Consider the following 112611-nt stretch of genomic DNA (forward strand, 5'->3'; position numbering starts at 1 on the left):
GAAGCCTTCCATGACCACTACCAAACACGCCCGCGTTTTGATTCTCGGCTCTGGCCCAGCCGGCTACAGCGCCGCCATCTACGCCGCGCGCGCCAATCTGAATCCCATGCTGGTGACCGGCGTGGAACAAGGCGGCCAGCTGATGACCACCACCGACGTGGAAAACTGGCCAGCCGACCCGATGGGCGTGCAAGGCCCGGACCTGATGCAGCGCTTCCTGCAGCACGCCGAGCGCTTCAAGACCGAGATCGTGTTTGACCACATCCATACCGCCAAGCTGAGCGAAAAGCCGATCCGCCTGATCGGCGACAGCGCCGAATACACCTGCGACACCCTGATCATCGCCACCGGCGCGTCGGCCCAGTACCTGGGACTGCCGTCCGAACAGGAATTCATGGGGCGCGGGGTATCCGCCTGCGCCACCTGCGACGGCTTCTTCTACCGTGGCCAGGAAGTGGCCGTCATCGGCGGCGATTCATGGGGCGCGGGGTATCCGCCTGCGCCACCTGCGACGGCTTCTTCTACCGTGGCCAGGAAGTGGCCGTCATCGGCGGCGGCAACACCGCCGTCGAAGAAGCGCTGTACCTGTCCAACATCGCCACCAAGGTCACCCTGGTGCACCGCCGCGACAAGTTCCGCGCCGAAGCCATCCTGATCGACCGCCTGATGGCCAAGGTTGCCGAAGGCAAGATCGAGCTGAAGCTGAACCACACGCTGGAAGAGGTGACCGGCGACCAGGGCGGCGTGACCGGCCTGACGCTGGCGGCCACCGCCGACGGCGCCAAGACCAAGATCAGCGTGCACGGCCTGTTCGTGGCCATCGGCCACAAGCCGAACACCGGCATCTTCGAAGGCCAGCTGGACATGCACAACGGCTACATCAAGACCCGCACCGGCACCGAAGGCATGGCCACCGCCACCTCCGCGCCGGGCGTGTTCGCGGCCGGCGACGTGCAGGACCACATCTACCGCCAGGCCATCACCAGCGCCGGCACCGGTTGCATGGCGGCACTGGACGCGCAGCGCTACCTGGAAGGCCAGGAGTAACAAATGGCGGGCTTGAAAGACTTCGCCGACCTGAAATCCCTCGGCAAACAGCTGAAGGAACAGGGCGAGGCGCGCGCGGCCGCCGAGGCCGAGCGCGTCAAGCGCGAGAAAGTGGCAGCGGCGGAAGCCAACATCTTCCGCAACACGCTGGGCGCGCAGGGCGACATCAAGCGCATGCCGGAGCAGAACCGCTACGTGCACCAGCCCGCCCCCGTGGTGTCCGCGCAAGCGCTGGCGGCGGCGAAGAAACGCGGCCCGCTCACGCCCGAAGAGCAGCGCCAGGACGATGCCAACGTGCTGCGCGAGTCGCTGTCCGACCTGTTCGAGGTGGACCACTATATGGAGGAAGACCCGGCGCTGAACTACGCGGCGCCCGGCGTCGGCCCCGATGTGGTGAAGAAGATGCGCAAAGGCTACTGGCCGGTGCAGGACGAGCTGGACCTGCACGGCCTGAACCGCGACGGCGCGCGCGACGCGCTGGGCGCCTTCCTGACCCGCGCCAACCAGCGCGGCATGCGCTGCGTGTGCGTGATCCACGGCCGCGGCTTCGGCTCGCGCGGCCAGGAACCGGTGCTCAAGTCCATGGTGCACAGCTGGCTGGTGCAAAAAGAAGTGGTGGCGTTCTGCCAGGCCCGTCCCTCCGACGGCGGCGAAGGCGCCCTGATAGTCCTGCTGCGCGCCGCGCTGCAACCCGAGCGCCGCTGACCGCCGAGCGCGGCCAAATTACCCTACCCCTGGCCGCTTGCGCATGTTAACCTGTGGGAATTAGCAACTTTGCCAACCCCACAGTTAAATGAAGCACATCCCGCACGTCTCCCTGATCACCATCATCGAAGTCGTGGCAATCCTGGTCGGGGCGATTTCAGGCTTCATTGAAGCGCGGCGCAAGCGCATGGATCTGGTGGGCGTGTTCACCGTGGCCTTCATCGCCGCATTCGGCGGCGGCACCTTGCGCGACATCCTGCTCGACAAGCGCCCGCTGTTCTGGGTCCAGCACCAGGAATACGCCATCCTCATCTTCGTGCTGGCCCTGATCGCCACGCCCCTGATCCGCACCCTGCGCCAGATCGTCTCCGAACGCGTGATCGTGGTGGCCGACGCCGTCGGCCTGGGACTGTTCGCCATCGCCGGCGTGTCGCAGGCGCAGCAGGCCAATATGCCGGTCTTCATCGCGGCCATGATGGGGGTGATTACGGGGATCTTCGGCGGGGTGCTGCGCGACATCGTCTGCAACGAGGTGCCGATGGTGTTCCGCGACGGCAAACCCTATGCCATCTGCGCCTTCATCGGCTGCTGGATGTACATCGTGATGCAGAAAACCTCGGTGTCGGACGATTTTGCGCTGTGGTCAAGCGCGACGGCGATCACCGTCATGCGCCTGCTGACCTGGAAATTCGATATGCGGCTCGGCCGCCACTAAGCCGCCACTAAGCTTGCCGGCCTGCGGCGGCCCGGCGGTTACACCGCGTCCGGGCCGGTCTCGCCGGTACGGATACGGATCACCTGCTCCACGTTCTGCACGAAGATCTTGCCGTCGCCGATCTTGCCGGTGCGGGCAGCCTTGATGATGGCGTCCACCACCTGCTCGGCCACGCCGTCGTCCACCACCACTTCCACCTTCACCTTGGGCAGGAAATCCACCACGTATTCGGCGCCGCGGTACAGCTCGGTGTGGCCCTTCTGGCGGCCGAAGCCCTTCACTTCCGTCACGGTCAGGCCGGTGACGTTCACTTCGGCCAGCGCTTCGCGCACCTCGTCCAGCTTGAACGGCTTGATCACTGCGGTAATTTGCTTCATGGAATTCTCCCTATATAAATCGTTTTAAGCGCGCTTACTCTTCAGGCACGTTCTTCAAATCCGCCATCCACACCACCGATTCCGAATCGCTGGGCGCGCGCCAGTCGCCGCGCGGCGACAGTGAGCCGCCCGATCCCACTTTCGGCCCGTTCGGCACACAGCTGCGCTTGAACTGGCTGGTCTGGAAGAAGCGGCGCAGGAAAATGCCCAGATTGTGCTTGATGTCCTTCAGTGCGTACTGGTTGCGCACCACGTGCGCCTCGTTCGGCCAGCCGCCGATGTCGCGGTCACTCCACGCGGCATGGGCCAGGAACGCCACTTTTGATGGCGCGAATCCGAATCGCAGCGTGTAGTATAAGTTGAAGTCCTGCAATTCGTATGGGCCAATCACACTTTCGGTTATCTGGGCCGGGGCGCCGTCGTCGGCTTTGCCCGGCACCAGCTCGGGGCTGATCTCCGTGTTGACCACAGCCAGCAGCACCGCCGAGTCGCGTTCGCCGAACTGGCGGCTCTCGGCCACCCAGCGCACCAGGTGCGAAATCAGGGTCTTCGGCACGCTGCCGTTGACGTTGTAATGCGACATATGGTCGCCCACGCCGTAGGTGCACCAGCCCAGCGCCAGCTCGCTCAGGTCGCCGGTGCCGATGACGATGCCGTTGTGGAAGTTCGCCAGCCGGAACAAATGGTTGGTGCGCTCGCCGGCCTGCACGTTCTCGAACGTGATGTCGTACTGCGGCTCGCCTTCCGAGAACGGGTGGCCGATGTCCTTCATCATCTGGATGCAGCTGGGGCGGATGTCGATTTCGGACGCGCTGCAACCGACGAATTCCATCAGCTGGCGCGCCTGCAGCAAGGTGCGCGCGCTGGTGGCGAAGCCCGGCATGGTAATGCCGATGATGTTGGTGCGCGGCAGGTTCAGGCGGTCCATGGCCTTGGCGCACACCAGCAATGCGTGCGTGGAGTCCAGCCCGCCGGAGATCCCGATCACCACCTTCTTGATGCCGGACGAGGACAACCGCTGTACCAGCGCCTGCACCTGGATGTTGTAGACCTCGTTGCAGCGCTTGTCGCGCAGCGCCGGATTGGACGGCACATAAGGGAAGCGCGCCACGTTGCGCTCCAGCGCCAGCACCGGCTGCGCCGGCAGGTCCAGTGCGAAACGCACGGTGCGGAAAGCCGCCACTTCCCCGCGGTGGCGGCGCACCGACTGCCCGAAGGTAGTCTGGCGCATGCGCTCGCGCGACAGCCGCTCCAGGTCCACGTCCGCATAGATCAGGTGCGACTCGTCCTGGAAGCGCTCGGCCTCGGACAGCAGCTCGCCGTTCTCGTAGATCAGCGCCTGGCCGTCCCAGGCCAGGTCGGTGGTGGACTCGCCCCGCCCCGCCGACGAATACAGATAGGCCGACAGGCAGCGCGCCGACTGCTGGCTCACCAGCTGGTGGCGGTAGTCCGCCTTGCCGACCACCACATTGGACGCCGACAGGTTCACCAGCACGGTCGCTCCCGCCAGCGCGGCGAACGACGACGGCGGAATCGGCACCCACACATCCTCGCAGATCTCGACGTGGAATTTGAACAGCGGCAGGTTTGCGACTTCGAACAGCAGCGCCGAGCCGAACGGCACGCGCTGGCCCAGCAGGTCGATCTCGGTGGAGATGGCCTCGTCGCCCGCGCTGAACTGGCGCGCCTCGTAAAACTCGCCATAGTTCGGCAGGTACGATTTCGGCACCACGCCGTGAATGCGGCCGCCGGACAGCACCACCGCGCAATTGAACAGCTGGTGGTCCACGCGCAGCGGCACGCCCACGATCAGCGCGGCGCGGATCGACGTCGACGCCTCCAGCACCGTCCGCAAGCCGGCCAGGCAGCCGTCCAGCAGCGCGCGCTGATGGAACAGGTCATCGCAGGTGTAGGCCGAGATGCCCAGTTCCGTAAACGCCACCAGCGCGGCGCCCTTGGCGGCCGCCTGCTCGGCCAGTTTCACGGTTTCGGCCGCGTTGTAGGCCGGATCGGCCACGCGGCAGCGCGGCACGGCAACGCTCAGGCGCGCGAAGTCGTGGGAATACAGATTGAAGAAAGAATGCGGTGCGTGCGACATACGGGCTGGTTCCTCTATGGATAAGCCAATTTTAGCATCCACCCTTAGCCATCGTGCAAAGTTGCCCAGTTTGCGTAAAATGCCCCCATGAGCTACCGCCCCGACGTCCTTTCCTCCCTTGCCGAAGCCGGCGAAGCCGCCTGGAACGCGCTGCTTGCGGCACAGGGCGAGGACAATCCCTTCCTGTCCTACGCCTTCCTGCACGCGCTGCACGAATCCGGCAGCGCCAGCGCCGACACCGGCTGGCAGCCGCAATTCCTGGCGCTGCGGGACGAGGACAGCGGCGCACTGGCCGCCGCCATGCCGCTCTACGTCAAGGCGCACTCCTACGGTGAATACGTGTTCGACTGGGCCTGGGCCGACGCTTACCACCGCAACGGCATCGAGTACTACCCCAAGCTGCTGTCGGCCATCCCGTTCACCCCGGTCACCGGCGGCCGCCTGCTGGCGCGCAACGGCGAGGCACGCGCGGCGCTGGTGGCCCTGCTGCAGGCGCAGCAGAAATCGGCCGATGTCTCGTCCACGCACGTGCTCTACCCGCCGGAAGAGCAGGCCATGCAATTGCACGAAGCCGGCTTCATGCTGCGTAGCGGCGTGCAATTCCACTGGCTGAACCAGGGCTACACGGACTTCGAACAGTTCCTGTCCACGCTGGAACACAAGAAACGCAAGAACATCCGCGCCGAGCGCCGCAAGGTGCGCGAAGCCGGCGTGACGATGCGCCAGATACGCGGCCACGACGCCAGCGCCGAAGACTGGCGCTTCTTCCACCGCTGCTACGCGAACACCTACGCCGAACACCGCTCGTCGCCCTATCTGAACCTGGACTTCTTCCAGCGCATCGGCGCCAGCATGCCCGGCAACATCCTGCTGGTGGTGGCCGAGCGCGCGGGCCGCGCCATCGCGTCCTCGCTGGTGATCCATACCAGGGACACGCTGTACGGCCGCTACTGGGGCGCCGACGAGCACGTGCCCTGCCTGCATTTCGAGACCGCCTACTACCAGCCGCTGGAATTCTGCATCGCCAACGGCATCGCCACCTTCGAAGGCGGCGCGCAGGGCGAGCACAAGATGGCGCGCGGCTTCCTGCCGCAAAAAACCTGGTCCGCGCACTGGCTCGCCCACCCCGCCTTCGCCGACGCCGTCGAACGCTTCCTGGAACGCGAAAGCGGCGGCATCGACAACTACATCAGCGAGCTGAACGAACGCAATCCGTTCCGTTAGCGAGCGCACCGTAACGCGGCGGGGAACGCGCGATGATGCCGCATTGGCACTGCGAAGGAGCGCATCATGTCTGACGTACAGAAAATGCGGGAAGCACAGGAACGCGCCATTATCGAACTCGACGAGCCGCAGCAAGTGCGCTACTGGACCGACGAATTCGGCATTCCCGAAGAAGAACTGCGCGGGCTCATCGCACGGGTCGGACCGTGCGCCAGGGACGTGCGGCAGGCGCTGGGGCGGCCCATCCACGAGGGCCACCAGGGCTGAGCTGCCGCAGGCAGCAGGCCGGCAGGCTACAGCGCGGCGTCCACCAGCAGTTCGGGCCGCAAGGCGCGCATGCGCAGCTCGGTGAAATAGCCGCCCGCCTCGTTGTAGCGCAAGAAATGCCGGCCGCACACCTGGCAGCGCAGCACCTGGCTGAGGTTGGCGGGATAGTAGCGCGGCGCGATGGGCGCGTCTTCGCTCTCGTAGCGCGTCCCGTTGGGATGGTATTCCTTGAAAGTGGGCTCGTCGTACGGGTCTTCCACCAGCGTGCCCACCTCTTCCAGCTTCTCCAGCTCCAGCGACGTCGGCAGGCTTTGCCAGGCCGCCAACGGCACGCTGCTGCAAGCGCATTTCTGCGTCACCGCAGCGGAGGCCTCAGCCAATTGCATCAACGCGGGAAAATCAATCATCGGCGTGCCGTATTTTTCATAGAAAACCGCACATCGCGGTGTCATTTGCAGAGTAGTAAATTGTCTTTTCCCGCCCGATGAGCCTGTCGGCCTTCTCCAAGGCGGCTTGGACCATGAAGCGGTTCAGCGTTGTCGCAAGCTGCCCAGTGTACGCCCGTCCTTTTAAGGCGGCAACGGCGGCATCATTTCGCCCCAGGCTCTTGCCGGATCGGCGCCTGGCTGTCACCCAGCACTGCCTGGTTGCGGGCATCGATCCTGGCAAGGGTGGAGGCCGTCGCGCCAGGGCCGGCCATCATGCGCACGTCGCGAAAGCCCAGCGGGCAGCCGTCGGCCGACTTCGGGCCCACCGGTTCGAGCTCCTTGCCCGTGTCGCGCTCCACGTAGCGCACCGAGCCGCCATGCGGGCCAGGCGCCCATTTATCGCCCCACTGCAGCAAAGCCACCAGCACGGGAAACAATTCCTCGCCCTTGGGCGTGAGCCGATAGCCTTGCCGCTTCTCCTGCCCTTCCAGCGGCGCCTTCTCCAGTATCCCCAGTTCGGTCAGCCGGTTGAGCCGGCTGGTGAGGATGTTGCGGGCGATGCCCAGGCGCTCCTGGAATTCATCGAAGCGCGTCGTGCCCAGAACGCACTCGCGCACGATGAGCAAGCTCCACCACTCGCCCACCTGGTCGAGCGCGCGCGCTATTGAACAGTTCATTCCATCGAAAGTTTTTCGTTGCATGGGGACGATTTTAAATCTATCAGTTGCATCACGCAACTTTATCTGATAAGTTTCATGATGAAACTAAAAAATCCGCCCACAAGGGCACCCGCATTGAAGGAGTAACATCATGGACCGTCGTTTAATCGTGCTCGCAGCGGGCATGTTCGCCATCGGCACCGACAGCTTTGTCGTGGCCGGCATTCTTCCCCAGGTGGCGCAATCGCTTGGGGTATCGATCGGGGTCGCAGGCCAGATGGTGACCTTGTACGCGCTCAGCTACGCACTGCTCTCGCCCGTCATCGCCGCCGCCCTCGCGCACTGGCCGCGCAAACGCCTGCTGCTGGCCGGCCTCGCGGTCTTCGTGATTGGCAATTTGATCACGGCGGTGGCGCCCACCATCGAGTGGGTGCTGGCCAGCCGCCTGATCGCCGGCCTGGGCGCCGCCATGTTCAGCCCGACCGCCACCGCCGCCGGCGCCTCCCTGGTGCCGCCCGAAAAGCGCGCCCACGCGCTGGCTATCGTCATTGCAGGCCTGACCAGCGCCACCGCGCTGGGCTCGCCCATCGGCACCTTCATCGGCGGCCTGGGCGACTGGCGCGCCACCATGTGGTTCGTCACCGCCGTCGGCCTGGCCGCAGGCGCGGCCGTCTGCGCCATGCTGCCCCACATCCCCGCCCTGCCCGCCGTCACACTGCGCCAACGCCTGGCGCCACTGAAGGACAGCCGCGTGGTACTGACCCTGCTGACCACGCTGGCCGCCTATTCCGGCATGTTCGCGGTGTACACCTATATCGGGGTGACCTTCGACCGCGTCACCGCCGGCAAGCCGGAGGTGCTGGCCGGCCTGCTGCTGCTGTGGGGTTGCGCGGCCACGGCGGGCAACCTGGGCGCCGGCAAGCTGACCGACCGCTTCGGCAGCCGCACCATCATCTACGGCGCGCTGGCGCTGAGCACCGTCAACTTCGCGCTGCTGCCGCTGGCGAGCGCGCATTTGTGGAGCGCGGCGCTGTCCATCGTGGTGTGGGGCGTGTGCGGCTGGGGCCTGCTGGTGCCGCAGCAGCACCGCCTGATCAGCCTGGCGCCCGCGTCGGCGCCGCTGCTGCTGGGGCTGAATTCGGCGGCGCTATACATCGGCGTGTCGGCCGCCGGCGTCGTCGGCGCGGCCAGCATCGCCATGCTCGACAAGCATCAGATCGGCCTGGTAGGCGCGGCCCTGCTGGCCGCCGCCTTCCTCATTGCGCAGCAGGCGGACCGGCTGATCCGCAAAGAGCAGAACAGCGGCCAGATGCTCCCGGCAACGGCATCGCCGAATCAGTAGGTACAAGGCCTGCGCGGCCGAAGCAAAGCAAAGGAATGCAATTTCCATATGGAAATTGCATTTCTGGTAAAATTTTCTTTTATCGCGCGAGGGCAATGATGATTGTCGGCATAGACCTGGGTACTACGAACAGCCTGATTTCAGTCTGGGAGCATGGCGCATCCCGCCTGATTCCCAATTGCCTTGGCGAGGTGCTGACGCCTTCCTGCGTCAGCATCGACGAAGACGGCAGCATCCTGGTCGGGCGTGCGGCGCGCGAACGCCTGCAGACGCATCCCGACCGCACCGCTGCGGTCTTCAAGCGCTACATGGGCAGCGACAAGACCCTGCGCCTGGGCGGCAAGGAATTCCGCGCCGAAGAGTTGTCCGCGCTGATATTGCGCGCGCTGAAGGAAGATGCGGAAGCGGCGCTCGGCATTGCTATTACCGAAGCAATCATCACCGTACCCGCGTATTTTTCGGACGCGCAGCGCAAAGCCACGCGCGCAGCCGGACAGTTGGCGGGTTTGCGCGTGGAGCGTCTGCTCAACGAGCCGACGGCGGCGGCCCTGGCCTACGGCATTCACTTGCGCGACGCTGAAACCCGCTTCCTGGTCTTCGATCTGGGCGGCGGAACATTCGACGTGTCGGTGCTGGACCTGTTCGAGGGCGTGATGGAGGTGCGTGCCTCGGCCGGCGACAATATGCTGGGCGGCGAAGACTTCATGCGATGCCTGGTGGACTACTTCTTCGAGCAGCGCAAAGTGCCGGTCAGCCTGAAAAGCGACCATTACTTCTTGCAGAGTCTATACGCCCAGGCCGAAGCAGCCAAGCGTATGCTCAGTGAAGCCGCCACTGCCGCCATCCGCGTGGTCCACAATGAGACGGAGTACCAGCTCGACATCGACGAGCAGGCCCTTGAGCGCATCTGCGAAGGCATGCTGCGCCGGCTGCGCGATCCGGTCGAGCGTGCGCTACGCGACGCCAACCTGCGCGCGACCGAATTGGACAACGTGGTACTGGCCGGTGGCGCAACCCGCATGCCCATGGTGCGCCGCCTGGTGGCGCGCATGTTCGGCCGCTTCCCATCGTGCGACATCAATCCCGACGAAGTCGTGGCGCTGGGCGCGGCAGTACAGGCCGGCCTGAAGATGCGCGACGCCGCCTTGAACGAGGTGGTAATGACGGACGTCGCGCCATATTCGCTGGGCATCGATGTATCGATGACGCTGGGTGACGGCAGCCTCTCGCATGGACACTTCGACCCGGTTATAGAACGAAACACACCGGTGCCAGTGAGCCGTGTGAAGCGCTATTACCCGGTTGCGGAACAGCAGAAGCAGTTGCAACTGAACGTGTTTCAGGGTGAGGCCCGCATGTGCCGCGACAACGTCCGCCTCGGCACCCTGCAGTTCGCGCTGCCCCAACTGGCGCGAGAGGACAGCGGTGTCGATATCCGTTTCACCTATGACGTGAACGGCTTGCTCCAGGTTGACGCCACGGTCGTGAAGACAGCGCACACGCACACGCTGGTCATCGAAGGCAATCCCGGCCTGCTGACGGAAGCCGAGATCGCAGCCCGCTTCGTTGCCCTGTCCGAACTCAAGATCCACCCACGCGACCGGCTGGAGCACCGTACCTTGCTGGCGCGCGGCGAGCGGCTGTACCAGCAGATCCGTGGCAATCAGCGCGAGTGGTTCGGCGCACAAATTTCAGCATTTGAACAAGCCCTGGAATCACAGGACAACCGCCGGATAGACCCGCAGCGCAGGGAATTCGAAACGCTGCTCAACGAAGCCGAGCACGACAGCTTTACTATCCGATGACCGCACTGCCCGCCTTCCTGCAACGGCTTGACGTTGCCGAGACTGCCGACGAGCGCAGCGTCCGCCGAGCTTACGCGCGCGAACTCAAACTGATCGACCAGGAAACCGACCCGGCCGAGTTCCAGTCCCTGCGCGAAGCCTATGACGCCGCGTTGCACTGGCTGCGCTACCGCAGCGAGAACACGGGCGAAGGCGTCGACGTCAGCCCGTCCCCAGCAACAGTCCAGCCTAAGCCGGAGCCGCCAGCAGAAACGCCGGCGCACGGGCCAGCCACAGCGACGACAGCGTCCCCCGGTGCCGAAGTCAGCCAGGCCGACGCTGTGTTCACAGCCTTCCAGCAGCGGGCCGCCGGCAGCGCCGGGAAAATGGCGGCCACCGACGACGCGCCCTGGGAGCGCGAACTGAAGCTCAGCCTGGCCGACGAGCGCCTGAGCAGCATCGTCGAGCGCGACGCGTTCGAGCGTATGGTGGCCGAACTGCTGGCGGCCGGCTGGCAGCCAGGACATGAAGCCTTGTTGATCGCGGCGGCCAGGGTCTTCGATTGGAATAACGACCGCCGCCGCGTCGAGAGTCATGGATATGCGGGCGCCCTGCTGAACAATGCGCTGGAGCAACGCGCCATGTTCGATCTGCAAACGGACGAGGTGCGCGGGCAGCAGCGCAAGCTCATCGAGCGGCTGCGCCGGGCAGACGAACCTAGCACCCGCGAACTGGTGCTGCACTCTCCCACGCTGGAAACGCTGATCGCGCGCTTCCCCGAATGGCTCGCGCTCGTCGCCAGCGTTCCCTGCATCGTCGATTGGCGCGAGCGAAATAGCCAGGTGCCGGCATGGCGGCGCAAGCTCACCTTTACCGGCTGGCGCAAGCGCGCAAGCGCGTCCTACGGTGACGCGCAGCACAGTACCTTCAATTGGGGCTGGCTGCTCGTCCTGGCGTTCATGGCGCTGGTCCGCATAGCCAACAACAACAGTACTGGCAGCCCGGACACGCCCTCCGCTCCAGGACCTGCGATGGCGCAGTTCACTCCCGCGTCCGACACGCTGCTAGAACACGCAGGCCAGCAAGCCGACAGCGGCGACTGGACCGGCGCTCTTGCCACCTGTAACCAGATTGTCAGCGAAGCCCCCAAGGATGCTCGTGCTTATGGTTGCCGTGCGCGGATCTACCTGCTTTTGGGACGGAACGGGGAAGCCCGGCGCGACGTGGAACATGCCGCATTGCTCGACAGTTCGAACCACGTCATGCTGCGGGTGCGCGGCATATTGGCTATGCACGACAAAAGCTACCAGGATGCACTAGCCGATTTCACCCGTATCATTCAGCTTTTCCCGAACGACGCATGGGCCTACACCCACCGTGCCCTTGCTTACGAGCAGGAAAAGCAGCCTCGCCAGTCATTGGCCGACGCACTGGAATCCATTCGCCTGCAGCCGAAGAACAATTCCACCCCCTATCTCATCGCCGCGCGGCTGCAGCATGCCAAGGGCGAGCCGAAACATGTCGAAACCCAGGCCGCCGCACTGATCGCAGCAGACGGCGACAATCCGGAAGCGTACACCACGGCAGCGGAAATCCGCATGCTGCTGGGCCAGCGCAAAGCAGCGCTCGATGTGCTGGATCGCGGCGCGGCTGCCGCGCCCGATGTGAACATCCCCTTATATCGTGCCGAGCTGCTGCCCGCCAGCGACCTCGCAGGCCGTCGTGCGGCGCTGGCAGCCGCTCTCGCTTTCGATCCGAAAAACAGCGCCGCGCTGCAACTGCGCGGCGCACTGGAAGCGGGTGCGCGGAACTACGAAGCAGCAATCAGCGCCTATACTGCGGCCCTCGATGCCCGCACACAAAACGACCGGAACCGCGCGCAGTTGCTGCTGGAACGCGGCGTCGTCCGCTTCAAGCAAGGCAATGTTGCAGCATCCGAAGCCGACTTCGCCGCCGCGCAAGCTGCCAGCAAGACCGCAATCGGGCAAAACAATGTCTGCTGGTACCTGGCTACGCAGAACATTTCGCTGCACACGGCTCTGGCAACGTGCAACGCAGCCCTGGAAGAGGACTCAACACTTGCGAGTGCATATGACAGCAAAGGATTCGTTCTGCTGCGCATGGGACGGTACTCGGAATCCGAAACCGCCTACACGGCCTCCCTAGCGCTGCGGCCGAAGTCCGCCGAGTCGCTTTACGGCCGGGGCCTCGCCAAACGCAAGCTGGGCCGGCATCGGGACGCCGGCGCGGACATCAACGCCGCAGTCTCATTGAAACCGCAGGTCGCCTCACAGTTTGCGGCCTACGGTGTCAACTAGGCGACAGCCTGCGCAAAGGTCGCCGTTTTTCCCGGCATGCCGTGTACGCACCCAGCGCCGCCGTGCAGCCTGCTGGACAGGCGCTCGGGCGCAATGCCTGGGACAGCGTTGCTAACGGCCAGCTCCAGGCCCTGCTTCTCCCGCATGCCCGCAGTCACACCGTGCCGCCCGCTGTACCGCTGCTCCAGTGCGTCGCCCCGGCCCAGGACTACTTCGGGCGGGCTATCTTTTCCAGGTAGGCGTTGAGGGAGGCTTGCGACAGCTCGCCGACGTGCAGGCCGGCCAGCTTGCCGTCGGCCGCGTAGAACAGCGTGGTGGGGAAGGCGGAGGCGCCTACCGCATGGGCGATACCGGCGTCCGCGTCGTGCACGGCATTGGTCACGGCGAAGCCGCGCTCGGACAGGAAACGCTGGCCCGCCGCCGCGTCGGCGTCCTCGTTGACGAACACGAAAGCCACGTCGCGGCGCTGCTGCTGCGTTTTAGCCAGCACCGGCATCTCGCGCCGGCACGGCGGACACCAGCTGGCCCAGAAATTCACCACCATCGGTTTGCCCCCGGCGATGTGCCGGATGGCGGCCGGCGCGGCGGCGCCCTGCGCACTGCGCAGCGCGATGGCCGAACCGGACATGTCCCATGCGAACACCGCCGCAATCAGGCCGGCGCCCAGCGGCGCCTGCAGCTGCGGCTTGCGCCAGCAGCGCCATACGCCGACCGCCAGCGCACCGGCAATCGCGGCCGGCCAGTTGCCACCACCGTCGCGGATATCGAACACCGCCCACCACGGCGCGCCGCGGAAATCGTTGAAACGGATGATAACGAAGGCGATGCGGCCCGCCACCAGCGCGGCCAGCACCATGTCCAGCAAGATGCCGGTGACGTTAACCTTGTTCTTGCGGCCCGCCAGGTAGCCCACCCCCGCGGCGATACCGAACGCCATGGCGAGCAGCACATGGCTGGCTTGCAGCACCAGCGGCCCAACATTAACTGAAAACACCAACGCCTCCGTCTCGTCCGCCGGCATGGCCCGGCCCAGCCGCACGATAGCACGGCGGCGGCACGGCCGCAGCACGGCCGGAACGCGTCACTGTCCGGCCACTATCGCGCCAGCGCTGCCGCCGCGGTACGGGCCAGCATGGAACTAAACGCGCTCGATGACGAGGGCGATGCCCTGCCCCACGCCGATGCACATGGTGCACAGCGCGTAGCGCCCGCCGCTGCGCGCCAGCTGGTACATGGCAGTGGTGACCAGGCGCGCGCCGCTCATGCCGAGCGGGTGGCCCAGCGCAATGGCGCCGCCCAGCGGATTGACGCGCGGATCGTCGTCGCGCAGGCCCAGTTCGCGCAGCACGGCCAGCCCTTGCGAGGCAAAGGCCTCATTCAGCTCGATGATGTCGATCTGGTCCAGCGTCATGCCCAGCTGGCGCAGCACTTTCTGCGTGGCCGGCGCCGGGCCGATGCCCATCACGCGCGGCGCCACGCCCGCCGTGGCCATGCCGAGAATGCGGGCGCGCGGCGTGAGGCCGTGCTGTTTCACCGCATCCGCACTGGCCAGCAGCAGCGCGCAGGCGCCGTCGTTCACGCCGGACGCGTTGCCGGCGGTGACGCTGCCGTCGGCGCGCACCACGCCTTTCAGCTTGGCCAGCGCCTCGATCGAGGTGGCGCGCGGGTGCTCGTCCTGCTCGAAGCGCACCGGATCGCCCTTGCGCTGCGGGATCAGCACCGGCACGATTTCATCGGCGAACAACGCGTCCCGCTGGGCGCGCGCGGTCTTCTCCTGGCTGGCCAGCGCAAAGCGGTCCTGGTCGGCGCGGCTGACCTTGAACTCATCGGCAACGTTCTCGGCCGTCTCCGGCATGGCGTCCGTGCCGTACAGCTCTTTCATCAGGCGGTTCGGGAAGCGCCAGCCGATGGTGGTGTCGTAGATGGCGGCGCTGCGCGAGAACGCGGCGTCGGCCTTGCCCATCACGAACGGCGCGCGCGTCATCGATTCCACACCGCCGGCAATCATCAGCTGCGCGTCGCCGGCCATGATGGCGCGCGCCGCCGTGCCCACCGCGTCCATGCCGGAACCGCACAGGCGGTTCACGGTGGAGCCGGGCACTTCCAGCGGCAGCCCGGCCAGCAGCAAGGACATGCGCGCCACATTGCGGTTGTCCTCGCCGGCCTGGTTGGCGCAGCCGTAGATCACGTCGTCCACCGCGCGCCAGTCCACCGACCGATTGCGGCGCATCAGTTCGCGCAGCGGCACCGCGCCCAGGTCGTCGGCGCGCATGTCTTTCAGGGCGCCGCCATAGCGCCCGATCGGGGTGCGGATGGCGTCGCAGATGTATGCAGGTTTCATAGTCTGTCCTCAGTTGGGCTGCAGCAACGGCGCAGCGGTGACGGCCTGCAGTTCTTCAAAGCTCAGGCCTTCAGCCATTTCACGCACCACCAGCCCGGCCGGAGTCACGTCCAGCACGGCCAGGTCGGTGTAGATGCGGTTGACGCAGGCCACGCCGGTCAGCGGGTAGCTGCACTGCCGGACGATCTTGCTTTCGCCGCTCTTGGTCTGGTGGTCCATCATCACGAACACCTGCTTGGCGCCGATGGCGAGGTCCATGGCGCCGCCCACGGCCGGTATCGCGTCCGGCGCGCCGGTGTGCCAGTTGGCCAGGTCGCCGCCGGCCGACACCTGGAAGGCGCCCAGCACGCACACGTCCAGGTGGCCGCCGCGCATCATCGCGAAGGAATCGCCGTGGTGGAAGTAGGCGCCGCCGGTGAGCAGCGTGACCGGCTGCTTGCCGGCGTTGATCAGGTCCTCGTCCTCCTCGCCCTCGGCGGGCGCGGGGCCCATGCCGAGCAGGCCGTTTTCGCTGTGCAGGAACACTTCGCGCTCGGCGGGCAGGTGGTCGGCGACCTTGGTCGGCAAGCCGATGCCGAGGTTGACGTAAGCGCCTTCAGCAATGTCCTGCGCCACGCGGGCGGCGATCTGGTCTCGGGTATAGCGCTGCATTATGCATTCTCCTTCACGACGCGCTGCACGAAGATGCCGGGCGTGACGATGACTTCGGGATCGAGTTCGCCCAGCGCGACAACTTCCTGCACCTGGGCGACGGTGGTCTTGGCGGCCATGGCCATGATGGGGCCGAAGTTGCGCGCCGTTTTGCGGTACACCAGGTTGCCCCAGCGGTCGCCGCGCAGCGCCTTGATCAGCGCGAAGTCGGCGTGGATGGGCGATTCAAGCACATAGTGGCGGCCATTGATCAGGCGCGTCTCCTTGCCCTCGGCCAGCAGGGTGCCGTACCCGGTGGGCGTGAAGAAGCCGCCGATGCCGGCGCCGGCGGCGCGGATGCGCTCGGCCAGGTTGCCCTGCGGCGTCAGTTCCAGCTCGATCTTGCCGGCGCGGTAAAGCGCATCGAAATGCTGCGAGTCCGCCTGGCGCGGGAAGGAGCAGATGATCTTGCGCACCCGGCCCGCCTTGAGCAGCGCGGCCAGCCCGGTTTCGCCGTTGCCGGCATTGTTGTTGACGATGGTGAGATCGCGCGCGCCCTGCTCGATCAGCGCGTCGATCAGCGCCGACGGCATGCCCGCGTTGCCGAAGCCGCCAATCATGACGGTGGCGCCGTCATGCACGTCGGCCACGGCGCGCTGCAGGGATTCGTATGTCTTGTCTATCATATTCGCTCCTGTTTTGTTCGATTAACGAACAAATGATTGATTACCGCACACCAAATAGTATCGGCGTTTTGGCGCCAAGGTCAAGAAAAAAAGTCCTATCGGGCGCGTGCGGCCGGACGCGTGGGCGAAATACGCGATGCAACATCATGGCGATACCCGGCAGGTATCAAAAGGCTACCAAATCGGTCTTGGACGGCGCTCCAAGGTATATCTATTCTCCGGTTGTCCCATTTCAAAACAACTAACCGGGCCATAAGGAGACCAAACCATGCAGCAAATCGACGTTCACAAAGTGTCGGACGGGGCGCGCTTTAACCGCTTCCACGCCGGCGTCCTGTTCTGGTGCGCCATCATCATCATCTGCGACGGGTATGACCTGGCGGTCGCCGGCATCGCCCTGCCATCGATCATGAAGGAAATGGGCGTGACCGCCCAGAATGCCGGCTTCATGGTCAGCTCCGCGCTGTTCGGCATGATGTTCGGCGCCATCTTCCTCGGCACCGTGGCCGACAAGATCGGCCGCCGCCTGGCCATCGCCATCTGCATCGGCTTGTTCAGCGTGTTCACCGCGGCGGCGGGCTTCGCCACCGATCCCTACACCTTCAGCGCGATGCGCTTCCTGGCCGGCCTCGGCATAGGCGGCGTGATGCCCAACGTGGTGGCACAGATGACGGAGTTCTCCCCCAGGAAAATCCGCTCCACCATGGTCACGCTGATGTTCAGCGGCTACGCCGTGGGCGGCATGCTGGCCGCCCTGCTGGGCAAGGGCCTGATCGAAACCTATGGCTGGTCGTCGGTATTCCTGGCTGCCGGCGTGCCGGTGCTGCTGATTCCCTTGATCCTGAAATCGCTGCCGGAATCGATGCCTTTCCTGATCAAGGCGCAGCGCTTCGACGAGCTGAAATCCATCCTGGCGCGCATGGAACCGTCCTACCGTGCCGGCGCCGGCGACCGTTTCACCATTCCCGCCGCCGACAGCGCAGCGGGCGCGCCGATCCGCAAGCTGTTCCAGGACGGCCGCGGCTTGAGCACCGTGATGTTCTGGATTACCTTCTTCATGTGCCTGTTCATGGTGTACGCGCTCAGTTCCTGGCTCACCAAGCTGATGGCCAGCGCCGGCTACAGCCTCGGCTCGGCGCTGACCTTCGTGCTGGTGCTGAACTTCGGCGCGGTGATAGGCGCCGTCGGCGGCGGCTGGCTGGCGGACCGCTTCAACATCAAGCATGTCCTGATCGGCATGTACACCCTGGCCGGCGTGTCGATTACGCTGCTGGGCTACAAGGTGCCCACCGAAGTGCTGTTCCTGCTGGTGGGCCTGGCAGGCGCATCGACCATCGGCACCCAGATCGTCACCTATGCCTACGCGGGGCAGTTCTATCCGATGGCGATCCGCGCCACCGGCATCGGCTGGGCTTCCGGCGTGGGCCGCAGCGGCGCCATCCTGGCGCCCATCGTGATCGGCACGCTGGTCGGCATGCAGCTGCCGCTGGAGCAGAACTTCATGGCCATGGCGATCCCCGCCGCCATCGCGGTGGTCGCCGTATCGCTGATCCGCCAGAAACCGCTGCCATCCTCGTCGGCCGCCCATGGCCCGGCGGCGCCGGCCGAAGCCACCGCGTAGTCCGCATCCCGGCCGGCGCGCGGCCTAAAGCTCTTCCTTGACGTGCGGGATGCCGCGCGACTCGTAGACGTCGTAAATAATCTGCAGCATGTTGCGCAGTTCTTCCGAGCGGTCCATCAGCCGGATACTGAACAGGATGGGCGAGACCGCGTGCTTGTCGTCGATCTGGACGTATTGCACGTCGGTGCGCTTCATGCCCTGCAGGCTGTCCGGCACAATGGAGATGCCCTGCCCGGCCGCCACCATGCCGATGGCAATCTGCAGTTCGCGCACTTCCATCACGTGCTCGGGGTGCAGCGCCCGGTCGCTGAAGATGGCCAGGACCTGGTCGGCGAAGCTGGGGCGCGGACTGCGCGGGTAGACGATCAGCGTCTCGCCCACCAGTTCGCGCAGCTTGAGCCCCCGCCCCAGCATGCCTAGCTTGTGCCCGATCGGCATGGCCACGATCAGCCGCTCCTCGCGCAGCAGGATGCGGCGCACCGACGCATCTTCCGACTTTACGCGGCCGAAACCGACATCGATGCGGCCTTCCTTCAGCGCGCGCATCTGCTCCATCGTCGTCAGCTCATGGAAAGTGATGTCCACCTCCTGGTATTGCTCGCGGAAGCGGCGCACGATCTCCGGCAGCAGGCCATACAGCGTCGATGCCACGAAACCGATCGACAGCGTGCGCTCGATTTTGCCCACGCGCTGCGTCATCGTCTTCAGGTCCGCCAGCTTGTCGAGCAGGACCTGCGCATGCGCCTGGAAAAACTCGCCCGCTTCGGTCAGGCGCAAGGGACGCGAGCCTTTTTCGAACAGGGGCACGCCCAACTCCTCCTCCAGCTGCTGGATTTGCCGGCTCAGCGGCGGCTGCGCAATGAACAGGCGCACTGCGGCGCGGGTGAAGTTCTTTTCCTCTGCCACCGCCAGGAAGTAGCGCAAATGCCGGATTTCCATCTTCATACCTCTTAGGTATTGAAATCATACCAAAACAGTGTTGGACGATACTTTTTCAAGGGTTTATCGTGGTGTTATCCCTTCGAATTATACCGACTATACGGATAAGATATGATCAAAAGCATAGAAACCATCCTCGCAGACGTCCCCACCATCCGTCCGCACAAGCTGTCCGTGACCACCATGAGCACGCAGACCTTGGTGCTGGTGCGGGTGCGCTGCGGCGACGGCGTGGAGGGCTGGGGCGAAGCCACCACCATCGGCGGCCTGAATTACGGCGAAGAGAGCCCCGAGAGCATCAAGACCAATATCGACACCCATATCGCCCCGCTGCTGGCCGGCATGGAAGCGAGCCAGGTGGCCAAGGCCATGGCCAAGCTGCGCAAGGCGGTCCAGGGCAACCGCTTCGCCAAGTGCGCCATCGAGACCGCGCTGCTGGATGCGCAGGCGCGCCGGCTCGGCATTGCCCTTAGCGAACTGCTGGGCGGCCGCGTGCGCGACGCGCTTCCGGTGGCATGGACCCTGGCCAGCGGCGATACCGCCAAGGACATCGCCGAAGCGGAAAGCATGCTGGAACTGCGCCGCCACCGCATCTTCAAGCTGAAGATCGGCGCCCGCCCGGTGGCCGACGACGTGCGGCACGTGCTGGCCATCAAGCGCGCGCTGGGCGACGCGGTCAGCATCCGCGTGGACGTGAACCAGGCGTGGAACGAACTGCAGGCCATCGAAGCCATCGCGGCGCTGGAAGCCGGAGGCGTGGACCTGATCGAGCAACCGGTGCCGGCCCACCACAAGGCTGCCATGGCGCGCCTGGCGCAACGCTTCTCGGTGCCCATCATGGCCGACGAAGCCCTGCAAGGACCGCTCAGCGCCTACGACTACGCCACCCAATCGGCCGCCGACGTGTTCGCGGTAAAGATCACGCAATCCGGCGGCCTGGTACAAGCGGGCCAGGTGGCCACGGTGGCGCAACTGGCCGGCGTGGCGCTGTATGGCGGCACCATGCTGGAAGGCGGCGTGGGTACGGCCGCGTCGGCGCATCTGTTCTCCACCTTCGCCGAGCTGTCCTTCGGCACCGAGCTGTTCGGGCCCCTGCTGCTCACCGAAGAAGTGCTGCAGGAGCCGCTGGTCTATAAGGACTTCATGCTGCAAGTGCCCACCGGCCACGGCCTGGGCGTTGCCGTCGATACCGACAAACTCGGCCGCCTGCGCCGCCACTGACCGCCATCAAGGAGAGTTCCAATGCTGTTCCACGTACGCATGGATGTGAGCATGCCATCCACCCTGCCCGAAGCCGAAGCCGCAGCGATCAAGGCGCGCGAGAAGGCGTATTCTCAAGAATTGCAATCCAGCGGCCAGTGGCGCCACCTGTGGCGCATCGCCGGCCAGTACTCGAACATCAGTATTTTCGACACCGCCAGCATCGACGAGCTGCACGCCCTGCTCTCCACGCTGCCGCTGTTCCCCTTCATGAAGATCGAGGTGATGCCCTTGTGCCGCCATCCATCGTCGATCCGCACCAACGACCTGTAAGCAAACCCACTAGACGGAGACTGACATGACACACAACGACATCGACAAGCTGGTACAGAACTGGATCATCGACACCGCCACCCGCCCGGCCAATCCGCGCGTGCAGGCAGTGGTGCTGCGCCTGGTGGGCGACTTGTGCAAGGCGATCGAAGACCTGGACATCCAGCCCAGCGAATTCTGGAAGGGCCTGGAATACCTGACCAACGCCGGCAAGAACAATGAACTGGGCCTGCTGGCGCCGGGCCTGGGCCTGGAACGCTTCCTCGACATCCGCGCCGACGAAGCCGAAGCCAGGGCGGGCCTGCAAGGCGGCACGCCGCGCACTATCGAAGGCCCGCTGTACGTGGCCGGCGCGCCGGCAAGCACCGGTTTCGCGCGCCTGGACGACGGCAGCGAAAGCGCCGAGGCCGAAGTGCTGTTCATGCAGGGCACCGTGTACGACGAGGCGGGCCAGCCGCTGCCGGGCGCCAAGGTCGAAGTGTGGCACGCCAACCTGATGGGCAACTACTCCTTCTTCGACGCGTCGCAGTCGCACTTCAACCTGCGCCGCACCATCATCGCCGACGAGCAGGGCCGCTACCAGTTCCGCAGCATCCTGCCGAAGGGCTACGGCTGCCCGCCGGGCGGCAGCACCCAATGCCTGCTGGACCAGCTGGGCCGCCACGGCCAGCGGCCCGCGCACATCCACTTCTTCGTCAGCGCCGGTGGCCACCGCAAGCTGACCACCCAGATCAACATCGACGGCGACGAATACCTGTGGGACGACTTCGCCTTCGCCAGCCGCGAGGGCCTGGTGCCGGCCGTGAGCAAGGTGACCGATCCGGCCGCCATCGCCCAGAAAGACCTGCGCCAGCCTTACTCCAGCATCGACTTCGACTTCCGCCTGTACGGCGAACGTCCTGCCGCGCCGGAAGCCGAAGTGGCACGCGTGCGCGCCGCCGCCTGAACCGGGAGAACAGCATGAGCACCACGATTCCTATCATCCCCGTGAACGCTGCACCCTCCGGCGCCCGCCCGCTGGAGCAGTACCTGGTGGAAGACCACGAGAAAGGCGACTTCCGCCTGCACCGCGCCGCCTTCACCGACGAGGCCCTGTTCGAACTGGAGATGAAGTACATCTTCGAAGGCAACTGGATCTACCTGGCGCATGAAAGCCAGGTGGCCAACGTGAACGACTACTACACCACGCACATCGGGCGCCAGCCGGTGTTCATCGCGCGCAACCGCCAGGGTGAACTGAACGCCTTCATCAACGCCTGCAGCCATCGCGGCGCGCAGCTGTGCCGCCATAAGCGCGGCAACAAGGCCACCTACACCTGTCCGTTCCACGGCTGGACTTTCAACAACAGCGGCAAGCTGCTGAAGGTAAAAGACCCTGAGGAAGCGGGCTACCCCGAGTGCTTCAACAAGGAAGGCTCGCACGACCTGAAGAAGCTGGCGCGTTTCGAGAACTACAAGGGCTTCCTGTTCGGCAGCCTGAAAGAAGACGTGGCGCCGCTGTCCGAGTTCCTGGGCGAAGCGGCCAAGATCATCGACATGATCGTCAACCAGTCGGCCGACGGCCTGGAAGTACTGCGCGGCTCGTCCACCTACACCTTCGAAGGCAACTGGAAGCTGCAGGCCGAGAACGGCGCTGACGGCTACCACGTCTCGGCGGTGCACTGGAACTACGCGGCCACCACCAACCGCCGCAAGGAAGCCGAAGCCGACGCCGCCAATGGCCGCGAAGACAAGATCAAGGCCATGGACGCCGGCAAGTGGGGCAAGCAGGGCGGCGGCTTCTACGCCTTCAAGCAAGGCCATATCCTGCTGTGGACCAAGTGGGCCAACCCGCAGGACCGTCCCAACTACCCGCGCCACGGCGAGTACGCGGACAAGTTCGGCACCGCCACCGCCAACTGGATGGTGGAGCGCTCGCGCAACCTGTGCCTGTACCCCAACGTCTACCTGATGGACCAGTTCGGGTCGCAGATCCGCCTGCTGCGCCCCATCTCAGTCAACAAGACCGAGGTGACGATCTACTGCATCGCGCCGAAGGGCGAACCGGCCGCAGCGCGCGCGCGCCGCATCCGCCAGTACGAGGACTTTTTCAACGTCAGCGGCATGGCCACGCCGGACGACCTGGAGGAATTCCGCGCCTGCCAGCAGGGCTACGCCGGCAAGGCCATGGAATGGAACGACATGTGCCGCGGCGCCACCCACTGGATCGAGGGCGCGGACGACGCGGCCAGGGAAATCGGCCTGCAACCGGTGATGAGCGGCGTGAAGACCGAGGATGAAGGCCTGTACACGGTGCAGCACCGCTACTGGCTGGACGTGATGAAGCAGGCGCTGCGCGCCGAGGGAGAGCAGAAATGAGCAGCATCGACATCAACGGCATCGCAGCTTTCCTGTACCGCGAAAGCCGCCTGCTGGACGACGAGCAGTGGGACGAATGGCTGGAGTGCTACCACCAGGACGCCCAGTTCTGGATGCCGGCCTGGGACGACGACGACACCCTGGTGTCGGACCCGGAGCGCGAAATCTCGCTGATCTACTACCCCACCCGCCAGGGGCTGGAAGACCGCGTGTTCCGCATCAAGACCGAGCGCTCCAGCGCCACCATGCCGGACACGCGCACCAGCCACAACATCGCCAACGTGGAGCTGGAAAAACAGGAAGGCGCGCTGTGCACCGTGCGCTTCAACTGGCACACGCTGAGCCACCGCTACAAGACGGACTACAGCTACTTCGGCATGTCGCGCTACGTGATCGACTTTTCCGGCGCGGCGCCGAAGATCCTGAACAAGTACGTCGTGCTGAAAAACGATTACATCAATCAGGTCATCGATATTTACCATATTTAAAGTCTGGAGTACGGACATGAGCCATACCATCGCACTGCAGTTCGAAGACGGAGTGACCCGCTTCATCAGCTGCAACCCCAATGAAAAGCTGGCCGACGCGGCCTACCGCCAGAAGGTCAACATTCCGCTGGACTGCCGCGACGGCGCCTGCGGCACCTGCCGTGGCCTGTGCGAATCGGGCAGCTACGACATGCCCGCTTCCGGCTACATCGACGACGCGCTGACGCAGGAAGACGCGGAGCGGCGCTATGTGTTGAACTGCCAGATGCGCCCCACCTCCGACTGCGTGGTGAAGATCCCTGCCACCTCCGCCTCCTGCAAGACGGCGGCGGCCAGCCACCCTGGCAGCATCGCCTCGGTGGAAAAGCTGTCCGAATCGACGCTGCGCTTCACGGTGGAACTGGCGCAGCCGGAAGCGCTGGACTTCCTTCCGGGCCAGTACGTGAACGTGGAAGTACCCGGCAGCGCGCTGACGCGCTCCTATTCCTTCAGCTCCGTGCCGGGTTCGCCGCTGGCCTCCTTCGTGGTGCGCAACGTGCCCGGCGGCCGCATGAGCAGCTACCTCGCGGATACGGCCCAGCCGGGCCAGCAGATCGCCTTTGCCGGCCCGTTCGGCAGTTTCTACCTGCGCCCGGTGCAGCGGCCGGTGCTGATGCTGGCCGGCGGCACCGGCATCGCGCCCTTCCTGTCGATGCTGGAAGTGCTGGCCGCGCACGGCTTCCCGCAGCCGGTGCGGCTGGTGTTCGCCGTCACCCGCGACTGCGACCTGGTGGCGCTGGAACAGCTGGACCGCATCGCGGCCGCGCATCCGCATTTCAGCTACGTCACCTGCGTGGCCGAGCAGGAAAGCACGCATCCGCGCAAGGGCTACGCCACCCACCACGTCGAGCCCTCCTGGCTGAACGGCGGCGACGCCGACGTCTACCTGTGCGGCCCGGTGCCCATGGTGGACGCGGTGCGCACCTGGCTGGGCGACGTGGGCGTGAGCCCGGCCAACTTCTATTTCGAGAAATTCTCGGCCAGCAGCGGAGTATAAAAAATGAGCATGCGATTCAAAGACAAAGTCGTCATCGTCACCGGCGCCGCACAAGGCATAGGACGCGGCGTGGCGCTGGAGGCTGCGCGCGAAGGCGCTTCGCTGGTACTGGCGGACCGTTCGCCGCTGGTGCTGGAGGTGCTGGCCGAAGTGCAGTCGGGCCGTGACTTCCCGGCCGCGCTGGCCATCGCCTGCGAGGTGGACCTGGAGACCCATGCCGGCGCGCGCGAGCTGGCCTGCGCCGCTGTCGCCGCCTTCGGCCGCATCGACGTGCTGGTCAACAACGTGGGCGGCACCATCTGGGCCAAGCCCTATCAGGAATACGAGCCCGAGCAGATCGAAGCGGAAATCCGCCGCTCGCTGTTCCCCACCCTGTGGTGCTGCCACGCGGTGCTGCCGGCCATGATAGAACAGCAGCGCGGCGTGATCGTCAACGTGTCCTCGATCGCCACGCGCGGCATCTACCGCATTCCCTACTCGGCAGCCAAGGGCGGTATCAACGCCATGACGGCCAGCCTGGCCCTCGAGCACGCGCAGCAAGGCATCCGCGTCAACGCCGTGGCCACCGGCGGCACGGAAGCGCCGCCGCGCAAGGTGCCACGCAATCCCAGGCCGCTCAGCGAGCAGGAACAAGTCTGGTACCAGGGCATCGTCGACCAGACCATCGCCAGCAGCCTGATGCACCGCTACGGCACCATCGACGAGCAGGTGCGCGCCATCCTGTTCCTCGCTTCCGACGAAGCCAGCTACATCACCGGAACCGTGCTGCCGGTGGGCGGCGGCGACCAGGGCTGAGCGAGCCATGGCGCTGTTGCGGGACTGGTCTTTCTCGGCCGTGCTGGCGGGCTTCCTGGCGGTGGTGATCTCGTATTCCGGGCCGCTGGTGATCTTCTTCCAGGCGGCCAGCGCGGCGCATGCATCGCAAGCGATGATGTCGTCATGGATCTGGGCCATCTCGCTCGGTGCGGGCCTGTCCGGGCTGTGGCTTAGCTGGCGCCTGAAGACGCCCATCATCACCGCCTGGTCGGCGCCGGGCACGGCGCTGCTGGTGACGCTGTTTCCCGCCATGTCCATCAACGAGGCGGTAGGCGCCTATATCACGGCCGCGGCGGCGCTGCTGCTGGTCGGCCTGTCCGGCTCCTTCGACAAGCTGCTGCGCCATATTCCCAAGGGCCTGGCGGCCGGCATGATGGCGGGCATATTGTTCCAGTTCGGCGTCAACACCTTCAAGTCCATCGCCACGCTGCCGGTGCTGGCGGTGGGCATGGTGGTGAGCTACATCGTCTGTAAAAAACTCGTGCCGCGCTACGCCGTGGTGGTGGTGATGCTGACCGGCGCGCTGATCGCCTGGGGCACCGGCTCGGCGGACCTGGGCGGCGTGCAGCTGGTCGCCGCCACGCCGCAATGGATACAGCCCGAATGGAGCTGGCGTGCCACCTTCAGCTTCGCCGTGCCGCTGGTGCTGGTCAGCCTGAGCGGCCAGTTCCTGCCCGGCATGGCTATCCTCAAGCTGTCCGGCTACCAGACCAGCGCGCGGCCCATCATGGGCGCCACCGGCATCGCGTCGCTGGCGGTGGCCGGCTTCGGCGGCATCACCATCGTCATCGCCTCCATCACCGCGGCGCTGTGCACTGGCAGGGACGCGCACGAAGATCCAGCGCGCCGCTACGTCGCCGGCATGGCCAACGGCCTGTTCTACGTTGCGGGCGGCACCATGGCCGCCACCATCGTGGCGCTGTTCGCCAGCTTGCCGAAAGAACTGGTGGCCGTGCTGGCTGGCCTGGCGCTGCTGGGCGCCATCACCTCCAACCTGATGGGCGCCATCGAGGACGAGCAGCACCGCGAAGCGTCCGTCATCACTTTCCTCGCCACCGCGTCCGGCATGAGTTTCCTCGGCCTGGGCTCGGCGTTCTGGGGCATCCTGATCGGCCTGTTCGCCTACCTGGTCCTGAAACGCAAACCGGCCGCACCGACTATTTAAGGACACCTATGCCCATCGCAATCATCAACGACACCTGCATCCACTACCGCACCGACGGCGACCGCCGCCTGCCGGCGCTGGTGCTGTCCAACTCGCTCGGCACGGACCTGAGCATGTGGCAGGCGCAGGTTGACGATCTGGCCGCCCACTACTACCTGGTGCGCTACGACACGCGCGGCCATGGCCTGTCCGCCAGCCTGCCGGGCCCATATTCCATCGCCCAGTTGGGCGCGGACGTGGTGGCGCTGCTGGACCACCTGGATATCGGGCAAGCGCACTTCTGCGGCCTGTCCATGGGCGGGGTTACCGGCCAGTGGCTGGGCCTGCACGCCGCCCGCAGGATAGGCAAGCTGGTTCTCGCCAACACGGCCGCGCGCGTGGGCACGGCGGATGGATGGCAAGCGCGCGCCGCCGCCGTGCGCGCCCAAGGCCTGGGGCCGATCGCCGACAGCGCCGCCCAGCGCTGGTTCACGCCGCAATTCGTGCAGCGCCAGCCAGCCGTCGCCGACGCCATGGCCAACCGCCTGCGCGGCCAGAACTACGAAGGCTATGCGGCCTGCTGCGACGCCCTGGCAGGCGCCGACATGCGCGGCGAAATCCACGCCATCACCGCGCCCACGCTCATCATTGCGGGCACGGCCGACCCGGTGACCACCGTTGCCGACGCCGAGGCCATGCGCAGCGCCATCCCAGGCGCACGCCTGGCCGCCCTGCCGGCCTCGCACATTTCCAGCGTCGAAGCCCCGGCGGCATTCACCCGGGTGCTGCTGGAATTCCTGGCGTAGCCGCACCTTCCTGGCGGAATCGTGTTTAACCTGGCGGCGGCTCCTCGCTACACTATTCCGCATCGAACCGAGCTGCGAGGAGAACACCATGGAACAGCAGAGCTACCGGAGTTGCATCGACGCGTGCAACGCTTGCGCCACTGCCTGCGACAACTGCGCGGCCTCCTGCCTTGCCGGGCCGGAGGTGGACGCCATGGCCAGGTGCATAGCGCTGGATATGGACTGCGCCCAGGCGTGCCGGCTCGCCGCGGCGCTGATGGGCAGGGGCAGCCGCTTCGCGCCGGCGGCGTGCACGCTGTGCGCCGACGTTTGCGAGGCATGTGGCGAGGAATGCGGCACCCATGAAATGGATCATTGCCAGGCCTGTGCCGACGCATGCCGGCGCTGCGCGCAAGCCTGCCTGGCGATAGCCGCCTGACCGCGCCGGGCAGGGGCGCCGGGTTCGCATGCTGAACATGCGTGCTAAAATGCGCAGGTAAACCTACCCCTGCCATCATGCCCCAGACCTCCTACATCACCCAAGCCGAATCGCTGATACGCGACACCGGTGCGCGCCTGACCCAGCCGCGCACCCGGGTACTGGCCTATCTGCTCAAGCAGAAAGAGGCGATGACGCACCACGAAATCCACAGCCACCTGCCGGGCGATGCGCTGGACGCGGTCACACTGTACCGCGTGCTGGAGTGGCTGACGGAAAACCGGCTGGCGCACCGCATCGCGGGCGCCGACCAGGTGTGGCGCTTTTCGGCCGGCGCCGTCCAGCAAAACCACGAACACGCCCATTTCCAGTGCAACAGCTGCGACGCCGTCACCTGCTTCAACGACGTGCCGCTGCCGCGCCGCGTGAAGATGCCGGAAGGATTCGTGGGCGAGGAGGTCGACTTCCTCATCAAGGGCATCTGCCCGCGTTGCAGCAAGAAGTAAGCGGTTTTTTCCCCGCTTTTTCATCCTTTAATGCAACCCTGTTGCGTTAACGGCCGTGCCGATCTATTATTGCAACCCTCTTGCATTAATAAGGCCTTTCCATGCCAGCCATCAGCGACAGCCGCTTGCCCGTCACAGTCCTATCAGGATTTCTCGGCGCAGGCAAAACCACCCTGCTCAACCACATACTGGCCAACCGTGAAGGCTTGCGGGTCGCCGTCATCGTCAACGACATGAGCGAGGTCAATATCGACGCCGCGCTGATCGCCTCCGGCACCGCCAGCGCTGGCGCGTCGCTGTCACGCACCGACGAACGCATGGTCGAGATGAGCAATGGCTGCATCTGCTGCACCCTGCGCGAGGACTTGCTGCTGGAAGTGCGCAAGCTGGCGGCCGAGGGCCGCTTCGACTATCTGCTGATCGAATCCACCGGCATCGGCGAACCCATGCCGGTGGCCGCCACCTTCGATTTCCGCAGCGAGGATGGCGATTCGCTGAACGACATCTCCCGCATCGACACCATGGTGACGGTGGTGGATGCGCGCAGCTTCCTGCCGGACTACCGCGGCACCGATTTCCTGTCCAACCGCGGCGAAACCGCAGGCGAACACGACGAACGCACCCTGCCCTCGCTGCTTGCGGAACAGGTGGAGTTCGCCGACGTCATCGTCATCAACAAGACCGACCTGGTAACGAAGGAAGAACTGGCCGATGTGCAGGCAGCGCTGATCGCGCTCAATCCGGCCGCCGAACTGGCGTTTGCCGAGCGCGGACGGGTGCCGCTAAAGCGCATCCTGGGCACCGGCAAGTTCGACCTGGACCGCGCCAGCGGCATGGCCGGCTGGGCGCGCGCGCTGGCGGGGGAGCATACGCCGGAGACCGAGGAATTCGGCATCTCGAGCTTCGTGCTGCGCGCGCGCAGGCCCCTGCATCCGGAGCGTTTCGACGCATATCTGGGCCGCGACTTTCCCGGACTGCTGCGCGCCAAGGGCTACCTCTGGTTTGCTACCCGGCCCGACTGGGCGGTGGCGTATTCGCTGGCTGGCCGCATCGCAAGCGTGGAGCCGGTGGGCCATTGGTGGGCGGCAGGCGGCAAGCGCTTGCCGCCGCAAGACGATCCGCAGCGCGCCGAGATGGAAGCCGGCTGGGAAGAGCCGTACGGAGACCGCGTCAATGAAGTGGTGTTCATCGGCCAGGAACTGGACCGCGCCGCCATCGAACTCGCCTTCGAAAATTCCTTGCTGAGCGACGCGGAGCTGGCCTCAGGGATGGCCGGCTGGCGCAGCCTGGCCGACCCGTTCCCGCAATGGGAGCGCGGCGACGAATGATGCACTTCAAGAAAGCCGCCATCGCCGCGCTGGCCGCATGGCTGGCGCCGTGCGCCGCCGCCGCCGCCCCCGCAGCAAGCGCCAGCACTGCGGCCATTGATGCGGCAGACGCCGCGCCGGGCGACAGCGTCACCATCAGCGCGCAGCGCCAGAACTACCGCAGCCTGAGCGCGGCCGGCGCAACCAAGACTGACGCTTTACTGCAGGACCTTCCGCAAAGCGTGCGCGTGCTGACCTCCGACCTGCTGCGCGACGCCGGGGCCACCTCGCTCTCGTCCGCGCTGGAACTTGCCAGCGGCATCGCTCAGCAGAGCAACCTGGGCGGCCTGTGGGACAGCTACGCCATGCGCGGCTTCACCGGCGACCCGAATTTCGGTTCCGACTACATGGTGAACGGCTTTAGCTCCAGCCGGGGCTACAACGGCATGCGCGACATCGCCGGCACGCAATCGGTCGAGATCCTGAAGGGGCCCGCGTCCGCCCTGTACGGACGCGGCGACCCGGGCGGCACGGTCAACATCCTGACCCGCAAGCCGCGCTTCGCGCCGCAGTACAGCCTGGAGACGTCCGCCGGCAGCCACCGGACCTGGCGCACGGCGGCCGACCTGGCCGGGCCAATCAGCGACACGCTGGCCTACCGCTTGAACGCCGCCCACCAGCGCGGCAACAGCTTCCGCGACACCTTGCACAGCGAGCGCAGTTTCCTGTCGCCTTCGCTGCTTTGGCTGATCGGCCCCGCCACTACGCTGTCCTACGAAGTGGAAGCCGCGCGCCAGGCCACGCCGTTCGACCGCGGGGTACTGGCCGTCAACGGCCAGTTGGGCGCCGTGCCGGTGTCGCGTTTCCTCGGCGAGCCGGGCGACGGCCGCGTAACCGTCAAGTCGCTGGGCCACCAGCTGTTCGTGCAGCACGAGCTGTCGGCAGCATGGTCGCTGCAAACCGGCCTGTCCTACCGCGACAGCTCGCTGGCCGGCTACTCCAGCGAGGCGAACAACCTGCTGGCAGATGGCCGTACCCTGCGCCGCCAGCGCCGCTACCGCGATTTCTGGGCCACCGACGGTTCGGCGCGCGCCGAACTGCTGGGCCGCGTCGGCACCGGCGCGGTGGTCCACAACCTGCTGTTCGGCGTGGACGGCTACCGCTTCGACGACGAACGCCTGCAGCTGCGCCGCAATCCGACCGCCGCCCATCCCTATGCCATCGACATCTACGCGCCGGTGTACGGCGGCGTGGCCGACCCGCTCACGCTGTCCATCGACACCGTGGAGCACCAGCGCGCGCACGCTGTCTACCTGCAGGACCAGCTCTGGCTGGGCGCGCAGTGGAAGGCGCTGCTGGGCGTGCGGCGCGACAGCTACCGCCAGCGAGTGATCAACCGCCGCACGGCGGCCAGCAATGGGCAGGCCTTGAGTGCCACCAGCCCGCGCGTGGGACTGGTGTACCAGCCGGCGGCGGCGCTTTCGCTGTACGCCAGCGCGGCCAAGGGGTTCCGGCCCAACAGCGGCATCAGCATCGCCAACCAGGCCTTCCCTGCCGAGGAAAGCCGCTCCTTCGAACTTGGCGCGAAAACCGATGCGCGGGACGGCCGCCTCAGCGCCACCCTGGCGTTATACCGCATCGACAAAAAGAATGTGCTGACCACCAACCCGCTCAACACGGACTTCGCCCTCCCGGCCGGCGAAGTGGCGAGCAAGGGCGTGGAACTGGATGTGTCGGGAGAACTGGCGGCCGGCCTGCGGCTGTCCGGCGCCTATGCCTACACCGACGCCAGCGTGACCAAGGGCGACACCAGCATCCGCACCGGCAGCAGCCTGCCCAATGTGGCGCGCCACAGCGGCAACCTGCTGCTGACGCGGACCTTCCGCGCTGGCGGCGGGGACGCCGTCACCGTGGGCGCAGGCCTGAACTACGTGGGCGAGCGGCTCGGTGACGTGGCGGTATCGGGCAGCTTCCGGCTGCCTGCCTACGCCACGGCGCGCCTGCTGGCAGCCTACGCGCCCACGCCCAGGCTGCGCCTGGCGCTCAACCTGGACAATCTGTTCGACCGCGCCTACTACGCCAGCGCCTACAGCCAGCTGTGGGTGGCGCCCGGCGCCGAACGCACCATTACCGCTACGCTGTCCTACCGTTTTTAAAGCTGAACTGAAATGAACCAGGCAATAACCGGCGGCCGCGTCGCCACAATCGACATCCTGCGCGGCATCGTCATGCTGCTGATGACGGTGGACCATGTCCGCGAAACCTTTTATCTGCAGCACCAGGTGGGCGATCCAATGGACCTTGCCGCCACCCCGCCCGCGCTGTTTTTCACGCGCCTGGCGGCCCATTTCTGCGCGCCGCTGTTCGTATTCCTCACCGGCCTGGCGGCCTGGCTGTACGCGCATCCGCCTGGCGGCCAGCGCAGCGCCACCGGCTTCCTGCTCAAGCGCGGCGCATTGCTGCTGTTCCTGGAACTGGTGGTGGTCAATTTCGCCTGGTCCGGCCAGTGGCCGGGTCCGGTGCTCTACCTGCAGGTGATCTGGGCCATCGGCTTGTCCATGATAGCGCTGGCCTTCCTGCACCGCCTGCCGCTGCCCTGGCTGGCGGCGCTGGGCGCGCTGATCGTGGCGGGCCACAACGCGCTGCCCACGCTGGCGCAGCTGGCGGCGTGCTTCGGCGCCGGCTTCGAGCCGGGCGGCGCGGGCGCCATGCTGTGGACCGTGCTGGAACAGCGCGGCTACCTGGTCAACGAAGGGCCGGTCAGGGTGCGCGTCAGCTACCCGCTGCTGGCATGGATAGGCGTGATCCTGCTGGGCTACGCGGCCGGACCGCTGTACAGCCGCGCCACGGCGCCGCAGCGGCGCACGCGCTTCCTGCTGGGCGGCGGCGCGGCGGCGCTGGCAGCGATGCTGGTACTGCGCAGCGTCAACATGTATGGGGAGGCACTGCCGTGGGCACCCGGCGCGGACACACTGCACAGCGCCATGTCCTTCCTGAATTTCACCAAGTACCCGCCTTCGCTGGATTTCCTGCTGTTGACGCTGGGCGCCGGCTTGCTGGTCCTGGCACTGCTGGAACGGCCTGTGCGGCATGCGGCGTGGCGCCGCGCCTGCGCCATGCTCGCCGTGGTCGGCGGCGCCCCGCTGTTCTACTACTTGCTGCACCTGTATGCGCTGCTGGCCCTGCAGCGGGGGGCGGCGGCCATGCAGGGGGCGGGCGGCGGCCGCTATGAGTTCAGCGCCGTATGGCAGCTGTGGCTCGCCAGCGCGCTGCTGGCGGCCTTGCTCTACCTGCCCACGCGCTGGTTCGGCTGGTGCAAGCGCACCAGCGGTATTGCCTGGCTCAAATACTTCTAAGCGGCGCCGCGCTCACGGCGCCGGCAGCGGCAAGGGCTCGCGCAGCTTGACGATATGGCGCACATTGTCGCTGTCGATCACCTCCATGCTGGCCAGCCGGCCCAGTTCGACATCGACAAACAGGGTCTGCGGCCTGCGGATCAGGTGGCCCAGGCCTTCAACGGCAATCGACAGCGCGTCGCTCTTGGGATCGTAGCTGATGCCCAGCAGCGGCACCCACTCCGCCTCCACCTGGCTCCCGATGGCCATCGCTTCCACGTCGATTTCAGCGCTCATGCCCTCCAGCTGCCGGGCCACGCCGTCGAAGTAGGCCTGCCAGCCGCGCTTTTCAATGCGTGACATGGTCATGGTATTTCCCTCCTTTGCATGGTTGCTCGCACACAGGTAGACCACCGCGAGCGCGGAAAATTCCGCGCCGGCGCCGAAGAATAAAAAAAAAAGCACCCGGCCTCGCGGCACGGGTGCTTCTTTGCATGTTTTTAGCTGCGGAGCGGCAATCAGCCTTCCGGGTTTTCCTTCTTGTAGTTGGCCACGCCGTTCAGGATCTCCTGCTTGGCCTCTTCCGGACCGTACCAGCCCTGCACCTTGACCCACTTGCCTGGCTCCAGGTCTTTGTAGTGCTCGAAAAAGTGCTGGATCTGCTGCAGGCGCAGGTCTTGCAGGTCTTCCGGCTTCTGCCAGTGCTTGTAGATAGGCAGCACCTTGTCGACCGGCACGGCCAGCACTTTGGCGTCTTCACCGGCTTCATCGCTCATTTTCAGCACGCCGATGGCGCGGCAACGCACCACCACGCCCGGGATCAGCGGGAACGGGGTGATGACCAGCACGTCGCACGGGTCGCCGTCGTCGGACAGGGTGTTCGGCACGTAGCCGTAGTTGCACGGGTAGTGCATCGCCGTGCCCATGAAGCGGTCCACGAAGATGGCGCCCGATTCCTTGTCCACTTCGTACTTGATCGGATCGGCGTTCATCGGGATTTCGATAATCACGTTGAAGTCGTTCGGCACGTCGCGGCCGGACGATACTTTATTCAGGCTCATATTTTCCTCGTTTGCTATGCTGGGGGATTGCTTTTGGAAAGTCTAACCGCGTAATTATAGCGAAGTGGACAGCACTTGTGCGCCGCAGCAGGACCCGGCGCAGAAAAAAGCCCGTCGCGGAGACGGGCTTGGCCTGGTTGGCGCCACTGTTACAGGATGGTGGCCAGCGCGCACTGGCGGTAATGGCTGGCCGCTTCCTCGGGCTGCTGCAGCGCCTCGTGCAACTGCGCCAGCTTCAGGTGCGATTCGCGCACCATGCGCGAGTCTTCCGCGTCCGACAGGGCCTGCTCCAGGTAACGCTGGGCCTTGCCCCACAGTTTCTGCTTCAGGCACAGCGAACCCAGGGTCAGCGCCAGCTCGGCGTCGGTGGGGCGCTCCTGCATCCAGCGCTCGCAGTGCTCGATCTGGGCCAGCAGCGCCGGCGTACCGGCCGGGGCCGCCGCTTCGCGGTAGGCGCGCACCACGCGCTCGTCCCAGTTGGCGGCCAGCGCTTCCTCGGCCACCACGCGCGCCGCGTCGTGCAGGCCGCGCGCGTTCATGGCGGCGGCGGCGCGGCAGGCCACGTAGGGCTTCAGGCGGTCCGCGGTCGGAATGGTGGACCAGACCCGCTGCACCGATTCGGCGTCGTGCGATTTGTCCGACAGCAGGTCGTCGTAGGCCAGTTCACGCAGGCGCGCCGACAGCGCCGGGTGCAGTGCCTTGTGCTTGTCCAGCGAACGTACCAGGCGCAGCACTTCCGGCCAGTTCTTGGCCTGCTGCTGGGCCTTGAGCGACCATTGCAAAGCGTGGATGTGGCGCGTGCCGCTGGCGTTCAGCTCGCGCACCGCTTCCAGCGCCGCTTCCGGCTGGTGGTCGTCCACCAGCAGTTCGGTCATGGTCATCAGGCGCGCGGTTTTCAGCGCGTTGTCGCCGGCGGTCTGGGCCAGCCAGTTGTCGCGGCGGTGGTTCTGGCGCATGCGGTGCGCGGCGCGGGCGCCGATCAGCGCGGCCACGCCGGCGTTTTCAGGCAGTTCGGAAGCGCGCAACGCCGCCTTTTCGGCGTGGCCGAAGCGCCCTTCGAACAGCGCCTTGAGCGCGTCGCGCAGGCCCTTGTTGCCGTCGCGTTCACGCTTGCGCTGGCGGTAGGCCGCCACGCGGTGCGGCATCTGCATGGTGCTGCGCAGCGCGCCGATCACCAGGTACAGCAGCGCGAACAGCGCCAGCATCAGCACCACGAACAGGTTCAGGGACAGGTCGATGCGGTGCGGCGGATAGAACAGCACCACATTGCCCGGATTGAAGCGCGCCGTCACGGCAACGCCGATGGCCAGCGCCATCAGTGCGAGTAACCAGAGGAAGAAACGCATGGCTTAAGGCTTCGCTTTGTAGTTGCGCACAGCGTTCAGGCTGTCGGCCAGCGTCGGCATTTCGATCGCCAGGTTGCTGCCTTGCACCTGGCGCAGCAATGCCTGCACGGTCTGGGTGGTCTTGGCGCGGGTGTCGAAGTACTTGTTGAGCGCTTCCTGGGCGGCGATGAGGTCGCTGCGGAAGGCCGTCTCGTTGCGCGACAACAGCGCCATGCGGGCGTTCAGCAGGCGCAGCTTCAGGTTCTCGCGCAGGAAGTAAGCCTGGCTCGGCGAGAGCATCAGCGCGTCCGGCGTGTCCACGCTGCGCACGCGGATCAGCTGGCGCACGTCGGTCCACATTTCGCTGCTCCAGCTGTTCCACACGTCCTGGGCCTGGTGCAGCCATGGGCTGCCCTCTTCCACCGGCGCGCTGGCGGCAGCCTTGCCGCCCTTGGCGGCGGCCGGCTTGGCGGCGGCGCGGCTTTTCTTGTCCGGCGCGGCCGGCAGGGTCGGTTTTTCATCGGCCAGCATCGGCAGCGTGTCCACCTGTGCCATCACGTTGTCCAGGCGCAGCGCCAGGCCGACCGAGTCCACGCTCGGCAAGGCCTTCAGCTTGTCGAGATCCTTGGCGATGGCGCGGCGGATGGTGATGAATTGCGGCTTGTCCGAGCGCGACAGGCTGCGGTCGGCGTTTTGCAGCGCGATCAGCGCGCCCGGCACGTTGCCGGCCAGCTGCAGCTGCTGGCTGGCGGTCGACAGCACTTGCTCGATCTCGGCCAGCGCCCATTCGTCGCGGTTCTTGGACAGGTCCTGGTACAGCTGCTCGAGCGCCAGTTGCTGGCTCTGGGCCTCGGTCTGGCGGCTCTCCAGCAGGCCGACCTTGATCTGCAGTTCCTTGGCCGTTTCCTGCACCGCGCGCGCCAGCGTGCCCGTTTCGGTGTTGACCTGGTCGCCCTTCTGCAGGCGGCGCGCCATTTCCTCGCGCAGGTTGCGCATCTGGTTGTGCGACGACCAGGTTTGCGCGGCCAGCAGGATGCCCAGCACGATGACGGCGATGGTCAGCGGGCGTTGCAGGCTGCCGGTCACGCTGGGCGCGCCGGCAGCTGGGGATGGGGAAGCGGCGCCGGCGGCCGGGCTGGCAGTCAGCAGGGCCGGCTGCTCCGCTGCGCGGCCGGGCTGCGCTGCGGGGTCGGCGGGGTCTGGTTTCGTAGGCAAATCGTTCATGGACGTGATTGTAACGCGGCCAGCAGGCGTTCGTCGCCTGATCCTGTCTGCGTGATGCGGTGGAAGCCCAGCCCGTTTGCCGTTTGGGCTATCCGGGCGTGGGGGACAATTAAATGCTGTTGTTGCAACTTTACAACAGCCTCGGCGCCGTCCGGCAGCTGCCCTGCCAGCTGCAGCAAACCGCGCAGCGCCTCCGAACTGGTGATGACCCAGTCGGCCGGGCGCGCCAGCAGGCGCGCCAGCGTGGCGCCCAGCGCCGGCGTGAGCGCCGGCGTGCTGCGGCGGTAGGCTGCCACCACGGTGACGTCGGCGCCGGCGGCGCGGAAGGCGTCGCCCATCAGCTCGCGCCCGCTCTCGCCGCGCACAATCAGCACGCGGGCGCCGCGCAGCGCGTTCAGGTCCAGCGCCTGCAGCAGGTGTTCGGTGTCGGCGTGGGCCGGGTTGGCCGGGCTGGCGATGTGGGCGTTGGCCTCGGTCACGCCGTGCGCGGCCAGCGCGGCGCGGCTGCCCTCGCCGACCACGGCCGCGGTCACGCCGGCCGGCCAGGCCGGGATGTGGGCGAACGCGGCGTCGATGGCGTTGGGCGACACGAAAGCCACCAGCGCGTAGCTGGACAGCTGCGCCAGCGTGGCCTGCAGCTCGCTGCTGTCGGCCAGCGGTGCGATCTCCAGCAGCGGCAGCACTTCCACCGGACGGCCGAGCGCAGCCACGCGCGCGGCCAGCGGCTGCGCCTGTGCCAGGGGACGGGTGATGATGACGGTGGCGGGCATCCTGGGCTGGCGGGGCCGCGCGTCAGACGCCGGAACGGCCGCCGGTGGGCTCGCCGGGCTGCGTGTGGGCGATGTCCTCGGAGCTGCCGGGCTGCGGATCGTTGCGGTGCGCCTCGGACGGCGCCGCCTGCGGGTTGGCCGCCGCGTCGGCGGCGGCGGCATCGGCCAGGCAGCTGGCCAGAATGGCGACCGCGTCCTGCCGGCGCAGCAGTTCGGCCACGTCCTGGCCCAGCTGCTCGGCGCTGGCGGCCACGCCGCGCACCTCGGCCGTGGCCATGCGCGCGCCGTCCGGCGTGGCGACCATGGCGCGCAGATGCATCTGCCCGCCGTCCACGGTGGCATAAGCGGCCAGCGGCACCTGGCAGCTGCCGCCAAACACCTTGGACACCTTGCGCTCGGCTGTCACTGCTTGCGCGGTGGCCAGGTGGTTCAACGGCGCCAGCAGGCGCATCAGGTCCAGCCCGTCGGAGCGCTCGGCAATCTCGATCGCCATCGCGCCCTGCCCAGCCGCCGGCAAACTGGTTTCCGGCTCGAGCAGCGCGCGGATGCGCTGCGGCAGGCCAAGGCGCTTCAGGCCGGCGGCGGCCAGGATGATGGCCGCGTAGTCGCCGCGGTCCAGCTTGCCCAGCCGGGTATCGAGGTTGCCGCGCAGCGGCTTGATCACCAGGTGCGGATAGCGCGCCGCGATCAGCGACTGGCGGCGCAGGCTGCTGGTGCCCACCACGGCGCCGGCCGGCAGCTGGTCCAGGGTAGCGTAATCATTGGAGACGAACGCGTCGCGCGGATCTTCGCGCTCCAGCACCGCAGCCAGCGCGAAACCCTCGGGCAGCTCCATCGGCACGTCCTTCAGCGAATGCACGGCCAGGTCGGCCCGGCCCTCGGCCATCGCCACTTCCAGCTCTTTCACGAACAGGCCTTTGCCGCCGACCTTGGACAGGGTGCGGTCCAGGATCTGGTCGCCGCGCGTGGTCATGCCCAGAATTTCTACGCTACACTGCGGGTACAGGGCCGACAGCCGCGCGCGCACATGCTCCGCCTGCCACATGGCAAGGCGGCTTTCGCGCGAAGCGATCACCAGTCGGGTAGGAAGCTCTTGAGCCAAATCGGAAGTATTCAAAGCCTGTTCTTTCGCTAGCGTGCATGATGACAAATTCTTAGAACCAAATTTTATCATGCGCGCCCCATTCGAGAATCATGCATAGGGCATATACCATGGTTGCAAGCAATACAGCAGCATCAGTAGCAGACGCCGGCGCCGACAAGGACGCGCCCCTGAAGGAAGACATCCGCCTGCTCGGCCGCCTGTTGGGCGACGTGCTGCGCGCGCAGGAGGGCGAGGACGTGTACGCGGTGGTGGAAACCATCCGCCAGACCGCCGTGCGCTTCCGCCGCGAAGCCGACGCCGGCGCGGCCAAGGAACTGGACGGCATGCTGAAAATCCTCACGCGCGAGCAGACCATCAGCGTGGTGCGCGCGTTTTCCTATTTCTCCCACCTGGCCAACATCGCCGAGGACCAGCACCACATCCGCCGCCGCCGCGCCCACCTGCTGGCGGGTTCGAAGCCGCAGCAAGGCAGCGTGAGCTATGCGCTGTGCAAGCTGGCCGGCGCCGGTGTCGGCCAGGACACCGTCACCGGCTTCTTCCAGCAGGCGCTGATTTCGCCGGTGCTGACGGCCCATCCCACCGAGGTGCAGCGCAAATCCATCCTGGACGCCGAGCACGACATCGCGCGCCTGCTGGCCGAGCGCGACACGCCGCTCACGCCCAAGGAAAGCGCCGCCAACCTGCACCTGCTGCGCTCGCGCGTGGCCACCTTGTGGCAGACCCGCATGCTGCGCTACACCAAGCTGACCGTGGCCGACGAGATCGAGAACGCGCTGTCCTACTACCGCATCACCTTCCTGCGCGAACTGCCCGGGCTGTACGACGACATCGAGGCCGACATCGCCGCCCAGTACCGGCCGGCCGGCGCCGGCAGCGCGGACGGCGAACCGGCGCCGTGCGCCATCGCCGCGCCCTATGTGCAGATGGGCAGCTGGATCGGCGGCGACCGCGACGGCAATCCCAACGTCAACGCCGCCACCGCGCGCCACGCGCTGGCGCGCCAGGCCACCACCATCCTCGATTTCTACCTGGACGAGGCGCACACGCTGGGCGCCGAGCTGTCGGTGTCGACGCTGATGGTCAAATGCACGCCGGCGCTGCAGCTGCTGGCCGACTCCTCCACCGACACTTCCGAACACCGCAGCGACGAGCCGTACCGGCGCGCGCTGATCGGCATCTACGCGCGCCTGGCCAGCACCGCCCGCGCGCTGGGCGCGGCCAATATCCTGCGCAAGGAAGTGGGCCACGCCGAGCCGTACGAGCACGCCGCCGCCTTCGCCGCCGACCTGCAGATCCTGATCGATTCGCTGAACGCCAACCACGGCGCCATGCTGGTGCATCCGCGCCTGTCCACACTCAAGCGCGCGGCCGATATCTTCGGCTTCCACCTGGCCTCGCTGGACATGCGCCAGAGTTCGGACGTGCACGAGCGCGTGCTGGCCGAGCTGTTCGCCAAGGCCGGCGCGGCGCCGGACTATGCGGCCATGGACGAAGAGGCCAAGGTGGCACTGCTGCTGGCCGAACTGGCCCAGCCACGGCTGCTGTATTCGCCCTACATCGCGTACTCGGCCGAAACCGGCTCCGAACTGGCCGTGCTGGGCGCGGCGCGCGAGATCCGCCAGCGCTATGGCGCGCGCGCCATCCGCAACTACATCATTTCGCACACGGAAACCGTGTCCGACCTGCTGGAAGTGCTGGTGCTGCAGCAGGAAACCGGCCTGCTGCGCACGGTGGACGGCAACGGCACGGCCGACCTGATGGTGGTGCCGCTGTTTGAAACCATTCCCGACCTGCAGCGCGCGGCCGGCATCATGGAACGCCTGATGGCGCTGCCGATGGTGCGCCAGCTGATCGACGCGCAAGGCGGGCTGCAGGAAGTCATGCTGGGCTATTCCGATTCCAACAAGGATGGCGGCTTCCTCACCTCGAACTGGGAACTGTACAAGGCCGAGCTGGGCCTGGTGGACGTGTTCGCCAGGGCCGGCGTCAAGCTGCGCCTGTTCCACGGCCGGGGCGGCACCGTCGGCCGGGGCGGCGGCCCCAGCTACGAGGCCATCCTGGCGCAACCCAAGGGCACCGTGAACGGCCAGATCCGCCTGACCGAGCAAGGCGAAATCATCGCCTCCAAATTCTCCAACGCGGACATCGGACGGCGCAACCTGGAGCTGCTGGTGGCCGCCACGCTGGAGGCCAGCCTGATGCCGCCGGCGGCGGACGACGCCCAGCGCAAGCAACTGGCCGGCTTCGAGGCGGTGATGGCGGAGATCTCCGGGCGCGCCTACCAGGCTTACCGCAACCTGGTGTACGAGACGCCCGGCTTTACCGACTACTTCTTCTCAGCCACGCCGATTGCCGAGATCGCCGAGCTGAACCTCGGTTCGCGGCCCGCCTCGCGCAAATCCACCCGCCGCATCGAGGACCTGCGCGCCATTCCCTGGGGCTTTTCCTGGGGCCAGTGCCGTTTGCTGCTGCCCGGCTGGTACGGCTTCGGCAGCGCCATCGGCTCGTGGATCGCGGATGGCGACCAAGCCGAACGGGTGCAGCAGCTGCGCGCCATGTTCCAGCACTGGCCTTTCTTCGCCACGCTGCTGTCGAACATGGACATGGTGCTGGCCAAGACCGACCTGGCGATCGCCTCGCGCTATTCGCTGCTGGTGCAGGACGCCGAGCTGCGCGAGCGCATCTTCAAGCGCATCACCGGCGAACACGCGGCCACGCTGGCCTGCCTCGAACGCATCACCGGCGCCGGCGAACGGCTGGCCGGCAATCCGCTGCTGGCGCGCTCGATCCAGAACCGCTTCGCCTACCTGGATCCGCTGAACCACTTGCAAGTGGAGCTGATCAAGCGCCACCGCTCGGTGGCGCACGAACCGGGCAAGGTGGACGAGCGCGTGCACCGCGGCATCCACCTGTCGATCAACGGCGTGGCGGCCGGCTTGCGCAACACCGGCTGACCCGGCCTGCTCCGGCTCCGCCATGAAAAAAGCGCCGCCCACTGGGCGGCGCTTTTAATTGCGCTTGCGGTCGGCGGCCGGATTAGCGGGTCACTTGCACGGTGGCGGTGGAAGTATTGCCGGCGGCGTCGGTGGCGCGGGTCTGCACGGTGTGGGTGCCAACCGCTTCCTTCTTGGTGTTCCAGCTGTACGACAGGCTGCTGCCGGAACCGGAAGCTTTCAGGCTGCCGTCGATGTACAGGCTCAGGCGGATGCCGGCGGCGCCGCTGTTGTCGGAGGCGTTCACGGTGACGTTGACGTTGCCGTTGACGCGGCCGGCAACCGGGTTGGTCAGCACCACCACCGGTGCGACGGTGTCCGGAGCAGCCGGCGGCAGGGCGTTGGCGACGTTGACGGCCACGGCGCTCGAGTTGCCGCGGTTGCCGGCGGCGTCATACGCCACGGCCACCAGGTTGTTCATGCCGTTGGCCACGCCGGTGCTGTCCCAGCTGAACACGTACGGAGCGGCATCGGCCGAGGCCACCACGGCGCCGTTCACTTGCAGGTCCACGCGGGCCACGCCGGTGTTGTCGCTGGCGTTGACGCTGACGGTGGCAGCGCCGCTGACGGTGCTGCTGCCCAGCGGGGCGGCGATGGCCACGCTCGGGGCCTGGGTATCCGGTGCCGTCGGCGCGGCCAGCGCGGCCGTCATGGCGGCGGCGGCGTTGACGCGGCCGTAGCCGTACAGGTTGTCGCGGCCGGCGGCGCCCAGGTCCTTGGCGGTGTTGAACAGAATGGTTTCAACCTGGGCTGGGCTCAGGTCCGGACGGGCCGACATCAGCAGGGCAGCGGCGGCAGCGGCCACCGGGGCGGCGAAGGATGTGCCGTTCCAGGTCTGGTACAGGCCGCCCTTGCTGGTGGTCCAGATGCCCGAGCCGGGCGCGGCCAGGCTGACGAAGTTGCCATAGCTGGACCAGCTAGCCTTGGTGTCGCTGCCGTCGGTGGCCGACACCACGATCATGGTGCTGGTCGGGGCCAGGCCTTCGTCCTTGCCGTTGTTGCCGGCCGAGACGAACACCAGGCCGCCCTTGCTGCGCATGTATTGCGCTGCGCTCTGGACGGCGGCGCTGCCGGCCACGCCGCCGTAGCTGACGTTGGCGATGCGGGCGCCGTGATCGGCGGCATAGGTCAGGCCGCTGGCCACGGTGCTGTAATAGGCGTAGCAGCCGTAGGTCGGATCCAGGTAGGCGATACGCACCGGCATGATGCGGGCCTGGCCGGCTACGCCAGCCACGCCGACGCCATTGTCGCTGCGGGCCGCGGCCGAACCGGCCACTGCGGTGCCGTGACCGCAGACGTCCGACGTATCGGTGTTGTTGCCGTACACGTTGTAGCCGGCAACCAGGTTGGCTTGCAGGTCGGGGTGGGCGCCGTCCACGCCGGAGTCCAGGATGGCGATGGTGACGCCGGCGCCCTTGGCGCTGTCCCAGGCGGCGGCGGCGCCGATATTGTTGAGGTGCCATTCGCCGCCGGCGTACGGGTCGTTGACCACGTAGCTGCTCTTCACGCGGCGGTCCAGTTCGACGAACTTGAACTCGGGACGGTTTTTCAGCTGGGCCACGACGGCCTTCTCGGAAGCGTTGGCCGGCAGTTCGACGATATGGGTGCTGCCCTGGCCGATCTTGCGGGCCTTGCCGCCGTGGGCCTTGAGCAGTTTGTCGAACTCGCCGGCGGTGAGGCCGGCGCGCGGCTCAACCAGGATGCGGCCACGGGCATAGTCGCCGTCGCTATCGCTTGCCGCACGAACTTGCGGCGCCACGGCGGCGGCCATGCCGGCAAAAGCCAGGATCAGGGCACGTGGCTGGAACACTGCGGAGATGGCGGTAATCGATTTCATGGCTGGTTTCCTGTAATTGAATTTTTTCAAAGACAGGACTGCGCAACCATGCGGAGACACGGCCTGGCGACCCGGAGGGCGCAAGGGGACGGCGTACTACTCCACATTGCCTGGCAGTCCTGCCGTCATGGGGTATGAACCCTTTAGACCGATGACTTTGCGTCCCCCGCTTTCGCGGGGTTTGCCTTTTTCAGACTTCGAGACGAATAATAAGCCAAAAGTTTATGTGCGGCAATTGAATATCCGCACGGGAACTTTCGGATTGATAGGCTACGTTAATTAAGATGTGATAATAATTGCCATTGTAATTTCCTTGAATAAACAGGTGTAATGATTTTAGAAATCTTTAAATTCAAAATTTAAATAGTGATGAATTACTACTTGCTTACCTGGACCGTGGCCGACGAAGTATTTCCAGCAGCATCGCGCGCCACGCTTTGCACAGTATGGTAACCGCCAGCAATCTTCCGCGTATTCCAGTTATAAGACAGGCTGGCGCCCTTGCCGCTGGCCTTCAGCACGCCATCAATATACAAGGCAAGGCTGATACCGGCCGCCCCGGCATTATCCGAAGCATTCACCGCCACATTCACATTACCGCTGACATTGCCGGCCGTGGGATTAACGATGGCAACCACCGGCCGGGTGGTATCGGCGGGAACCAGTGCCGTGGTGTTGGCAACATTCACCTGCACCGTACCGGACGTGCCGGCATTCCCCGCCGCGTCATAGGCGACCGCCACCAGGCTGGCAATGCCGTTGACCGCGCCGGTGCTGTTCCAGCTGAAGGCGTACGGTGCGGTGCTATCGCTGGCCACCACGGTGCCGTTCACCTTCAGGTCGACCCTGGCCACGCCCACATTGTCGCTGGCGTTGACGCTGACGGCGACCGTCCCGCTGACGCTGGCGCCGCCCAGCGGGGCGGCGATGCCGGCTGCCGGAGCCTGGGTGTCGGCAGCCTGCACGCTGCCCACCGCGGCCTGCACGGCGGCGGCGGCGTTCACGCGGCCATAGCCGAAGACGGCGTCGCGGCCGGCGGCGCCCAGATCGACCGCCGTGCTTTGGAGCAGACTCTGCACTTTAGCGCCGTCCAGCGCCGGGTTGGCCGCCATCATCAGCGCGGCGACGGAAGCGGCAACCGGACTGGCGAAGGAGGTGCCGTTCCAGGCCTGGTAGCCGCCGCCCTTGTTGGTGGTCCAGATGCCGGCGCCCGGCGCGGACAGCGTCACGAAGCTGCCGTAGCTGGACCACGAAGGGCGGACATCGCTGCCGTCGGTGGCCGACACGACGATCATGGTGCTGGTGGGCGGCGTGCTTTCGCTGATGCCGTTGTTGCCTGCGGACACAAACACCAGCCCGCCCTTGCTCTTCATATACTGCGCCGCGCTCTGCACGGCGGCACTGCCGGACACGCCGCCATAGCTGACGTTGGCGATCCGCGCGCCGTGGTCGGCGGCATAGGTCAGGCCGCTGGCGACCGTGCTGTAGTAGGCGTAGCAGCCGTATGACGGGTCCAGATAGGCGACCCGCACCGGCATGATGCGCGCCTGCCCCGCCACCCCTGCCACGCCGGCGGCGTTGCCGGTGCGGGCAGCGGCAGCGCCCGCCACGGCGGTGCCGTGCCCGCATACGTCCGAAATATCGCTGTTGCCGCCATAGATATTCGTGCCAGGCACCAGATTGGGCTGCAGGTCGGGATGGCTGGCGTCCACGCCGGAATCGAGGATGGCGATGACGACGCCGGCGCCCTGGGTCTTATCCCATGCGGTGGCGGCCCCGATCTTGCCGAGATGCCATTCGCTGCCCGCATACGGATCGTTGGCCGCGTAAGTGCTTTTCACGCGCCGGTCCAGTTCAACGAATTTGAGCTCGGGGCGGTGCTTGAGCTGGGCCAGCACCGCCTTGGCCGATGCCGTCGGCGGCAATTCCACCACATGCAGCGCGCTTTGGCCCAGCTTGCGGTGCTTGCCGCCATGACCTTTGAGCAGCAGTTGCAGAGCCTGCTCGCTCAAGCCGGCCACCGGTTCGATCAGCAGGCGTCCCGGCGCGTAATCGTCATCCTGCCCCTGGGCATGTGCAGACAGTGGGAGAAGCGCGGCAACTGCCAGCGCGGAAGTAATATTAATTAATTTGAATGAATAACTGAATTGCATCTGTTAGGCCTGTCATCTGAACTGTCAACAGGACTGTCCCACGCCGCGACGCTAAACAGCCCTCTCCTCTTGGGCTTGTCGCCGCACAAGTTGAATCTAAATCAACGTCACTTTCAACTTGGAAGCCGCATGGTAGATGAGTTTTCCTATAGGCACAATTGAATACCTTTGAAAATCCGCTCTATTCGATAGCGGGAATAAATCACGATAAATCTACATGGAAATTAATAATAACTTCCGGGAATAACAATTACCTCATATCACTAAATATTCCAAAAAAGTTGAATAAATGACTGTCGGTGGCTTTTACACAAATTGCGGAATCAGCGAGGATGATTTTTGGTATTTCATATCAATTCAATAGCTTACACTTCCTGGCACAATTGATGCATAGGACAAATACAGCTGGTGGCGTATTACAATCAAAGGGGGATTCCATGAAAAAGTACTTATTACCACTTGCGCTGGCGATGGCAGCGTCGCTGAATGCCAGCGCCGCGCCGATTCTGTTCCAGGGTAGCGGCGTGACGAGCGGAGGTGTGGCCGTCAGTGCCAGCGCAAGCTTCGACCTGGTCGGCAACAACCTGACCATCGTGCTGACGAATACGTCCGGCGCCAACGCACTGGCCGACGTCCCGGGCAGCACTCTTTCCGGGCTGTTCTGGAATTTCACCGGCGCGCCGGTCTTGACCACGGTCTCTGCCATGCTGACGGCAGGCTCCTCTATACTGGGCACTTGCTCGGAAGTGAACTGCGCCGGGGTAACCGATGTGAGCGGGGAATTCGGCTACAAGGCAGGCTCCGGGCCCAGCGGACAGAATCAGGGGATCGCCAGTTCGGGTTACATCTCCAACCCGGGTGGCAATATCGGCAACTTCAATAACGGCGCGGCAGGCACCAATCTGGACGACCCCGCCTCGCTGGACGGCATCAATTTCGGCATCATTTCCAGCCTCGCCGACTTCAATCCCAACGGCGGCCTGGAAGACGTGCCGGTCATTTCCAACTCGGTGACCTTCATGCTGACCGGCGTTGCCGGGCTGACGAACGCGGATATCACTGGCGTGCGCTTCCAGTACGGGACCAACTTTAACGAGCTCAGCATACCCGGGGACGGCGGCGGCGGCGGCAATGGTGGCGGTGGCGGCGGCAACTCCGTGCCGGAACCAGGCAGCCTGGCGCTGCTGGGCATAGGACTGCTGGGATTGGCAGCCAGCGCGCGGCGCCGCTGGCGCTGAATGGCCGGGCCGCTTGCCGGCCCAGGCCGCATCAAAAGGTGGGAATGGGGTTGGCTCCGCTGGCCAGCTTGTAAGCCTTGCCGTCGTATACGTAGCGCGCACTGCCGCCGATGCGCTTGGTGGTGCGCACCACGTTGTCCTCGTCGGCGTCCGCGTCAGCGGCCGCCAGGCTGGCCGGGGTGGCCACGCGCTGCTCGCCGTCGAAGTCCATCGCCAGCGCTCCGTAGCGGGCGCCAGCGGCTGGCTGCAATATCCTCCACCTGGCCCGCACATCCCAGCATTCGGCCACGCGGCCGCCGCAAGCGCCTTCGGTGTCGGCCAGCACTTGCGCCTCCTCGCCCATCAAGTCGCGCGGTTGCGGGTCGCTGACATCGATCAGCGCCAGGAACAGCGACGTGTAGCCCTGCCATGTGCCCCCGTGCTCGGCCGCCAGGCCGACCTTGCCCGGCGCCAGCGCAACCCAGCTCAGCGTACCGACATTGCCGAACGAGCCCAGTGCTGCGACATTCTCGTGGCGCCGCAGCACGCGCCAGGCACCCTGCTCCTGCTTCAGCAAGAAAAAGCTGAGCAGGCCCGGGGTGGCGTGCGCGGTCTGCGCCTCGCCGGCTTCGTTGCAAGCCTCGCCGTTAAACACCAGCACGGTTTCACCGCCCGGCAGCACGGTGGAGGCGACACGCGACAGCAGGTACAGCCCTTGCGAACCAGGCTGGTCGGGATCATTCAGCGTGGCCACCACGCCACCGTCCTTGGCCGTGGCATAGTCGCCGAACAAGGCCTTGAGTAGCGGCGTGGCGTCCACCCCAGCCATCGCCAGGTCTGGCGACACCCGGACGGCGGGCCCGGATGCGGCAGGCGCAGCTACCGTAGCCGCCGCCGTAGCGGTCGCGGCAACGGCAGCGGGTGCCTCCTGCCGCGCGCAGCCGGCCAGCGCACCCGCCGACAGCACGGCGCCCAGGATCAGTTTATTCAGCATGTCTTTTTCCAGCAAAAAAGACAATGATACTATTGATAACAATTCCATAGGGCACGATTGCCAGCGGCGTTCGCCGCGCTTGCCGGATACCGCTAGTGCCCGCCGCCCGCGCCCTCGGCCCGCACGGCCTTTACCTGCGCCTCCGTCACTTTGGCGGCGCCGCCCCAGCTGGCGCGCATGTAATTGGACAGGTCCGCCACTTCCTTGTCGGACAGCTTGCCGGCAAAGCCTGGCATCTCCTGCATGCTCTCCTTCTCGCCAAAATGCTGGGCCCGGATGCCGTCCAGCGTGACCGCGATCAGGTTGTGCGCGTCGGCGCTGCGCACCGAACTGTTGCCTTTCATCGCCACCGCCGCGTGCGGCTTGCCGCCGCCGTCCAGGCCGTGGCAACCGGCGCACACCGCGAGGTAGGTGCGGCGCCCGGCATCGATGTCGGCGCCAGCCGGGTTCGCCACTTTCAGCGGCTGCGGCGCCAGCGGCTTGTCGCCCATCAGATAGGTCGTCATGGCCTTGAGATCGGCCGGCAGCATGTACTGCGTGCTCAGGTGCACCACCTCAAACATTTCGCCGGTGGCCGAACCTTGCGGCGCCACGCCCGTGGTGAGCAGGGAGGCCAGGTCCGCTTCGGTCCAGCCCATGGCCGACAGGCCGGCCGGCGTGATGTCGGGCGCGCCGATGCGGGCCATGCGGTTGCCGGTCAACGTGCGCGACAGGTCCATCTGCCCCAGCGCACCGCGCGGCGTATGGCATTCCGCGCAGTGGCCCAGCGTGTTAGACAGGTAGCGACCACGCTGCCATTCGGCCGACTTGCCCACCGACGCGTCGGTCAGCTGGTCTTCCAGGAACAGCATGTTCCAGAAGCGCACGCCGAAACGCAGGTTATAGGGGAACTTCAGCTCCGGTTCCCTGTTCGCCACCCGGGCCGGCTTCACCTGCATGAAGTAGGCATACATGGCGTCGCTGTCGGCGCGTGTCAGCGATCGGTAGGAGGTGTAGGGCATGGCCGGATACAGGTGCTTGTCGGGCGTGACGCCGTCGCGCAGTGCGGCGTAGAACTCGTCCGCGCTCCAGCTGCCGATGCCGTGCTCCTTGTCCGGCGTGATGTTGGTGCCGTAGAAAGTGCCGAATGGCGACTTCAGCTCCACCCCGCCTGCCCACGGCGCGCCAGCCGCCGCGGTGTGGCAGGCCGCGCAGTCGGCCAGCTTGGCCAGGTAGCGGCCGCGTTCCACCATGTCCTTGTTGTTGGCCGTGGGCGGCGTCGCGCCGCTGCCACCGCTGCCGCAGCCAGCCAGCGATGCCAGCGCAGCGGCCGCAGCAACAGCGGCGGCCGCCCTGGCCGCGCCCGCCCAGGCGCGCGGGAAGAAGGCGCGCATCATGCCCCCTCCTTTACCAGGCCCGGCGTGCCGAGCACCACGTCCTTTACCGCCTCGAAGTAGCGCACATAGCCGGTGCAGCGGCAGATATGGTTTTCCAGCGCGCTGCTGATGGTGCGTTCGACATCGGCCCTGGCTACCGGTTCGCGCTTGAGGCGCTCCAGCAGCACGGTGGCGGCGTTGACGAAACCGGGGGTACAGTAGCCGCACTGGAAGCTGAAGTGCTCCAGGAACTTCTGCTGGATGGCCGACATGCCAGCCAGCTCGCCCTTCTCGTTCTTCTGCCCGATGCCTTCCACCGTGCGCACCTTCTTGCCTTCGAAGTAATGCGCGCCGGTGATGCAGGAGCGTACTTCCTCGCTGCTGCCATCCGGCTTGTCCAGGATCACCACGCAGGCGTGGCACACGCCCTGCCCGCAGCCCAGGCGCGAGCCGGTCAGGTTCAGGTATTCATGCAGGAAATCGACCATCATGATGCCTTCGGGCACCGGCACCGGGCCGACGGTCTTGCCGTTCAAATGCAGGGTAATGGGTTTGGTGACGATGCTCATGCCAGCACCTCCTTGATACGTTGCGGGGTTACCGGCAGTTTGGTGAATCGGTGGCCGATGGCGTGCGCGATGCCGTTGACGATGGCGCCCACCACGGGAATCATCACCACCTCGGCGATGCCCTTGGGCGTATCGGTCTCCGACACGGGCGGCAGCACTTCGGCGGTTTGCGTCCACACCGCCACGTCCGAGGCGCGCGGCAGGTGGTAGCGGTTAAAGTTCCAGGTGCCGTTGCCGGGGCCGTCCTCGTACAGCGGCAGGTATTCGTGCAGCGCGTGGCCGATGCCCATGGCCAGCCCACCCTGCAGCTGGCCGGACACCAGCTGCGGCGACAGCATATTGCCGCACTCCATGATGGAGTGATGGCCCAGCAGCTCCACCTTGCCGCTGCCCTCGTGCACCGCCAGCTCCACCAGCGTGCCCACGCAGCTGTAGTAAGTGACCATGGCGCCGTTGCGCTGGGTGGCCGGCATGTAGACCTTCCTGCGGTCCAGCACGCGGTAGCCACCCGGCGTGCCAGCCTTGTCGGTTTTGCCATCCTTGCCGCTGCCGTAGCGCAGCGACAGGCCATCCACCGGCAGGCGCACCGTGGCGGCGCCGCTTCCGGGTATCTCCCAGTCCGCCTCGCTCCACTGCCAGCGGTTGAACACGTGTACCGCCGCCCCCGTCACCAGGCCCAGTTCGTGCGCCTGCTTGACGATGGCCTCGAACGGCAGCGCTTCCAGCCCGCCGGCCGACAGCTTGCCGTCCACCCAGCGCGCATCCTCCACCCGCACCACCAGCGACGCTGCTTGGCCGCCCGCCACGCCCTGGCTCCAGATCGCCATGGCGGCCGGCCACAGGCCGTGCATGAACACCACCCGCGCCGCTTCGCGCGTGCTGTGGGTGTAGTAGTAGGCCGAGTTGGTGGCACTGGCCGGCGAGCAGTAGGTGGGCGACCAGCGCGGATTGGCCGCCAGCTTGTCCTGCTCGGCCTGGCTCATGAGGTAGGGGTCGCCCGTGGCCACCATGGGCAGGTCGGCCCAGTCCGTCACTGCGGTGAGGATCTCGTCGGCCGGGCGGCACAGCCACTTGGCGCACGCCACCGCCTGCGAGGTGGACATGCCGGTGCCGATCTCGGTACCGCTGTGCCACAGGCGGATCTTGCCATCCGCCTCGATCTCCACCCGCGCCAGCGAGCTTTCCGCGCCGGTGCCGAAGTCCTTCTGCGTGCAGGCAAAGCCCACGCCGTAGCGCTTGCCCGGATGGGCCGCGTCGTATTCGGCCTTGCGCTTGGCGCGGCCGGTCCACATGGGATGGACCTGCGCCTTGCGCAGCACCTCGTCCACGCGGATGGCGCCGGCCGGAATGGCGCCCTGCGAATTTTTCATGCCCGAACGCAGCGCGTTGCGCAGGCGGAATTCGATCGGGTCCAGCTTCAGCTGTTCGGCGAACTCGTCCACCATCATCTCGGTGGCCGCCATGCTCTGCAAGGTGCCATAGCCGCGCGCCGAACCGGCGTCCACCGCGCGCGTGGCCAGCGCCACCGCCGCGAAGTCGTTCTTCGGGAAGTAATAGATCGATTGCGCCGCCGTGGCCGCCACCATCACCACCGACGGCGAGAAATTGGCGCGGCCGCCGCCGTTGCCTTCGAAGGTGCCGGCGAAGGACTGCATCATGCCGGTCTGGCGGTCCACCGCCATGCGGTACTTCATGTCGAAGGCGTGGCGCTTGATCGAGGTCTGGAACTGCTCGTAGCGGTCGTTGGCCAGCCGCACCGGCTTGCCGTTGCCGTACAGCGCGCACACCAGCCCGTAGAACGGGAAGTTGTAATGGTCCTTCGAGCCGTAGCCCACCGTATAGCACGGGTGGACGAACAGCGCCTTGAGCGGGAAGCTCGCCTTCTTCATCATCTCCAGCGTGCTGTCGATGACTTCCTGCGGCCCCTGGCTGGCCACCACCATGTGCAGCTCCTGTCTGGCAGCGTCGTACCAGCAATTGGCGTTGTCCGGCTCCAGCGCGGCGGTGTCCACCGACTGGGTCTGGTAGTCGCGCTCCAGCACCAGCCAGTCGGCCGGCGGGCTGTCCAGCTCGGCCTTGATCTGGTTGGCGTAAAACATGCCCTGCTCGCCCAGCTTGCCGTGCTCGATGCCGTCCGGCCATACCGGCTGCTGCTTGCGCATCATGCTGGGGAACACCGGCGCCTGGCCCAGGCTGGAGAATTTGTCGTCGTCGTGCGAGGTGGCGCCGCCCACGCGCACGAAGCGGAACGTGGCCCAGGGGTCGCGCACCATCGGCGCCACCGGCTCGCCGTAGCGCAGCACGGACTCCTGGAACTGCAGCTTGTCCTTGGCGAAGCGGTAGCGCGCGAAATCGTCGTAGATCAGGATGGCCGCCGCGTGGCCCAGGTAGGCCGCCTGCTGGCCCTCGGGCAGCAGCATGTCGGCGCCGTAGAAGGCCGGGAACGCCACCCCGTCGCGCGCCAGGTCGGCCGCCGTGACCACGCGGTCCGGCTTCAGTTCCTCGCCCAGCAGCGACAGGTCGATGCCGGCATACAGGCGGTCGGTGCGGGTGGCGCGCAGGATGAAAGCGTGCGCTTGCTGCTGCGGCCAGTGCGGCATGTCCTGCGCGCGGATGTCGCGCGCGAACACTTTGGCGCCGGTGACCTTGGCTTTGCCGTCGATGCGGACCTTGGCCTGGCCGTTTTTCGGATCCCAGGCGACGGGCGTGAGGATCTTGTCCTCGAACAGGGCGGCAAAGGCTTTGCCCCCCAGCGGCGCGAGATACACCGCGACGCCCGCAACCATTCCCGCCTTCAGGAACTTGCGGCGCGAAAGTGCGACCTTCATGTTGAATACTCCCAATATTGGATGACGAGTTTCCGGGCCGAAGTCGGGACGCGGTTTGCGGGTCCGGCTTCATCGTCCCGCCAACGTTTACGGTTGTCAAGAAACTCCGGCGCGCAGTGTCGCATCTTCAGCCTGCCTTCAACAGGGTATCGGACTGCTAGTCAATAATGATTTCCGTGCGCCAAATTGATGCCGAACTGTGCTATACAGTAGCGATGCCAAAAACATAATATTGGGTACAATCGAAGATGTTTCCACCAAACACAACCTGGCTGGCGCTGCTGCTGGCCGCCGCCCTTGCCATGCTGGCCGTCCTCGCCGCGCTGGCGCTTTGGCGCCGGGCCGCCCTGGCTGCGCTCGCCGCCGAAGCCGCCGAAGCCGAACTGGCGGGCCTGCGCCAGCGCCTGGCCGCCAGTGAAAGCGGCGCCGCCTTGCTGGCGCGCGGCGAGCGGCAGTGGCGCGACATCCTGGACCGGCTGCCGCTGGCGCTGTTCCTGAAAGATGCCGACTCCCGTTTTGTCATGATGAACGCGGCCTGTGAACAGGCTTTCGGCCAGCCCTACAGCGCCCTGGCCGGCACCCACGGCGGCGAGCACTACCCGCCCGAGCAGCAAGCCGGCTTCCTGGCCGCCGACCGCGCCGCGTTCGCCTCGCACAGCCTGTGGACCGACGAGGAATGGGTGTGGCACGCCGGCCTGCGCCAGGACCGCCGCCTGCTGACCTACAAGCAGCCGCTGTACGACGAAGATGGCCAGCCGGCGCTGCTGATCGGCATGTGCCTCGACGTGACGGAGCGCCGCGCCGCAGAGGAAGCACTGCAGTCGACCTTGCGCCAGCTGCGCGAGCTGAGCGACCTGCAGGAAGCCGCACGCGAGCGCGAACGCCGCCGCCAGGCGCAAAGCCTGCACGACGACCTGGGCCAGAGCCTGATGGCGCTCAAGCTGGACGCGGTCCTGCTCGGCACGGCCTCGCAGGCGCGCCATCCACGCCTGCACGGCCACAGCGTGCGCGTGCTGGGCACGCTCGACAGCGCCATCGGCGCGGTGCGCGCGCTGATCAACGATCTGCACCCGAGCACACTGGAACTGGGCTTGCCGGCCGCCACCGACTGGCTGCTCAAGCAGCAGGAACGGCGCAGCGGCATGCACTGCCAGTTGCACATGATCAACGACAGCGCCAGCGCCGCGCTGACGGCGCCGCAGACCTGGGCCATCTTCCGCATGATCCAGGAAGCGATGTTCGCCATCGAAAGCTATGCCAGGGCGACCCGGGTCGACGTGTCGCTGGACCTGCGCCCCGGCGCCCTGCTGATCATCATCAGCGACAACGGCCTGGGCCCGCAGACGGGCGGCAGCCGTGGCGCCACGCTGGCCATGCTGGCGCTGCGCGAGCGCGTGTCGGCCTACGGCGGCGAACTGAGCGAAGACAGTGCGCCGGGACGCGGCACCACCCTCACCATCATGTTGTCCGACCATGAAAAACGGGAGGCCGCAGCCTCCCGTCTTGACACTTCCGCCGACGCCCGCCACTGAGCGGCGCCGCCGCGCTTAGTGCGTGGTCAGGAAGGTCTTCAGCTTGTCCGAGCGCGACGGCTGGCGCAGCTTGCTCATGGCCTTCGCTTCGATCTGGCGGATGCGCTCGCGCGTCACATCGAACTGCTTGCCCACTTCTTCCAGCGTGTGGTCGTTCGACATTTCCACGCCGTAGCGCATGCGCAGCACCTTCGCTTCGCGCGGGGTCAGCGAGTCCAGCACTTCCTTGATCACATTGCGCATCGAGGCGTGCAGCGCGGCGTCCAGCGGCGCCAGCGTGGTGTTGTCCTCGATGAAGTCGCCCAGCTGCGAATCGCCGTCCTCGCCCATCGGGGTTTCCATCGAAATCGGCTCCTTGGCGATCTTCATGATCTCGCGGACTTTGTTCTCCGGCATTTCCATCTTGACCGCCAGCGTCGCCAGGTCCGGCTCGCTGCCGGTTTCCTGCATGATCTGGCGCGAAATACGGTTCATCTTGTTGATGGTCTCGATCATGTGCACCGGCACGCGGATGGTGCGCGCCATGTCGGCGATGGAACGCGTGATGGCCTGGCGGATCCACCAGGTGGCGTAGGTCGAGAACTTGTAGCCGCGGCGGTATTCGAACTTGTCCACCGCCTTCAGCAGGCCGATATTGCCCTCCTGGATCAGGTCCAGGAACTGCAGGCCGCGGTTGATGTACTTCTTGGCGATCGAAATCACCAGGCGCAAGTTGGCCACCGTCATTTCGCGCTTGGCGGTACGGGCGCGCTTCTCGCCGGCCGCCATCTGCTTGTTGATCTTGCGCAGGTCGGCCAGCGGCAGCGCCACGCGCGCCTGCAGGTCGATCATCTTCGACTGCAGCTCTTTCACGGCCGGCACGTTGCGGCCCAGCACGGTGCTGTACGGGTAGCCGGCATCGACTTCGCCGTCCACCCAGTCCAGGTCCGTCTCGTTGCCCGGGAAGACCTTGATGAAGTGGGCGCGCGGCATGCCGCAGCGGTTCACGCACAGCTCCAGCACGGCGCGCTCGATGGAACGCACCTGCTCCATCTGGCCGCGCAGGGTGTCGCACAGCTTTTCCACCACCTTGGCGGTAAAGCGGATGCCCAGCAGCTCGGCGGAAATGATTTCCTGCGCCTTGTTGTAGGCCGGCGAACCGTAACCGCCGGCGGCCTTGCGCATCTTCTCGAACTGCACTTCGATCACTTCGAACTTTTCCAGCGCGCCCTTCTTCAGCTGCACCAGCTGCTCGGTCGAGAAGCCGGCCGCGCCGCCGTTGGCGTCGCCGTCTTCCTCTTCGACTTCTTCTTCCTCTTCTTCGTCCTCGTCCGAGGCGTGCGCATTGGCAGCGGCGGCCGGCGCCGGCGCCGGGGCGTTGCTGGCTTCGTTCAGATCGACGAAACCGTCCACCACTTCATCGACCTTGGCTTCGTCGTTCTCGATCTTCTTGGCCAGCGCGATGATTTCCGCGATGGTGGTCGGGCAGGCCGAGATGGCCTGGATCATGTCCTTCAGGCCGCCCTCGATGCGCTTGGCGATCTCGATTTCGCCTTCGCGCGTCAGCAGCGCCACGGCGCCCATTTCACGCATATACATGCGCACCGGGTCGGTGGTGCGGCCGAAGTCGGAGTCCACGGTCGACAGCGCGGTGGCCGCGGCGGCCTCGACTTCGTCGTCGCTGGTGACGGCGGCCACGTTGTCGGTCAGCAGCAGGCTTTCCGCGTCGGGCGCGCGCTCGTAGACCGCGATGCCCATGTCGTTGAAGGTGGCGATGATGCCTTCGATCGCTTCCGGATCGATGATGTTTTCCGGCAGCTGGTCGTTGATCTCGGCGTAGGTCAGGAAGCCGCGATCCTTGCCCATGTTGATCAGGTTCTTGATCTGCAGGCGGCGGCGTTCCAGGTCCTCGGCGGTCACGCCTTCGGTGCTCAGCGCGTCCAGGCCCTTGGCCTTGCGCTCGCGCGCTTTCGACACGGCCTTCAGTTCAGCGCGCTCGACGGCGTTCAGCGCCGCCACTTCATCGTTCTCCGGCGTGAATTCGCTCGGCTTGCGGCCACGGCGGCCCGGCACTTTGACGCCCGGCAGCAGGTAGCCGGAAGTATCGATGGTGGCCAGCGTGGCGGCATCGGTCACCTGGCTCACGGCCGGCGCCGCGCCCGGCGCGACCATCACCACCGGGGCCGGCTCGGCCTTGGCCCTGGCGGCGCGGGTCTTCACCACCACCACCGGCTTGGGACCGGCCGGGGCCGCCAGCGACACGGCGGCCGAGGCGGCGCCAGCCTTGCGCGCCACCTTGACGGTGGCCTTCTTCTCTTCGGCGGCGACTTCGGCCACGGCGTCCATGTCCGCGGACGTCAGTTCGGCCAGCTCGGCCACGTCGGCGGCGGCGTTATCGGCGCCGGCCACGGCGGCCAGACGCGAGCGCGTCTTTTTTACAACGGTAACTTTGCCGGCAGCCTCTTGCGCATTGTCGATGACATAAGATAAAGTGGTCTTAGGTACCGCCAGTTCCGCCGTCTTGGCGCGGGGAGCTTTGGTGGACAGCGTGAGGGTTTTCGGCGTTTTCGTCATTACAAATATCTCTCAATGGCAGACCCGGGGGCCGGCGGCGCGTAGTGAAAACAATGCCACCCGGGCCGGCAAGGGTCCGATGGCGCGTAGGGGTGCTGGAATGAAAAAAGCCCGTTCGGACGGGCTGGCAACTACGTACAGTGCAGAGCGGGAAAAGGCAGAGCAACTCCTGTTTCAACCTGACGGGCACGGTGCTTCATTTGGTGCGTCGGCAATTATAGCGCGTTTCAGGCTGGCGCGCACGCGCAAAGATGTGGTTAAAATAACATTTTGGCGGATTTGGCAATGCACTCCCCTGCCCAGCGTGATATGCTGGCGGCTCTTTGCTTAACCTGTGATGTCGATGAACACTAGCCTTACCCCTGAGCCAGCGGCTGAAGTTACCACCCCGGTCGTTGCCAACCCGGCCGCTGTCAAGCCGGTTGTTGCCGCGCCGGACGGCGCCGCGCCAGCGCTGACCGCCCGCACCCTGCTGAAACAGCTGCAACAGCAGTTTCCTCCTTTCCGCGATTGCCTGCCCCTGTCGATCGGCATCGACAAGCAGATCCTGGCGCAAGTGCCGGGCATCGACAAAAAGCTGATGCGCACCGCGCTGGGCATCCATACCGGCTCGCAGCGCTATCTGCGGGTGATGGAAAAAGCCACCGTGCGCTACGACCTGGACGGCACCGCCGGCGCCGAGGTGACCGATGTGCACCGCAAGCACGCCAAGGAAGTCTTGAAGGAGCGCCTGAAGAAGGAAGCCGACCGCAAGAAAGCCGAACGCGACGCGGCGGCGGCCGAGGAAGCGGCTCGCGTGCGCCAGGACAAGCTGGCCCAGCTGACGGCCAAGTTCTCCAAAAAAGGCTGATGAGCGACACCGCTGCGGTCGCCGCCGAATCCGCGCCCGAGCTGCCGCCCTACGCCGGCATTACGCTGGCCGAAGTGCGGCTGGTGAAAACCGCCGCCGAGGCGGAGGAGGCGCAGGCGGCGCTGCTGGCGGCCGACGCAGTGGGCTTCGACACCGAATCCAAGCCGACCTTCCAAAAGGGCCAGAGTTCCGACGGCCCGCACCTGATCCAGCTGGCCACCGACCGCCTGGCCTATCTGTTCCAGATCGGCGCCGCGCCCTCGCCGGCGCTGCCGGCGCTGAAAGCGGTGCTGGAGTCCGAATTGACGCTCAAGGTCGGCTTCGGCCTGTCCGACGACGTGCGGCGGCTGCGCGCCAAGCTCGGCATCGAGCCGGCGCGCGTGGTCGACCTGTCGGTGGCGCTGCGCGGCGGCCAGCGCAACGACCTGGGCGCGAAAAGCGCAGTGGCCAAGTTCTTTGGCCAGAAGCTGCAAAAATCGAAGAAAATCTCCACCACCAACTGGGCCAGCGCCCGCCTCAGCGAGCGCCAGATCCTGTACGCCGCCGACGACGCGCAAGTGGCGCTGCGCGTCTACCGCCACTGGATCGCCGCCGGCAACGTGCTGCCGCCGCAGCGCCCCGCCAAGGCGCGCCGCCCGCCGCGCGCCCGTCCAGCGGCCGGCGCGTCCCCCGCCAGCGACAGCTAACACCGTAGCAAGCTGCCCAGCGTGGCGATGGCCGCTTCATGCGCGGGCGTCCACGGATGGCCGTAGTTCAGCCGCAGGCAGTTGCGGAATTCGCGCTTGGCCGAGAACATCGGCCCCGGCGCGATGCCGATGCCGTGTTCCAGCGCGGCGGCGTGCAGCGCCAGCGTGTCCGCGCCGTCCGGCAGCACCACCCATAAAAAGTATCCCCCTTCCGGATGCGTCACGCGCGTGCCGGCCGGGAAATGCTCGGCCAGCGCCGCCAGCATGCGCGCCTGCTGGGTCTTCAAGGCGCTGCGCAACTGCCGCAGGTGGCGGTCGTAGCCGCCCTGCCCCAGGTAGTCGGCCAGCGCCAGCTGCGACGGCATGGCGGCGGCCAGGCTGGTGCTCAGCTTGAGCCGCTCGACTGCCTGCGCGTAGCGCCCGGGCGCCGCCCAGCCCACGCGAAAGCCCGGCGCCAGGCACTTCGAGAATGAACTGCAATGCAGCACCAGCCCCTGCCCGCCCGGCGCGTCGTAGCGCTTGGCCAGCGCCGGGCGGCGCGCGCCGAAATACAGTTCGCCGTAGACGTCGTCCTCGATCAGCGGCACGCCGTGCGCGGCCAGCAGGACCACCAGCGCCTGCTTCTTCTCGGCCGGCATCAGGCTGCCCAGCGGATTCTGGAAACTGGTCATCAGCCAGCAAGCGGCGGGACGGTGGCGCTGCAGCGCCGCGGCCAGCGCGCCCAGTTCCATGCCCTCGCGCGGATCGGTGGCCACCTCCACCGCCTTCAGCTGCAGCCGTTCCAGCGCCTGCAGCGCCGCATAGAAACTGGGCGACTCGACCAGCACCGTGTCGCCCGGCCTGGCCACCGCCTGCAGGCACAGGTTCAGCGCTTCCAGCGCGCCGTTGGTGACCACGATTTCCGCAGCCGCCACCGGCGCGCCATCCAGCTGGTAGCGCAGCGCAATCTGGCGCCGCAGCTCGCCGTTGCCGGCGCCCAGGTCGGCCACCGAGCTCCATGGGTCCAGCCGGCGCATGCTGGCCGCCACCGCGCGCGCCAGCTTCGGCAGCGGAAACAGCTCGGGACTGGGGAAGGCGGAGCCGAACGGCGCCACCTGGCGTGCACGCGCCGCCTCCAGCACGCCGAACACCAGCCCGCTGACGTCCACGCTGCGCGGCGCGCCATCCGGACGGGTGGGCTCGGGGTCGGGCTGGAGGCCGCCCTGAACGCCGGGCGCGGCGGCCGGCGCGCGGGCCGGCGCCACGTAGTAGCCCGAACGCGGGCGCGACTCGATCACGCCGCGCGCCTCCAGCAGGTAGTAGGCCTGGAACACGGTGCCGGGGCTGGCGCCGCGCCGCGCGTGCTGCTGGCGCACCGACGGCAGCCGCTCCCCCGGCCGCAGCACCTGCCGCGCCACCATGTCCTCGATCTCCTGCGCCAGCGCTTCATACAGTTTCAAACTGATCCTTGGTTTTTATGCGATTCTGAGTCTGTCAAACTTGGCAACACAGGCGTATCCTGTCCCCTGATTCCCATCCAAAAGCTATTTTAACGGGACACCCATGCATACCACCTTATCGAGCCTGTTCGCGCGCTCCTGTGGCGCCGCGCTGCTGGCCTGCGGGCTGGCAGCGGCCGCGCCGGCCGGCGCCGCGCCGGCGGCCCTGAAAACCCTGCCCGACACGCTGGCGCAGCGCGTGGCCGCCTGCACCGCCTGCCACGCGGCCAACGAGCGCGGCGACGCCTATTTCCCGCGCATCGCCGGCAAGCCGGCCGGCTATCTGTACAACCAGCTGCGCAACTTCCGCGAAGGGCGCCGCAAGTATCCGATGATGACGTATATGGTGGACCACCTGCCGGACGCCTACCTGCGCGAGATCGCCCAGTACTTCTCGGAGCTGCACCCGCCCTATCCCGCGCCCGCGCCCAACGCGGCCACGCCGGCCATGCTGGAGCGCGGCCGCGTGCTGGTGCACCAGGGCGACGCGGCCAGCAAGGTGCCGGCCTGCGTGGCCTGCCACGGCGCGCAGCTGACCGGCGTGGAGCCCGCCATCCCCGGCCTGCTGGGCTTGCCGCGCGACTACGTCAACGCGCAGTTCGGCGCCTGGCGCAACAAGGTGCGCCGCGCGCACGCGCCCGATTGCATGGCCGAGATCACGGCGCGCCTGTCGGACGCCGACGTGGCCGCCGTTTCCGGCTGGCTGGCCTCGCAGCCGGCCGACGCGCAAGCCCGTCCGGCCGCTTCCATCGCCATGCCGCTGCCGCTGGAATGCGGCAGCGCCGGCGTGGCGCAAGGCTCGTCCGGCGCCCCAGGCTCGCCAGGCGGTCCCGGCGCGCCGGCAGCGGAGGTCCGGCCATGAGCAAACTGCCCATCATCGCCATCGCCGTGCTGGCGCTGGCCACCGGCGCCGGCTTCATGCTGTACCCGGCCGACGATCCGCTGCCGCCGCTGAGCAAGACGGCCGCCCTGCCGCAGGCCGAGCGGGTGGCGCGCGGCGCCTACCTGGCGCGGGCCGGCGACTGCATGGCCTGCCACACGCCGCGCGGCGGCGCGCCCTACGCCGGCGGACGCGCGCTGCAAACGCCGTTCGGCAGCGTGATCTCGCCCAACATCACGCCGGACCGCGACACCGGCATCGGCCAGTGGAACGCGGACGATTTCTGGCGCGCGCTGCACAACGGCAAATCGCGCGGCGGCCGCATGCTGTATCCGGCCTTCCCGTACACCAGCTACACCCACATCACGCGCGACGATTCGGATGCGCTGTTCGCCTACTTCCAGAGCCTGGCGCCGGTGAAGCAGGCCAACCAGCCGCACCAGCTGCGCTTCCCCTACAACCAGCAGATCGGCCTGGCATTCTGGCGCGCGTTGTATTTCCGTCCCGCCGCCTTCCGCACCGACAGCGCGCAAAGCGCGGACTGGAACCGCGGCGCCTACCTGGTGCAGGGCCTGGGCCACTGTAGCGCATGCCATAGCACCCGCAACGCGCTGGGCGCGTCCGGCGACGGCTTGTCCGGCGGGCTGATACCGGTGCTGGGCTGGTACGCGCCGTCGCTCACGTCCGACCGCGAGGCCGGCCTGGGCGACTGGGCGCAGCGGGATGTGGAGCAGCTGCTGAAGACCGGCATCTCGCCGCGCGCGACCGTGTTCGGGCCGATGGCCGAGGTGGTGCGCGAGAGCTTGCAGCACTTGAGCGACGCAGACGTGGCAGCGATGGCGGTGTACCTGAAAACGCTGCCGCGCCAGGAACCGGCGGAGCGCTACGAGCGCAGCACGGCGCCGGAGGCGCGCGCGCAGCTGGAGGCCGGCGCGCGGCTGTACACCGCCCATTGCGTGGAATGCCACGGGGTGACCGGCAAGGGCTTGCCGCCGCACTATCCGCCGCTGGCCGGCAACCGCGCGCTGCTGATGGACGAGGCGGTCAATCCGATCCGTATCGTGCTCAACGGCGGCTTCGCGCCCGGCACGGCGGGCAATCCGCGGCCCTACGGCATGCCGCCGTTCAGCCACAAGCTGAACGACACCGAGGTGGCGGCCGTGGTGTCCTATCTGCGCAGCGACTGGGGCAACAACGCGCCGCCGGTCAGCGGCAACGACGTGAACCGCTACCGCACGGTGCCGCTGGATTAGCAGGCAGGGCGGCTTGGGCCGCCCTGCCAAGCCGCCGCTACCCGGCCAGGCCGAGGCGGTCGGTCGTGGCGTTGCGCGCATCCTCGATGGCGATCTTGCCTTCGGCCAGCAGCACGCGCAGCGCGGCGTTCATGGTGTGGCAGCCGTCGCCGCCCTTGGTTTCCATCCAGTCGCGGATGCCGGCGATGCTGCCGTTCTCGATCAGGCGCGCCACGTCCGGATTCATGGTCAGGCATTCGGTGGCCAGGTGGTAGCGGTTGCCCTCCACCGACGGCAGCAGCGCCTGGCACAGCACGCCGCGCAGCGCGTGCGCCAGCGCCTGCTGCTGCGGCTCGCTGTTGCCCAGCATGCGCAGCATCTTCTGCAGTCCCAGTTCGGTGGAGCGCGCGTGCAGCGTGGCCAGCACCAGCGGGCCGGATTCGGCCAGCGCCAGCGCTTCCTGCGCAGTCTGCGCGTCGCGGATTTCGCCGATGACGATCACGTCCGGCCGCTCGCGCAGCGCGTCCAGCGCTCCCAGGTAGAAGCTCTCCACGTCGCCGTCGAAGCCGACCTCGCGTTGGGTGACGATGCAGCGGCGCTGCGGGATCAGCGTCTCCACCGGGTCTTCGATGGTGATGATGTGGCCGGAGCGCGTCTTGTTGATCTCGTCCAGCATGGAGGCGATGGTGGTGGACTTGCCCTGGCAGGTGTCGCCGATGATGAGCACCAGGCCGCTGGTCAGCTGGGAGAACTTCTGCTCGTTGGCGCGCAGTCCCAGCTGCGACATCGCATGCGGTTCCTTGGGGAAGCGCCGGATCACGCAGCCGAGCCGCTTCTTGCCCTGGAACGTGAAGCAGTTGGCGCGGATGCGTGCCGTGTGCAGGTCGATGGAACGGTCGAAAGCGCGGTCCTGGATGCGTTCGCGCCAGTTCGGCTCCACCACTTCGAAGAATTCCTCCAGCTCCTCGCGCGTGATGGGCGAATCCGTCACCGCCACCAGGCCTTTGGGCTGGCGCAGCAGCAGGGGACTGTTCTGGTGGATCAGGATGTCGCTGAAGCTGAGCCTGGAATTGAGCAGATGCAGGATCTGCTCGACCAGGGTGCCGAAGACCGGATGGTCTTCGTTCTCTTCATAGCTGAGGGTGCGGATCTGCGAAGACTGGTGATTGTCCATCGTACTCTACTCTCCGGATAAAAAATGTCGCCTGGAAAGATTATACGGGACGCTTGGGGAATTCAAAGCCTGTTTTGAGGTCCATGTAGACCTTTACGCCACCCTGGTTGACAACCGACTTGGGCGGTGGCGGGAGCCCGGCCAGTTCGCGCGTAAATACCGGCAAGCCCTCGCCCTTGCGCAACTCCTCGTCGGCGCGCTGGAACACGTTGGGGCAGCCGGTCTCGGCCAGCAGCGCCTGCACGATCGGCACTTTCCAGGCGTCGACGGCGCCGGCCTGGAAGCTGCACAGCAGGAAGCCGGCCGGGCCGCCGTAGTAGTCCACCACCAGGCCGGGCAGGCCGTCTTCCTCGGCGTGAATCAGCTGCATCAGGTCTTCCGGCCCCAGCTTGGCCACGGCGGACGCGCGCCTGGCGATGGCGGCCTTGACGCGGCGCTTCATCATGGCGTGGTCCACCGGCTCGTCTTCGCGGAAGGTCCAGACGCGGGCGCGGATCTGCACCGCGTGGGCGTTGTAGGCGGCGCGCGCCAGGAATTTGCGCGACGACGATTGCACGGTGGCGGTGGCGCCGGCCTTGCCCTTTTCCTGCGGGCGGCCTTCGACGCGCTCGATGGCGGTCGGATAAATCCAGGGGTCGCCTGCCAGCAGGCTCTTTTCCTTGCCCTGTTTGATGGTAATGATCAGCATGTGTTTCCAGTGTAGTTACAGCCAGCATGATACCGCATGGCGCGCGCCGCCCCCCTGCGGAATGCATTCTATTCCGCCGTCCGTGCAGTCTGTCGCATGGGACGGGCGGCGGCGGCGCGGTTTCCCTACTATCCCACCATCGAACCAGATTCACGACAAGATCAACCAGGAGATCACAACATGGCAATCAACCCGACCGTCCGCTCCGCCCTGCGCAACGCAGCCCGTGCCACGCTGCTGGCCGCCAGCGCCCTGGCCATCATGGTTCCCGCCGCCCAGGTGCAAGCCGGTCCGTTCAGCTGGCTGGGCGGCGGCGAGCGCGTGCAAGGCAACGGCAAGATCACCAAGCAGACCCGCGACGTCGGCCACTTCACCGGCCTGGCGCTTGCGCTGCCGGGCGAGGCCGAAGTGCGCATCGGCAACACCGACAGCATCACCATCGAGACCGACGACAACCTGCAGGCGCTGGTGGAGACGGTGGTGGAAAACGAAACGCTGCGCGTGCGCCCGGTCAAACGCAATATGCGGCTCGACACGCGCAACATGAAAATTATCGTGCAGGCCAAGAGTCTCGATCGGATCTCGGTGGGCGGCTCGGGCACCGTGGACGCGGAAAACCTGAAAGGCGCCAACCTGACTTTCGACGTGGGCGGCTCGGGCGCCATCAATGTGCGCGGCATGGAAAGCGAATCGGTATCGGTGTCGCTGGGGGGCAGCGGCAGCTTGAAGGCAAGCGGCAATACCGAGCGGCTGAAGGTGTCGATCGGCGGTTCGGGCAAGGTCAACATCGGCCAGCTGGCCGCGCGCGACGCCTCGGTCAGCATCGGCGGCTCGGGCCAGGCCACGGTGTGGGCCAAGCAGTCGCTCAACCTGAGCGTGGCCGGTTCCGGCGACATCGGCTACTACGGCGACCCGCAGATCAGCAAATCCATCATGGGTTCGGGCAACGTCAAGCGCCTGGGCGCCAGCCCGCAGTAGCACACGACTGCTGCAAGCAAGACAGGTTACTTCAGCCCGGCAGGCGCACACCCCGCCGGGCTGCGTTATTTGATGTTGAACAACTCTTGTGCGGAGGCGCCACCCAGCAAGCGGTCCAGCCACTCTTGCAGCTGCCGGGAACCGGCGGATTCGAGCTGCACCGAAACACGGGGCGGCACCGGCTGCGGCAACCTCAGCCCGGACAGAGCCGGGCCGGGGAACTTACAGGTCGAACTTGAGTTCCGCAATCACCGTGCGCTGGGTGTACGGGTGGAAGGCCCAGTATTTGCGGTTGTTCAGGTTATCGATGCCGAACGAACCGGTCCATTGCGTGTTGAAGCGGTAGCGCACCCGCACGTCGGTGACGAAATAGTCCGACACACCCGTATAAGTGGCGCCATTCGGATCGCTGTTGTCCAGCGTGCCGTACTGGCGGCCGCTGTAGCGCGCGCCCAGGCTGGTAGTCCATTTGTCGCCAACGTGGTAGGAGGCCAGCAGCGTCGCCCGCCAGTCAGGCACGCGCGGCTGACGCTTGCCTGCACTGGCCGGCAGCTTGTCGTTGCGGACGATCTCCGAGTCGGCGTAGGTCATGCTGCCGGTCAGCGACAGGCCGCGCACCAGCACGTGCTCCGCCTGGTAGGACAGCTCCAGCCCCGTGGTGCGGATCTCGCCCACGTTCTGCACCGTGTTCACGGTTGGCGTCAGCGCCTGCGAGTACAGCGCGTCGCGCGTGTTTTCGTGGAACACGGTGGTGCGCAGCGTGCCGCGCTCCAGCGCGCGCTCGGCGGTCAGCTCGCTGGTCCAGGATTTCTCGGCGCGCAGCGACGGATCGGTGTTGATGATCCTGCCATCCACGATGGAGCCCTGGAACAGCTCGGCCGCAGTCGGGTTGCGCACGGCGCGGCCGGTGGACGCCTTCAGTGTCCACAGGTCGGACGCCCGGTAGGACAGCGCCGCCTTGGGCGACCAGCTGTTCTCGCTGCGCGCAGGGAAGCCCAGCAGGCCGCCGGTGCCGGGCCTGGCCGCCAGGCTGGCCGCATTGGAGACTTCGCCGCCGAAGGCCTGCCAGCGCTCGAAGCGCAAGCCCAGCGTCGCCTTCCACGGCTCGCCGATGCGCCAGGTGTCCTGCGCATACAGGCTTTCCAGGCGCGTCTCGCCGTTGAAGGTGGAGACGTGCTTGCCGTCGCCCGCGCCGATCCAGTCCGCGCTGCTGAAGACATGCGTGCGCAACTTGGCGCCCTCGCGCTGCAGGCCGAAATCGACCACGTGCGCGGTCCATCCTGCGGCGGCAGCGCCGGCGCCGGCGCCGGGCCGCCACGTGCCCTTCAGCGCCAGCGTGTTCCAGCCGCTGCCGCCCATGTCGGTGACGTTGCCCTGCCCGTTCGTGTCCCGGTCCGGCACCGCCACGGTGGGCGTGCGCACGCGGTCCTTGGCGTAATCGTACAGGCTGGCCGCCACCTCCCAGCTGAATACCCCCTTGCTGTGCTGCTTGAGCGAGAAACCGTGCATCAGGTGCTCCAGATTGCCCCGGCTGGGCGCGAAGTCCGAAGGCAGGAGACTGTAGCGCAGCCCGTCCACGTTGATGTCGCCCTTGTACACCGGCTTGCCGGCCGTGTCGCGCAGATAGGACTGCGAGCTGCGCTCGGCCCCGTTCTTCCACCAGCCCAGGGTGTAGCTGGCGCGCAGAATCGGCGACAGCTCGTAGGCCAGCTTCACCTTGGCATGGTCCTGCACCGTATGGATCTGGTTGGTCGCGCCCAGGATCAGCCAGTCCTTGTTGGCCGGGTTGCGGTCCGCAATCGCGCCTGTCACCGGCACACCGCCGCTGTCCGGCGTGCCCTGCGTACGCTGCCTGTTGGCGAAACCGATCGGCTGGCCATTGCTGTCCAGGCGCGACACGTCCACCCACCACGACCACGCCCCCTGCCGGTTGCCGAGCGATGCGCTGCCCTGCTTGCCGTAGTGGCGGGTATCGCTGCCGTACTGCTTGAAGCCCTGGCCGTAGCCGGACAGCTTGATGTGCGCCTCGAGCCGCGTCGGCATGCGGGTCTGGAAGTCCACCACGGCGCCGGCCGAGTTGCCCGGATAGGCTGCCGAAAACGGCCCGTACAGCACATCCACCCGCTCGATCTCCTCCGGCGTCACCATGCCCCAGCGCGGCGTATAGGTGGCGCCGTTGCCCAGCAAATTGGACAGCAGGATGCCGTCCGCGTACACCAGCGAGCGCGCGCTGTTACCGGTACCGGACGCGCGGCTGGCCAGCACCGCATGGTCGTAGTCGCCGATGTAGCGCTTGCGCACGTTCAGGCTGGGCAGGTATTTCAGCGCATCCTCGCTGTCGCTGGCGTTGATGCGGTCTTCGATCTGGGCGCCGGTGATGCCTTCCATGGTGGTGGGAATCTGCGCCGGCAGCGAACTTGGGCGGCCGCCGTTGACGGTGACCACGGCATGATCCGCATGCGCAGGACAAATCACGGACGCAGCAGCGCCCATCACCGCCAGCATCACTGCCAGCGGCTTGCGTTTAAACTTGTTCATGATGTTCTCAGTGCTGGTGGGCGGCGCCTTCTGCCGGAAGGACGTTCAGTACGGGTGCCGGCGCCAGAACCTTGACGCCCGCTTCGCCGGGAAGCTCATCCCAGGCCATGCTGCCCTTCACGCACTCCTGCACGATCTTGAAATACAGCTTGCCCGCTTCCGCAGGCAGCTTGACCTGCACGGTGAACTCGTCGAAATACGCGTCCTCCAGCGGCCCCCCGCTCCATGTCACTTCGCGCACGGCGGTCGTGATCTTGCGGCCGTGCGACTCCACCGGCACCGACAATTTGCCTTCCACGGTGCGGATTTTCCAGCCCGGCTTGGGCATGGGTTTGGCGCCGGTCACGGATTCGGGCAGCATCACGGTGACGGCCCTGGTCGGGCTGCCGTCGCAGCCGTGGCCGACGCGGAAGGTCAGCTTCTGGTAGCTGGCCGCCAGGCCGGTGGCCTGCTCCAGCGTCACGTGCGCGTACACCTGCGCGGACAGCAGCGCGCCCGCCGCGGCTGCGGCGAAAACAAGAATCTTCTTCATGGCGGGCCTCACTTGGCGGAATAGGTCAGCGGCCGCACGGCCACGTTCAGCTCGATGGTCTCGAGCTTCTTGTCTTTCTTGCGCACCACCAGCGTGAGCGGCACGGTCTGGCCCTCTTTCAGCTGGCGTTTCAGCTGCATCAGCATGATGTGGTAGCCGCCGGACGCCAGCTCCACGGTTTTGCCGGCAGGCAGGTCGATGCCGTCCACCTGCTGCATTTTCATCATATTGTTCTCCATCGCCATCTGATGGATTTCGGCGCTGCCGGCCACGCTGGAGCGCACTTCAACCAGGCGCGCATCCTGCGCCGATTGCAGCTGCATGAAGGCGCCGCTGGCTTTGGCGGCGGGCACGGTGGCGCGCACCCATGGGTCTTTGACGGTGACTTGCGCTTGTGCGCAGGCGGCGGAGAACAGCAACACGGATGCCAGGAATTTGGTTTTCATATCTACCTCTGAAACGATTACGGGATGCGCCTTGGCAGGGCAAGGACGCAGTTGTAAAGCAGATTCAGACTTGCGCAGGCGGCCCGCGCGGGCGCGACGCCGACCAGGCCGCGAGCGGCTGCGGTGCGCGATAGAACAGGAAGGGGTGAACCTGGGACTGCGCGGCGAACGGCAGGCCGGAAACCAGGGACGGCGGCATGCCGAACGAGCCGGCGTGGGTAAAGCAATAGCCGCAATCCTCGCCCATCGACATGGCCTTGCTGTCGCTGCCGTCTTCCATCAGCAGGAAGGCGGCCGGCAGAGGCTTGCTCTTGTCGGCGCGGCAGAATTCAAAGGCGGCCGGGTTACCTTCGGCCATGGCGTGCGAAATCGACGGCGCAAGCGCGTTCATCAGCACCGCGATGACCGCGATCCAGATCCACAGCGCCTGGTGTTTCCACCTGTTTGCCAATTTCATTTGCATGGTGCGAAATTATACATTAGCTAGCGCCCCGCCGCTTCCAGCATGGCTGCCAGCTCCTGCGCCGCCTTCCAGCGCTGCGACGGCGCAGGATGCGCGAACTGTTCGAAGTTGGGCGCATGGCTGGCGCGCGCCAGCTTGTGGAAATAGCGCGCCAGCATGGGCGCCGACCAGCCCACGCGCCAGGCCAGCTTCAGGCCTTCGCGGTCAGCCTCGGCCTCCTGCTGCATGCCCAGCGGCGCCAGCTTGCGCATCAACGCCGAGTCGTTGTCCACCGCGTCTTCCAGCTCGGCGAAGGGACGCCCGCGCCAGGCCGGTTCCAGCCGCATCGCTTCCTCGTACTCCAGCAGATTATGGCGCAGCACCGCATGCGCGATCTCGTGCGCCAGCAGCATGGCCAGCTCGGCGTCCGTCAGCTGCAGCTTGTGGACATAGGCGCGGCTGACCAGCAGCTTGCCGCCGGCCATGGCGTAAGCATTGTCGTCGTCTTCCGGCGTGGTGTGGACTTCCCACTGCCAGCCGGCCGATTCGGGATAATCGTGCACGGCTTGCGCGATCAGGGGCTTGACGACGCGCTGCACGCGCTGATGGAAAGCGGGATCGGCGTCCAGCTGGTGCCGGGCCTGCAGCTCGCGCATCTGCTCGCGGTACATCCGCTCGGCGCCGGCCATGACTTCGGCCTGCGTCAGCGCCAGGGCGGCGCCCGCGTAAGCGATGAGCGTAAGTGCGAAAAAGTAGCGGCGCATTGGCACATTCTGCCACAGCGCCACAGGGTACTAGCGCTCGCCCTTGAACGTTTCGCGCTCGATCAGCACGGTTTCGGTGCCGTCGGTCAGCCAGATCTGGCCGTCCTGGATGGTGCATTGCAGCTGCATGGTGCGCTGGGCCATCTTGGCCAGCTGCTCGGTCGCCTCGGACTGCAGGTTGATCACGCTGAGGTTCTTGGCGCGGTCGACCTTGTTGGCCAGCGCCTTCCACCAGATATGGCTGGTGGCGTTATAGCTGTACACCACCACTTGCTCCGAGCGGCCGGCGCCCTTCATCAGCTTCTTGTCGTCCGGCTGGCCCACTTCGATCCACAGCTGGATGGCGCCGGTCAGGTCCTTCTGCCACAGGTCCGGCTCGTCGGTGTCGAACAAGCCCTTGGTGAAGGTCAGGTGCTCGTGTGCGTGGATGGCGAACGCCAGCAGGCGCACCATCATGCGTTCGTCGGTTTCAGACGGATGGCGCGCCAGCGTCAGCAGGTGCGTGTCGTAGTAATTGCGGTCCATGTCCGCAATCGATAATTCGGCTTTGTAGATTGTTGCTTTGAGGGCCATTGCACACTTCTATGTTCGGTAAGGTTATTTGAATACGACGGTCTTGGCGCCGTTTTGCAGCACGCGGTGTTCGGTGAACCATTTCACGGCGCGCGCCAGCACCACGCATTCGACGTCGCGGCCGATGGCCGATAGCGTGTCCGCGTCCATCGAATGGTCGACCCGTTCCACGTCCTGCTCGATGATCGGGCCTTCATCCAGGTCGCTGGTGACGAAGTGCGCGGTGGCGCCGATCAGCTTCACGCCCCGGTGGTGCGCCTGCGCATACGGCTTGGCGCCCTTGAAACTGGGCAGGAAGGAATGGTGGATATTGATGGCCTTGCCCTTCAGGCGGGCGCACAGCTGCGGCGACAGGATCTGCATATAGCGCGCCAGCACCACCAGGTCGATCTTGTGGTTGTCCATCAGCTCGATGATGCGCGCTTCCTGCGCCAGCTTGGCCTCTTCCGGCGCACCGGCCGCCAGCGGCAGGTAGTGGAAGGGAATGTTGTAGCTGGCCGCCAACTGGTAGAAGTCCATGTGATTGGACACGATGGCCGGAATTTCCACCGGCAGCAGGCCGCTCTTGTAGCGGAACAGCAGGTCGTTCAGGCAATGGCCGATTTTCGAGACCATCAGCATCACGCGCGGCTTGGCGCGCGCGTCGCGCAGCTCCCAGTCCAGCTTCATGGACTCGCCCAGCTGCGCAAAATCGGCGCGCAGCTGCTCGTCGTTGACGCCCGGCTCGTCCAGCGAGAAATGCACGCGCATGAAAAACAGCTGCGATTCGGCGTCGCCGAACTGTGCGGAGTCTATGATGTTGCAACCGTGTTCGGCCAAGAAGCCTGACACGCGGTGCACAATGCCGCGCTGGTCGAGGCAGGACAGGGTAAGGATGTATTCTGGATGCGTCATGTCAAAAAATTTCAGGTTAGACGAATATCAACCCGCTATTGTCGCACGCCTGCGCGGCAGTTCCATTTATTTGAAAAATAGCACGATCGTTCAATTCTAAGTTATAGTTCAAGCACTCACTATTTGGAGACACAAAATGACCTTGGAGAACCTGCAATTCCGCCTGGCCAGCCGTCCGCTCGGCATGGCCAAAGAAACCGACTTCCAGAAGGCAGCCGAGCCGCTGCGCGAACTGGCGGACGGCGAGATCACCGTCAAGACGCTCTACCTGTCGCTGGACCCGGCCATGCGCGGCTGGATGAACGACGCCAAATCCTACATCCGCCCGGTCGCCATCGGCGAAGTGATGCGCGCCGGCGGCGTGGGCGAAGTGGTGGCATCCAAGTCGCCGAAGTACGCGGTGGGCGATATCGTGTCCGGCGGCATCGGCGTGCAATCCTACTGGCAAGGTGCGGCGGACGACAAGAGCGCCTCCTTTTTCAAGATCGACGGCCGGCTGGCGCCGCTGACCACGTGGATGAACACCCTGGGCATGCCGGGCATGACGGCCTATTTCGGCCTGCTGGAAGTGGGCCAGCCGAAAGCCGGCGAAACGGTGGTGGTGTCCGGCGCGGCAGGCGCGGTCGGCCAGACCGTGGGCCAGGTGGCCAAGCAGCTCGGCTGCCGCGTGGTGGGCATTGCCGGCGGCAAGGAGAAATGCGACTTCGTGGTCAATGAACTGGGCTTTGACGCCTGCATCGACTACAAGACCGGCTCGGTGCGCGACGGCCTGAAAGAGCACTGCCCGCAAGGCGTGGACGTGTATTTCGACAACGTGGGCGGCGACATCCTCGACACCGTGCTGACGCGCATCAACATGAAGGCGCGCATCGTCATCTGCGGCGCGATCTCCCAGTACAACAACACCACGCCCGTGAAAGGCCCCGCCAACTACCTGTCGCTGCTGGTGAACCGCGCGCGCATGGAGGGCATGGTGGTGTTCGACTACGCCGACCGCTACCACCTGGGCGTGGCCGCGCTGGCGGGCTGGCTGAAGGAAGGCAAGATCAAGAGCAAGGAAGACGTGGTGCAGGGGATAGAAAACTTCCCGCAGGCATTGACGATGCTGTTCGAAGGCAAGAACTTCGGCAAGCTTGTGCTGAAAGTCGCCTGAACGCCATTCTCGCGGAACTAAGCGCCATGACACTTCTCTAATTGACGGAGCAGCCAGCCTGGCTGCCCGTCCAACGTTCACTACGATCAAGGAGAAGGGTCATGGCTACAAATCAAGGCGATCAAGGCAAAGGCAGCGCCACCAAAGGCACGGCAAAACGCGGGTTCGCGGCGATGGATGAAGCGCAGCAACGCAGCATCGCGAGCAAAGGCGGACAGGCTGCACACCAGAAGGGCACGGCGCACGAATTCGACTCCGAGGAAGCGCGCCGCGCCGGCCAGAAAGGCGGCGAAGCGGTCAGCCGCGACCGCGAGCACATGGCGGAGATAGGCCGCAAGGGCGGCGAGAGCCGCCAATCCGCCAACCGCGCTGCGGGCAACCGCCAGGGCGGCAGCGGCGCCAAGACGGACGACAAGCAATGAGGCGAACATGGCCTGCGCGGCGCGCCCCGCAGTGCACAGCCTCTTTATCCCCCTTTTGACAGAGGCGCGCACTGCACCATAGCGTCCGCCGTGTTTCATCGTGCTGGGCTAGAATCGGCAGGCCCGCTGGCAAGGGCCAGCGTTTGCTACCGATTCTACCCACCATCACGAGGCAGACATGACTGCAACTTCAAAACAGGGCGGCGATGCGCTGACCACCCCGACCGACCTGGGCTCGAAAGCCCGCAAGGAAGTCACGCTGGGCCTGAACCGCCTGCTGGCGGATGCGTTCACGCTCTACATCAAGTGCAAGAACTTCCACTGGCACGTGAGCGGCCCGCACTTCCGCTCCTACCATCTGCTGCTCGACGAGCAGGCCACCGCCGTCTACGCCATGCTGGACCCGGTGGCCGAGCGCGTGCGCAAGCTGGGCGGCAGCACGCTGCGCTCGGTGAGCCATATCGCGGAACTGCAGCGCATCAAGGACAACAACGCCGAATACGTCGATCCGGTGGCCATGTTGAACGAATTGCGTGAAGACAACCAGCAACTGGTGAAGTTCATGCGCGAAGTGCACGAGATCTGCGACCAGGACAACGATATCGCCACCGCCAGCCTGCTGGAAAACTGGATCGACGAGGCCGAACAGCGCATCTGGTTCCTGTTCGAATCGACCCGCTAAAACCTTGTCAGCCGGGCATGCTAGAATCGGTCGGACCTCAACCACAAGGTCCGCTCCGACATGGCACTGTTCCCCCTCGACACCCTGGCCGCCTACGTGGCGGCCGTCCTGCTGCTGGTCATCTCTCCCGGCCCCGACAACATCCTGGCCATCAGCCGTGGCCTGAGCCAGGGCCGCGCCGCCGCCGCCCTGTCCGCGTCCGCCGCAGGGCTGGGCATCATGCTGCACTCCATCGCTGCGGCGCTTGGACTGACGCTGCTGATCCAGGCCTCGCCCGCCGCCTTCTGGGCCGTCAAACTGGTTGGCGCCGCCTACCTGCTCTACCTGGGCTACAAGGCACTCAGCTCGCACGGCCTGATCTCGTTCCGGCCCGCCGCGCGGCAGAGCCTGCGCAGCATCTTCGCCAGCGGCCTGCTCTCCACCATCCTCAACCCCAAGCCCGGGCTGTTCGTGCTGGCTTTCATCCCGCAGTTCGTCAGCGCCGAGCGCGGCTCGGTGACGGTGCAGATGCTGGCCTACGGCGCGATTTTCGCCGTACTGACGGCCGCCATCTTTGCGCTCATGGGCTGCTACGCGGCCAAGCTGTCGGACTGGATGGCGCAGCGCCCGCGCGCCACCAAAGGCCTCAACGTCGGTGCCGGCGTGGCCTTTGTGGCCTCCGGCATCTCCATACTCGCGCTGGGCAACCGCCGCTAGGCCATCAGGCCGGCACGCCCACGATCACGCTGGAGGCCTTGAACAGGGCCGTGGCTTGCATGCCCTCCTCCAGCGCCAGTGCCTGGCTGCTTTCCAGCGTCACGGTGGCGCCTATGGTGCCGCCCCCCGGCAGCGCGATGCTCACATCCGCGCTCACCGCGCCGGGCACCAGGCGCGAGACCACGCCCTTGAGCTGGTTGCGCGCCGACAGCCGCGCCCCTTCGGCCTCCGTGGCGACAATCACCGACGACGCCTTCACCAGCGCGAACGCCTCCGATCCCACCTGCAATCCCAGGCCGGCAGTGCTCTCGTGCGTGATGATGGCCACGACCTGCTGGCCGCCGACGATGGCGATGGTGACTTCATCGTTCACGGCGCCGGTCTTGATGGCCGACACAGTGCCGGCGAAATGGTTGCGGGCGCTGGTTCTCATTTTCATGGTCTGGATCAAAAGGAAATCATCAGCCAGCGCGTGCGACTGGCGGCTCAGGTGTTCCACGAACAGGCGGTGCTCGCGCTCGATCTTGTGGAAGTTCTCCACCAGCTGCGCGCCGCGTCTGGTCAGCCGCGTACCGCCGCCGCCCTTGCCGCCGGCAACCCGCTCCACCAGCGGCTCGCCGGCCAGGTTGTTCATCGCCTCGATGGCGTCCCAGGCGCCCTTGTAGCTCATCTTCACCGCCTTGGCGGCCTGCGTGATGGAGCCGCATGCCGCGATGCTGGCCAGCAGCGCCACGCGGTTGGAGCCCCCCAGGTGCTCGCCGCCCACCGTCATCCAGACCTTGCCGTCCAAGGCCAGTTCCTTGTCGTCATCCGCCATTGCCATTCTCCTCGATGACGGCGCCGTCGGCCATCGTCAGTACATGCCCGCCGAAAACGCGCGCGTCCTCCGGGTCATGGGTAATCATCAGCATGGGAATATTCAGCCGGCGCTGCAAGGCGTCCAGCTCTTCGCGCATGCGCACGCGCAGCACCGGGTCCAGCGCGGCGAAGGGCTCGTCCAGCAGCAGCGCCGCTGGATCGGCGATCAGCGCACGCGCCAGCGCCACCCGCTGCCGCTGCCCGCCCGACAACTGCGAGGGCAACTGCTGCGCCACCGCCTGCAGCTGGAAGGCTTCCAGCCAGTACTCCAGCCGTTCGCCATCGACGCGCGGAGCGGGATTGAACCAGTCCAGATTCGGCCAGCCCCAACCAGACCAGCCCCGGCTCAGCCCGAACACGATATTCTGCCGCACGTTCAGGTGCGGAAACAGCGCGTAGTCCTGGAACAGATAGCCCACGCGTCGGCGCTGCACCGGCAGGTTGATGCGCGCGGCACTGTCGAACAGCCGGCGACCGCCCAGTTCAATGCTGCCGGCGTCCGGCGTGATCAGTCCGGCGATGGCCTTGAGCAGCATGCTCTTGCCCGCCCCGGACGCGCCGTAGATAACGATGCGGCGGCTGTCGGAGCGCAGGCGCGCCTTCAGGGTGAATTCACGCGGGCCGGCGCGCAGGGTCTTGGCGATATCGAGCTGGATCTGCATGTCAGGGCTGCCGCGTAGGCGTGAGTTTGTTGGCCAGCACCAGCACCGCCACGCAGGTCACCGAAGTAATGATGACCAGCAGATTGGCGGTGTCGTCCTGCCCCGCCTGTACCGCCTCGTAGACGGCGATCGACAGGGTTTGCGTCTTGCCGGGGATGCTGCCGGCCACCATCAGCGTGGCGCCGAATTCGCCCATGGAGCGCGCGAAGGCAAGCAAGGTTCCCGCCAGCACGCCGCGCCAGGCCAGCGGCATGGTCACGCGCAGGAATACGCCGGTGCCCGACACGCCCAGCACGCGGGCGGCGTCCTCCAGTTGCGTGTCCACCGTTTCAAACGCGGAACGCGCGGCTTTCAGCACCAGCGGGAAAGCCACCACGGCGGCGGCGATCACCGCCGCCTGCCAGGTAAAGATCAGGTTGATGCCGAAGTGCTGCTGCAGCCAGTGGCCTATCGGACCGTTGCGGCCAATCAGCACCAGCAGGTAGTAGCCCAGCACTGTGGGCGGCATTACCATCGGCAGGGTCAGGATCGCGTCCAGCATGTCGCGGCCGGGGAAACGCGCGCGCGCCAGCAGATAGCCCAGCGCCACGCCGAACACCACGTCCAGCACAGTGGCCCACAGCGCTACCTTCAGCGATAGCGACAGCGCGATCCATGCCGATTCCATCGTTTAAGGACGTCCGAAGCCGTATTTGGCCAGGATGGCCTGGCCGGCCGGCGCCAGCGCGTACGCCAGGAACTTGCCGCCCCCGGCGGGATTGGGCGCTGCGCGGACCGCGGCGATCGGGTACAGCACCGGCGACTCGGTCGGCACCGGCAGCGCCGCCTTGACCTTGTCCTTCATTACCAGCGCGTCGGTGGCGTAGACGAAACCGGCATCGACTTCGCCGCGCGCCACGTAGTCCAGGCTCTGGCGCACGGAGGCGCCGAAGATCAGCTTGGGCTCGACAGCGGTCCACAAGCCGGCCTTTTCCAGCGCTTGCTTCGCGTAGCGGCCCACCGGCACACCGGCCGGATTGCCCATGGCGACCCTGGCCACGGCAGGCAGGCGCAGATCGGCCAGGCTCTTGACGGGCAAGGTGCTGGCGGCGGGCACGATCAGCACCAGCGAGTTGCTGACGAAGTTCTTGCGGCTGCCGGCCGCCAGCAACTGCTGCTGCTCGGCCTTGTCCATCGCTTCCTGGTCGGCAGAGGCGAATACGTCGACCGGCGCGCCCTTGGCGATCTGGGCCACCAGCGCGTCCGAGGCGGCGAAGTTGAGCAGTACCTTGTCGCCCGGGTGCGCGGCCTCGTACGCTTGCGACAACTCCTTGAAGGCGTTGGTCAGGCTGGCGGCGGCGGATACGGTAATATCGGCGGCGCTGGCAACGCCCATGGCGGACGCCAGCGCGGCGGCGAGACAAAGCTTCTTCAGCATCAAGCACTCCTTCTGCATGGAAAATCGCAATATACTCGATTATATAGCGGAATGTGATACATTCTCGCCTCCCCACCCATCCGGCCATCCGTATATATGCAGCCCCTGAAGTACCTCAGCGCCTATTCCGAGCAAATGCAGCAGCAAGTCCAGCAATTGATCGCGCAGGACAAACTGGCCGACGTGCTGACAAAGCGCTATCCGAGCGCGCACGGCATCCGCACCGACAAGGCGCTGTACCAGTACGTCCAGGATTTGAGGAATGAGCACCTGCGCAACGCCGCGCCGATCGACAAGGTGGCGTTCGACAGCAAGATCCACGTCATCAACCACGCGCTGGGGCTGCACACGTCGATCTCGCGGGTCCAGGGCGGCAAGCTGAAGGCCAAGCACGAAATCCGCGTGGCCACCATGTTCAAGGAAGTACCGCTGGAATTCCTGCGCATGATCGCCGTGCATGAACTGGCGCACGTGAAGGAAAAGCAGCACGACAAAGCCTTCTACAAGCTATGCACGTATATGGAGCCGAACTACCACCAGTACGAGTTCGACCTGCGCCTCTACCTTACCCAGCTCGACCTGAGCGGCACCAAGCTCTGGTAACCGCCAAAAAAATGGGGTCAGGGTTAATTATTTTTGCAACTAATTGCAAAAATAATTAACCCTGACCCCATTTTGCTCAGAGGAAGCGCTGCAGCAGCGCGCCGGGTTCGGACTCGACCATCATCATGGCCGCGTGCTGCGGGCGGATGAAGCCCTGCGCGGTGGCATGGCCGATGAAGCCGACCAGGCTGTCGTAGAAACCGTCCACGTTCAGCAGTCCGATGCGCTTGCTGTGGATGCCGAGCTGGGACCAGGTCAGCATCTCGAACAGTTCTTCCATCGTGCCCATGCCGCCCGGCATGGCGATGAAGCCGTCCGACAGCGAGGCCATCATGGCTTTGCGCTCGTGCATGTCCTTGACCACGAACTGGCGCGTCAAACCCGTGTGGGCCACTTCGCGCTGCACCAGCGCGGTCGGGATCACGCCCGTTGCTTCGCCGCCGAGGCGCAGCACTTCGTCGGCGATGATGCCCATCAGGCCGACATTGCCGCCGCCGTAGACCAGCGACAAATTCATCTCCACCATGCCGCGCGCCAGCGCCCTGGCGGCTTCCGCATAGCGCGGCGAGACGCCGCCATTGGCGCCGCAATACACACACAACGATTTCACGCTTATTCTTCCTCGATCTCGGCTTTCGCCAGTTCCACGTCCAGCCGCTCGTTCGCATCGCGCGCTTCGTGCGCGGCCGCCTCTTCGTACAGGGCGACAGCTTCGTCCATTTTCTTCTTCCCGTCCAGCATGGCCAGCGCATTGGCGTATTCGATCCGCGCTATAGCACTGTCCGGGTTGAGCTCGAGCGCCTTCTTGAACAGCCTGTAGCCCTCTTCCTTCTTGGCGCCGTAGGTCAGGCCGCCTATCATGGCGCCCACCTTGTCGACGATCTCGGCGTGGTAGCTGCCCAGCGCGATGTGCGCGTCGGCGTGCTTGGGCGCCAGCTTGATGGCCGTGTCCAGGCTGTTCTTGACCTTGGCGCCGATGCCCTGCGCCAGCGCCTTGACCACCGAGATGCCCTGTGCGTAGCGGCCCAGCGCGTAGGCGTGCCAGTAGTAGGCCGCCGCGTTCTTGGGCTGCTCTTGCTGCTGCTGCTCGCAGCGCTCGGACACTTCCAGGAACATGGCCAGCTTTTTCTTTTCGCTGGCCTCCAGGTAGGTGGCGTAGATGCAGGTGGCGCGGTGCGCGACCGAGTAGCCGTCGGCGCCCTGCTCCAGGCCCAGCTTGGCGGCCTGCTCGAAGTCGCCGGCATGGTAAGCGATCCAGGCCTGCACCAGTTCAGCCTTGGCCGGGAACGGCTCGGCGTCGTTGGCGTGCAGGCGCGGCCAGGCCTTCTTCAGGCTGGCCGCCGTGTGGACGTATGCGTCTTCCGGATAGGGGAAGGTCTTCCATGCCATGCTTATCTCCTCAGGTTATCTTTTTCAAGTATTCTTCCGACAGCTTCTGGAACAGCAGTTGCGTTTCATTGCGCAGATAGGGGCCGATCTGCGACAGCACCTGGTAGCAGCCGCGCGCCAGCGCGTCCGACATCGATTGCTGCTCGCTGTATTTGCGCGGATTGCGCACATATTCATAAGACAGCCAGTAAGTCGCCACCACCACCATATTGGTGGACATGGCGTCGATCACCGCGTCCGACGCTTCCAGCGAACCTTCGCTGCGCAAGTCTTCGCACAGCTGTTTGGCGACCTTGATCTTGTGTGCCAGGATCTGCTTGAAATGCAATTCCAGTTTGCGGTTGCGCGACAGCAGGTCGTTCAGGTCGCGGTAAAAGAAACGATAGCGCCAGATCAGTTCAAACATCAGGTGCAGGTACAGCCACACATCCTCGATATTCGAGCGGCGGCCGGCCGGTACTTGCAATATGCGCTCGATCTCGCCCTCGAATTGGGTAAAGATGGAATTGACGATATCGTCTTTGTTCCGGAAGTGGTAATACAAGTTGCCGGGCGAGATATTCATCTCTTCCGCGATGACCGTCGTCGTAATATTGGGCTCGCCGAATTCATTAAACAGGCGGAGGGAAAGTTCGAGTATGCGTTCCCGGGTACGGCGAGGTGCTTTCTGTAGCATGGCGGCTGGTCTTTGTTTTTCTTCCCGCAAGGATAACACCGATGCCAGGCTTTTAGAAACGGCGTACCGGTCAGCGGCCATGGGCTACTTTCAGGTAGCGCTCCAGGTCCGACAGCGCCGCATCCAGCCGCCCCAAGGCCTTGCGGCGCGGACGCTGGCGCACCAGCGTCAGGCTGCTGTCCTGCAGCACGTTCAGCTTGAGCCGCATGCCATGCCGCGCCAGCTTGGGCGCCAGCTGGTGGCGCTGCTGCCACAGCATCAGCCGGGTATTCTGGTAAGCCTGCTCGCAAGTGCGGCGGCGGTTGTTGTAGCTGAACATATTGGTGAAGAACAGTTCGGCGTCGTCCTCGCTGGGCTGGAACAGCAGGATGTCCACCCCGGGGTGGCTGACCTGGTAACTGGCCAGCCCGGTTTCCAGGCGCGAATGCAGGATGGAGCGCACGGTCTGCGACAGCACGTCGAGCAGGCCGCCGTTGGTGAGCTTGCGCGCGCCCTGCTTGAAGCGGGCGTTGTAAGGCACGATGGGATTCACGCATAGCAGCAGGTCCACGCCATGCTCGAGCGCGATGGAGCCGTGCATGGTCTTGCGCAGTGCGCCATCGACAAAGTGGTGGCCGCCGATTTCCACCGGCGGGAACAGCCCGGGCACGGCGGAGCTGGCTTGCACGGCGACCGAGATCGGCGTGTCGTCCCGGCCCGGCTCGCCGAAGCAGACGGCCTTGCCCGTGTCGAGGTCGGTGGCCACGATGCGCAGCTTGCGCGGCAACTGGCGGAAGTCGTTGCTGCAGCCCTTGGCAGCGAAAGCAGCTTTGAGGAAGTTGCCGATGGCGTCGCCGGACAGGAAGCCGGCCGGCAGCGCCTCGGTCAGGCGCTCGAACGAGGACGCCAGGCTGGCGCGCTGGCGCGCGTAATGCAGCGCGCCGCCGGCCAGCAGGCCGGGCAGCACGCGCGCGCGCCGGCCGAACTCGCGCAAGGCGGGACGCAACAGGGTTTCGGGTTTGAACAGCATGGCGCCGGCAGTGCCGTGCACAGCCGCGTCGACGTCGCTTTCGACAAACAGGCGGCACATCTGGTGCGGGGTGTAGCCGTTGGCCAGCGCCGCGCTGATGATGGCGCCGGCACTCACGCCAACATAGATTTCGGCGTCGTTCAGGTCCAGGCCTTCGATGGCCTCGGCTATCGCGGCCAGCGCGCCGATCTCGTAGACGACGGCCAGCGGACCGCCGCCAGCCAGGGCCAGGCCGACCTTGGGGGTTGCGGCCGGTGCTGTTGCAGATGCTGCGGCACGCGCGGCGGCGGGTTTTCTAGGCATAGACTTTCATATGCAGCATTCCCTCGGACCCGGTCCGCGAACGGACCGGGGGAGGAGGACCGAGGGAACTGTTACAGCCGGCTCGGACGCTTGCGCGTTCAAGCGGCTTTGTTGGCGGCGCTGACCGATTCGGCGGTCGGGAAAGCGATGGCTGCAGCTTTAGGGGCGGCGGCTTTCGGGGCCGCCTTGGCGGCGGCTTTCACCTTGGAAGCAGCCTTGGCGGCTGGCTTGGAAGCGGCTTTCGCGGCCGGCTTGGCGGCAGCTTTGACAGCAGGCTTGGCACCTTTGGCGGCAGGTTTGGCGGCAGCTTTGGCGGCCGGTTTAGCGGCCGGTTTAGCGGCGGCCTTGGCGGCTGGCTTGGCCGTTTTCACGGCAGGCTTGGCGGCCTTGGCTGGCGCCACCTTCTTGCCGGTCAGTGCTTCCACAGCCTTGGTCAGCGCTTCCACGCGGGCGTTCAATTCCTGCACGTCCTTCTGGGTCGGCACGCCGATGGTGCCCAGGGCGCGCGAGACGCGGTCCTCGAACACTTGCTCGAGCTTGTCCCACGAGCCGGCGGCTTGCTTGCTGACGCCAGACACGGTCTCGCGCACTTCGGAAACCTTATCTTCAGCCAGGTCACGGGTACGCTGCTGCAGCGCGTTGCCTTCCTTGACCAGCTTGGCGAACACGCGGCCGCCCTCTTCCTGCGCCTTGGCAAATGCGCCCAGGCCAGCCTGCCAGATCTGCTGCGCGGAATTGCGAACGGCACTCGCCAATTGCTTGTCGTCGGCATTGGCCAGGGATTTCAGTTTCTTCACCATAGTGGGCTCCATTGAGACTGTCGGTTTAATCGGGTCGTTCCTTCGATGAAATCATTCTAGGCCCCATTTCTAGAGATGGGCTTCTAATGGGGTAGAGCGCGCGTTCTAATCAAGCTTGCAACAGCGCTTGCCATTTATTGTCTATCCTGTAATGATTGTTCGCGGAAGAAAACCTAAGAATAAAGGAGAAACTTGATGCAATATTTTGTTACTGGAGCGACCGGGTTTATCGGCAAGCGCCTCGTCAAAAAACTGCTGGCGCGCAAGGGCAGCGTAGTGTATTTCCTGCTGCGCGAAGGCAGCCGCGACAAGCTGGCCGGCCTGTATGAATACTGGGGCACCACCAAAGCCCGCGCCATTCCCGTATTCGGCGACCTGCGCAGCGCCAAGCTCGGCGTATCCAAGGACGACATCAAGAAACTCACCAAATCGGTGGACCATTTTTATCATCTGGCCGCTGTCTACGATATGCTGGCCGATGCCGACGAACAGATCGCGGTGAATGTGGAGGGCACGCGCAACGCGGTCGAATTCGCCAACGCGATCCAGGCAGGAATACTGCACCATGTCAGTTCGATTGCCGCCGCCGGCATGTTCGAGGGTATCTTCCGCGAAGACATGTTCGACGAGGCCGAGAACCTCGACCATCCCTATTTCGCGACCAAGCACGAGTCCGAGAAAATCGTCCGCAATGAAACCAGGGGCGCGTGGCGCGTGTATCGTCCCGGCCTGGTGGTTGGCGATTCGAAAACCGGCGAAATGGACAAAATCGACGGTCCGTATTACTTCTTCAAACTGATCCAGCGCATCCGCCAGCTACTGCCGCCGTGGATGCCCACCATCGGCATCGAAGGCGGCCGCATCAACATCGTGCCGGTGGACTACGTGGTCAACGCGATGGACCACATTTCCCACCAGCCCAAGCTGGACGGACGCGCCTTCCACCTGACCGATCCGGAACCGATGCGCGTTGGCGAAGTGCTGAACACCTTCTGCCGCGCCGCGCATGCGCCCACCATGAGCATCCGCATCAACGCCGCGCTGTTCGGCTTCATCCCGAAGTCGATCAAGAAAGGCGTGTTTGCACTGTCGCCGGTGCGCCGCGTGCGCGACGCGGTGATGAAGGACCTGGGCCTGCCGCCGGACCTGATGACCTTCGTGAACTACCCGACCCGCTTCGACAACCGCGACACCGCGCAAGCACTGAAGGGCACCGGCATCGCCTGCCCGCCGCTGGAAAAATACGCGGCACCGGTGTGGGACTACTGGGAACGCAACCTGGACCCGGACCTGTTCATCGACCATACCCTGCGCGGCCAGGTGGCCGGCAAGGTGGTGCTGGTGACGGGCGGCTCGTCCGGCATCGGCCTGGCGGCGGCGCACAAGCTGGCCGAAGCGGGCGCCATCACGATTATCTGCGGCCGCGACGAGGACAAGCTGCTCGAGGCGAAGAAGGAAGTGGAAGCGCGCGGCTTCGCGTTGATCACCTACCCTGCCGACCTGTCGGACATGGCCGACTGCGACCGCTTCGCGCAGGTGCTGATCGCCAACCACGGCGGCGTGGACGTGCTGGTGAACAACGCCGGCCGCTCGATCCGGCGCGCCATCGAGGCCAGCTATGACCGCTTCCACGATTTCGAGCGCACCATGCAGCTGAACTACTTCGGCGCGCTGCGCCTGACCATGGCGCTGCTGCCGTCAATGACGGCCAAGAAGCGCGGCCACGTAATCAACATCTCGTCCATCGGCGTGCTGACCAATGCGCCGCGCTTCTCGGCCTACGTGGCGTCCAAGGCGGCGCTGGATGCTTGGACCCGCTGCGCCTCGTCCGAGCTGCAGGATCTGGGCATCAAGTTTACCACCATCAACATGCCGCTGGTGCGCACGCCGATGATCGCGCCGACCAAGATCTACCAGAACGTACCGACCCTGTCGCCGGAGGAAGCGGCCGACCTGATCGCCGAGGCCATCGTCTGGAAGCCGGTGCGCATCGCAACGCGGGTGGGCATCTTCGGCCAGGTGCTGCACGCGCTGATGCCGCGCGTGGCGCAGATCGTGCTCAACACCAGCTTCCGCATGTTCCCGGATTCGGATGCGGCCAAGGGCGGCGACGGCAAGAAGCCGCCGCAGATGTCGTCCGAGCAGATCGCCATGCAGCAGTTGCTGCGCGGCGTGCACTTCTAAGCGCGCAGCCGCGCGCCGCATCGCCATCGGCGCTAAAATGTGCCGATGGCGCCGAAAATCCTCTGGGTTGCATTGCCGCTGCTGCTGTACGCCGTATGGCTGGCAGCAATGCGCTGGCGCGGGCGCACGCCGGGACGGCTGGCGCTCAATGTGCACACCAGCGTGCTGCTGCTGTGCTATCTGCTCAGCACGGCCGGACTGGGAGTCTTCTGGGTCGCCAACCAGCAGTTGCCGGTGTTCGACTGGCACTACTTGTTCGGTTATGCCACGCTGCTGCTGGTCTTCATTCATCTGTGTTTCAACTTGCCGCTGGTGCTGAACTGGCTGCGCAGCCGTGCGCCGGCGGCGCGGCCGGCCTCTGCCCCTGCCGGCGCCGGCCCGCGCGGCGCGCCCGCATTGGGCATGCCGCTGGCGGTCCTGGCGGCGCTGGCGGCCGCCTACTTCCTCGGCCTGCGCCATGGCGCAGGCGATCTGCCGCTGCATGTGGACGCCGGAACTGCCTCGCTGGCTGGAAACGCGGGCGACGCGGCGAACACCGGTGGCACGGGCAGCATCGGCGGCGCGGCGCCGGTGCTGCGCTACCACGCGCTGTCGTCCGAGTCGCGCAGCAGCGTCTTCCTGCGCGCGCCCGGCATAGAATGGGGCGATGCGCCGGAGCCGTTCAAACGCTATCCCAACGCACGGCACGTGGCGCTGCCTGCCGCCAGCCCGGCCTCGCAGCCGCTGCAGGCAGCCATGCGCGGACCGGCGTCCGCATCGCAACGCCGCCTGCGGCTGGACCAGCTAGCGCAGATTCTCTTCCTGGGAGCCGGCGTGACCGAGCATCGCGGCGGGCGGGCGCTGCGGGCTGCGCCCTCTTCCGGTGCGCTGTTTCCCAGCGAACTGTATGTGGCCGCGCGCGACATCGACGGGCTGGCGCCCGGCCTGTACCACTACGGACCGGAGCAGCACCGGCTGGCATGGATAGGTCCCCTGCCAGCCGCGGAAGATGCTCTGGGCGCGCCCGCCGCGCGGGACGCCGATGCCCTGCTCGTCCTGAGTGCGATTTTCCGCCGTACGGGCTACAAGTATCACAACCGCGCATACCGCTATGCCACTGCCGACGCGGGGCACCTGTTGGAAAACCTGCGCATAGCGGGCCACCAGGCCGGCATGCACGCCACGCTGCTGCCGCAATTCGACGAGGCCCTGGCGGCACGCGCGCTGGCTATCGACGGCGTGGAGGAAGGCGTGCTGGCGATGATGGCGCTGCGGCGTTACGGCCCGGTGCCGGCGTCCATGCCTGGCGCGGCGCCACAGCCAGGCTCGCAGGAATATTCGGCAGCGGCGCCGGCATCACCGGTTCCGCAAGCGCCGCAGGCAAGTTCCGCGCTGGGCGCCACTGGCGTGATTCATCGGGCGACGTCGCTGCGGCTGCCGCCCCGCGCCGGAGGGCACACGGAGACCGCTGCGCAGCCATACGGCAGCTTTGCAGCAGACGCCCTGCCGCCGGGCGCCTTGCGCTTGCCCGCGCCGCTTGCCGCGCCCGCCAGCGCGCACGCCGTCATCGCACAGCGGCGCAGCGTGCGGCGCTATACGTCCGGGCCGGTGCCGCTGGCTGCGCTGTCCACCATCCTGGCGGACATGGCGCAGCGCCCGCAACTGTCGGAAGCGATCCGCATCGACCTGGTGGTGAACCGCGTGGCGGGCCTGGCGCCCGGCCTGTACCGCTATCTGCCGCAGCATGCGCTGCTGCCCGTGGCTAAAGGGGACTTTGCCGCCCGCGCACGTCAGGCGGCGCTGGCGCAGGACGTGATCGGCGACGCGGCCGTGGTGCTGGTGCTGTCAGTCGACACCGGGCGCGCGCTGGCGCATGGCGCGCGCGGCTACCGGCATGCATTCCTGGAAGCTGGCCTGGTGGGAGAACGCTGGCTGCTGGGCGCCATCGCGCAGGGGCTGGCGGCCTGCCCTGTCGGCGCCTTCTATGACGACGAAGCCGCTGCGCTGGTACAGGCGCGCGGGCGCTGGGTGCTGCACTTCGCCGCGCTCGGGCAGCCGGCCAGGTGACCAGAGGCGATCAGGGCGTGCTTTTTCCGTGCACGCGCAAGTCCGGCGGCAGCGAGGACGGCGGTAGCCAGTACTGGTGCAGCCGCAAAAACGCGCCGTCGCGCTTCATGTCGCGCAGCGCCGCGTCCCAGGCGCGCACGGTATCCGGCGGCGTACCCTTGGAAAAGCCGAAGTAGACGTCGTCCACGCTGAGCTGCTTCACCAGTTCCGCATCGTCGCGCGCGTAGCCGGCCTTCTCCAATGCCGGGCCCACCAGCTCCTCGCCGTCGAACCACAGTTCGAAGCGCTTGCTCATCAACATGCGAGCGGCCACTTCGGAACTGACCGGCTCATCGGTAATGCTGTAGCCGAAGTCGCGCGCCCGCTGCGCGAAAATGCTGCCGCGCCGCGCACCGCCGCGCAGCTTGTAGATGCCGTCGCCCAGCGCGCGCAGCTCGGCGCCCCGCCCCTTCAAGGCAAACACGGACACATGCGCAACGAACACCGGCCCCACGAACACCAGCCGCCGCTCGCGCTCGGGCGTGCGCGCAACAGTCAGCAGCAGTACATTGGCTTCATTCATGGCAATGGTGTTGGCGCGCGCCCAGGGAATGATCTGGACCGCATCGCGCCGGCCGATGCGCTGCTGGATCTGCTGCGCCAGGTCGACCGCAAAGCCGGCCGGACGGCCCCGGTCCATGAAGCCGACCGGCTTGCTGTCGATGCTGTAAATGCGCAGCGGCACAGCACCGCCTGCCTGCGCACAGGCGCGCCCGGGCCATGCGGCAAGCGCCGCGCCAGCGCTGGCTAGCACCAGCAAGGCGCGCGCCGCGCGCCGGAGCCGGCCGGCGGCCACGCTATGCCGCTTGGACGGGCTGCTGCCCATGCAGCTGGCTGTGCAGGCGGAATCCTTCACGAATGTTCTCCCGCAGCACCGCACCCTTCCATGGCTTGGTGTAGAAGCGGTCGATGGCGCCGTGGTTAATGGCCGCCATGATGGGCGTCAGGTCGGCGTAGGCCGACAGCATGATGCGGAAGGTGTCCGGCGCCAGGTTCTTGACCCGCTCCATGAATTCGGTGCCGCTCATCAACGGCATGCATTGATCGCACAGGATGACCTGCACCTGGTGCCGCGCCAGCACGTCGAACCCTTCGGCCGCCGTCTGCGCGGTGAGGATGCGGTAGCCGTCCTGCGACAGGAAGTCGCTCAGCACGTCGAGCATGAAGGCGTCGTCGTCGACAATCAGCAGGGTTTGCTGGTCGACCTGGTTTTCGTCCACCGGCGCCTGCAGGTATTTGCCCTCACTCAGCATGACCTCGAACTCGTCCTCCGGCAGCGGGCGGCTGAAGTAGTAGCCCTGCATTTCGTCGCAGTTGTGGCGCCGCAGATAAGCCAGCTGCGCGTCGCGCTCCACGCCTTCGGCGATCACCTGCAGCTTCAGGCTGTGCGCCATGTTGATGATGGCCAGCACGATGGCCGCGTCGTCCGGGTTGCTGGTCACTTCGCGCACGAAGGCGATGTCGATCTTCAGCTTGTCGATCGGGAAGCGCTTCAGGTAGGCCAGCGAGGAATAGCCGGTGCCGAAGTCATCGATGGAAATCTGGATGCCGAGCTTTTTCAGGTTCTGCAGCACCGTGATGGTTTCCTCGGCGTTCGACATCAGCGAGCTTTCGGTCAGCTCCAGTTCCAGCAGTTCGGGCGCGATGTCGTGCTGCTTGATGGCGCGCATGACCTCCTCCTCCAGGCCGCCGACGAAGAACTGGATGCCCGACACGTTGACCGACAGGTGCACCGCGCCGATGCGGGTCTTGCCCCACTCGGCGATCTTGCGGCAGGCCTCGTTCAGCACCCAGTTGCCGACCCGCACAATCAAGCCGGTTTCCTCCAGGATGGGGATGAACAGCGCGGGCGACACCATGCCGTGGCCGGGCCGCTTCCAGCGTATCAGCGCTTCGGCCCCGCTCAGGCGGCCGCTGCTGATGTCGATCTTGGGTTGGTAGTACAGCACAAACTCGTTGTTGTCGATGGCGCGCCGCAGCGCGTTTTCCAGGTCCAGCCGCGCCAGCGACTGCGCGTTCATCTCGGCGGTAAAGAAGCGGAAGGCGTCGCGCCCGGCTTCCTTGGCGCGGTACATGGCGGTGTCGGCGTACTGGATCAGCGTGTCGGCGTCGCTGCCGTCGTCCGGGAACACGGAGATGCCGATACTGGCCGTCACCGTCACCTCGTGGCCTTTCAGGTCGAACGGCTTGCGCATCGCCTCGCGGATCTTGTCCACCACCGCGATGGCGTTCTGCGCCCCTTCCGGCAGCATCAGGATGGCGGCGAATTCGTCGCCGCCGAAGCGGCCGATGGTGTCGCGCACGCGCAGGCAATCGACCAGGCGGCTGGAGAACTGGCGCAGCAGTTCGTCGCCGATGGTGTGGCCCAGCGTGTCGTTGATGTTCTTGAAGCGGTCCATGTCCAGGAACAGCACCGCCAGCGCCCATTTGTGCTCGGCCGCCTGCTGCAGCGAATGGGTCAGCGAGTCGTAGAACTGGCTGCGGTTGGGCAGGCCGGTCAGGGTGTCGAAGTGGGCCAGTTTGAGCAGGCGCTGCTCGGCTTCCTTGCGCTCGGTGATATCGCGCGCCACCGCCACCAGGATCCAGTTCTGGCCCGAGCGCAGCGTGCGGCGCTGCACTTCCACCGACAGCGGCGAGCCGTCCTTGCGCTGCAACAGCAGCTCGGCTATGGCGCCGCTCTGGTCGCCGGCCAGCAGCTTGTCGTACAAGTCCTCCAGGCGGCGCAGGTCGCCGTCGATGGATTTGTTCGGCCCCACCTTCAGGAAATCCTCGCGCAAATAACCCAGCATGCGGCAGGCGGTCGCGTTCACGTCCACGAAGCACATGCCAGCGCGGTCGACCAGGAAGATGGCGTCGGCGGTGGCGTCCATCGCCAGGCGGAAGCGGCGCAGGTCCTCGTCGAGGCGGATGCGGGCGTTCATGTCCAGCTGCAGCTGGGCGTGGTGGCGGCGGATCTCGTCGTACAGCAGCAGGTTTTCGTAGGCCACCGAGATCTGCGCGGCCACCGTGGCGGCCACGCGCTCGTCCACTTCGCTGAAGCTGGCCGCGCCCAGCTTGTCCACCAGGTACAGCCAGCCGTGGGTACGCTCGCGCGAGGCGATCGGCACGCCGAGGAAGGAATGCACCGGCGGATGGCTGTCCGGCAGGCCGATGGCGGCCGGGTCGCCCGGCAGTGCGTCGATGCGCACCGGCTGGCGCTGTTCCAGCAGCCCGCCCAGTACCCCGGCGCGCGGCGTGCTTGAGATCAGGCGCGCCTGCTGCCCCACGCCGCAGGCGGCAAAGTGGCTCAGTTCCTGCGCGCCCGATTCGAGCACGCCGATGCAGGCGTACTTGGACACGCAAATGTTCTGCGCCACGCGGCAACCCGCTTCGATCAGCGCCTGCGGATCGCGCTCGGCGCCCAGCTCGATGCCCAGCTCGATCAGCGCAGTCAGCCGCAGGCTCACCGCCTGCAGGCTGGACAGGGAGCGCGACAGGCGCTCGGTCATCGACGTCAGATGCTCGGCGCCGGTGTCCCGCCCGTCGCCGGTGCTGGCCAGCTGCGAAATGAGGGCGCTGCTCGATTCGAGCTCGCCCAGGTATTCGGCCACCTTGTGGTCGATGTCCAGGAAGCGCCCGCCGCTGGGCGGCTCGGGCGCGAACTGCGGCACGCTGTCCTCCTCGTCGGGCGTGACGCCCAGCGCTTCGCGCACCGTGCGCAGGATCACGTCCGGGTCCGACGGCTTGGGCAGCACCCAGCGCACGCCGCAGGCCTCGGCCACCGCCATGGCTTCGCGCTCCCGGTAGGTGGCGGTGTAGAAAATGATGGGCACGTGCGCGGTGTCCGGGTTGCTGTGCATGCGGGTAACGAACTCGTAGCCGTCCATATTCGGCATCAGGATGTCCGAAATAACCAGGTCGGGCCGCTCGGCGCTGACCATCTTCAGGCCTTCGGCGCCGTTGGACGCTTCCAGCAGCCGGTGGCCGCCGTAGCCCAGCAAGGTCATCAGGAACTCGCGGTTGAGCACATGATCGTCCACGATCAGGATCGTGGCGACGTCGTTTTTAGCCGGGGGCGACGCCTCCCCCGGCAAGAAAGACTCGATCTGGGTGACGAAGGTGTCCGGTTCGATGGGTTTGCCGATGTAGCCGTCGAAGCCGGCCGCCAGCAGGCGTTCGCGGTCGCCCACCATGGCCAGCGCCGTCACCGCCAGCGCCGGGATGGGGCGCAGCGCCGGGTCCTGCTTGAGCTGCGCCACCACGCCGTAGCCGTCCAGCTTGGGCAGGTGCACGTCGCAGATGATCAGGTCGGGCAGCTCGCGCCGTGCGGTGGCCACGCCCTCTTCCCCGTCATGCGCCATCAGCGGCGTATAGCCGAAGGCGTTGAGCAGGTACACCATCAACTCCATATTGGTCGGATTGTCTTCTATGATAAGGATGCGTGCGGACACGTTTGCGCTCCCGGTAAAGTCATGCTTTCATGTTCTCTCTATGGCATCGTGCGCCGCTTCCAGCGGCACGGCAAGCGTAAATATGCTGCCGCGCCCCGGCCTGCTGGCCACACTGATCTGCCCGTTCAATAACTGCGCCAGCTGCAAGCTCACCTGCAAGCCCAGGCCGGTGCATTCGAACCGCCCGGCGCCGCCGGCGTCGCCGTCCAGCGGGCGAAAGGCCCGCGACAGCATGCGCTGCAGTTCCGGCGCGAGACCGACCCCGGTATCGCTCACGCTGACCGTGGCGCACGCGCGCCCGTCGACGTCGGCCGTGTCGAGTTCGATGCGCACCGCGCCGCTGTCGGTAAACTTGATGGCGTTGTTAACCAGCTTGCTCACGATCTGCTGCATGGCGCGCCGGTCGCAGTGCACATTGACATCGTCGTGCGGCGCGTTGAAATCGAACTGCAGACCCTTCTGATGCGCTTGCGGCTGGAATACTGGAAGTAGCTCCGCGATTACGGCGTGGCACTCCAGCGGCTCCAGCTTCAACTCCACTTTACCCGAAGCGATCTTGCTCAGGTCAATCAAATCGTTAATCTGCGCCAGCAGCTGGCGCGCGCTGGCCTGCACTGTGCGCAGCTGGTGCTCCTGTTCTTGGGTCAGCGGGCCTGGCAGGCGCATCAGCATGGTGCCGGCGAAGCCGATGATGGCATGAAGCGGCGTGCGCAGCTCGTGCGACATGCTGGCTAAGAACAGGTCGGTGGCGCGGTGCGCATCGTTCAGTTCGCTTGCCAGCGCGAGGTTCTGTTCCTGCAGCGCCAGGTCCGGGCGATGGCGCTGGCGGTCGCACTGGCAGCGCACGGTGCACAGCAACAGCGTGCGGCCGTCGGCCGTGATGGTTTTGGCGGCGCACTCCACCGGCAGCGGCGTGCCGTCTCGGTGCCGCCACAGCGCCTCATAGCGCGCGTCGCCGTGTTCGATGATGTGCTGCTCGATGGCGTGGCCATCGTCCTCCTGCCCGGGCGCCAGCACCAGCTGGTCCAGCCGCCGGCCCAGAGCGTCCGCCTGGGTGTAGCCGAACATGGCCTGCGCGCGGCGCGTCCAGCATAGTATCTCCCCGCCCGGCCTCGTCACGACGACGGCCTCGGGCAATTCCTCCAGGATCAGCTTGGCGAAGTCAGTTGGCATCGTTTTGCCTTGTGCTGGGCATGCATGCATCACCATACAGCAACCGCACGCGCGGATTCTCACCAATAGTCACACAAGCCGGACCGGTGGCCACGCTATGAATTGCCGCTTCTCAATGCAGTCTACCTAAGGCGAGCCGGGCTGTCTATTTTGTTTCCAAATTAACACAATCACGCGACAAACTGGCAACTTCGTCCAGCACAAAGCGCAGGGCCGCAGGGTGGGAACCGATCGCCACGTGGCCGATGCCGCCCAATTCCACGTTGCGCGCGCCCGGCAGCCGGGCCGAGTCCTGCGGCGCCACGATATTGTCGTGGTGTGACCACAACGACACGATCAGCGCGCGCACTGCCGGGGTCTCGGAGGCGGCCAGCGCCGCCAGCCAGTCCGAATTGCGGTGCATCTGGCGCGCGTTCAGGCCGGGGCCGAAGCCTGCCAGCGCGGTTCCGTGGTGCGGCGTGCCGAGCGTGATCACGCGCGCCACGCGCGCACTGCCGTACGCGCGCAGGTGGGCGCGCGCGGCCAGGCCGCCCATGCTGTGGCCCACCACCACCGCCTGCCGCTGGCCGGCGGCGACGCACAGCTGCTGCAGGGCGGCGTCGATCTGCGGCGCGTAGTGGTCGATACCCGCACCTAGCGGTTCCAGGTCCACTGTCATATAACTGACGCCGGCCCGGCGCAGGCGCGCCGCAAGGCTGCTCCAATAGGCGCCGTTGCAGGCGTAGCCGTGCAGCAGCAGCACCGGCGGCCCGGCGTTGCCCTCCGCAATATGCAACGTGGTGCGCGGACGCAACATGGTCCATGTCTGTATTGTCATGGAGGAGGCAAATTCGCGCGCAAACATGCGCGCGAAACCTGCCGGCGCCAGCGCGTACGGCGCCGCGACCGGCCCACCGGCGCGGCGCGCCATGCGAAAATTGTTACCAGAAATTACCATACGGACCAGTATCACGCTAACCAGGCCCAGCGTTAGCGCCGCCAGCCAGCCGGGGCCGGCCCAGCCCAGCTGCCGCCCCAGATACACCGCCAGCGCCGCCATAACCAGGCCGAAGCACAGCTGCAGCAGCAGGATGGCGAGCATGAGGCGGCGTGCCATGTCAGCCTCGCGCGGCCGGCACCAGGGGCATGGGGGTGCCGGCGCCGGCATCGGCAAAGCCGGGCGCAGGCTTGCCGGTCAGCTGCTCGGCCAGGCCGCTGGCCAGGCGCGCGGCGATGCCATAGATCGACAATTGCGGATTGGCGCCGATCGAGGTCGGGAACAGCGAGCCGTCGTGCACCGACAGGTTGGCCACGCCGTGGTAGCGCCCGTTGCCGTCCACCACGCCGTGGCGCGCGTCGGCCGCCATGCCGCAGCCGCCCATCACGTGCGCCGACACCACCCGCATCAGCAAATTCTTGAACGGCAGCCCGTTGATCGCCTCGCGCGCCTGCTGCCAGCTGGTGTAGCTGCGCGCCAGCTCGTGCACCGGCAACACGCTGCGCGCTCCGGCCGCAAACTGGATTTCGGCCATGGACAGCAGCGCGCGGCGGGCGCCGTCCCACACGTAGGGCGTGAGGCGGTAATCCAGCACCGGCGCGCCGTGCTGATCCAGCGCCACGCTGCCGCCCGGCGCCTCTGCATGGAAGCCGTCGCGCAGCAGGGCCAGCAAGCCCTGTACGTGCGGGAACTGGCGCATCATGGCCGCGTGCTCCTCGCCGAAGCCGGCCATGGTGGTCGACAGCAGCAGCGGGTGCAGCGGCGGCGCCTCCAGCTTGTAGCCCATGGCGCCGTCGATGGCCTGCGTCTCCAGGAAATGGTCCGAGTAGATCGATTGCGGCGCGCCCGCGTAGCCGTCCACGCGCTGCTCGAACACGCCGGACGAGATAATGGTCGGATGCAAGAAGGTGCGTTTGCCCAGCAGGCCGTGCGGATCGGGCGCGCCCGAGCGCAGCAGCAGGCCCGGCGAGTTGATGGCGCCGCCCGCCACCACATAGTGGCGCGCCTTGACCGTCACCTGCTTGCCGCTGGGCGCCAGGCCATCCGCCGTGAGCGCGCTGGCCAGCAGGTGGTCCACCGCCCCATTGCGGAACACCAGCTGCTCGGCGCGCACCCGCGTCAGCAAGCTGGCGCCCAGGTCCAGCGCGGATGGAATGGTGGTTACCAGCATCGATTGCTTGGCGTTGGTCGGGCAGCCCATGCCGCAATAGCCGAGGTTCCAGCAGCCGTTCACGTTGCGCCGGATCGACGCGGTGGGGATACCCAGCTTGTCCGCGCCGCGCCGCAGCAGGTCGTTGTTCTCGTTGGGCGGCACCTCCCAGGGGCCGATGTGCAGGCGCCGCTCCATCATGGCAAACCACGGCGCCATCGCTTCCGGCGTGTAGCCGGCCAGGCCGAAATGGCGCTGCCAGTAGGCCAGCGTGGACGGCGGCGTGCGGAAGCTGGAGGTCCAGTTCACCGTGGTGGACCCGCCCACCGTGCGGCCCTGCAGGATATTGATGCCCTTGTCGCGCGTCTTGCGGGCGCCGGCCTCCTGGTACAGCGTGGGATAGGCGTCCGCTTCGCGCATCTTGAAATCGCTGGACGACTTGAGCGCGCCCTCTTCCAGGATCAGCACGCTCAGGCCCGCCAGCGCCAGCAGCTCGGCCGTCACGCCGCCGCCGGCGCCGCTGCCGATCACCACCACGTCGGCCTCCAGCGTGCGGTCGCCGTCCAGCGCGGCGCCATCGATCACTTTCCAGCCGGAGGCCAGACCGGCCCGGATCGGGTCGGGAATCACATTCGGGTGTGCGTTTTGGCCGGCGTTCATCGGCTCAGCTCCTTGATCGGGCCCGGATAGCCCATGGCGGCCCAGCTGGCGGGATCGGCATACCATGCGCCCAGCACCAGGTCATGCAGCGCGTGGTAGGCGGTCTGGAGCATCTGCAGCCGGTGCAGGCGCCAGTCCTGCAGGAAGGCGGCGGCCTGCGCGGGCGTGGTTTCGCTCCAGGCCGGCACGCCCGCCAACAGGCGGCGCGCGGGCGCCAGCGCCAGCAGGCCAAACAGGTCCTGCACTTCCTTCTGCGTGCTCAGGGGCAGGCTGGCGACGGCTTGCTGCACGCCATCGGTGGTGCGGGCAACGGCGGCATTGCGCGCGGCCTCGCCCGGCGGCAGCATGGGGCCGACGATGGCCGGAATAATCGCCACCAGCACGGCGCGCGCCTCGCCGTTCAGCACGTAGCGCTGCAGCGGTGCGGCGCCCTGTACGGTGCGGTAAAGCGCACCGCCCGCGGCCAGCGCCAGCGCGCCCAGCACGCCGGTTTTCAAAAAGGTTCTGCGGTTCAGCATGTCTCTGATATTCCAGTGTTTTTTGCAGTGTACGCCAAAGATCCGCGCGTTCCGCGTGCAAAAATAGAGCCACGCATCTATTTGCTTCTGGTAAAAAATCACCATGAAGAATGAACCCATCACGAGTGCGCTGGAACTGCAATTGCGCGCCGCCCGGCTGGAACGCCAGGCGGCAGGGCGCGATCCGGCCCTGCAATCGGCGCGGCTGGCACTGAAAACCTTCCAGGCCGCGCGCCTGGCGCGCACCCATGCCGACCTGCTGGCCGCCCCCGACACCCGCCAGGCCGCCGAGTTTTTCCTGGAAGAGCTGTACGGCACCCACGACCTGAGCCAGCGCGACACCGACCTGGAACGCATCGCGCCCACCATGCAGCGCGTGCTGCCGGCCGACGCGCTGCAAACCATCACCGAGGCGATGCAGCTGGACGCGCTGGCTGAACGGCTGGACACGGCCATGGCCCGCCTGCTGGGCCCGCAGTTTAGCGACGCCGCTTATATCGCCGCCTACCGCCTGGCCCTCACGCGCGCCGACCGCGAACGCCAGCTGGACCTGGTACAGGCGCTGGGCGATTCGCTGAGCCAGCTGGTGCGGGTGCCGATGCTGAGCGGCACCCTGATGCTGATGCGCGGCCCGGCCCGGCTGGCCGGCCTCGGCAGCCTGCAGCAATTCCTGGAGCGGGGATTCTCAGCCTTCAAGCGCATGAAACGGCCGCGCGAATTCGTCGCCGCCGTCACCGGGCGCGAGCGCGCCATCATGGAGCGGCTGTACGGCGGCCACGCGGCGCCGTTCGATATCTGAACTTACCCGGGCTGGTCGGCTGGGTTGTCGGCTGGGTTGTCGGCTGGTTTGTCGGCTGGTTTGTCGGCGCATTTGTCGGCGCATTTGTCAGCTATCTTGCGCGCAATGCCACGCAAAATGTTCACTTCCTCGGTTTCCAGCTGGGTGCGGGAAAACATGCGCTTCAGGCGCGGCATCAGCTTGCGCGGGTTGTTCGCGTCCAGGAAGCCTAGCGCCACCAGCGCCTGCTCCAGGTGCGCATACATGCCGTCGATCTGCGCCAGGCTGGCCGCCTCGCCCTGGAAGCCGATGGCCGGCTCGGCCGGCGCGGCGGCCTCGGTGATGGCCGCCAGCGCCGCCATCCTGCACTCGTACACCAGTACCTGGGCAGCCTGCGCCAGGTTCAGCGACGAGTAATCCGGGTTGGCCGGGATATTAATCAGTGCGTTGCACTTCTCCACGATGTCGTTCGGCAAGCCGAAGCGCTCGTTGCCGAAAATCAGCGCCGCATGCAGCTCCGGGGCAGCGGCCGCGTGTTCGGCGAACTGGCGCGGCGCCAGCACCGGCGGCGAATACTCACGCAGCCGGGCCGACACGGCGGCCGCGAAGTTGATGCCTTGCAGCGCCTCGGCCATGCTGCCAACGATGCGCGCCGACGCCAGGATGTCCTGCGCGCCACTGGCGAACGCCACCGCCTCCTCGTGCTCCAGCATGCCTTCGAAGCGCGGCGTCACGAGCACGAGCTCGGCAAAACCCATGGTTTTCATGGCGCGCGCCACCGAGCCAATGTTGCCAGGACGACTAGTTTCGACCAGAATTATTCGCAGGCGGTGAAAAAGAGTCGCTGTATTTTGAGGCTGCATCATTTAAAATAGCGCCATTACGCGCGTTCGAGATGGATTTCGGTGGCATTCTAACCATTCCAACCCGTTCCCGCACCGCTCTTTCTCACAATCGCTTTTTCACATTGCTATACGCCACCCTGCCGAGATGCAACGCGCCCGGCGGGCAGCAGCGTTTTTTTCACGGAAGCTACCATGCACCCAATGCTCAATACGGCTATCAAAGCCGCCCGCCGCGGCGCCGCCGTCATCAACCGCGCCAGTTTCGACCTTGACCGTGTCATCGTCAATGAGAAGCAACACAACGACTTCGTCACCGATGTCGATACCGCTGCCGAGCAGGCCATCATCGAGGTACTGAGCAAAGCCTACCCCGAGCATGGCTTCCTGTGCGAAGAATCCGGCGCCTCGGCCAATGTGAACGACGAGACTGAGTACCTGTGGATCATCGATCCGCTCGACGGCACCACCAATTTCATCCATGGCTTCCCGCAGTACGCCATTTCCATGGCCCTGCAGCACCGCGGCGTCATCACGCTGGCCCTGGTCTACGACCCGGTGCGCAACGACCTGTTTACCGCTGAAAAGGGTTCCGGCGCCTTCCTGAACGACAAGCGCATCCGGGTGGGCAAGCTGGACCGTATCGCCAAAGCCCTGCTGGGCACCGGCTACCAGGCCGGCAACCCTGCCGCGCTGACTGAATACCTGAAAATGTACGGCATCATGGCCGAACGCAGCCATGGCGTGCGCCGCGCCGGCTCGGCCGCGCTGGACCTGGCCTATGTGGCCTGCGGCCGCCTGGACGGCTTCTACGAAAAAGGCCTGAAGCCTTGGGACATCGCCGCCGGCGCGCTGCTGGTGTCGGAAGCGGGCGGCATCATCGCCGAGTTCAACGGCGAGTCGGACTACCTGCACAAGGGCAACGTCATCGCCGGCAGCCCGAAGGTGCTCGGCCAGATGATCGGCCTGTTGGCGGAATTTGCCTGAGGTTTGCACGACTTTGATTGATAAAGTCACAATTTAAGTAACTTTGTTACAAAATAAAAGGGGCTGCGGCCCCTTTTTCATTTCCTTGCCGCAACTTGAACGACAACTAGCTGTTATACTCGGCAAAGCGGCACCTCGACCAGTCCATGGCCGCCACCCCGAGTAAAAATTGATTGCCTCTGACTGGCGCCCAAAAGGCGACGAGCCGATCTTAACTAAAAGTCATCATGTCATTTTCTACCCTTGGTCTGTCTGACGCCATCGTCCGCGCTGTCGCCGAAACCGGTTACACCACGCCGACGCCTATCCAGACCCAAGCGATTCCGGCTGTACTGAACGGCGGCGACCTGCTGGCCGGCGCCCAGACCGGCACCGGCAAGACCGCCGGTTTCACCCTGCCCATCCTGCACCGCCTGTCCACCGACGCCAACGGCGCCAAGCAGAGCAACCGCACCGCCGCGCGCCCGATCCGGGCCTTGATCCTGACCCCGACCCGCGAACTGGCGGCCCAGGTCGAGGAAAGCGTGCGCGTGTACGGCAAGTACACCAACCTGAACTCCGCCGTCATTTTCGGCGGCGTCAGCATCAATCCGCAGATCAAGCAGCTCAAGCATGGTGTCGACATCCTGGTCGCCACCCCGGGCCGCCTGCTGGACCACATGATGCAAAAGACCATCGACCTGAGCAAGGTCGAGATCCTGATCCTGGACGAAGCCGACCGCATGCTGGACATGGGCTTCATCCGCGACATCAAGAAAGTGCTGGCCGCGCTGCCGCCGAAGCGCCAGAACCTGCTGTTCTCGGCCACCTTCTCGGACGAGATCAAGGCCCTGGCCGACAACCTGCTGGACAGCCCGGCCACCATCGAAGTGGCGCGCCGCAACTCCACCGTGGAAGTGATCGCGCAAAAGATCTACCCGGTCGACCGCGACAAGAAGCACCCGATGCTGTCCTACCTGATCCGCACCCACAAGTGGACGCAGGTGCTGGTGTTTACGCGCACCAAGCATGGCGCCAACAAGCTGGTGGAGCAGCTGGGCAACGACGGTATCGGCGCCATGGCCATCCACGGCAACAAGAGCCAGGCTGCGCGCACCCGCGCGCTGGCCGAGTTCAAGGATGGCACGCTGCAAGTGCTGGTGGCCACCGACATCGCCGCGCGCGGCATCGATATCGACCAGCTGCCGCACGTGGTGAACTACGACCTGCCGAACGTGCCGGAAGACTATGTGCACCGCATTGGCCGGACCGGCCGCGCCGGCGCCACCGGCGAAGCGGTATCGCTGGTGTGCGTGGACGAACACATCATGCTGAAAGACATCGAAAAGCTCATCAAGCAGACGCTGCCGCGTGAAGTGATCCCAGGCTTTGAGCCGGACCCGACCGCGCGTGCCCAGCCCATCCAGCTGCGCAGCGGCGCCGGCCACCATCGCAACGCGCCCCGCCAGGGCGGCGGCGGCAATGGCCGCAGCAAGCCGGCCACGGGCGCCAGCGCCGGCGGCGCAGGCAAACCGCGCAGCGCCGGCGGCACTGGCGGCGGCGGTGGCGGCAACGCCGGCGGCGGCCGTGCTCCGGCAGCCCCGGGCGGCGGCCGCAGCGCCCCGCGCGCCGCGCCTCCGCACCGCTCCGGCGGCCGCGGCCGCTAAGCGCCCTGCTCCCGGCATGCCGGGAGGCAAAATGGGGTCAGGGTTAATTAAGTTATATACTTAACTAACCCTGACCCCTTTTTTGCTTTTTCAACCCGTCATGCCGAAGTTTGCCGCCAACCTGTCCATGCTGTTTACCGAACTGCCGTTCCTGGACCGCTTCGCTGCGGCGCGCCAGGCTGGCTTCGATGCGGTGGAGTTCCTGTTTCCCTATGCCTACGACCCGGACCAGCTGAACCAGCGCCTGCACCGCAACCAGCTGCAGCTGGTGCTGCACAACATGCCGCCCGGCGACTGGGCGGCCGGCGACCGCGGCATGGCTTGCGATCCGCGCCGCGCCGACGAGTTCCGCGACGGCGTGCAGCAAGCCATCGATTTCGCCACCGAACTGGGCGTGACCAGGCTGCACTGCATGGCCGGCATCTTGCCCGGCGGCCTGGCGCCCGAGCGCGCCCGCGAAACGCTGGTGAGCAACCTGCAGTACGCTGCCGAGCGCTGCCACGAACACGGCATCCAGGTGCTGATCGAGCCCATCAACACCTACGATATCCCCGGCTATTTCCTGAACCACAGCCGGCAGGCGCTGGACATCATCGCCGCCTGCGCGCGGCCGAATATTTTCCTGCAATACGACATCTACCATATGCAGCGCATGGAGGGCGAACTGGCCAACACCATCCGCGCCTGCCTGCCGCAAATCGGCCACATGCAATTGGCCGACACCCCCGGCCGCCACGAGCCGGGCACCGGCGAGATCAACTATGCCTTCCTGTTCAAGCTGCTCGACGAGCTGGGCTACGAGGGCTGGGTGGGCTGCGAATACAATCCGCTGGCGGCCACCACAGACGGCCTGGGCTGGCTGGCGCGCCTGGCTGATTCCGGTTTGCGCTAGCGCAAGGTCCAAATCTTTGCAGGGAGCAATATAGATCCTTTCCTGCCTGGGAGAGGACCGATGAAACCGCCCCGCCTACCGGCCATCGCGCCGGCCACCCCGTGCCTGCTGTTGCTGGTCCTGCTGCTGATGCTGGGCGGCTGCGCCAGCAATCCGCGCCTGGACGAGGCGCGGGAATTTGCCGCCGAGTCCGCCAAACTGGGCGGCTACGCCGACCTGACCCAGCGCTTCCGCGACACCTATATCCGCCAGCAACCCTACCTGTCGCCGGCCGCCGAGCAGCGCGAGCGCCTGGCCGACGCACGCCGGCGCGCGGCTTATCCGGACCTGATGGCCATCCACGAGGCAGTTGCGCTTTATATGCAGGCCCTGGGCAGGCTGGCCGGCGGCGACACGTTCGACTTGAAGCAGCCGCTCAAGGCCATGGGCAGCAGCATCAAGGCCTGGCCGGAAACCGGCCTGACCGACCGCCACGTGAACGCCTACAGCGGCCTGGCGCAATTGCTGGCGCGCGCGGCCAGCCAGCCTTACCAGGAGCGCGCCGTGCAAGCCATGGTGCGCGACGGCGACCAGGAACTGCAGGCCCTGCTGGAGGCGATGCAGAACCTGCTGCGCTACTACAGCAAAAGCAGCGACAACGAACGCGACACCGTGCTGGGCATGCTGGAGGTGGAGATCCCGTTCGCCGACACACCGCGCGACCGGCTGCTGGCGGCGCTGGCCAAGTCGCACCGGCAGGCCAAGCGCAACGAATACCGCCTGGCCGGCCTGCGCCACACGCTGGCGGCCAAGCATGTGGCGGCCATCGCGGCGGCCCATCTGGCGCTGGCGGCGCACATGGCGCGGCCGGACGATCCGGCCGCGCGCAGCACCCTGGCCGCAAGCCGAGACGCCCTGCGCGCCAGCGCCGCGGCCGTGGCCGGCGCCGCCCCTGTCACCGAATGAGGAGAACGCCATGACCCGGTCCATCACCGCCGCCGATGTCGAAGCCCTGGCCGACGCGCTGTCGGCCTGCGCCGACGCGCTGCACCGGCGCATCATGAAGGCGATCCGCGATAAGCCGCCAGGCGGCGCGGCGCCCGCCAGCGTCAGCCTGGAGCAAGGCATCTCGCAGGGCGCGGCGCAGGCGCTGTTCGACAACGAGGTCGCGCTGCGCCAGCGCGCCAACCGCCTGTACGTGGACGCCGCCGTGCTGGCGGCGGCCGGCCTGGGCGAACCGCAGCGCGTGCTGCTGGACCTGGTGGCAGTGGCGCAGCGCCGCATCCGCCACGCCAGCCGGCTGAAGGACGTGATCGGCATCACGGCCGACATGCTGGGCCTGGCCGCCGCCATCGCGGCCGGCAAGCCCGAACATGTGCCCGCCGTCGCCGACAGCATCAAGGAGCACTACGCGCAGCTCAAGGAAAGCGGCGCGGGGGAGCGCACCGAAGGCAGCGCCGGCTAGCGCCGCGGCGGCCTATAATCAAAGACATGCCCCCTCTCCTCAAGGAGCGCAGCATGTCTTACAAAAGCATCCTGGTGCACGTGGACGAAGCCCCGCGCGTGGCCGAACGCATCCGGCTGGCGGTCGAACTGGCGCTGCAGGACGATGGCCACCTGCTGGGCGTGGCCATGACCGGCATCGCCCGCGCGCTGTACCAGAACGCCATCGTCGACGAGCAGGACCCCAACCTGGCCCTGCACCTCAATTTCCTCAGGGAACGCGCCAACCGCGCGCTGGAGCAGTTCGGCCCGCTGGTCCAGCGCCTCGGCCTGCAGGACTTCGCGCAGCGCGTGGTGGACGACGACCCGGGCGCAGGCCTGAGCGTGATGGCGCGCCATGCCGACCTGGTGGTGATCGGCCAGGCCGACCCGGAACACGTGTCAACCTCGGCCGGCAGCGACTTTCCGGCCCAGGTGCTGACCCATTCCGGCCGCCCGGTACTGGTGGTGCCGTACGCCGGCCTGCCGCTGCCCGCGTCGGCGCAGGGCGGTCCGGCGCGGCGCGTCATGCTGGCCTGGAACGCCAGCAGGGAAGCGGCGCGCGCGGTGCACGAGGCGCTGCCGCTGCTGCGGCGCGCCGAGCGCGTGCATGTCGCCGTGTTCGATGCGGACAACCAGCGCGCGCTGCATGGCGACGCGCCCGGCGCGGAGTTGCTGCAATACCTGGCGCGCCACGGCATCGAGGCGGACGTGCTGCTGCGCCAGTCGCCGCGCGCCGGCCTGCTGAAGCGGCCCACCGGCACCGGCGAAGCGCTGCTGTCGCTGGTGGCCGAGCAAAACTGCGACCTGCTGGTGCTGGGCGCCTACGGCCACTCGCGCTTCCGCGAAACGCTGCTGGGCGGCGTCACCCGCACCGTGCTCGAGAGCATGACGGTGCCGGTGCTGATGGCGCACTAGCCTTCCGACCAGGACTGGTCGCGGATCTTGGCCACCTGGCGCTGCGCCAGCCACTTCCACAGCTGCAGCGCGTCGGCCTGCGGCGCGCCGGCCATGCGGCGCGGGCTGGCCAGGGCGATCTCGCAGTCGCGGTCGGACCATTCGGCAAAACAGATGTCGCCGCCGCTGGCCACCTCCACCTCGTACATCAGGCCGTCGTCGTAGCCGAAGCGCAGCACCGCCGTGCCGGGACCGCCATCCGGGCCGTGCGCGGCGCCGCTGTAGATTTCCGCCAGCGCCGCAGCCAGCTGGGATTCGGTCGGCGCGGCCACGTCGCGTCCGTCCGGGCGTGTCAACACTACCCATGCCTGTGTCATTGACGTTCCCCCTTCTCAACTCGTTAGCATTCTTCTGGCGAATAATGTACCGGCTCGGGCAACTTTGCCATGATCCATGTCTAGCATGGGGCTTGAGGACGCTTTTCAGATCATGTATCGGTATTTTTATTGTAGCAACTATATAAGCTGCCACCAGCGCGTCAAATGAATTCTTGCGCCGGTTGTTGGACTGCAACACCAAGCCTGTACCGCTGCCGAGATTGCCCGCCGGGCCGTTCCGCTTCCGTGCGGGCGCGCACAGAGCGCCGTGCCGGCCGTATAATAAAAATCAATTGCTGTCCCTGTCCGCTGCCCACCCATAGGAAAAGCCCGATGGAATTGGATGCCATGCCGCAGTTGTCCGCCCGCGCTCTGGCCGCCAGTTCGAACGGCGTGCTGATCGCCGACGCGCGCCAGCCTTCCTGCCCCATCATCTACGCCAACCCCGCGTTCTGCCGTATCACCGGCTACGGCCAGGACGAGCTGCTGGGACGCGACTGCCTGTTCCTGCAGGACACGGACGGCGAACAGGCCGCCGCCGCGCTGCCGGCGCTGCGCCGCGCCATGGCCGGCGGCGAGGACGCGCGCATGGTGCTGCGCAGCCAGCGCAAGGACGGCACGCCATTCTGGAACGACCTGTTCCTGTCGCCGGTGCCGGACCAGCACGGCGAACTGGCGCACTACATCGGCATCGTCACCGACATCACCGAGCTGAAAGAGCGCGAGCAGCGGCTGGCCTTCCACAGCACGCACGACAGGGTCACCGGGCTGCCCAACCGCCACCTGTTCACCGACCGCTTGCAGCAGGCACTGCTGCAGGCGCAGCGCCACGGCGGCCAGCTGGCCCTGCTGTGCATCGGCATCGACAACTACGCCTTCATCAATGAAAGCCTGGGCCACGCCGGCGGCGACCAGCTGCTGGCCGGGGCCGCCGAACGGCTGCGCGCCAGCGTGCGCAGCGACGACACGGTAGCCCTGCTGGGCGGCAACGAGTTCGTCGTCATCCTGGGCGACGTGGCCAGCCCGTCGGACGCCATCTCGGTGTGCGAGACCATCTTCGCGGCACTGGCGCCTGCCTTCACGCTGCAAGGCCAGCAGGTGCATGCCAGCGCCAGCATCGGCATCGTGCTCAGCCCGCAGGACGGGCGCGACGGCGCCACCCTGCTGCGCTACGCCGACATGGCGCTGACCCGCGCGCGCGAACTGGGCGGCGCGCACTACCAGTTCTTCGCCTCGGAAATGAATCACCGCACGCTGGAGCGCATCGGCATGGAGGCCGCGCTGCGGCTGGCGGTGTTCCGCGAGGAGCTGCAGCTGCGCTACCAGCCGCTGGCCGACCTGCGCAGCGGCGCGGTGGCCAGCCTGGAGGCGCTGGTGCGCTGGCAACATCCGGTGCTGGGCCTGATTCCGGCGCAGCGTTTCGTGCCGGTGGCCGAAGAGGCCGGCCTGATCGGCGCCATCGGCGCCTGGGTGCTGCGGCGCGCCTGCCACGATCTGCGCGCCTGGCGCGACGCCGGCCTGGCGCCGGTGCGGGTGGCCGTCAACGTCTCGCCCAAACAGTGCCGCGACCGCCAGTTTGCAGCCCAGGTGGCCGCCGCGCTGGACGCGTTTGGCCTGCCGCCGTCGGCCCTGGCGCTGGAAATCACCGAGGCGGCGCTGCCGCAGGAGACCGCCGCCGGCGCCGACCAGCTGCAATTGCTGGAGCCGCTCAAGACGCTGGGCGTGGCGCTGGTGCTGGACGACTTCGGCACCGGCTACTCCTCGCTGAGCAACCTGAAGCGCTATGCCTTCGACGCCGTCAAGATCGACTGCGCCTTCATCCGCGACATCGTCACCGACAGCGGCGACGCGGCGCTGTCCAAGACCATCATCTCCATGGCCCACCTGCTGGGCATGCAGGTGGTGGCCGAGGGCGTGGAAAGCGAGGCGCAGTGCGACTTCCTGCGCCGCCACAGCTGCGACCTGATCCAGGGCTATTTCTTCGCCGCCCCGCTCACGCCGGACGAGGTGCAGACGCTGCTGCGCGAGGACCGCCGCCTGTCGCCGCACCTGCTGCGGGTGCAGAAGCAGCAGCGCACCTTGCTGCTGGTGGACGACGAGCAGAACATCGTCTCGTCACTGAAGCGCCTGCTGCGCCGCGACGAATACCAGATCCACACCGCCAACAGCGGCCAGGAGGGCCTGGACGTGCTGGCACGGCACGCGGTGGACGTGATCGTGTCGGACCAGCGCATGCCGGGCATGCTGGGCGCGGACTTCCTGCGCAAGGCCAAGGAACTGTATCCGGACACGCTGCGCATCATGCTGTCGGGCTATACCGAACTGCAGTCGGTGACGGACGCCGTCAACGAGGGCGCGATCTACAAATTCCTCACCAAGCCGTGGGAAGACGAGCAGTTGCGCGGCCACATCGCCGAGGCATTCCGGCTCAAGGAAATCGCCGACGAGAACGAGCGCCTGAACCTGGAACTGCGCACCGTCAACCACGAGCTGGCCTCGGCCAACCGCCGCCTGGAGGACGTGCTGCGCCAGAAGCAGCAGCAGATCAGCCGCGACGAGATCAGCCTGAACGTGGCGCGCGAACTGCTGCAGCACCTGCCGCTGCCGGTCATCGGCATGGACGACCTGGGCATGATCGCCTTCATCAACGCAGCCGCCGACCATTTGTTCCGGGGCGGCGGCGCCCTGCTCGGCAACGAGGCCTGCGTGGTGCTGCCGGAACTGTTCCCGGCCGGGGACGGCTTCGAGGCCATGGCGTCCGGCAGCCGCCGGGCGCCCGGCACGCACGAGGCCGACATCGACGGCGTGCGCTTCGCGGTCGACGTCTACCCGATGGGCGCCAGTTCCACCTCGCGCGGCAGCCTGATCACACTGAGCCGCAAAGAGGAGGCAGCATGAGCAGTGCCAGCACCAACGGTGTCAGCACCGTAGTCGACCTGGACGATGCCAGCGCCGGCATGGTGCTGGCCGAAGCCTTGCTGGACGCGCACGGCGCCGTGCTGCTGCCGCCGGGCGCCGTGCTCAGCGACAGCAGCCTGAACTCGCTGCGCCGGCGCGGCGTGGCCAGCTGCAGCGTGCTGGTGCCGCCCGCGCCGGAAACGGCCGAACAGGCCGCCGCGCGCCGCCAGCAAGCCCTGCAGCGCCTGCAGCACCTGTTCCGCCACAGCGCGCAGGCGGAAGCCACCGGAGAGCTGCTGCGCCTGCTCGCCGATTACCGCAGCCGGAGCTGATCATGCCGACCATGGAAGACGTCGCCCGCCGTGTGCAAGACTTGCCCTCGCTGCCTGCCGTGGTGGGTGAACTGCTGGCCTGCGTGGGCCAGGAAGGGCTGGACATGCAGGTGCTGGCCGGCAAGCTCGCGCTGGACCAGTCGCTGTCGGCCAAGACCTTACGGCTGGCCAATTCCTCGTTCTACGGCATGCCCTCGCGCGTGACCACCATCCAGCAGGCAGTGGCGGTGCTGGGCGTGCACAACATCCGCACCCTGGTGACGGCGTGCTCGATCACCGGCAGCTTCCGCAGCGCGGCCGGCAGCAGTTTCGACCTGCCGGCATTCTGGCGCCATTCGGTGGGCACGGCCGCCTGCGCCCGCGCGCTGGCGCGGCCGCTGCGCCAGAACCCGGACACCGCCTTCATCGCCGGCCTGCTGCACGACCTCGGCACGCTGGTGCTGGCCACCCGCTACCCGGAGGAATACGCACAGATGGAAGCCTACCGCCGCGAGCACGATTGCTACCAGGCCGATGCCGAGCGCGCCGTGTTCGGCTTCGACCACGCCGGCATCGGCGGCGCGCTGGCCGCGCGCTGGCAGTTTCCGCATCAGATACAGCACGCCGTCGCCAGCCACCATGACGCGGAAGGACTGGATGCGCCGTCGCTGGCCCTGGCGGTGCACCTGGCCGACGCCTTCTCGCACGGACTGGAATTTTCCGGCCGCAGCGACGAACTGGTGCCGGCACTGGGCTGGCAAGCCTGGCGCGCGGCCGCGCTCAGCGACCAGGTCTGCATGGAAGTGCTGGCCGAGTCCGAGCGCACCTTCCACGACCTGAGCCAGATCCTGGTCAGCTGACGGTCAACCGAACGGAGCCGCCATGTTCCCCAGCCACGCCAGCACCGCCGCCACGTCCGCCGCCCCTGCGGCCCGGGCCGCCGACACGGTGCCCGCCTTCGACCTGTCGGCCTTCCTGGACGGCCATCCGGTGGCCACCTTCGTGATCGACACCACGCACACCATCACCCACTGGAACAAGGCCTGCGAACACCTGCTGGGCTGGAGCACGGCGGAAATGGTGGGCACGCAAAACCACTGGCAAGCGTTCTACCCCAAACAGCGCGCGCTGCTGGCCGACCTGATCGTGTCCGGCGTGGACCCGGCCGCCAGCGAGTACTACCGCGAAAAGCACAAGCGCTCGGCGCTGATCCCGGGCGCCTACGAGGACGAGGACTTCTTCCCCAATATCGGCGCCAGCGGCCACTGGCTGCACTTCACGGCCGCGCCGCTGCGCGACGCGGGCGGCCGGGTCGCGGGCGCGATCCAGACCCTGCGCGACGTGACCGAAAGGCGGGTGGCCGAGAACGCGCTGCGCAAGGCGCACGACAACCTGGAACACCTGGTGGAAAAACGCACCGCCCAGCTGGCCGAGGCCAACCAGCGGCTGGAGGACGACATCCGCCAGCGCGAGCTGGCCGACGCCGAACTGCGCCGCCGCAACATCGAGCTGACCGCGCTGAACGAACAGCTGGGCATGACCCAGCAGCAGCTGCTGCAGTCCGAGAAGCTGGCCTCGATCGGCCAGCTGGCCGCCGGCGTGGCGCACGAGATCAACAACCCGATCGGCTACATCTTCTCCAACTTCGGCACCCTGCAAAGCTACCTGGGCAGCCTGTTCGACGCGCTGCAAGCCTACCGCGACGCCGAGCCGCACGTGGCCGACGCGGCCGTGGCCGAACGGCTGCGCGCCATGCGCGAGGAACTGGACCTGGACTTCCTGCGCGAGGACATCCCCTCGCTGATGAACGAGTCGAAGGAAGGCATCGTGCGCGTGCGCCACATCGTGCAGGACTTGAAGGACTTCTCGCGGGTCGACGCCAACCAGGAATGGGTGTGGGCCAATCTGCACCAGGGCATCGATTCCACGCTCAACATCGTCAGCAACGAAGTCAAGTACAAGGCCGACGTGGTCAAGCAGTACGGCGATATCCCCGACATCCAGTGCCTGCCGCTGCAGCTCAACCAGGTGGTGATGAACCTGGTGGTAAACGCGGCGCACGCCATCGGCGCCGAGCGCGGCACCATCACGGTGCGCACCGGCGCCGACGACGCGGGCGAACAGGTGTGGCTGGAAGTGCGGGACACCGGCGGCGGCATCGCGCCGGACAACCTGTCGCGCATCTTCGATCCCTTCTTCACCACCAAGCCGATCGGCAAGGGCACCGGCCTCGGCCTGTCCATGGCCTACGGCATCGTACGCAAGCACAACGGCAGCATCACGGTGCACTCCACCGTCGGCGCCGGCACCACGTTTCGCGTGCTGCTGCCGGTGCGCCATGAAGAAGCGCAGCCCGGGCCAGCACCGGAGCAAGGACCAGGGCCAGCATGAACTCAGCCATCAAACCCGCCGACACTGCAGCAGACGCGGCAACCGCACCCGCCATGCCGCCGGCGCCCGCCGCGGCGGCCACCCTGCTGTGCGTGGACGACGAACCCAACATCCTGGCCTCGCTGCGGCGCCTGTTCCGCGCCAAGGGCTATCGCGTGCTGCTGGCCGAAAGCGGCGCGCTGGGCCTGGACGTGCTGGCAACGGAAAAAGTCGACCTGGTCATCTCGGACATGCGCATGCCGGAAATGGACGGCGCGCGCTTCCTGGCGCAAGTGAAGGACCGCTGGCCCGACACCGTGCGCCTGCTGCTGACCGGCTACTCCGACATCCAGTCCATCCAGGACGCGATCAACTGCGGCGAGATCTACCGCTACATCACCAAGCCCTGGGACGACAACGACATGCTGCTGGTGGTGCGCCACGCGCTCGAGCGGCGCGCGCTGGAGCAGGAAAAGCAGCGCCTGGAGGCGCTCACGCTGCGCCAGAACGAGGAACTGAAGTCGCTCAACCAGAGCCTGGAAGCCAAGGTCGAGGCGCGCACGCTGCAGCTGAAGCTGTCGCGCGACGCGGCGGTGGCCGCGAACGACAAGCTCAAGCAGAATTTCGTCACCACCATCAAGGTCATCTCCAGCATGCTGGAAATGCGCGGCGGCGCGCTGTCGGGCCACGCGCGCCAGGTGGCCGACCTGGCGCGCAAGATGGCCGCCAAGCTCAAGCTGGACGCCAGGGAGATCCAGGACATCTTCGTGGCCGGCCTGCTGCACGACCTGGGCAAGATCGGCTACAGCGACGCCATGCTGGCCACGCCGCTGACCATGCTGCACGGCGAGGAGCTGGGCCTGTTCCGCAAGCATCCGGTGCGCGCCGAGCAGCTCCTGATGCCGCTGGAGGATTTGCGCGGCAGCGCCGCCATCCTGCGCGCCCAGCTGGAGCGCTTCGACGGCAACGGCTTCCCGGACGGCCTGGCCGGCCTGGCCATCCCGCTGGGCGCGCGCATCCTGGCGCTGGCGGTGGACTATTACAACCTGCAGCAGGGCGCCATGGTGCAGCGCCACCTGCGCGCCGACGAGGCCAAGTCGCTGATCGTCAACGCCAGCGGCAAGCGCTACGACCCCAACGTGGTGAACGCCTTCCGCCAGGTGGTCGACGGCGGCGCCGGCGACGAGGCCAACGGGGTGGAAATGCTGTCCGGCGAACTGGTGCCCGGCATGGTGCTGGCGCGCGACCTGGTCAGCCGCGACGGCCTGATGCTGCTGGCGGCCGACCACGTGCTGGACGCGCGCATGATCCAGCAGGTGCAGGACTTCGAAGCGAAGAGCGAGGGGCGCTTGTCGATACGGGTGCGGCCGTTCAAAGGGAAATAGGAGGAAACCATGCGACGCATCCTGCTGCTGGACGATGAAATGAACGTGCTGATGGCGCTGCAGCGCTCGATGCGTGCGCAGCTGAAGCACCTCGATCTGCAGACGGAAATCTTCACCAATCCCTTCGAGGCGCTGCAGCGCGTGTGCGTGTGCGACTTCGACGTGGCGATCTCGGACTACCACATGCCGCAAATGAGCGGCGTGGCCTTTCTGCAGGCGCTCAAGGATGTCGCGCCCAACACGGTGCGCATGATGCTGACGGCCTCCACCGAGTTCGAGACGGCCATCAGCGCCATCAACGAGGCGCACGTGTTCCGTTTCATCCCCAAGCCCTGGCAGCTGGCCGACCTGCAGGACAATATCGGCGAAGCGCTGGCCATGCGCGACCGTCTGCTGGCCGACCAGGCCGCGTCGCGGGCCCAGCCGGCCCGGGACGCCTCCCAGCTCACGCCGCAGGAACTGGAAGCGCAGCGTCTGGAGGCGGAGGAACCCGGCATCCTGAAGGTGAACCGGGCGCCGGACGGCTCGATTATCCTGTAGCGCTCAGCCCTTGGGCGGGTGCACCGGCAGCCGTATCGTGAAGCGGGTGCCCTTGCCCACTTCGGAAGCCACCTCGATGCGGCCGCCGTGCTTGTTGACGATGCCGTAGGACAGCGACAGGCCCAGCCCGGTGCCGCTGCCGACCGGCTTGGTGGTGAAGAAGGGTTCGAAAATGCGGTTCAGGTTTTCCGGCGGGATGCCGCAGCCCGAATCGCCCACCTCGATCCAGACCCAGCCGTTCTCGGCGCCGGTGCGCAAGGTGATGGTGCCGCGCTCCTTGATGGCGTGGCCGGCGTTGACCAGCAGATTCATGAACACCTGGTTCAGCTGCGAGGCCAGGCACTCGACCTGCGGCAGCACGCCGTACTGCTTTTCCACCGTGCACTTGTACTTGATCTCGTTGGCCACGATGTTGAGCGTGCTGTCCAGGCCGTGGTGCAGATCGGCCACCTGCCACTCGGTTTCGCCCACGTGCGAAAAATCCTTGAGCGCCTGCACGATGTCCTTGACGCGCTTGAGCCCGTCCATCGATTCCTTCACCAGCTCGGTGACGTCCTCGCGCAGAAACTCCAGGTCGGCCGCCTGGCGCGCCGCGCCGATGCGCGCCGCCAGCGCGGGCGGCAGCGGCTGCGCCGCCAGCGCCTGGTCGTAGGCATCGACCACGCCGAACAGGGTGCTCACGTAATTGCGCAAGGTGCCCATATTGGAATTGACGAAGCCCACCGGGTTGTTGATCTCGTGCGCGATGCCGGCCGCCAGCTGGCCGATCGAGGCCATTTTCTCCGACTGCAGCAATTGTTCGTGGGCCTCGCGCAGTTTGGCGATCAGGTCATGCTGGGCCTGCTCCATGTGCTTGCGCACGGTGATGTCGGTAAGCGAGCCGATCACCTCCAGCGGTGCGCCGTGCTCGTCGCGGATCAGGCGCAGGCTGTCGTGCATCCACAGGTAGGAGCCGTCGGCGATGCGGAAGCGGTACTCGTAGGCGCGCTGCCCTTCGGTGAAGATGCTGGCCAGGCTGGAGAAGATATTGGGCGCGTCGTCCGGGTGAATGTGGTCGAACCAGAAGTTGGGGTCGGCCACCATGTCTTCCGGCCGGTAACCCAGCACGTTGAGGGCGTTGTTGCTGACGAAGGTCATCTTGAAGTCGCCGCTGGGCACGGTGCAGTAGATGATGGCGGGCGTGTTGTCGACCAGGTATTGCAAGCGCACCAGCGGCGAGGCGGCCTCTGCCGCTGCGGCCGGCGCCACCGGGGCCTGTGTGAAAAAATCGAATTCCTCGAATTGCATGTCGCCACCCTTCCCGCGCGCCTAGGACATGCTTGAATTATGCTCTTTTCCTCGACGGAAAGCGCACCTTATGCCGGCCCCTACCAGCTTGCAATGGCGTAGGAACGGCGCGCCGCGCCGGGCCCGGCCGCCATCAGCGGGACCGGGCCGGGTTCCGGCAGCGGCGGCGCCGCCGGCTGGTCCAGCCAGGCGCGCGGATCGACCCGGTAGTACTTCATGAACTCGTCATAGAGGGCGGCGTGGCGGCCGGCCATCTGCCACGGCTTCTCGAAGAAGGTCTCGGTGGCGACGGCAAAAAACTCGGCCGGACTGGTGGCGCCGTAATGGTCGAGCACACTGTCCTGCCGGCCATAGTAGGCGTCGTAGCGCAGATTGTCGTAGTCGCGCGACAGAACCGCCGACCAGCTGCGGTAGCTGTCCTGGCTGCCCAGGTAGGGCGCACCGTTGGTGCTGCCCGATTCGCTGTCGAGCTGGTGCGCGAACTCGTGCAGCACCACGTTGTGGCCGTCGGTCCAGTCGCGGTAGCCGCGCTTGACGTCGGCCCAGGACAGCACCACGCGGCCGTCATCCCAGGACTCGCCCAGCAGCGTCTGCTTGTGGGCCGTGACCACCCCGCCGGCCTCCATTTGCTGGCGCGGCACCAGGAAGGCGCTGGGGTAGACCAGGATGGTGTGCAGCGCGCGGTACACCTTGCTGGGCCGGTTCAGCAGCAGCAGGCAGGCCTGGCCGGCGATGGTGTAACGCATCTCGTCATCCAGCTCCAGGCCCTCGCAGCCGACGAATTTCTTCTGGTGCAGGAACTGCTTGACCAGTTGCCGCAGCTGCTGCTGCAGCGCGGCGCCCATGCTGGCGTACACCGGGATATTGCGCTGCAAGACCGCTTCGGCGGCAGCCGGCAGCGGCCGGGCCAGTGCCCGCCGCAACCGCCAGCGCGGGTACAGCAGCGGCGCGGCCACTGCCAGCGCCAACACGGGTATCCACAACAATCCGTCCATAGTGCCATCCATAAGGAAACTTGTCCGCCTCAGGTGGGGTTCCTTTCCGACAATTCAATGCACAACAGCCGGAACGCATTCCGGCTGTTTGAGTGTAGCATTGCTGGCCGCACCAGGTGCGGCGCCCGTCTGGACGGGCGGCGGCTTTACGGCTGTGCCTTTTGCAGCGAGGTCGGCGCGCCGAACAGGGCTGCCACGAGCGGATCGCGGGTGACCGGGCCGCGGTTGACGCGGATCGCATAATGGGTGTCGTCGGCCAGGATATGGAAGTGGCGGCCGGCGCCGGCCATGGCCTGTTCCCGCAGGCTGGGGCGCTCCTTGCGCGGCGGCGCGCCTTCGCGCTTGGGCTGCACGATGGCGGCCAGGAACTGCTTCACGCGCTCAGGGTCGGGCGTCAGCTGGTAGACCGCCTTGCCCAGGTAGGTGGCGGTGCCTTCAATATAGCGGGCCAGTTCGATCACGCCGGCGTCGCGCAGGTCGCGGATGTATTTGCGGGCGCC

At 66.4% G+C, this 112611-nt stretch carries 102 protein-coding genes, 2 pseudogenes and 1 riboswitch (1 of these 105 only partly in view); of the genes and pseudogenes, 51 read left to right on the top strand and 53 right to left on the bottom strand.

Annotation, left to right across the window (positions count from 1 at the left end):
- Nucleotides 1–10 precede the first annotated feature (10 nt).
- The 3 genes and pseudogenes from ASD15_RS14525 (at nucleotide 11) to ASD15_RS14535 (ending at nucleotide 2467) form a co-directional block, all read left to right on the top strand.
- Nucleotides 11–1047 (top strand): annotated as a pseudogene (locus ASD15_RS14525) (FAD-dependent oxidoreductase).
- Between the two features lie 3 nt (nucleotides 1048–1050).
- Nucleotides 1051–1752: a Smr/MutS family protein gene (locus ASD15_RS14530; RefSeq protein WP_057155685.1), complete on the top strand. Its 702-nt coding sequence runs from the start codon at nucleotides 1051–1053 to the stop codon at nucleotides 1750–1752.
- Nucleotides 1753–1840: 88 nt separating this feature from the next.
- A complete protein-coding gene (locus tag ASD15_RS14535) occupies nucleotides 1841–2467 on the top strand; it encodes a trimeric intracellular cation channel family protein (protein ID WP_057155686.1) in 627 nt (208 codons plus the stop codon).
- Between the two features lie 38 nt (nucleotides 2468–2505).
- Here the strand turns inward: ASD15_RS14535 and ASD15_RS14540 are convergent, their stop codons facing one another.
- Both ASD15_RS14540 and ASD15_RS14545 read right to left on the bottom strand, forming a co-directional pair.
- Nucleotides 2506–2844 (bottom strand): P-II family nitrogen regulator, encoded by a 339-nt coding sequence (locus ASD15_RS14540; protein WP_019922031.1) that lies wholly within the window; start codon nucleotides 2842–2844, stop codon nucleotides 2506–2508.
- 34 nt (nucleotides 2845–2878) lie between these two features.
- Nucleotides 2879–4942: an NAD(+) synthase gene (locus ASD15_RS14545; protein ID WP_057155687.1), complete on the bottom strand. Its 2064-nt coding sequence runs from the start codon at nucleotides 4940–4942 to the stop codon at nucleotides 2879–2881.
- A gap of 87 nt (nucleotides 4943–5029) precedes the next feature.
- Between ASD15_RS14545 and ASD15_RS14550 the strand changes: the two genes are divergently transcribed.
- Nucleotides 5030–6166, top strand: coding sequence for a GNAT family N-acetyltransferase (locus ASD15_RS14550; RefSeq protein WP_057155688.1), 1137 nt, complete (start codon nucleotides 5030–5032; stop codon nucleotides 6164–6166).
- A 66-nt stretch (nucleotides 6167–6232) separates the two neighbouring features.
- Entirely contained in the window at nucleotides 6233–6433 is a 201-nt protein-coding gene (locus ASD15_RS14555; protein ID WP_057155689.1) for a DUF3606 domain-containing protein, read from the top strand.
- Nucleotides 6434–6459: 26 nt separating this feature from the next.
- Here ASD15_RS14555 and ASD15_RS14560 read toward each other — a convergent pair whose 3' ends face one another.
- Both ASD15_RS14560 and ASD15_RS14565 read right to left on the bottom strand, forming a co-directional pair.
- Nucleotides 6460–6840 carry a hypothetical protein gene (locus tag ASD15_RS14560; protein ID WP_057155690.1) on the bottom strand — a complete coding sequence of 127 codons (381 nt, stop codon included), beginning with the start codon at nucleotides 6838–6840 and terminating at the stop codon, nucleotides 6460–6462.
- 182 nt (nucleotides 6841–7022) lie between these two features.
- A complete protein-coding gene (locus ASD15_RS14565) occupies nucleotides 7023–7538 on the bottom strand; it encodes a helix-turn-helix domain-containing protein (protein ID WP_229418186.1) in 516 nt (171 codons plus the stop codon).
- A 133-nt stretch (nucleotides 7539–7671) separates the two neighbouring features.
- Here ASD15_RS14565 and ASD15_RS14570 point away from each other — a divergent pair, with 133 nt between their 5' ends.
- From ASD15_RS14570 to ASD15_RS14580, 3 genes are all read left to right on the top strand, one after another.
- On the top strand, nucleotides 7672–8862 hold the full coding sequence (locus ASD15_RS14570; protein WP_057155692.1) for an MFS transporter: 1191 nt from the start codon (nucleotides 7672–7674) through the stop codon (nucleotides 8860–8862).
- Nucleotides 8863–8960: 98 nt separating this feature from the next.
- Entirely contained in the window at nucleotides 8961–10667 is a 1707-nt protein-coding gene (locus tag ASD15_RS14575) for a molecular chaperone HscC (protein ID WP_082551883.1), read from the top strand.
- Nucleotides 10664–12964 (top strand): tetratricopeptide repeat protein, encoded by a 2301-nt coding sequence (locus ASD15_RS14580; RefSeq protein WP_057155693.1) that lies wholly within the window; start codon nucleotides 10664–10666, stop codon nucleotides 12962–12964. Before ASD15_RS14575 ends, ASD15_RS14580 begins: the two co-directional genes overlap by 4 nt.
- A 208-nt stretch (nucleotides 12965–13172) precedes the next feature.
- On the opposite strand, the gene ASD15_RS14585 is transcribed toward ASD15_RS14580, so the two are convergent.
- The 4 genes from ASD15_RS14585 to ASD15_RS14600 form a co-directional block, all read right to left on the bottom strand.
- The gene (locus tag ASD15_RS14585) at nucleotides 13173–13958 is read right to left on the bottom strand and encodes a TlpA disulfide reductase family protein (RefSeq protein WP_162249899.1); all 786 of its coding nucleotides are present in this window, start codon (nucleotides 13956–13958) and stop codon (nucleotides 13173–13175) included.
- Nucleotides 13959–14102: 144 nt separating this feature from the next.
- On the bottom strand, nucleotides 14103–15305 hold the full coding sequence (gene pcaF / locus ASD15_RS14590; RefSeq protein ID WP_057155695.1) for a 3-oxoadipyl-CoA thiolase: 1203 nt from the start codon (nucleotides 15303–15305) through the stop codon (nucleotides 14103–14105).
- Nucleotides 15306–15314: 9 nt separating this feature from the next.
- Complete coding sequence (locus ASD15_RS14595; RefSeq protein ID WP_057155696.1) at nucleotides 15315–15956, bottom strand: CoA transferase subunit B; 642 nt, start codon at nucleotides 15954–15956, stop codon at nucleotides 15315–15317.
- Nucleotides 15956–16621 carry a 3-oxoacid CoA-transferase subunit A gene (locus ASD15_RS14600; RefSeq protein WP_057155697.1) on the bottom strand — a complete coding sequence of 222 codons (666 nt, stop codon included), beginning with the start codon at nucleotides 16619–16621 and terminating at the stop codon, nucleotides 15956–15958. The genes ASD15_RS14595 and ASD15_RS14600 overlap by 1 nt, the downstream gene beginning before the upstream one ends.
- Before the next feature lie 268 nt (nucleotides 16622–16889).
- Here ASD15_RS14600 and ASD15_RS14605 point away from each other — a divergent pair, with 268 nt between their 5' ends.
- Nucleotides 16890–18242: an MFS transporter gene (locus ASD15_RS14605; protein ID WP_057155698.1), complete on the top strand. Its 1353-nt coding sequence runs from the start codon at nucleotides 16890–16892 to the stop codon at nucleotides 18240–18242.
- A 24-nt stretch (nucleotides 18243–18266) separates the two neighbouring features.
- On the opposite strand, the gene ASD15_RS14610 is transcribed toward ASD15_RS14605, so the two are convergent.
- Nucleotides 18267–19181 carry a LysR family transcriptional regulator gene (locus tag ASD15_RS14610; RefSeq protein WP_057156082.1) on the bottom strand — a complete coding sequence of 305 codons (915 nt, stop codon included), beginning with the start codon at nucleotides 19179–19181 and terminating at the stop codon, nucleotides 18267–18269.
- Nucleotides 19182–19292: 111 nt separating this feature from the next.
- Between ASD15_RS14610 and ASD15_RS14615 the strand changes: the two genes are divergently transcribed.
- From ASD15_RS14615 to ASD15_RS14680, 14 genes are all read left to right on the top strand, one after another.
- Nucleotides 19293–20402, top strand: coding sequence for a muconate/chloromuconate family cycloisomerase (locus tag ASD15_RS14615; RefSeq protein ID WP_057155699.1), 1110 nt, complete (start codon nucleotides 19293–19295; stop codon nucleotides 20400–20402).
- A gap of 21 nt (nucleotides 20403–20423) precedes the next feature.
- Nucleotides 20424–20714: a muconolactone Delta-isomerase gene (gene catC, locus ASD15_RS14620; protein ID WP_057155700.1), complete on the top strand. Its 291-nt coding sequence runs from the start codon at nucleotides 20424–20426 to the stop codon at nucleotides 20712–20714.
- Nucleotides 20715–20739: 25 nt separating this feature from the next.
- Entirely contained in the window at nucleotides 20740–21660 is a 921-nt protein-coding gene (gene catA, locus ASD15_RS14625; RefSeq protein ID WP_057155701.1) for a catechol 1,2-dioxygenase, read from the top strand.
- A 14-nt stretch (nucleotides 21661–21674) separates the two neighbouring features.
- Entirely contained in the window at nucleotides 21675–23072 is a 1398-nt protein-coding gene (benA, locus tag ASD15_RS14630; RefSeq protein ID WP_057155702.1) for a benzoate 1,2-dioxygenase large subunit, read from the top strand.
- On the top strand, nucleotides 23069–23560 hold the full coding sequence (benB, locus tag ASD15_RS14635) for a benzoate 1,2-dioxygenase small subunit (RefSeq protein WP_057155703.1): 492 nt from the start codon (nucleotides 23069–23071) through the stop codon (nucleotides 23558–23560). The genes benA and benB overlap by 4 nt, the downstream gene beginning before the upstream one ends.
- A gap of 16 nt (nucleotides 23561–23576) precedes the next feature.
- Nucleotides 23577–24596, top strand: coding sequence for a benzoate 1,2-dioxygenase electron transfer component BenC (benC, locus tag ASD15_RS14640; protein ID WP_057155704.1), 1020 nt, complete (start codon nucleotides 23577–23579; stop codon nucleotides 24594–24596).
- A 3-nt stretch (nucleotides 24597–24599) separates the two neighbouring features.
- Nucleotides 24600–25391 (top strand): 1,6-dihydroxycyclohexa-2,4-diene-1-carboxylate dehydrogenase, encoded by a 792-nt coding sequence (locus tag ASD15_RS14645; protein ID WP_057155705.1) that lies wholly within the window; start codon nucleotides 24600–24602, stop codon nucleotides 25389–25391.
- A gap of 7 nt (nucleotides 25392–25398) precedes the next feature.
- Nucleotides 25399–26577 (top strand): benzoate/H(+) symporter BenE family transporter, encoded by a 1179-nt coding sequence (locus ASD15_RS14650; RefSeq protein WP_057155706.1) that lies wholly within the window; start codon nucleotides 25399–25401, stop codon nucleotides 26575–26577.
- Between the two features lie 8 nt (nucleotides 26578–26585).
- Entirely contained in the window at nucleotides 26586–27362 is a 777-nt protein-coding gene (gene pcaD, locus ASD15_RS14655) for a 3-oxoadipate enol-lactonase (protein ID WP_057155707.1), read from the top strand.
- 88 nt (nucleotides 27363–27450) lie between these two features.
- Nucleotides 27451–27780: a four-helix bundle copper-binding protein gene (locus ASD15_RS14660; protein WP_057155708.1), complete on the top strand. Its 330-nt coding sequence runs from the start codon at nucleotides 27451–27453 to the stop codon at nucleotides 27778–27780.
- 77 nt (nucleotides 27781–27857) lie between these two features.
- Nucleotides 27858–28286 (top strand): Fur family transcriptional regulator, encoded by a 429-nt coding sequence (locus ASD15_RS14665; RefSeq protein ID WP_057155709.1) that lies wholly within the window; start codon nucleotides 27858–27860, stop codon nucleotides 28284–28286.
- A gap of 101 nt (nucleotides 28287–28387) precedes the next feature.
- Nucleotides 28388–29614, top strand: a complete 1227-nt coding sequence (locus tag ASD15_RS14670; RefSeq protein ID WP_057155710.1) for a GTP-binding protein — start codon at nucleotides 28388–28390, stop codon at nucleotides 29612–29614.
- On the top strand, nucleotides 29611–31749 hold the full coding sequence (locus ASD15_RS14675) for a TonB-dependent siderophore receptor (RefSeq protein ID WP_229418188.1): 2139 nt from the start codon (nucleotides 29611–29613) through the stop codon (nucleotides 31747–31749). The genes ASD15_RS14670 and ASD15_RS14675 overlap by 4 nt, the downstream gene beginning before the upstream one ends.
- A gap of 12 nt (nucleotides 31750–31761) precedes the next feature.
- Nucleotides 31762–32949, top strand: a complete 1188-nt coding sequence (locus ASD15_RS14680; RefSeq protein WP_057155711.1) for a DUF1624 domain-containing protein — start codon at nucleotides 31762–31764, stop codon at nucleotides 32947–32949.
- Between the two features lie 12 nt (nucleotides 32950–32961).
- On the opposite strand, the gene ASD15_RS14685 is transcribed toward ASD15_RS14680, so the two are convergent.
- From ASD15_RS14685 to hemC, 6 genes are all read right to left on the bottom strand, one after another.
- Nucleotides 32962–33297, bottom strand: coding sequence for a DUF5335 domain-containing protein (locus tag ASD15_RS14685; RefSeq protein WP_229418189.1), 336 nt, complete (start codon nucleotides 33295–33297; stop codon nucleotides 32962–32964).
- Nucleotides 33298–33446: 149 nt separating this feature from the next.
- Nucleotides 33447–33989: an inorganic diphosphatase gene (ppa, locus tag ASD15_RS14690; RefSeq protein WP_057155712.1), complete on the bottom strand. Its 543-nt coding sequence runs from the start codon at nucleotides 33987–33989 to the stop codon at nucleotides 33447–33449.
- Nucleotides 33990–34138: 149 nt separating this feature from the next.
- Nucleotides 34139–35335, bottom strand: a complete 1197-nt coding sequence (locus ASD15_RS14695) for a heme biosynthesis protein HemY (RefSeq protein WP_057155713.1) — start codon at nucleotides 35333–35335, stop codon at nucleotides 34139–34141.
- Between the two features lie 3 nt (nucleotides 35336–35338).
- Entirely contained in the window at nucleotides 35339–36538 is a 1200-nt protein-coding gene (locus ASD15_RS14700; RefSeq protein ID WP_057155714.1) for a uroporphyrinogen-III C-methyltransferase, read from the bottom strand.
- Nucleotides 36535–37308 carry a uroporphyrinogen-III synthase gene (locus ASD15_RS14705; protein WP_057155715.1) on the bottom strand — a complete coding sequence of 258 codons (774 nt, stop codon included), beginning with the start codon at nucleotides 37306–37308 and terminating at the stop codon, nucleotides 36535–36537. Before ASD15_RS14705 ends, ASD15_RS14700 begins: the two co-directional genes overlap by 4 nt.
- A 22-nt stretch (nucleotides 37309–37330) precedes the next feature.
- Nucleotides 37331–38353: a hydroxymethylbilane synthase gene (gene hemC / locus ASD15_RS14710; RefSeq protein WP_373888182.1), complete on the bottom strand. Its 1023-nt coding sequence runs from the start codon at nucleotides 38351–38353 to the stop codon at nucleotides 37331–37333.
- A 167-nt stretch (nucleotides 38354–38520) separates the two neighbouring features.
- On the opposite strand from hemC, the gene ppc reads away from it, so the two are divergent.
- Nucleotides 38521–41367, top strand: coding sequence for a phosphoenolpyruvate carboxylase (ppc, locus tag ASD15_RS14715; RefSeq protein ID WP_057155716.1), 2847 nt, complete (start codon nucleotides 38521–38523; stop codon nucleotides 41365–41367).
- Between the two features lie 82 nt (nucleotides 41368–41449).
- Here the strand turns inward: ppc and ASD15_RS33660 are convergent, their stop codons facing one another.
- Together ASD15_RS33660 and ASD15_RS14725 are read right to left on the bottom strand one after the other, a co-directional pair.
- A complete protein-coding gene (locus tag ASD15_RS33660) occupies nucleotides 41450–43243 on the bottom strand; it encodes a S8 family serine peptidase (protein WP_057155717.1) in 1794 nt (597 codons plus the stop codon).
- A gap of 109 nt (nucleotides 43244–43352) precedes the next feature.
- Nucleotides 43353–43439, bottom strand: a riboswitch (cyclic di-GMP riboswitch).
- Between the two features lie 181 nt (nucleotides 43440–43620).
- Nucleotides 43621–45396 carry a S8 family serine peptidase gene (locus tag ASD15_RS14725; protein WP_057155718.1) on the bottom strand — a complete coding sequence of 592 codons (1776 nt, stop codon included), beginning with the start codon at nucleotides 45394–45396 and terminating at the stop codon, nucleotides 43621–43623.
- A 437-nt stretch (nucleotides 45397–45833) separates the two neighbouring features.
- Here ASD15_RS14725 and ASD15_RS14730 point away from each other — a divergent pair, with 437 nt between their 5' ends.
- Nucleotides 45834–46634, top strand: a complete 801-nt coding sequence (locus ASD15_RS14730; RefSeq protein ID WP_162249900.1) for an XDD4 family exosortase-dependent surface protein — start codon at nucleotides 45834–45836, stop codon at nucleotides 46632–46634.
- A gap of 31 nt (nucleotides 46635–46665) precedes the next feature.
- On the opposite strand, the gene ASD15_RS14735 is transcribed toward ASD15_RS14730, so the two are convergent.
- From ASD15_RS14735 to ASD15_RS14750, 4 genes are all read right to left on the bottom strand, one after another.
- Nucleotides 46666–47607: a hypothetical protein gene (locus ASD15_RS14735; protein WP_157200946.1), complete on the bottom strand. Its 942-nt coding sequence runs from the start codon at nucleotides 47605–47607 to the stop codon at nucleotides 46666–46668.
- Nucleotides 47608–47699: 92 nt separating this feature from the next.
- Complete coding sequence (locus ASD15_RS14740; RefSeq protein WP_057155721.1) at nucleotides 47700–48983, bottom strand: cytochrome c; 1284 nt, start codon at nucleotides 48981–48983, stop codon at nucleotides 47700–47702.
- The gene (locus ASD15_RS14745) at nucleotides 48980–49531 is read right to left on the bottom strand and encodes a (2Fe-2S)-binding protein (protein ID WP_057155722.1); all 552 of its coding nucleotides are present in this window, start codon (nucleotides 49529–49531) and stop codon (nucleotides 48980–48982) included. The genes ASD15_RS14740 and ASD15_RS14745 overlap by 4 nt, the downstream gene beginning before the upstream one ends.
- Nucleotides 49528–52359 (bottom strand): xanthine dehydrogenase family protein molybdopterin-binding subunit, encoded by a 2832-nt coding sequence (locus tag ASD15_RS14750; protein ID WP_057155723.1) that lies wholly within the window; start codon nucleotides 52357–52359, stop codon nucleotides 49528–49530. The genes ASD15_RS14745 and ASD15_RS14750 overlap by 4 nt, the downstream gene beginning before the upstream one ends.
- 248 nt (nucleotides 52360–52607) lie before the next feature.
- Here ASD15_RS14750 and ASD15_RS14755 point away from each other — a divergent pair, with 248 nt between their 5' ends.
- Nucleotides 52608–53891: a PAS domain-containing protein gene (locus ASD15_RS14755; protein ID WP_057155724.1), complete on the top strand. Its 1284-nt coding sequence runs from the start codon at nucleotides 52608–52610 to the stop codon at nucleotides 53889–53891.
- 15 nt (nucleotides 53892–53906) lie between these two features.
- Here ASD15_RS14755 and rpoD read toward each other — a convergent pair whose 3' ends face one another.
- Entirely contained in the window at nucleotides 53907–56444 is a 2538-nt protein-coding gene (rpoD, locus tag ASD15_RS14760) for an RNA polymerase sigma factor RpoD (RefSeq protein WP_057155725.1), read from the bottom strand.
- 334 nt (nucleotides 56445–56778) lie between these two features.
- On the opposite strand from rpoD, the gene ASD15_RS14765 reads away from it, so the two are divergent.
- On the top strand, nucleotides 56779–57294 hold the full coding sequence (locus ASD15_RS14765; protein ID WP_229418190.1) for a ProQ/FINO family protein: 516 nt from the start codon (nucleotides 56779–56781) through the stop codon (nucleotides 57292–57294).
- Entirely contained in the window at nucleotides 57294–57980 is a 687-nt protein-coding gene (locus tag ASD15_RS14770; RefSeq protein ID WP_057155726.1) for a 3'-5' exonuclease, read from the top strand. Before ASD15_RS14765 ends, ASD15_RS14770 begins: the two co-directional genes overlap by 1 nt.
- On the opposite strand, the gene ASD15_RS14775 is transcribed toward ASD15_RS14770, so the two are convergent.
- Nucleotides 57977–59419, bottom strand: a complete 1443-nt coding sequence (locus ASD15_RS14775; RefSeq protein ID WP_057155727.1) for a PLP-dependent aminotransferase family protein — start codon at nucleotides 59417–59419, stop codon at nucleotides 57977–57979. The two genes, ASD15_RS14770 and ASD15_RS14775, sit on opposite strands and share 4 nt — an antisense overlap.
- Before the next feature lie 103 nt (nucleotides 59420–59522).
- On the opposite strand from ASD15_RS14775, the gene ASD15_RS14780 reads away from it, so the two are divergent.
- Together ASD15_RS14780 and ASD15_RS14785 are read left to right on the top strand one after the other, a co-directional pair.
- A complete protein-coding gene (locus ASD15_RS14780) occupies nucleotides 59523–60320 on the top strand; it encodes a c-type cytochrome (protein ID WP_082551843.1) in 798 nt (265 codons plus the stop codon).
- Nucleotides 60317–61591, top strand: coding sequence for a cytochrome c (locus tag ASD15_RS14785; RefSeq protein WP_057155728.1), 1275 nt, complete (start codon nucleotides 60317–60319; stop codon nucleotides 61589–61591). Before ASD15_RS14780 ends, ASD15_RS14785 begins: the two co-directional genes overlap by 4 nt.
- A gap of 37 nt (nucleotides 61592–61628) precedes the next feature.
- Here ASD15_RS14785 and ASD15_RS14790 read toward each other — a convergent pair whose 3' ends face one another.
- Both ASD15_RS14790 and ASD15_RS14795 read right to left on the bottom strand, forming a co-directional pair.
- The gene (locus ASD15_RS14790) at nucleotides 61629–62744 is read right to left on the bottom strand and encodes a type IV pilus twitching motility protein PilT (RefSeq protein ID WP_057155729.1); all 1116 of its coding nucleotides are present in this window, start codon (nucleotides 62742–62744) and stop codon (nucleotides 61629–61631) included.
- A gap of 40 nt (nucleotides 62745–62784) precedes the next feature.
- On the bottom strand, nucleotides 62785–63432 hold the full coding sequence (locus ASD15_RS14795; protein ID WP_057155730.1) for a hypothetical protein: 648 nt from the start codon (nucleotides 63430–63432) through the stop codon (nucleotides 62785–62787).
- Between the two features lie 180 nt (nucleotides 63433–63612).
- On the opposite strand from ASD15_RS14795, the gene ASD15_RS14800 reads away from it, so the two are divergent.
- Nucleotides 63613–64410 carry a head GIN domain-containing protein gene (locus tag ASD15_RS14800; protein ID WP_057155731.1) on the top strand — a complete coding sequence of 266 codons (798 nt, stop codon included), beginning with the start codon at nucleotides 63613–63615 and terminating at the stop codon, nucleotides 64408–64410.
- A 222-nt stretch (nucleotides 64411–64632) separates the two neighbouring features.
- On the opposite strand, the gene ASD15_RS14805 is transcribed toward ASD15_RS14800, so the two are convergent.
- The 7 genes from ASD15_RS14805 to purU form a co-directional block, all read right to left on the bottom strand.
- Nucleotides 64633–66948 (bottom strand): TonB-dependent receptor, encoded by a 2316-nt coding sequence (locus tag ASD15_RS14805; protein WP_057155732.1) that lies wholly within the window; start codon nucleotides 66946–66948, stop codon nucleotides 64633–64635.
- 7 nt (nucleotides 66949–66955) lie between these two features.
- Nucleotides 66956–67480 carry a YcnI family protein gene (locus tag ASD15_RS14810; RefSeq protein ID WP_057155733.1) on the bottom strand — a complete coding sequence of 175 codons (525 nt, stop codon included), beginning with the start codon at nucleotides 67478–67480 and terminating at the stop codon, nucleotides 66956–66958.
- Between the two features lie 8 nt (nucleotides 67481–67488).
- Complete coding sequence (locus ASD15_RS14815) at nucleotides 67489–67926, bottom strand: copper chaperone PCu(A)C (RefSeq protein ID WP_057155734.1); 438 nt, start codon at nucleotides 67924–67926, stop codon at nucleotides 67489–67491.
- Nucleotides 67927–67990: 64 nt separating this feature from the next.
- On the bottom strand, nucleotides 67991–68383 hold the full coding sequence (locus tag ASD15_RS14820) for a DUF2946 domain-containing protein (RefSeq protein WP_162249901.1): 393 nt from the start codon (nucleotides 68381–68383) through the stop codon (nucleotides 67991–67993).
- A gap of 26 nt (nucleotides 68384–68409) precedes the next feature.
- Nucleotides 68410–69132 (bottom strand): M48 family metalloprotease, encoded by a 723-nt coding sequence (locus ASD15_RS14825; protein ID WP_057155736.1) that lies wholly within the window; start codon nucleotides 69130–69132, stop codon nucleotides 68410–68412.
- A gap of 30 nt (nucleotides 69133–69162) precedes the next feature.
- Complete coding sequence (locus ASD15_RS14830) at nucleotides 69163–69705, bottom strand: YaeQ family protein (RefSeq protein ID WP_057155737.1); 543 nt, start codon at nucleotides 69703–69705, stop codon at nucleotides 69163–69165.
- A 24-nt stretch (nucleotides 69706–69729) separates the two neighbouring features.
- The gene (gene purU / locus ASD15_RS14835) at nucleotides 69730–70599 is read right to left on the bottom strand and encodes a formyltetrahydrofolate deformylase (protein ID WP_057155738.1); all 870 of its coding nucleotides are present in this window, start codon (nucleotides 70597–70599) and stop codon (nucleotides 69730–69732) included.
- 136 nt (nucleotides 70600–70735) lie between these two features.
- Between purU and ASD15_RS14840 the strand changes: the two genes are divergently transcribed.
- From ASD15_RS14840 to ASD15_RS14855, 4 genes are all read left to right on the top strand, one after another.
- Complete coding sequence (locus tag ASD15_RS14840) at nucleotides 70736–71752, top strand: NADP-dependent oxidoreductase (RefSeq protein WP_057155739.1); 1017 nt, start codon at nucleotides 70736–70738, stop codon at nucleotides 71750–71752.
- Nucleotides 71753–71853: 101 nt separating this feature from the next.
- Nucleotides 71854–72174, top strand: a complete 321-nt coding sequence (locus tag ASD15_RS14845; RefSeq protein WP_057155740.1) for a KGG domain-containing protein — start codon at nucleotides 71854–71856, stop codon at nucleotides 72172–72174.
- A 178-nt stretch (nucleotides 72175–72352) separates the two neighbouring features.
- The gene (locus ASD15_RS14850) at nucleotides 72353–72856 is read left to right on the top strand and encodes a Dps family protein (RefSeq protein WP_057155741.1); all 504 of its coding nucleotides are present in this window, start codon (nucleotides 72353–72355) and stop codon (nucleotides 72854–72856) included.
- Nucleotides 72857–72916: 60 nt separating this feature from the next.
- Entirely contained in the window at nucleotides 72917–73552 is a 636-nt protein-coding gene (locus ASD15_RS14855) for a LysE family translocator (protein ID WP_200953970.1), read from the top strand.
- Nucleotides 73553–73556: 4 nt separating this feature from the next.
- Here the strand turns inward: ASD15_RS14855 and ASD15_RS14860 are convergent, their stop codons facing one another.
- From ASD15_RS14860 to modA, 4 genes are read right to left on the bottom strand one after another with little or no spacing between them, the layout of a single operon-like run.
- Nucleotides 73557–74369 (bottom strand): TOBE domain-containing protein, encoded by an 813-nt coding sequence (locus tag ASD15_RS14860; RefSeq protein ID WP_057155742.1) that lies wholly within the window; start codon nucleotides 74367–74369, stop codon nucleotides 73557–73559.
- Nucleotides 74359–75072, bottom strand: coding sequence for an ATP-binding cassette domain-containing protein (locus tag ASD15_RS14865; RefSeq protein WP_057155743.1), 714 nt, complete (start codon nucleotides 75070–75072; stop codon nucleotides 74359–74361). Before ASD15_RS14865 ends, ASD15_RS14860 begins: the two co-directional genes overlap by 11 nt.
- 1 nt (nucleotide 75073) lies before the next feature.
- The gene (modB, locus tag ASD15_RS14870) at nucleotides 75074–75739 is read right to left on the bottom strand and encodes a molybdate ABC transporter permease subunit (RefSeq protein ID WP_057155744.1); all 666 of its coding nucleotides are present in this window, start codon (nucleotides 75737–75739) and stop codon (nucleotides 75074–75076) included.
- Between the two features lie 3 nt (nucleotides 75740–75742).
- On the bottom strand, nucleotides 75743–76489 hold the full coding sequence (gene modA / locus ASD15_RS14875) for a molybdate ABC transporter substrate-binding protein (RefSeq protein WP_057156088.1): 747 nt from the start codon (nucleotides 76487–76489) through the stop codon (nucleotides 75743–75745).
- Nucleotides 76490–76585: 96 nt separating this feature from the next.
- On the opposite strand from modA, the gene ASD15_RS14880 reads away from it, so the two are divergent.
- Nucleotides 76586–77092 carry a YgjP-like metallopeptidase domain-containing protein gene (locus tag ASD15_RS14880; RefSeq protein WP_057155745.1) on the top strand — a complete coding sequence of 169 codons (507 nt, stop codon included), beginning with the start codon at nucleotides 76586–76588 and terminating at the stop codon, nucleotides 77090–77092.
- A gap of 76 nt (nucleotides 77093–77168) precedes the next feature.
- Here ASD15_RS14880 and ASD15_RS14885 read toward each other — a convergent pair whose 3' ends face one another.
- From ASD15_RS14885 to ASD15_RS14905, 5 genes are all read right to left on the bottom strand, one after another.
- Entirely contained in the window at nucleotides 77169–77702 is a 534-nt protein-coding gene (locus ASD15_RS14885; protein WP_057155746.1) for a TIGR00730 family Rossman fold protein, read from the bottom strand.
- 2 nt (nucleotides 77703–77704) lie between these two features.
- A complete protein-coding gene (locus ASD15_RS14890; protein ID WP_057155747.1) occupies nucleotides 77705–78481 on the bottom strand; it encodes a hypothetical protein in 777 nt (258 codons plus the stop codon).
- A gap of 10 nt (nucleotides 78482–78491) precedes the next feature.
- Nucleotides 78492–79157, bottom strand: coding sequence for a TetR/AcrR family transcriptional regulator (locus tag ASD15_RS14895; RefSeq protein ID WP_057155748.1), 666 nt, complete (start codon nucleotides 79155–79157; stop codon nucleotides 78492–78494).
- Nucleotides 79158–79227: 70 nt separating this feature from the next.
- Nucleotides 79228–80469 (bottom strand): patatin-like phospholipase family protein, encoded by a 1242-nt coding sequence (locus tag ASD15_RS14900; protein WP_082551844.1) that lies wholly within the window; start codon nucleotides 80467–80469, stop codon nucleotides 79228–79230.
- Nucleotides 80470–80567: 98 nt separating this feature from the next.
- Complete coding sequence (locus tag ASD15_RS14905) at nucleotides 80568–81269, bottom strand: phasin family protein (RefSeq protein WP_057155749.1); 702 nt, start codon at nucleotides 81267–81269, stop codon at nucleotides 80568–80570.
- A gap of 195 nt (nucleotides 81270–81464) precedes the next feature.
- Here ASD15_RS14905 and ASD15_RS14910 point away from each other — a divergent pair, with 195 nt between their 5' ends.
- Together ASD15_RS14910 and ASD15_RS14915 are read left to right on the top strand one after the other, a co-directional pair.
- Nucleotides 81465–83453, top strand: coding sequence for an SDR family oxidoreductase (locus tag ASD15_RS14910; protein ID WP_057155750.1), 1989 nt, complete (start codon nucleotides 81465–81467; stop codon nucleotides 83451–83453).
- A 45-nt stretch (nucleotides 83454–83498) separates the two neighbouring features.
- Nucleotides 83499–85499 (top strand): SagB/ThcOx family dehydrogenase, encoded by a 2001-nt coding sequence (locus ASD15_RS14915; RefSeq protein ID WP_057155751.1) that lies wholly within the window; start codon nucleotides 83499–83501, stop codon nucleotides 85497–85499.
- A 10-nt stretch (nucleotides 85500–85509) separates the two neighbouring features.
- Here the strand turns inward: ASD15_RS14915 and ASD15_RS14920 are convergent, their stop codons facing one another.
- From ASD15_RS14920 to ASD15_RS14945, 6 genes are all read right to left on the bottom strand, one after another.
- Nucleotides 85510–86394: an ABC transporter substrate-binding protein gene (locus ASD15_RS14920; RefSeq protein ID WP_157200947.1), complete on the bottom strand. Its 885-nt coding sequence runs from the start codon at nucleotides 86392–86394 to the stop codon at nucleotides 85510–85512.
- Nucleotides 86336–89968, bottom strand: a complete 3633-nt coding sequence (locus ASD15_RS14925) for an EAL domain-containing protein (RefSeq protein WP_057155752.1) — start codon at nucleotides 89966–89968, stop codon at nucleotides 86336–86338. Before ASD15_RS14925 ends, ASD15_RS14920 begins: the two co-directional genes overlap by 59 nt.
- A 27-nt stretch (nucleotides 89969–89995) precedes the next feature.
- Entirely contained in the window at nucleotides 89996–91141 is a 1146-nt protein-coding gene (locus ASD15_RS14930) for an ATP-binding protein (RefSeq protein ID WP_057155753.1), read from the bottom strand.
- A gap of 145 nt (nucleotides 91142–91286) precedes the next feature.
- On the bottom strand, nucleotides 91287–92237 hold the full coding sequence (locus ASD15_RS14935; protein WP_057155754.1) for an alpha/beta fold hydrolase: 951 nt from the start codon (nucleotides 92235–92237) through the stop codon (nucleotides 91287–91289).
- A 1-nt stretch (nucleotide 92238) separates the two neighbouring features.
- A complete protein-coding gene (locus tag ASD15_RS14940; RefSeq protein ID WP_057155755.1) occupies nucleotides 92239–93927 on the bottom strand; it encodes a GMC family oxidoreductase in 1689 nt (562 codons plus the stop codon).
- Nucleotides 93924–94445 carry a hypothetical protein gene (locus ASD15_RS14945; protein WP_057155756.1) on the bottom strand — a complete coding sequence of 174 codons (522 nt, stop codon included), beginning with the start codon at nucleotides 94443–94445 and terminating at the stop codon, nucleotides 93924–93926. The genes ASD15_RS14940 and ASD15_RS14945 overlap by 4 nt, the downstream gene beginning before the upstream one ends.
- 103 nt (nucleotides 94446–94548) lie before the next feature.
- Between ASD15_RS14945 and ASD15_RS14950 the strand changes: the two genes are divergently transcribed.
- Nucleotides 94549–95244 carry a hypothetical protein gene (locus ASD15_RS14950; RefSeq protein WP_057155757.1) on the top strand — a complete coding sequence of 232 codons (696 nt, stop codon included), beginning with the start codon at nucleotides 94549–94551 and terminating at the stop codon, nucleotides 95242–95244.
- Here ASD15_RS14950 and ASD15_RS33825 read toward each other — a convergent pair.
- Nucleotides 95198–95335, bottom strand: coding sequence for a PT domain-containing protein (locus ASD15_RS33825; RefSeq protein WP_373888183.1), 138 nt, complete (start codon nucleotides 95333–95335; stop codon nucleotides 95198–95200). The genes ASD15_RS14950 and ASD15_RS33825 overlap by 47 nt on opposite strands.
- A pseudogene (locus tag ASD15_RS14955) lies at nucleotides 95328–96089 on the bottom strand (RNA methyltransferase); the annotation flags it as partial. The pseudogene ASD15_RS14955 and the gene ASD15_RS33825, both read right to left, overlap by 8 nt.
- A gap of 180 nt (nucleotides 96090–96269) precedes the next feature.
- On the opposite strand from ASD15_RS14955, the gene ASD15_RS14960 reads away from it, so the two are divergent.
- The 6 genes from ASD15_RS14960 (at nucleotide 96270) to ASD15_RS14985 (ending at nucleotide 101969) form a co-directional block, all read left to right on the top strand.
- Complete coding sequence (locus tag ASD15_RS14960) at nucleotides 96270–97052, top strand: inositol monophosphatase family protein (RefSeq protein ID WP_057155758.1); 783 nt, start codon at nucleotides 96270–96272, stop codon at nucleotides 97050–97052.
- Between the two features lie 227 nt (nucleotides 97053–97279).
- The gene (locus tag ASD15_RS14965; RefSeq protein WP_057155759.1) at nucleotides 97280–98698 is read left to right on the top strand and encodes a DEAD/DEAH box helicase; all 1419 of its coding nucleotides are present in this window, start codon (nucleotides 97280–97282) and stop codon (nucleotides 98696–98698) included.
- Nucleotides 98699–98798: 100 nt separating this feature from the next.
- Complete coding sequence (otnI, locus tag ASD15_RS14970; RefSeq protein WP_057155760.1) at nucleotides 98799–99590, top strand: 2-oxo-tetronate isomerase; 792 nt, start codon at nucleotides 98799–98801, stop codon at nucleotides 99588–99590.
- A 60-nt stretch (nucleotides 99591–99650) separates the two neighbouring features.
- Nucleotides 99651–100535 carry a hypothetical protein gene (locus ASD15_RS14975; RefSeq protein WP_200953972.1) on the top strand — a complete coding sequence of 295 codons (885 nt, stop codon included), beginning with the start codon at nucleotides 99651–99653 and terminating at the stop codon, nucleotides 100533–100535.
- Between the two features lie 10 nt (nucleotides 100536–100545).
- Nucleotides 100546–101034, top strand: coding sequence for a hypothetical protein (locus tag ASD15_RS14980; protein ID WP_057155761.1), 489 nt, complete (start codon nucleotides 100546–100548; stop codon nucleotides 101032–101034).
- Nucleotides 101035–101087: 53 nt separating this feature from the next.
- Entirely contained in the window at nucleotides 101088–101969 is an 882-nt protein-coding gene (locus tag ASD15_RS14985) for a universal stress protein (RefSeq protein ID WP_057155762.1), read from the top strand.
- Here the strand turns inward: ASD15_RS14985 and ASD15_RS14990 are convergent.
- Nucleotides 101966–102325 carry a hypothetical protein gene (locus ASD15_RS14990; protein WP_057155763.1) on the bottom strand — a complete coding sequence of 120 codons (360 nt, stop codon included), beginning with the start codon at nucleotides 102323–102325 and terminating at the stop codon, nucleotides 101966–101968. The genes ASD15_RS14985 and ASD15_RS14990 overlap by 4 nt on opposite strands.
- Nucleotides 102326–102658: 333 nt before the next feature.
- Between ASD15_RS14990 and ASD15_RS31730 the strand changes: the two genes are divergently transcribed.
- Genes ASD15_RS31730 through ASD15_RS15020 form a run of 6 tightly spaced genes read left to right on the top strand, consistent with a single transcriptional unit; the run spans nucleotide 102659 to nucleotide 109829 of the window.
- Entirely contained in the window at nucleotides 102659–105223 is a 2565-nt protein-coding gene (locus ASD15_RS31730; protein WP_162249902.1) for an EAL domain-containing protein, read from the top strand.
- Nucleotides 105220–105555, top strand: coding sequence for a hypothetical protein (locus tag ASD15_RS15000; protein ID WP_057155764.1), 336 nt, complete (start codon nucleotides 105220–105222; stop codon nucleotides 105553–105555). Before ASD15_RS31730 ends, ASD15_RS15000 begins: the two co-directional genes overlap by 4 nt.
- A 2-nt stretch (nucleotides 105556–105557) precedes the next feature.
- A complete protein-coding gene (locus ASD15_RS15005) occupies nucleotides 105558–106394 on the top strand; it encodes an HDOD domain-containing protein (RefSeq protein ID WP_057155765.1) in 837 nt (278 codons plus the stop codon).
- A gap of 22 nt (nucleotides 106395–106416) precedes the next feature.
- On the top strand, nucleotides 106417–107925 hold the full coding sequence (locus ASD15_RS15010) for an ATP-binding protein (protein ID WP_082551848.1): 1509 nt from the start codon (nucleotides 106417–106419) through the stop codon (nucleotides 107923–107925).
- On the top strand, nucleotides 107922–109289 hold the full coding sequence (locus ASD15_RS15015) for an HD domain-containing phosphohydrolase (protein WP_229418192.1): 1368 nt from the start codon (nucleotides 107922–107924) through the stop codon (nucleotides 109287–109289). The genes ASD15_RS15010 and ASD15_RS15015 overlap by 4 nt, the downstream gene beginning before the upstream one ends.
- 9 nt (nucleotides 109290–109298) lie before the next feature.
- The gene (locus tag ASD15_RS15020) at nucleotides 109299–109829 is read left to right on the top strand and encodes a response regulator (protein WP_057155767.1); all 531 of its coding nucleotides are present in this window, start codon (nucleotides 109299–109301) and stop codon (nucleotides 109827–109829) included.
- Nucleotides 109830–109832: 3 nt separating this feature from the next.
- Here the strand turns inward: ASD15_RS15020 and ASD15_RS15025 are convergent, their stop codons facing one another.
- From ASD15_RS15025 to ASD15_RS15035, 3 genes are all read right to left on the bottom strand, one after another.
- Complete coding sequence (locus tag ASD15_RS15025) at nucleotides 109833–111116, bottom strand: ATP-binding protein (protein WP_057155768.1); 1284 nt, start codon at nucleotides 111114–111116, stop codon at nucleotides 109833–109835.
- 80 nt (nucleotides 111117–111196) lie between these two features.
- A complete protein-coding gene (locus ASD15_RS15030; protein WP_057156093.1) occupies nucleotides 111197–112111 on the bottom strand; it encodes a zinc-dependent peptidase in 915 nt (304 codons plus the stop codon).
- Nucleotides 112112–112257: 146 nt separating this feature from the next.
- Nucleotides 112258–112611, bottom strand: the 3' portion of a protein-coding gene (locus ASD15_RS15035; RefSeq protein WP_057156094.1) for a winged helix-turn-helix domain-containing protein. The gene runs 222 nt beyond the window's last position; only the last 354 of its 576 coding nucleotides appear in the window; its start codon lies off the right edge, out of view; the stop codon is at nucleotides 112258–112260.

The organism is Massilia sp. Root351 (genome assembly GCF_001425045.1).
Lineage (GTDB): Bacteria > Pseudomonadota > Gammaproteobacteria > Burkholderiales > Burkholderiaceae_D > Rugamonas.

Excerpts from the sequence above, each read along its gene's own strand:
- ASD15_RS14540 (WP_019922031.1), bottom strand. The coding sequence starts at position 2,844 with ATGAAGCAAATTACCGCAGTGATCAAGCCGTTCAAGCTGGACGAGGTG.
- ASD15_RS15025 (WP_057155768.1), bottom strand. The coding sequence starts at position 111,116 with ATGCAATTCGAGGAATTCGATTTTTTCACACAGGCCCCGGTGGCGCCG.
- ASD15_RS14670 (WP_057155710.1), top strand. The coding sequence starts at position 28,388 with ATGCCAGCCATCAGCGACAGCCGCTTGCCCGTCACAGTCCTATCAGGA.
- ASD15_RS14900 (WP_082551844.1), bottom strand. The coding sequence starts at position 80,469 with ATGCCTAGAAAACCCGCCGCCGCGCGTGCCGCAGCATCTGCAACAGCA.
- ASD15_RS14660 (WP_057155708.1), top strand. The coding sequence starts at position 27,451 with ATGGAACAGCAGAGCTACCGGAGTTGCATCGACGCGTGCAACGCTTGC.
- ASD15_RS14705 (WP_057155715.1), bottom strand. The coding sequence starts at position 37,308 with ATGCCCGCCACCGTCATCATCACCCGTCCCCTGGCACAGGCGCAGCCG.
- ASD15_RS14730 (WP_162249900.1), top strand. The coding sequence starts at position 45,834 with ATGAAAAAGTACTTATTACCACTTGCGCTGGCGATGGCAGCGTCGCTG.
- ASD15_RS14680 (WP_057155711.1), top strand. The coding sequence starts at position 31,762 with ATGAACCAGGCAATAACCGGCGGCCGCGTCGCCACAATCGACATCCTG.
- ASD15_RS14560 (WP_057155690.1), bottom strand. The coding sequence starts at position 6,840 with ATGATTGATTTTCCCGCGTTGATGCAATTGGCTGAGGCCTCCGCTGCG.
- ASD15_RS14985 (WP_057155762.1), top strand. The coding sequence starts at position 101,088 with ATGTCTTACAAAAGCATCCTGGTGCACGTGGACGAAGCCCCGCGCGTG.
- ASD15_RS14865 (WP_057155743.1), bottom strand. The coding sequence starts at position 75,072 with ATGCAGATCCAGCTCGATATCGCCAAGACCCTGCGCGCCGGCCCGCGT.
- modA (WP_057156088.1), bottom strand. The coding sequence starts at position 76,489 with ATGCTGAAGAAGCTTTGTCTCGCCGCCGCGCTGGCGTCCGCCATGGGC.
- ASD15_RS14915 (WP_057155751.1), top strand. The coding sequence starts at position 83,499 with ATGGCGCCGAAAATCCTCTGGGTTGCATTGCCGCTGCTGCTGTACGCC.
- benA (WP_057155702.1), top strand. The coding sequence starts at position 21,675 with ATGAGCACCACGATTCCTATCATCCCCGTGAACGCTGCACCCTCCGGC.
- ASD15_RS14850 (WP_057155741.1), top strand. The coding sequence starts at position 72,353 with ATGACTGCAACTTCAAAACAGGGCGGCGATGCGCTGACCACCCCGACC.
- ASD15_RS14975 (WP_200953972.1), top strand. The coding sequence starts at position 99,651 with ATGAAACCGCCCCGCCTACCGGCCATCGCGCCGGCCACCCCGTGCCTG.
- ASD15_RS14535 (WP_057155686.1), top strand. The coding sequence starts at position 1,841 with ATGAAGCACATCCCGCACGTCTCCCTGATCACCATCATCGAAGTCGTG.
- ASD15_RS14750 (WP_057155723.1), bottom strand. The coding sequence starts at position 52,359 with ATGAAGGTCGCACTTTCGCGCCGCAAGTTCCTGAAGGCGGGAATGGTT.
- ASD15_RS15015 (WP_229418192.1), top strand. The coding sequence starts at position 107,922 with ATGAACTCAGCCATCAAACCCGCCGACACTGCAGCAGACGCGGCAACC.
- ASD15_RS14950 (WP_057155757.1), top strand. The coding sequence starts at position 94,549 with ATGAAGAATGAACCCATCACGAGTGCGCTGGAACTGCAATTGCGCGCC.
- ASD15_RS14945 (WP_057155756.1), bottom strand. The coding sequence starts at position 94,445 with ATGCTGAACCGCAGAACCTTTTTGAAAACCGGCGTGCTGGGCGCGCTG.
- ASD15_RS14530 (WP_057155685.1), top strand. The coding sequence starts at position 1,051 with ATGGCGGGCTTGAAAGACTTCGCCGACCTGAAATCCCTCGGCAAACAG.
- ASD15_RS14595 (WP_057155696.1), bottom strand. The coding sequence starts at position 15,956 with ATGCAGCGCTATACCCGAGACCAGATCGCCGCCCGCGTGGCGCAGGAC.
- ASD15_RS14930 (WP_057155753.1), bottom strand. The coding sequence starts at position 91,141 with ATGCCAACTGACTTCGCCAAGCTGATCCTGGAGGAATTGCCCGAGGCC.
- ASD15_RS14610 (WP_057156082.1), bottom strand. The coding sequence starts at position 19,181 with ATGGAAATCCGGCATTTGCGCTACTTCCTGGCGGTGGCAGAGGAAAAG.
- ppa (WP_057155712.1), bottom strand. The coding sequence starts at position 33,989 with ATGAGCCTGAATAAAGTATCGTCCGGCCGCGACGTGCCGAACGACTTC.
- ASD15_RS14785 (WP_057155728.1), top strand. The coding sequence starts at position 60,317 with ATGAGCAAACTGCCCATCATCGCCATCGCCGTGCTGGCGCTGGCCACC.
- ASD15_RS14800 (WP_057155731.1), top strand. The coding sequence starts at position 63,613 with ATGGCAATCAACCCGACCGTCCGCTCCGCCCTGCGCAACGCAGCCCGT.
- ASD15_RS14695 (WP_057155713.1), bottom strand. The coding sequence starts at position 35,335 with ATGCGTTTCTTCCTCTGGTTACTCGCACTGATGGCGCTGGCCATCGGC.
- ASD15_RS14665 (WP_057155709.1), top strand. The coding sequence starts at position 27,858 with ATGCCCCAGACCTCCTACATCACCCAAGCCGAATCGCTGATACGCGAC.
- ASD15_RS14645 (WP_057155705.1), top strand. The coding sequence starts at position 24,600 with ATGAGCATGCGATTCAAAGACAAAGTCGTCATCGTCACCGGCGCCGCA.
- ASD15_RS14805 (WP_057155732.1), bottom strand. The coding sequence starts at position 66,948 with ATGAACAAGTTTAAACGCAAGCCGCTGGCAGTGATGCTGGCGGTGATG.
- ASD15_RS14650 (WP_057155706.1), top strand. The coding sequence starts at position 25,399 with ATGGCGCTGTTGCGGGACTGGTCTTTCTCGGCCGTGCTGGCGGGCTTC.
- ASD15_RS14910 (WP_057155750.1), top strand. The coding sequence starts at position 81,465 with ATGCAATATTTTGTTACTGGAGCGACCGGGTTTATCGGCAAGCGCCTC.
- ASD15_RS14755 (WP_057155724.1), top strand. The coding sequence starts at position 52,608 with ATGTTTCCACCAAACACAACCTGGCTGGCGCTGCTGCTGGCCGCCGCC.
- ASD15_RS14940 (WP_057155755.1), bottom strand. The coding sequence starts at position 93,927 with ATGAACGCCGGCCAAAACGCACACCCGAATGTGATTCCCGACCCGATC.
- ASD15_RS14600 (WP_057155697.1), bottom strand. The coding sequence starts at position 16,621 with ATGATAGACAAGACATACGAATCCCTGCAGCGCGCCGTGGCCGACGTG.
- ASD15_RS14880 (WP_057155745.1), top strand. The coding sequence starts at position 76,586 with ATGCAGCCCCTGAAGTACCTCAGCGCCTATTCCGAGCAAATGCAGCAG.
- ASD15_RS14795 (WP_057155730.1), bottom strand. The coding sequence starts at position 63,432 with ATGCTGATCATTACCATCAAACAGGGCAAGGAAAAGAGCCTGCTGGCA.
- ASD15_RS14770 (WP_057155726.1), top strand. The coding sequence starts at position 57,294 with ATGAGCGACACCGCTGCGGTCGCCGCCGAATCCGCGCCCGAGCTGCCG.
- modB (WP_057155744.1), bottom strand. The coding sequence starts at position 75,739 with ATGGAATCGGCATGGATCGCGCTGTCGCTATCGCTGAAGGTAGCGCTG.
- ASD15_RS14615 (WP_057155699.1), top strand. The coding sequence starts at position 19,293 with ATGATCAAAAGCATAGAAACCATCCTCGCAGACGTCCCCACCATCCGT.
- ASD15_RS14790 (WP_057155729.1), bottom strand. The coding sequence starts at position 62,744 with ATGGACAATCACCAGTCTTCGCAGATCCGCACCCTCAGCTATGAAGAG.
- ASD15_RS14905 (WP_057155749.1), bottom strand. The coding sequence starts at position 81,269 with ATGGTGAAGAAACTGAAATCCCTGGCCAATGCCGACGACAAGCAATTG.
- ASD15_RS14745 (WP_057155722.1), bottom strand. The coding sequence starts at position 49,531 with ATGAGCATCGTCACCAAACCCATTACCCTGCATTTGAACGGCAAGACC.
- ASD15_RS14890 (WP_057155747.1), bottom strand. The coding sequence starts at position 78,481 with ATGGCATGGAAGACCTTCCCCTATCCGGAAGACGCATACGTCCACACG.
- ASD15_RS15030 (WP_057156093.1), bottom strand. The coding sequence starts at position 112,111 with ATGGACGGATTGTTGTGGATACCCGTGTTGGCGCTGGCAGTGGCCGCG.
- pcaD (WP_057155707.1), top strand. The coding sequence starts at position 26,586 with ATGCCCATCGCAATCATCAACGACACCTGCATCCACTACCGCACCGAC.
- ASD15_RS15010 (WP_082551848.1), top strand. The coding sequence starts at position 106,417 with ATGTTCCCCAGCCACGCCAGCACCGCCGCCACGTCCGCCGCCCCTGCG.
- ASD15_RS14820 (WP_162249901.1), bottom strand. The coding sequence starts at position 68,383 with ATGAAATTGGCAAACAGGTGGAAACACCAGGCGCTGTGGATCTGGATC.
- ASD15_RS14810 (WP_057155733.1), bottom strand. The coding sequence starts at position 67,480 with ATGAAGAAGATTCTTGTTTTCGCCGCAGCCGCGGCGGGCGCGCTGCTG.
- ASD15_RS14830 (WP_057155737.1), bottom strand. The coding sequence starts at position 69,705 with ATGGCCCTCAAAGCAACAATCTACAAAGCCGAATTATCGATTGCGGAC.
- hemC (WP_373888182.1), bottom strand. The coding sequence starts at position 38,353 with ATGTGGCAGGCGGAGCATGTGCGCGCGCGGCTGTCGGCCCTGTACCCG.
- ASD15_RS33660 (WP_057155717.1), bottom strand. The coding sequence starts at position 43,243 with ATGAAATCGATTACCGCCATCTCCGCAGTGTTCCAGCCACGTGCCCTG.
- rpoD (WP_057155725.1), bottom strand. The coding sequence starts at position 56,444 with ATGACGAAAACGCCGAAAACCCTCACGCTGTCCACCAAAGCTCCCCGC.
- ASD15_RS14605 (WP_057155698.1), top strand. The coding sequence starts at position 16,890 with ATGCAGCAAATCGACGTTCACAAAGTGTCGGACGGGGCGCGCTTTAAC.
- ASD15_RS14580 (WP_057155693.1), top strand. The coding sequence starts at position 10,664 with ATGACCGCACTGCCCGCCTTCCTGCAACGGCTTGACGTTGCCGAGACT.
- ASD15_RS14965 (WP_057155759.1), top strand. The coding sequence starts at position 97,280 with ATGTCATTTTCTACCCTTGGTCTGTCTGACGCCATCGTCCGCGCTGTC.
- ASD15_RS15000 (WP_057155764.1), top strand. The coding sequence starts at position 105,220 with ATGAGCAGTGCCAGCACCAACGGTGTCAGCACCGTAGTCGACCTGGAC.
- ASD15_RS14960 (WP_057155758.1), top strand. The coding sequence starts at position 96,270 with ATGCTCAATACGGCTATCAAAGCCGCCCGCCGCGGCGCCGCCGTCATC.
- ASD15_RS14990 (WP_057155763.1), bottom strand. The coding sequence starts at position 102,325 with ATGACACAGGCATGGGTAGTGTTGACACGCCCGGACGGACGCGACGTG.
- ASD15_RS14825 (WP_057155736.1), bottom strand. The coding sequence starts at position 69,132 with ATGCGCCGCTACTTTTTCGCACTTACGCTCATCGCTTACGCGGGCGCC.
- ASD15_RS14855 (WP_200953970.1), top strand. The coding sequence starts at position 72,917 with ATGGCACTGTTCCCCCTCGACACCCTGGCCGCCTACGTGGCGGCCGTC.
- ASD15_RS14550 (WP_057155688.1), top strand. The coding sequence starts at position 5,030 with ATGAGCTACCGCCCCGACGTCCTTTCCTCCCTTGCCGAAGCCGGCGAA.
- ASD15_RS14840 (WP_057155739.1), top strand. The coding sequence starts at position 70,736 with ATGACCTTGGAGAACCTGCAATTCCGCCTGGCCAGCCGTCCGCTCGGC.
- ASD15_RS14740 (WP_057155721.1), bottom strand. The coding sequence starts at position 48,983 with ATGATGCGCGCCTTCTTCCCGCGCGCCTGGGCGGGCGCGGCCAGGGCG.
- otnI (WP_057155760.1), top strand. The coding sequence starts at position 98,799 with ATGCCGAAGTTTGCCGCCAACCTGTCCATGCTGTTTACCGAACTGCCG.
- ASD15_RS14545 (WP_057155687.1), bottom strand. The coding sequence starts at position 4,942 with ATGTCGCACGCACCGCATTCTTTCTTCAATCTGTATTCCCACGACTTC.
- ASD15_RS15005 (WP_057155765.1), top strand. The coding sequence starts at position 105,558 with ATGCCGACCATGGAAGACGTCGCCCGCCGTGTGCAAGACTTGCCCTCG.
- ASD15_RS14815 (WP_057155734.1), bottom strand. The coding sequence starts at position 67,926 with ATGAAAACCAAATTCCTGGCATCCGTGTTGCTGTTCTCCGCCGCCTGC.
- ASD15_RS14935 (WP_057155754.1), bottom strand. The coding sequence starts at position 92,237 with ATGGCACGCCGCCTCATGCTCGCCATCCTGCTGCTGCAGCTGTGCTTC.
- ASD15_RS14725 (WP_057155718.1), bottom strand. The coding sequence starts at position 45,396 with ATGCAATTCAGTTATTCATTCAAATTAATTAATATTACTTCCGCGCTG.
- catC (WP_057155700.1), top strand. The coding sequence starts at position 20,424 with ATGCTGTTCCACGTACGCATGGATGTGAGCATGCCATCCACCCTGCCC.
- ASD15_RS14700 (WP_057155714.1), bottom strand. The coding sequence starts at position 36,538 with ATGAACGATTTGCCTACGAAACCAGACCCCGCCGACCCCGCAGCGCAG.
- ASD15_RS14685 (WP_229418189.1), bottom strand. The coding sequence starts at position 33,297 with ATGACCATGTCACGCATTGAAAAGCGCGGCTGGCAGGCCTACTTCGAC.
- ASD15_RS14570 (WP_057155692.1), top strand. The coding sequence starts at position 7,672 with ATGGACCGTCGTTTAATCGTGCTCGCAGCGGGCATGTTCGCCATCGGC.
- ASD15_RS14980 (WP_057155761.1), top strand. The coding sequence starts at position 100,546 with ATGACCCGGTCCATCACCGCCGCCGATGTCGAAGCCCTGGCCGACGCG.
- benC (WP_057155704.1), top strand. The coding sequence starts at position 23,577 with ATGAGCCATACCATCGCACTGCAGTTCGAAGACGGAGTGACCCGCTTC.
- catA (WP_057155701.1), top strand. The coding sequence starts at position 20,740 with ATGACACACAACGACATCGACAAGCTGGTACAGAACTGGATCATCGAC.
- ASD15_RS14675 (WP_229418188.1), top strand. The coding sequence starts at position 29,611 with ATGATGCACTTCAAGAAAGCCGCCATCGCCGCGCTGGCCGCATGGCTG.
- ASD15_RS14895 (WP_057155748.1), bottom strand. The coding sequence starts at position 79,157 with ATGCTACAGAAAGCACCTCGCCGTACCCGGGAACGCATACTCGAACTT.
- purU (WP_057155738.1), bottom strand. The coding sequence starts at position 70,599 with ATGACGCATCCAGAATACATCCTTACCCTGTCCTGCCTCGACCAGCGC.
- ASD15_RS14565 (WP_229418186.1), bottom strand. The coding sequence starts at position 7,538 with ATGAACTGTTCAATAGCGCGCGCGCTCGACCAGGTGGGCGAGTGGTGG.
- ASD15_RS14845 (WP_057155740.1), top strand. The coding sequence starts at position 71,854 with ATGGCTACAAATCAAGGCGATCAAGGCAAAGGCAGCGCCACCAAAGGC.
- ppc (WP_057155716.1), top strand. The coding sequence starts at position 38,521 with ATGGTTGCAAGCAATACAGCAGCATCAGTAGCAGACGCCGGCGCCGAC.
- ASD15_RS14860 (WP_057155742.1), bottom strand. The coding sequence starts at position 74,369 with ATGGCGGATGACGACAAGGAACTGGCCTTGGACGGCAAGGTCTGGATG.
- benB (WP_057155703.1), top strand. The coding sequence starts at position 23,069 with ATGAGCAGCATCGACATCAACGGCATCGCAGCTTTCCTGTACCGCGAA.
- ASD15_RS14575 (WP_082551883.1), top strand. The coding sequence starts at position 8,961 with ATGATTGTCGGCATAGACCTGGGTACTACGAACAGCCTGATTTCAGTC.
- ASD15_RS15020 (WP_057155767.1), top strand. The coding sequence starts at position 109,299 with ATGCGACGCATCCTGCTGCTGGACGATGAAATGAACGTGCTGATGGCG.
- ASD15_RS14735 (WP_157200946.1), bottom strand. The coding sequence starts at position 47,607 with ATGCTGAATAAACTGATCCTGGGCGCCGTGCTGTCGGCGGGTGCGCTG.
- ASD15_RS14780 (WP_082551843.1), top strand. The coding sequence starts at position 59,523 with ATGCATACCACCTTATCGAGCCTGTTCGCGCGCTCCTGTGGCGCCGCG.
- ASD15_RS31730 (WP_162249902.1), top strand. The coding sequence starts at position 102,659 with ATGGAATTGGATGCCATGCCGCAGTTGTCCGCCCGCGCTCTGGCCGCC.
- pcaF (WP_057155695.1), bottom strand. The coding sequence starts at position 15,305 with ATGAAACCTGCATACATCTGCGACGCCATCCGCACCCCGATCGGGCGC.
- ASD15_RS14555 (WP_057155689.1), top strand. The coding sequence starts at position 6,233 with ATGTCTGACGTACAGAAAATGCGGGAAGCACAGGAACGCGCCATTATC.